We start from the raw sequence: 112,679 nt of genomic DNA, 5'->3' as shown, positions 1-112,679 counted from the left end.
CACACCGATGGGGGTGCCGACGGCCAGCGACCCAGTGCCGCACCGAGGTCGGCGTAGCCGATGATGATCGCGGCCAGTCGGTCGGTGGCCGCGCACAGGTGCGCGACATCGCGGATGCCGGTGGGGGTCTCGACGAGGATCTGGAGCGCGGCGGGGGAGTCGCCGAGTAGTCGGTCTGCCTCCGTGAGGTGCTCGGGCGACTCGGCTTTCGGTACCACGGCGGCACTCAGGCCCCCGCCCATCGCCGCGCACGCCGCGAGGTCGTCGGTGAACCACTCGGTGTCGAAGGCGTTGACCCGGATGGACACCGGTCGCTGCGCTCCGAATTCGGCGACCAGGGCGGCGGCGGCCGTTCGGGCTGATTCCTTGTTCTCCGGGGTGACGGCGTCCTCGAGGTCCAGTACGACCTCATCGGCGGTTGACGCGAGCGCCTTGCGGGCCTTTCGGTCGTCGGAGGCGGGTGCGACGAGCACTGCTCGTCGTCGAACGGTCTGCATCGGCGAGCCTCGATCCGCTGGTCTCGATCGGCCGGGGTGCCATTGCGATGGCAAAATGTGCGGCCAAATATGGTCCTCTGACTCTTACCAGACGTGCCCATAACTTGGGAAGTGCGCCTCGAGTCTTGACAGGGACATGTCCCACGGTGAATATGGCCGTACAAATTGGTTTTCTAACACGTGGGATTGGCGAGGTAGGTTATGGGTGGCTTGAACGCCGAGGAGTCGTTCCTGGTCGATACGGTGCGCGCGTTCATCGACCGCGACGTCAAGCCGACCGTGCAGGACGTGGAGCACGCGAACGAGTATCCGGAGCGCTGGATCGAGCAGATGAAGCAGATCGGCATCTACGGTCTGGCGGTGCCTGAGGAGTACGGCGGTTCGCCGGTGTCGATGCCGTGTTATGCGCAGGTCACCCAGGAATTGGCGCGCGGCTGGATGAGTCTGGCCGGGGCGATGGGCGGGCACACCGTGGTGGCCAAGTTGCTGACGCTGTTCGGTACCGAGGAACAGAAGCAGAACTACCTGCCCCGTCTGGCCACCGGCGAGATGCGGGCGACGATGGCGTTGACCGAACCGGGCGGGGGCTCGGATCTGCAAAACATGTCGACCGTGGCCAAGGCCGAAGGTGACGATCTGGTGATCTCCGGGTCGAAGACGTGGATCTCCAACGCCCGCCGTTCTGGACTGATCGCGTTGCTGTGCAAGACCGATCCGGCCGCCGAGCCCCGCCACCGCGGGATCTCGATCGTGTTGTGCGAGCACGGCCCCGGGCTGACGGTCTCGCGTGACCTACCGAAGCTCGGATACAAGGGCGTGGAGACCTGCGAGCTGTCCTTCGACGGCTACCGTGTGCCCGCCTCGGCAATCCTCGGCACGACGCCGGGCAAGGGCTTCGGGCAGATGATGAAGGGCTTGGAGACCGGACGCATCCAGGTCGCGTGTCGCGCCCTGGGTGTGGCGACCGCGGCGCTCGAGGACTCGTTGACCTATGCGCAGCAGCGGGAGTCGTTCGGTCGGCCGATCTGGAAACACCAGTCCATCGGCAACTATCTGGCCGACATGGCGACCAAACTGACCGCTGCGCGGCAACTGACCTGGCATGCCGCCGAACAGTACGACAAGGGTGAACGCTGCGACATGGAGGCGGGGATGGCCAAGCTCTACGCCTCCGAGATGGCCATGGAGATCGCCCTCAACGCGGTTCGGATTCACGGTGGCTACGGCTATTCCACCGAGTTCGACGTCGAACGGTACTTCCGGGACGCACCGCTGATGATCGTCGGTGAGGGCACCAACGAGATCCAGCGCAACGTGATCGCCGCCCAACTCGTTTCCCGGGGCGGCATCTGAGGGCCGATAGGATCAGCTCGATGAGCTCACGTGGTCTCGCCGAACCGGCCTACCGGGCGCTCGCCGCGACGTTGCGCGCGCAGATCGCCGAGGGACGCTATCGCGGCGGGGTGCGTCTGCCCACCGAGTCCGAACTCTCCGACGAATTCGGGTTGAGCCGGCAGACCGTCCGGCGCGCGTTCCAGGACCTGGTGGCCGAGGGGTCGGTGTATCGGGTGCCCGGCCGGGGCACCTTCGCCACCGAGGGGGCCGGGCGTTATCTTCGCCAACTCGGTTCCATCGAGGATCTGATGAACCTGTCGGCCGACACCACGATGGAAGTGGTGTCGGCGCCGCGTCGTCAGGTGGATCTGGACGCGGCCGGGCGGCTGCGTCTCGACACCGATCTGGTCCACCGGTTGACGTTTCGGCGATTTCACGACGGTGTGCCATTCGTGTCGACCACCGTGTGGTGGCCGGAATCGGTGGGACGGTTGGTGGCCGATCGCGACGAACTCGCCCACGGTGCCACCAGTACTCACACCATGATCGGGCTGTTGGAGCCGCATTTGCCGCATCCGATCACCGAGGCGGCGCAGTCGATCACGGTGGCGTCGGCCGATGCTGCGGTGGCCGAACAGGTGCAGTGCGCCGAGGGGCATGCGATGTTGCGGGTCGATCGGCTCTACACCGACGCGGCCGGCAACGCGGTAGAACTCGCGATCAGCCATTTCCTCCCCGAGCACTACACGTATCGGGTCACCCTCCGCCGCGGGGCCCGGTGACGCGCGACTCGAACCTCCCGTGCCACGGTCGGCCGGTGCCGTGAGCGTTCCAGGCGAATCTGCCCGCAGAACCGCCATGCGACCTCATTAGGATGAGGCCTCATGAGCAGGACGCCATCGGACCGGGGCCGTGACACGCTGACGCGCGTCGCCGCCGGTGTCGTGGTGCCGGTGGTCGCGGTGGCCGCCCACGGGCTCGGTGCCGGCGCGCTCCCCTCGACCGGAGGCATGCTGCTCACCGCTGCCATCGGTGTCCTCACCACGCTGGCCATGGGCGATCTGCGACGTCGATCGACGCTGATGGCGACGCTGTCGGCGGTCATCGCGCTCACCGCGGCGCAGTTGGCTGCGCACGTGGCGATGTCGGTCGGGCATCCGGCGATGCACATCGACCAGCACGCCCTGCTCCCGATGACGGTGACGCACGCAATCGCCATCCCGGTCAGTGCGCTGCTCATCGTCGTGGCGGCCGGCCTACTCGCCGCGCTGACCTCGACAATTCGCGCGATCACCGTCATATCGGTCATCGCATCCCACACTGTTGCGGCGATCAGTCGCGAGATGTTCCGGTCGGGTGGCGCGCTGGTCATCGGTGGCTGCGGCGTACGAGCCCCGCCCGGTAGGTCCTGATTCCTCGACATCGATGCCTGGCAGCGTTTCGGCTCGCCGGGCATACCCCTTCGCCGGCATCGGCCGGCGCGAGCACCGGGGCGCTGAGGTGCCCGCACAGACAGGACTTCTCACCATGAACAACCGCATGATCCGATGCCTCGCGGCACCCGCCGCAGCCTTGTCCATCGCCGCCGCCGGCACGCTGGCCGGTGCCGGCGCGGCCGCAGCCCACGTGTCGGCCACCGCGCCCACCCTCACCCAGGGCGGCTACGGCGTGGTGACACTCGTGGTTCCCAACGAATCCGAGACCGCCGCCACCACCACACTCACCGTTACCCTGCCGAACCTGAAGTCCGCCCGACCCGAGGTGATGTCGGGCTGGCGGTCCACGGTGACCAAGGACCCGTCCACCGAGGAGGTCACCTCGATCACCTGGTCCGCGCTGCCGGGCACCCCCGGGGTCCCCGTCGGAGAGTTCGCGCAGTTCCGTATCTCGGGCGGACCGTTCCCGGAGGAGGACAGCATCGCCCTGCCCGCAACCCAGACCTACGGCGACGGCGAGGAGGTCTCGTGGTCGGAGCCGATGGGCGCCGATGGTGCGGAACCCGACCACCCCGCGCCGGTGCTGACGTTGCCGGTCGCCGATGGCGACGGTGGCCACCACGGCACGGGTTCGGCGTCCGACGAGACCACTGCCGAGGCCGCCGACTCGTCCACCGATGACACCGCACGGTGGCTCGGCGGCATCGGACTGATCGTCGGTGCGCTCGGTGCGGTCTTCGGCGTGGCCGCCTTGACCCGCGCCGGCCGCGCTGCCAAGTCGTCCGGCACCGGTGAGAGCGGCTCCGATGATGCGTAGCAGTCGGATGATCACCACTGCCGTCGCAGTCGTGGCGGGGGTGTTGTGCTCCGCCCTGTTCGGCGTCGTCACCGCGCCCGAGGCGCACGCCCATTCGCAGGTGGTCTCATCGGACCCCGACGACGGAGCCCGGGTGGAGTCGAGTCCGGCGCGGGCCACCGTAACCTTCAACGAGCCGCTCCAGGAAGCCTTTGCGGTGCTGACCGTGGTGGGCCCGGACGGCAATTACTGGCAGGACGGCGACGCCGTCGTCGACGGCCCACGGCTCAGTGTCGGCTTGCGTGAACTGGGGCCAACCGGTACCTACACGCTCAACTATCGGGTGACCTCGGCCGACGGACATCCCGTCGACGGACAGCGCAGCTTCGAGCTGACCGTCGCCGGGTCCGGGACGCCTGGACCGGTCGCCGACACCGCGGCCGACTCCGGCGACGACGGTCCACCGCTGTGGCCGTTCATCGTCGTGGCAGTGCTGGTGCTCGTCGGTGGACTCGGCGTGGTCGTCGTACTGGCGCGGCGGTCGGGCCGGTCGGTATGACGGTGCGATGAACACGACGGCGGGACGCCGCGGGCCTGTGCATCAGCGGCAGCGGGCGGCGGCCATCGCCGCGGCGTCGGCCGCGATGTTTGTCGGTCTCGGCGGATGCTGGCTGCTTGCGGCTCCCGCCGGCCCGGCCGCGACGTCATTGCCCAACACGGTCGCGCTGGCGGCCGCGGTGCTCCTCGTGGGTCTCGGTTCGCTCCCGGTTCTCGGGCTCGTGCCGTCGCCGGTGGCGGTGGGTGTGGCCGGTGCGGCCTGGTTCGTCGGGGTCGCGGTGGCGGCCTGGCTGCGAACCGCCGATCAGTCGGGTCGGGCACCGACCGCCGTGGGGCTAGGTCAGTTCGTCGACACGCTGCGGGCCGGGGCCCCCGAGATGGTCACTCTGGTCGCCTCGTGTCTGGTGGTCGGGCTGGTGTGTGTGGAGCTCACCGGCCGCGCGGCACCACCTGCAGCTTCCTATGCGCTGCTGGCCGGCGTCGGAGTGCTCGCGACGTCGATCACCGGCCACCCTGGCCAACACGCGATCGGGCCGATCCTGGTCGGTGCGCATGCGCTTGCCGCCGCCTGGTGGTGCGGCACCCTGGCCGCGATGGTGCTCGTCGTCCGCGGGCGCCGGGGCTGGGCCTCGGCGTTGCCGGAGTTCTCTTCCCGCGCACTGTGGGCGGTCGCGGGGATCGCGACGACGGGGCTGATCAGCGCTGCGCTGCAGATCGGCCTCGGCGACCTGCTCGACACCGGTTATGGTCGCGTCCTGCTGGCCAAGGCGGTAGGCCTGGTGATCCTCATCGGGCTGGGCGTGTACGCGCGGCGCCGTTGGGTTCCCGGCGTCGACCGGCATCAGCTCAGCGAGGCCACCTCGTTGCGTTTGGCGACAGTGGAACTCGCGGTGATGGGTGTGGTGCTCGGGCTGGCCGTGGGCCTCGCGGGCACCGCACCCTGAGCGGGTTGCCGTATCTGTCGATGCGCTCGGTGTTCGACGGTTCAGCGCGGCTGGTCCCACACGGTCAGCAGTTCGGTGATGATCTCCACGGAGAGGCCGAGAGCGCCGAGGTGGCTCTCGCCGTGCATGGTGAACAACTTGGCATCGGGGAGCATGGCCACCATGTGTTCGCCGTGTGCGTGGGGGATGATGTGGTCGCGGTCGCCGTGCCACCAACGCACCGGCACGGTCACCTCGGACACGCGGAAGCCCCAGTCCCGGGAGAACACCACGATGTCGGCAAACGGCGCCTCCATCCGACGGGAGCCGCCGTGCAATAGGTCGTCGAGGAACATCGCGCGGAATTCCGGCCGCGACAACAACTCTCGATCCCCTTCCGGGGACAATCGGCCATAGATCGCGATCGCCGGGTCGGCGATCGGACGGGCGACGCCGAGTACCGAGCTGACCACCTTGCCGATCGGCGCGCCGGCAACACCGAGCACCGGCGCCGCCGCGCGCCCGAGTCGCATGGCGCCGCCGGGCGCGGAATCGGGACCGACGGTGGGGGCGACCCCACCGAGGACACCTGCGGCGACGACCCGGTCGGGGAAGGTGTGCGCGACACCGAGGGCATACGGGCCACCGCCGGACAGACCGATGACCGCGAACTCCTCGATACCGAGTGCGTCGGCGACGATCTCGAGGTCCAACGCGAACTCGGCCACGTTGCGGTACCGGTACGGCGTCGACGAACCGACCCCGGGCCGGTCGAGGCCGACGATGCGCAGTCCGTGCTGCGCGGCGAACGCCCTCGCCTCGGTCGGGATCTGTCGTCGTGCGCCCGGAGTGCCGTGTAGCCAGAACAGTGCGCGTCCGGTGGCCGAACCGAACTCGGCGAACCCGATACGACGCTGTCCGTCGTCTCCGACGGTCACTGACCCCTCGATCTTGGGGCGGTCGATGTCCATCATGCCCTCGAGCATCCCACGTTCGCGTGTGTTGTGGATCACGCGGCCTGCTCTTCGCTGCCGATTCGAGAGCCGCCGAGGTTCCGCCTGAACCGATTGTTCACCCGAAACCGCGCCCGCCGCGGCCCGGATCGCGAAGACTGGAAGCGTCCGGGGGATCCGTTGAGACGACAGGTGGTGTGAGATGTCAGATCAGAAGTTCACAGCGGCGGTGGTCACCGCGTTCGGCGATCCGCTCGAAGTCACCGAACTCGACCTCCCCGAACCGGGCCCCGGCCAGGCGCTGGTGAAACTGGAGACCTCAGGGGTCTGCCACACCGACCTGCACGCCGCACACGGCGACTGGCCGGTCAAGCCGTCACCACCGTTCGTGCCCGGGCACGAGGGTTACGGGACGGTGGTTGCCCTCGGCCCCGGCGTCACCGAATTGATGGTGGGCGACAAGGTCGGCAACGCGTGGCTGTGGTCGGCATGCGGGAGCTGCGAGTATTGCCGGACAGGCTGGGAGACGCTGTGCGAGAAGCAGAGCAACGGTGGTTACTCGGTGAACGGGTCCTTCGGGACGCACATGCTCGTCGACGAGCGATTCGCCGCGCGGATCCCGGATGGGGTCGACCCGGTGGAGGTCGCCCCGATCCTGTGCGCCGGGGTCACCGTCTACAAGGGGCTCAAGGTGTCCGACACCAAACCCGGGCAGTGGGTGGTGATCTCCGGAATCGGCGGACTCGGTCACGTTGCCGTGCAGTACGCGAAGGCGATGGGCATGCGGGTGGCGGCCGTGGACATCGCCGACGACAAGCTGGACCTCGCCCGCCACCTCGGCGCCGAGGTGACCGTGAACGCCGCGAAGACCACTGATGTGGCGGTCGCGGTGCAAGAACAGACCGGTGGCGCCCACGGCGTGCTCGTCACCGCAGTCCATCCGCAGGCATTCGGTCAGGCCATCGGCATGGCCCGGCGCGGCGGAACCATCGTGTTCGTCGGCCTGCCGCCGGGCGATTTCCCCGCGCCGATCTTCGACGTGGTGCTCAAAGGACTCACCATCCGGGGCTCGATCGTGGGTACCCGGCAGGACATGACCGAGGCGCTCGACTTCTACGCACGCGGGCTGATCAAGCCGACCGTCGCGACGATGCGACTCGACGAGATCAACGAGGTCTTCGGGCGGATGGAGAAGGGTGCGATCGAGGGTCGGATGGTCATCGACTATCGGTGAGCGTCCGCTGAGGTGAGCACAGCAGATTCTCAACCGAAAGCGCGTAGCGTCGAGTCCATGAGTTCTCAGTTCGTCCGCGGCGTGGGTCGGGCATTCGGTCATGTGCTGCGGCCGTATCCGGCGCGCGACGTCCCGTCCGGGACGATGGTCGAGCTCCCGGACCGGGGCCCGGTGTTCGTCACCGACTCCGGACCGCGCGATGCACCCGCGGTGTTTCTGCTGCACTCGGTGCTGACCACCGGGCTGCTCTGCTGGTATCCGGTCATCCCGGAGCTGAACAAGCGATACCGGGTGATCACGATGGATCAGCGCTGGCACGGCCGCGGCATCCGATCCGACCGGTTCGATCTGCGCGACTGCGCCGACGACGTCGCGGCCCTCGCCGACGAACTCGGCATCGAGAGGTTCACCGCCGCCGGTTTCTCCATGGGTGGCGGTATCGCCCAACTGGTCTGGCGACGCCATCGCCGGCGGGTCTCGGGATTGGTGTTGTGCTCGACGGGCCCGTACTTCAGCACCAACGACCCGGACCTGCGCGCCCAATCGCATCGCACCGGACGACTGATGACCGGTATGTACCGGGCACTCCCGAAACCACGGCTCAACCGGCTCGACGATCCCGTCGGTCACACCTCGGTGTGGGCGCTGCGGCAGTTCTTCTCCACCCCGCTGTCGCACCTGGGCCACTTCGGGGAGGGCTTGGGTGGCTTCGACTCCCGCGGCTGGCTGGCCGAGATCGATGTCCCGACGTCGGTGGTCGTCTCGGTGCGTGACCGTGTCGTGGAGCCTGCGCGCCAGCAACTGCTGATAGACGGCATCCCGGCGGCTCGCCGTTTCGAGGTCGACGGCGGGCACGCGTGCTGTGTGTTGGGCGCGCAGTTCTTCATCCCGCCGTTCGTCGACGCGGTCGATGCGGTGCAGGACGCCGGTGCGCCGGTACCCCCGACGCCGGAGGATGCCTCGCTCAGTCCACGATGACCACGTGCAGGGTCCGCGGGCCGTGGACGCCTTCCACCCGGTCCAGCTCGATGTCGCTGGTCGCGCTGGGGCCGCTGACCCAGGTCTGCGGGCGGCTCTGCGCACCGATCCCGATGAGGTGAGCGACCGCTTCCGGGACGTCGCTGACCACCTGGTCGGCATCCACGATGCACACGTGCACATCCGGCACAAGCGACAAGGCCCGCCGGCCCTGTCCGGAGCTGTGGTCGAGCACGATGGTGCCGGTGTTGGCGATTCCGACCGCGGCGGTCGTCACCACGGCTCCGGCGCGGTCCAGTTCGCGGGGCGACAGCTGATCGTCGTCGAGCCAGTCGAGCGTGGGGAGGTCGAGGCGGCGGCGCACCGTGTCGTCGGCCAAGATCGGGCCACCCACCCCCGACAGGGCCGCGCTGACGGCGGCCGCCAACTCGTGCTCTGCGACGCGTTCGACGGCAGCGCGATAGTCGGCGACGCGCTCGGCGAAACGGTCGACCACCGGAAGGTCGCCGGTGTCGACGATCTCACCGTAGGACCAGTCCACCCGCGTCTCGGCGGGATCGGGATCGGTGACGTCGGCGAGCGCGGCTCTGACCCGGCTGAGGATTTCCTCGCGGGCGTTCACTGGGCGGCCCCGGGCTCATCGGCCTTCTCGGACCGTTCGCGCTTCCACCACTGTCGGAAGGATTCGGCCGGCGGGACCGGGATGTCGCGGGCCGAACTCCATCCCGCGAGCGGACCGGGCAGCGCGCCGATGCTCGCGCGGCGGCCCAGCAGGCGGTTGCCCACCGTCGCCGCCCGCTGTGCGGCCTCGAGTCGGCGATGACTCCCGAACATCCACGCCATCGCCTTCATCGCCCCCGTCTCGGGGGTAGGCATGCCGCCCCGATGTTCGTCGACGACGCGGGTGCGCAGATGTACCAACAGTTCTGGGATGGGGATGGCGACCGGGCACACATCCGAGCATGCGTCGCAGAGGCTCGACGCGAAGGGCAATGAGGCGTCGACGGCCGAACCGGTGCCGCGCAGTTGCGGGGTGAGGATCGCGCCGATCGGGCCGGGATACACCGAACCGTAGGCGTGCCCACCGGTTCGCTCGTACACCGGGCAGACGTTGAGGCACGCCGAGCAGCGTATGCACCGCAACGCATCGCGACCCACTTCGTCGGCGAGAACGGTGCTGCGATTGTTGTCGAGCAACACGATGTGCACGTTGCGGGGCCCGTCGCCGGGGGTGACCCCTGTCCACACCGACGTGTACGGGTTCTCCCGCTCGCCGGTGCTCGAGCGGGGCAACACCTGTAGAAAGACCTCGAGATCTGCCCAGGTCGGTAGCAGCTTTTCGATACCCACCACGGAGATCACCGTCTCGGGCAAGGTCAGGCACATCCGGCCGTTGCCCTCGGACTCCACCACGACGAGGCTACCGGTGTCGGCTATCGCGAAGTTGGCGCCGCTGATCCCGACCTTCGCCCGAAGGAACTTCTCCCGTAGGTGAAGCCGAGCGGCCTCGGCCAGCCGGCGTGGCTCATCGGTGAGGTCGTCGGGAGCGGGCCGTCCCACCTGACCCATGCGATGCCGGAATATCTCCCGGACCTCACTTCGATTACGGTGGATCGCGGGCACGAGGATGTGACTGGGCCAGTCGTCGCCGAGTTGCACGATCAGCTCCGCGAGATCGGTTTCCCAGGCGTCGATTCCGGCATCGGCGAGTGCTTCGTTGAGCTCGATCTCCTGGGTGGCCATCGATTTCACCTTCACCACCTCGTCGGCTTCGGCCGCGCGCACGAGGTCGATGATGATGCGGTTGGCCTCCTCGGCGTCACGAGCCCAGTGCACCACCGCGCCGGCGGCAGTGGCGTTTGCCTCGAACCGCATCAGATGTTGATCGAGATGTCGCAGGGTCCGGTCCTTGATGGCTGCTGCGGCGGCGCGCAATTGCTCCCAGTTGTCCAGCTCGGCGACGACCTCGGCACGTTTGGTTCGGATGATCCCCGTCGCGTGGGCGAGGTTGCGCCGCTGGGTGGCGTCTGCCAACGCCGAACGCGCCGCGTCCGGGAACGTCGGCATGCCGACGAACTGGGTGGTCACCCCGACATGGGGATGACCGCCGGTCGTCGACTGGGCGCTCACACCGGCTCCCGCTCGGTGGCGGCCAGGATCTCGGCCAGATGCATCGTGCGGATGCCCGACCGTTCTCGGTTCAGTAGTCCGCCGATGTGTGCCAGGCAGGAGTTGTCACCGGCGACGACCACCTCGGCGCCGGAGCGTTTCACATTGCTGCACTTGTCCGATCCCATCGAGACCGAGACGTCGGCGTTTTTCATCGCGAACGTGCCCCCGAAGCCGCAGCAGTGCTCGGCCTCGGGCAATTCGACGAGGTCGATGCCGCGAACCTCCCGCAGCAGTCGCAACGGCTTGTCCCCGACGCGCAGCATCCGCAGGGAGTGGCACGTCGGGTGATAGGTGACCCGATGCGGGAAATAAGCTCCGACGTCTACTGTTCCGAGCACGTCGATGAGGAACTCGCTGAGCTCATACACCTTTGGTGCGATGGTGTCGACGGCCGAGCGCAGTGTGTGATCGTCGGCCCGGTCGGCGATCAGGCGGTGCTGGTGGCGCACCGAGCCGACGCAGGAACCCGAGGGGGCCACCACGGCGTCGTACGCGGCGAACACATCGACGAAGCGGCGGACACCGGGGATCGCCTCGTCGGCATAGCCGGTGTTGGTGAACATCTGCCCACAACAGGTTTGCTCGAGAGGGAACTCCACATCGACACCGAGGCGTTCGAGCAGCAGCACCGTGGCCTTCGGGGTGCCCGGCCACATCGTGTCGTTGAAGCAGGTGGCGAACAGGGCGACCCTCATTCTGCGATCATCCCTCACCCGGTGGACGAGCGCAGCCCGATGGCCGAATGTGCGCCGGACCCCACACGTCCGGTCTACGTGCATTTGGCTGTTTGTGGCGAAAAATGTAGGGCAGTCGTTTACCATGCGAGAGCACCGAATTGGTCATCCTCAGCACGGCGTCAGTCGCGAGCAGTCCCCGACGCGCCGGAATACAAGGCGGTTTCACCTTGCGTACCAACGGCTCTCATGTTTCCGTCAGATCGCAGACCAGTCAATCAGGTGAGGGTGGTTCGAGGAAGCGATATCGCTTGGCTGCTCCGCTGATCGCCGCGTTGGCCGTGGTGCTGGCCGGCAGCATCACGGTCCCGGCCTTTGGTGTGCCCGGCGACTCGGTGGGCGGGGCGGTGAACCCGTCGACCGGCAACGGCGCCGGGTGGGCGGTCACCGCTGCGATGTCGGGGTCGCCATCGCAGGCCGCGCGGGTGGTGGGTCGCGCGACCACGTCGCCCAACGGATCCTTTGTCGTGCCGGTGTCCGCGAGTCCGGGACCGGGTGCCGTGCTGTATCTGACTGCGAAGGCGCCGGGGCAGGGCAACCGGCCGACCTTCGCCACCGTGCTGCCGGCCGGCCATTCTGGACGGGTGGTGCTCAACGAGCGCACCACGGTGGCGACCGGTGTGGCGATGGCGCAGTTCCTCGGCACGGCGGGCATCACCGGTCGCGCGCCGGGCGTGGTCAATGCCGCGTCGATGGTGCCGAACCTGGTCGATGTCGCGACCGGCCGGCTGGGCCGGGTGATCACCAGTTCACCCAACGGCGGACAGACCTCGACACTTGCCACCTTCACCTCGATGACCAACATGCTCGCCGCCTGCGTCGCGGCGACATCGGGTTGTGACGCCCTGCGTGCTGCAGCGACCACCCCGGGTTGGCCGGTGCCGCCGGACAGCTTGCGGGCGTTCGCCTCGATCACCCGCAACCCGGGCAACAAGGCACTGGAGCTGTTCGCCCTGGCCAAAACCCGGCCGGTGTTCGGGCCGGGTGTCGCCCTGCCGCCCACGTCCTGGACGTTGGCGCTGCGCTTCGACGGTGGCGGCGGCCTGATCGACGGTCCCGGCAACTTCGCCATCGATCCGGAGGGCAACCTGTGGGTCAACAACAACTACGTCTACAACTCGGACCGGCGGGTTCCCGTGTGTGCCAGCGACATGCTGTTCAAGTTCGGACCTGACGGCGCGATGGTCGACGGATCACCGTACCGGGGCGGTGGTCTTTCGGGGTCAGGTTTCGGTGTCACGCTCGGCCCGTCGGGCAACGTGTGGGCCAGCAACTACGGATTCGCCGCACCCGGGTGCCCCGATCAGCCACCGCACAACTCGGTGTCCGAGTTCACTCCACAGGGGCAGCCGATCTCGCCGTCCACCGGGTACACGCAGGGACGCCTGGACTGGCCGCAGGGCATGACCTTCGACCGGCGCGGCAGTCTCTGGATGGCCAACTGTGGGTCGGGCACGGTCACGGTGTACCCCGATGGTGACCGGTCCCGCGCACGCACCATCGACGCCGGACTGAAGCAGGCATTCGGTGTGGTCGACAACGGCAGGCATGTCTTCGTAAGCGGTATGGAGAGCAACAATGTCGCGGTGTTGGATTACACGGGTAAGCCCGTGCGGCCCCCGTTGACCGGGATGTTCCAGAAGCCTATGGGGGTGGCGGCCGACAAGGCCGGGAACGTGTGGGTGGCCAACTCGGGGGCGGTGACCCTGCCGTGCCCCGAGCGGCCCAGCACACCGTCCACGATCGGCTCGGTCAGCTTGATCAGCCCGGACGGACAGCCGGTGGCCGGACCGTTCTACGGTGGCGGCGCGACTCTGCCGTGGGGAATCGCGACCGATGGTGACGGCAATGTGTGGGTCGCCAACTTCGGTGGCAAACGGCTGTCACATTTCTGCGGCGTCAACACCCGGACCTGCCCGCCCGGCAAGAGGACCGGAGCGCCGATCTCGCCGGAGATCACCGGCTATGCCTTCGACGGACTTGTCCGCAATACCGGTGTGGCGGTGGATCAGTCGGGCAATGTGTGGGTCGCCAACAACTGGGACGAGGTGCCCATCCAGAGCAACCCGGGTGGCCACCACATCGTCGCCTTCCTGGGAATGGCTGCGCCGGTTCAGCACTAGTTTCCGCAGGGCACGGGATGATCGCTGTCACCGGTCTCATCCTTGCCTCATGGTGTGCGTCGGGCAGATGGAGTCATACAACGTCGCGATCGAAGCACTGACGATCAGACCGATGTAGCAGGGGACGGGCTTGACCGTAGCCCGGGGTCGGCGCCTGCCCGTGGCCCGGTGGCGGTGACCACTGGCCGGATCGGGAACGTAGCCGACGTCGGCCGACAACGATGGTGCCCCCACCAGGGCTCGAACCTGGGACCTGCGGATTAAAAGTCCGTAGCTCTACCAACTGAGCTATAGGGGCGTGCCCTGCGGGCAGGGCGACGACGAGTTTACAGGCATCGTCGACGGCACCGTCGTCGGGTTAGTCGTCGGCGCCGCTCATCGCCGCCGACCGTCGACAATGCCGGCTTCCGGGAGGACTGTGCGCATCGCCGCACTCAACTCGGTGGCAGTGGACACCACAACCAGCGTGTCGATCGGGCTATATGTGGCGTCGAGCCAGGTCACGTCGCAGCTGATCGCCAGTGCTTGCTCGGGGTCGATCGCGATGCCCCCGATCTCGGTCAGGGCGGCGAAGATCGTCTGCTCGGCTGCGTGGCCGGATTCGTGCACCACGATCGCCTCCGGGCCGATGTCCACCCGTATCCCCGACCTGTCGACGTAAGTGGTCCCGGCGACTCGGCGACCTCCGTCCACCGGAGGCGCATCGTCGGCGTCGAGGTCGGCCGTGGCGATCGGGAGCAGGTGTCGTGCGACGAAACTTCGGATCGATGCGTCGTCGAACGGTGCCGTCCGACCGTTCGTCGACGGGTCGACCGGGCGCACGAAGAGTTGTTCCCCCATCTCTCTTGCCTATCATGAATGCCGGATCGTTTTCAGCGAAGGGTGGCCACTCGGGGGACGCGAAGACGTGGCTTCCACACGACCGCTGTGATGGCGTGGAAACAGCGTCCGACCTCCCGATTTGTGAATTGTCGAGAGAGTGTCCTAAGCTGAGTCGGCTCCCAACGGAGACCTCCTCACGGAGAACCGGCCCCCTTCGTCTAGCGGCCTAGGACGCCGCCCTTTCAAGGCGGTAGCGCGGGTTCGAATCCCGTAGGGGGTACGCTTGCTCGGATCCTTCGCGGGGGTCGGAGAGAGTGCAACACAACAGAACATGGCCCTGTGGCGCAGTTGGTTAGCGCGCCGCCCTGTCACGGCGGAGGTCGCGGGTTCGAGTCCCGTCAGGGTCGCAAGTCTCTTGCGATAGGCATTCGGTTCGGGTGCCGTCCGGCCAGGTAGCTCAGTTGGTACGAGCGTCCGCCTGAAAAGCGGAAGGTCGCCGGTTCGATCCCGGCCCTGGCCACGTCACAACCCCCGGAAATCACTCCGGGGTTTTGTGTTGTCAGGGGTCGCGTTCGCGGCAACCGCTCCGGAGGGCTCACCCAACAACTCGGCTCGCCGCGCGTCCGCGATCGCGCGGATGGCGTCGACCACCACGGCGACTTCCGGGCGCCGGGCCGATTCGGTCCGCGTCACCAGCCAGTAGGTCAGTTCGGCTCCGACAGTGGGTAGCACGCGGACCAGATCGTCGTGCCGGTCGGCCATGAAGCACGGCAGCAGTCCGATGCCGGCGTGCGCGCGGGTGGCTTCGACGTGCACGAACACGTTCGTCGACGTCACAGATTCGGGCATCTGGGGGACCAGGGTCCGGGCCAGATCCAGATCGTCCACCTGCAGCATTGCGTCGACGAAGTAGATCAGCGGGTGAGCAGTGAGATCCTCGGGGCCGGTGGGTGTCTGGTGTTCGGTGAGATAGCCGCGCGAGGCGTAGAGACCGAGGCGGTAGTCGGCGAGACGTATCGCCTCGGCGCGGTGCACATGCGGCTCGCCGACGACGACTTCGATGTCGAGGCCGGTGCGGTGCTGCGACGCGAGTCGGGTGGCGGTGACGATCTCCACGCTCACTGCCGGATGATGCCGCCGCACCGACACTGCGGCGGGTGTGGCGAGGTAGGCGGAGAACCCGTCGGTGGCCGACATCCGGACCACGCCACTCAGGCTCGGCGATCCATCGATGTCGGCCTCGAGTGCCCGCAGGGCAGTTTCGATGCGCTCGGCGACGGCGAACGCCTGCCGACCGAGATCGGTCAATTCCCAGCCTCCCGCGCCGCGGGCGAGTGCTCGGCCGCCCATCGTGCGTTCGAGGGATTCGATCCGACGCGCGACGGTGGTGTGGTTCAGGCCGAGCGTGTCCGCGGCAGAGGTGTAGCGCCCGCTGCGACCCACGGCGAGAAGAACCAGCAGGTCGTCCGGGCTCGGCAAGTCAGCAGGCATATCTGCATTTTTGCAGATACCCATCGCCGATCTGGTCATTGCATGCGCATCCATGTTCATTCAATACTCGAGCGACACGTGACCCGAATCACATGAAATCCCCGCGAAGGAGTGAGCATGTCCAGTGCAGAACCTGCGATGTCGTCGCGCGACGAACGGTCGGGCCTGCGTCGTATCGTCGCCGCGTCCATGGCCGGCACGGTCGTCGAGTGGTACGAGTTCTTTCTCTACGGCACCGCAGCCACCCTCGTCTTCAGTAAGGTCTTCTTTCCCGACACCGGCAACGAGCTTGACGGCGTCATCGCCGCATTCGTCACCTACGCCGTCGGTTTCGTGGCCCGGCCGCTCGGCGGCGTCGTGTTCGGTCACTTCGGCGACAAGTACGGGCGCAAGCAGTTGCTGCAGTTGAGTCTCGTGCTGGTGGGAGCGGCCACCTTCCTGATGGGATGTCTGCCGACATTCGGCCAGGTCGGCTACTGGGCGCCCGCGCTGCTCGTCGCCCTGCGGTTCATCCAGGGTTTCGCCGTCGGGGGTGAGTGGGGTGGGGCCGTGTTGTTGGTGGCCGAGCACAGCCCCAACCGATCCCGCGCGTTCTGGGCATCGTGGCCTCAGGCAGGCGTGCCCGTCGGCAACCTTGTCGCGACAGTGGTGCTGCTGGTGCTCACCACCACCTTGCCCGACAGCGCATTCCTGAGCTGGGGATGGCGTATCGCCTTCTGGCTCTCGGCGGTCATCGTGCTGGTCGGCTACTACGTGCGCACCAAGGTGACCGACGCGCCGATCTTCGTCGCCGCACAACGCGAGGCCGAGGAGATCAAGACATCCTCGTTCAGCGCGATCGAGGTGCTCAAGCGTTACCCCCGTGGCGTGTTCACCGCGATGGGCCTGCGCTTCGCGGAGAACATCATGTACTACCTCGTCGTGACCTTCTCGATCACCTACCTGAAGGTCGTCGTGGACGCCGACACCGCCGACATCCTGTGGTGGATGCTCGCGGCCCACGCCGTTCACCTCGCCGTGATCCCGATGGTCGGACGACTGGCCGATCGTCTCGGCCGCCGGCCGGTCTACCTGTTCGGGGCGGTGACGACCGCCGCCTGGGGATTCTTCGCTTTCCCGCTCATGCACACGGGCCATTACGGCGTCATCATGCTGGCGATCATCAGCGGCCTGGTCTTCCATGCCTTCATGTACGCGCCGCAGCCCGCGATGATGGCCGAGATGTTCCCCACCCGAATGCGGTACTCCGGCGTTTCCCTTGGCTACCAGGTCACCTCGATCGTCGCCGGATCGCTCGCGCCGATCATCGCCGCGTCGCTGCTGAGTCGGTTCGACTCGTCGGTGCCGATCGCGATCTACCTGGCCGCGGCCTGTGTCGTCACCATCATCGCGGTGATCGCGGCGCGCGAGACCAGAGGACTGTCCCTGCAGTCGATCGACGACGCCGATGCGGCGCAGTTCCTCCACGTCGCGCCACGCCGGGAAGGGGTGTCGGTATGAGCACGGCGGAGCTTGCCGGGCGACGCGCGTTGATCACCGGTGCGGCGAGCGGCATCGGGCAGGCCTGTGCCCGCGCCCTCGCCGAGCGTGGCGCACACGTCGTCGTCGCCGACATCGACGAGGTCGGTGCCAAACAGGTCGCGGCCGATCTCGACGGTGAGGCGTGGCACGTCGACCTCTGCGACACCGAACAGTTCGATGGCCTCCGGTTGGATGTCGACATCCTCATCAACAACGCGGGTATTCAATCGGTCGCGCCGATCGAGGAGATGGCGCCGGACACCTTTCGCCGGATGCAGCGGGTGATGGTCGAGGCCCCGTTCCTGCTGATCCGTGCCGCGCTGCCGCGGATGTATGGGCGCGGATTCGGCCGGATCGTCAACGTCTCGTCAATCCACGGACTGCGGGCGTCGGCCTACAAGTCGTCCTATGTCACCGCCAAGCACGCGCTGGAAGGGTTGTCGAAAACCGTTGCACTGGAGGGCGCTTCACGTGGGGTCACCAGCAACTGCGTGAATCCCGGCTATGTGGAGACCGCGCTGGTGGCCCGGCAGATCAGCGACCAGGCGCGTGTGCACGGCATGGACGCAGGTGAGGTTGTCGAGAAGGTGATGCTCACCGAGAGCGCCATCAAGCGTCTCGTGCGGCCCAGTGAGGTCGCCGAGTTGGTTGCGTGGCTGGCATCCGACACTGCCGCCATGGTGACTGGCTCGTCGTATCCGATGGACGGCGGGTGGAGTGCCCGCTGAACGGGCGGGGGCCTGGAATGTCGAGGGACGTTCCGTTACCGTTTCGAGACTTGTCATCTCGGTGCGGTATCACTGATGTCCCGCGCGTGCGTGCGTGTCCGATCCCGCCGGTAGTTTTTGGTTACCGGCGGATCTGGCGTAGAGCACGTCCGTGACGGCGGATCAGTGCCCCTGCGACGATCGGTGACGCCATGACCATTGCTCCTTTTCCGACCGATGACCAGAGCGACACGATCCCCGCGATCGACGTCTTCGATGTCATCGGCTCGGCGGAAACGCCCCGGCAGCACACGGTTCCGCTCTACGAGTTCACCGTCGAACGACGCTCTGCGGGCACCGTCTGGCTGCGGGTGACCGGTGAGATCGACCTCGCGGCATGCGGAGATCTGCAGCGCGCGATGACCCGCGCCGGCGCCGGGTACGCCCGGGTGATGGTCGACCTCGCCGACGTCTCCTTCATGAGCCCGCGCGCGGTCGGCACGATTGCCGAGCATCCACTGGTCGCCGCCGGTCGTGTCGACGTCGTCGCCCCGGCTCGCGCCACGCGCCTGCTCTTCGACCTCTTCGGCGCCGGAGGCCTGGTGGTCGACACGCGGTAGTCGCGTTAGCGTGTACCGGCAGGGCCGTGCGCACGGCCTGATCGCGTGAACGCCCGCCCGGCCCGACCGGTGCACGCGATACTGCGTCCATGACCTCGCGACCTACGACATCGCGACCGACGCGCAATAGGGCCAATGCGGTGATGATCCGCAGCATCTACGGCACCACGTCGGTGGAATGGTTCTTGATCTTCGCCATCGGCACGATTTTGGTGACTCGGCTCTACCTGCAGCTCACCGGCTATCCGCAGGTCGGTGGCGGCACGCTGCACATCGCGCACGCCCTGTGGGGTGGTGCGCTGATGATGCTGGCGCTGATCATCGGCTGGCTCTTCTTGGGTCCGGCCACCCGGGTCACCGCGATCGTGATGGGCGGCATCGGCTTCGGGCTGTTCCTGGATGAAATCGGGAAGTTCATCACCAAGAACAACGACTACTTCTATGGACCGTCGGCCGAGATCATGTACATCCTGGTCGTCGCGGTGCTGGTGATCAGTCGTGTTGTCCGCGACGTCAAGAAGCCGACAGTCGCCGAAGCGATGGCCAACGCCGCCACGATCGCCGCCGACGGTATCTCACATGGTCTGCCCGCCCGCAGGCGCCGGCAGGCGGTCGGCTTCCTCGAGGTAGCCAAAGACCGGGGCGCCGACCCGACGGCGATCGGTCACATACGTGGACTGCTGGATGCGAGCGCGGACACGCCGGATCGCCTGATGCGGCTGCGTGATCGGGCGACCGGGCTGATTCCCGACTTCTTCCGCAGCCCGCGCTGGGTGCCGGTGGTGGGGTGGTTGCTGGTGGCCAGTTCGGCATTCACATTTGTCCTCGGAGTCCTCGCCTGGACGTTCAACACGAGGGAGATGGGGGACATCGACCTCTATTTCGAGATCAGCCGCAACCCAACGGCGAACTGGATTCTGTTCGTCAGCGGTATCGCCACCCTCGGGTTGTCGTTGCCGGCGATGATCGCACGTCGTCGCACCGACAGCGTGTGGCCGCTGCGGTCGCTCCGCATGGCCGCCTTGGTGTTCACCGTGACCAACGCCCTGGTCGATTTCGCCCTTGAGGGGTTTGGTGCGTTGATCAATCTCGGTGTCGGGCTGTTCGGCCTGGCGGTCATCAGCTACCACCTCGGACGGCGGACCTCCGCCCACGACAACGCGCGGATCTGACTCTCACACCCGGAAGCAACCACCGTGGATGTCAGTTCCCATGTGGACGCACTCATCCTGGTCGAGCGCCGGGCGTGGTCAACTGGGAAGGTGAGCACTCTCGATCGCGCCGCCGTTGCCGCGCGGATCTCCGGATTTCGACGACACACGGCCGACCTGCCGGACGCACGCTCGGCGGCGGTGGCCATCACCATCGCCGAACAGGACGGACAGCAGGGGATCTGGCTGACCAAGCGGCCCGCAACGATGCGCCGTCACGCGGCGCAGTACGCACTACCGGGCGGGCGACTGGACCCGGGGGAGGACCAGCCGACGGCCGCCTTGCGGGAGTTACACGAGGAGATCGGCGTCGAGCTGCCGGCCGACAGTGTGCTCGGCATGCTCGACGATTACCCGACCCGATCGGGGTTCGTGATCACGCCGGTCGTCTGCTGGTCCGATCAGACGCACGTTCCCGACCCCAACCCGGACGAGGTCGCCCAACTCTTCTTCGTCACGTTCGACGAATTGATGGTCGAGCCGCGATTCCTCACCATTCCGCAATCGGACCGTCCCGTCATCCAGCTGCCCATCGTCGGTGCGTTGGTCCACGCACCGACTGCGGCGGTGATCTATCAGTTTGCCGAAGTCGTCCTGCGCGAACGGCATACCCGCGTCGACGGGTTCGAGCAGCCCGTCTTCGCCTGGCGCTAGGACACCGGATTCGCCACCTCGGTCCTAGGTGTGGCGCCGGGGGTGGTACCAACGACAGCATGACCACGTATGTGATCCACGACATGACCGGAGCCGGCCGATGACGACGGTGGCTGTCGAGCATCGCGGGGAGATCGCCATCGTCACGATGGACCGCCGTGACGCGATGAACGCGCTGAACGCCGCGTTGGTGCGCGATCTCACGGCTGTACTCGACGAGCTGGACCGGGACCAGCACTGTCGCGTGGTGATCCTCACCGGCGCCGGTCGGGCGTTCTGCGCCGGATTGGATCTGCGGGGGTATGGCGACGACGACTCGGTCGACGACGGCGTCATGATCGCGAGTTTTGAACGCCAGCAGGACATCGCCGGTCTGGCGCGCCGTCTGCACGGTCTACGCCAACCGGTCATCGCGGCCGTCAACGGTGCGGCGGCCGGCGGCGGATTGGCATTGGTGTGCGCCAGCGACATCCGGATCGGGTCCACCGACAGCGTCTTCGCGGTCGGCTTCATCCGCGCGGGCTTCTCCGCCTGCGACATCGGGGTGTCTTGGTTGCTGCCGCGACTGGTCGGCACCGGCCGCGCACACGAATTGATGCTGACCGGCCGCAAGTTCGACGCCGACGACGCGTTGCGGTACGGCCTGCTCGTCGACGTCGTCGAGCAGGCCGACCTGCTGGCCGCGGCGATCGCCACGGCCGAATCGATCCTCGCCAACCCGCCGCTGTCGGTCGAGATGACCAAGGTGGGAATGTGGGCGGCGGTCGAGTCGAACTCGTTCTCCGCGACGGTGGAGTTCGAGAACCGACAACAGATGATCACCGCGATGACCGACGACCGGTACGAGGCAACCGCCGCGTTCCTCGAGAAACGACGACCGGAGTACCGACGACGATGACCACTGACCTCTTCGACATCAGCGGCAAGACCGCGCTCGTGACCGGCGGCACCAGCGGGATCGGCGCGATGATCGCGCACGGTCTGGCCGATCGCGGGGCGCGCGTCATCATCGCCGGGCGCAAGGAACCCGCGCTGGCCGAGGCCCGCGCCGCCGGCCTCGGTGCGATCCAGGCCAACCTGTCCACCCCCGAGGGGTGCCGGGAGTTGGCCGCGCAGGTCGGCGCTGAGGTGGATCGGCTCGACATCCTGGTGAACAACGCCGGCGCCACCTGGGGTGCGCCGATCGAGGACTTCCCGGACTCGGCGTGGGACCGGGTCCTTGATCTCAACGTGCAGTCGCCCTTCACCCTCACCCAGGCGTTGCTCCCGCAGTTGCTGGCGTCTGCAACCGTCGACGACCCAGCGCGCGTGATCATGATCGGCAGCATCGACGGCATCCGGGTCCCGCAGACCGAGTCGTACTCCTATTCCGCCAGCAAGGCCGCCGTCCACCAACTGACCCGACACCTCGCCGGACATCTCGGGTCGCGCAACATCACCGTCAACGCCATCGCGCCCGGCCCGTTCGAATCACGCATGATGGCTCACTTCCTCGCCGAACGTGGCGATGAGATCGCGGCCTCCTCTCCGCTGGGTCGTATCGGCCGGGCCGATGACGTGATCGGTACCACGGTGTACCTGACGAGCAGGGCCGGTAGCTACCTCACCGGCGCAGTGATCCCGGTCGATGGAGGGATCTCCACCACGCGCTGACATTGCCCCGGAAGTTTTTTGCCGGCCCGGGAATGTAATCGGACTGCGGTCCGTTTAAGGTGGTGTTGGGTCGAAAGGGCCCACCAGACCCAAGACCACACCCATTGGAGGTATCACCATGACCGCAGCCGTAGCCGCCCCCATCGCAACCGGCACCTGGACCATCGACCCGGCTCACTCGGCCGTCGCGTTCTCCGTCAAGCACCTGATGGTCAGTAAGGTGCGCGGCAACTTCGAGACCTTCTCGGGCACCATCACCATCGCCGAGGACGGCACCCCCTCGGTGCAGGCCGAGATCGACGTCACCTCGATCACCACCGGCAACGATCAGCGCGACGGACACATCAAGTCCGCCGACTTCTTCGACGCCGAGAAATTCCCGAAGGCCACCTTCGTCTCGACCGGCGTGGCTCCCAAGGGCGACGACTACGTGCTCACCGGTGACTTCACCCTGAAGGGCGTCACCAAGTCGGTCGAACTGGACCTCGAGTTCAACGGCACGAACCCCGGCATGGGCCACGGCGCGGTCGCCGGCTTCGAGGCGAGCACCGTCCTCAACCGTAAGGACTTCGGCATCGACATCGACATGCCGCTCGAAGGTGGCGGCGTCGTGGTGGGCGACAAGGTCACCATCACGCTCGAGATCGAGGCCAACCAGCCTGCCTGATCCGATCACGAACGTCCGGCCCGATCGGCCGGAGCGTCGGCCGGCTCCACACCTGAACCCCTCATCCCCCGAGGCCGTGGAGCCGGCCGTTCTGCATGCCGGGGGCATCCGGGACCTCGGTCCCCTGCCCGCCGCCGTCGGTCATGGGTACCCTGCAGGTACCTACCGGCGCAGGAGGTGGCCGTCATGGCGCGACCACTCGGCCACGCCGCCCTGCAACGGGCGTGGCCGTACATCCACGGCGAGGCACTGCCGCGATACCTGTGGGGCCGCCACGGCGGCACCAACGTTCGGGACCTCGCAGAACTGCCCCGCACACAACGCGCCCGCATGTCGCGGCGGGCGACCGCAGCCGCCGCGATCGCGCTGATCGGTACGAACTGTGCGATCGGCATCGAGACCTTTTTGCTGGTGCAGCTGGCGTACAACGGCAGTCAGCTCACCTTGGAGGGCACGGTCGGCGCCCCCAACTTCCCGGCAGTGCTCACCGGCATCATCGTCGGCACGCTGACCAACATGCTGTTCGGCGTCCTACTGATCAAACCGCAGGTCGATTGGTTCGTGAGCGGAATACCCGCCGATCGTGCTCGCCGCGCAGCCATCCGTCACATACCGCGCAATCAGGTGATCGCCACGCTGGCCGCCTGGACCACCGCCGTCGGCTCCTACGCCGTCGTCGCCGACGACCCGTCGTCGTCGCGCACGGCCGGGGTCGCCGCGGCCTTTCTACTCGCGGCGATGTCGAGTTCGTGTATCACCTATCTGTTCGCCGAACGGGCGGCCCGACCGCTGGCGGTAGTCGCCTTCCGTGACTTCCCGGCGCGACACGTCTTTCACGGTGTCCGCAGCCGGATGATCGCGGTGTGGCTGGTGAGCTCCGCCGTACCGATGTTCGGGTTGTTGCTGCTCAATCTCGGGCGATGGTTGGACATGCTCCCGCCGGTCAGCGGTCCGGTCGACTGGACGATCATCATCCTCGGGGTGGTGGCGCTGGTCGCCGGTATCCGGGTGATCACCCTCGTGGGTCGTTCCATCGCCGACCCGCTCAGCGATCTGCACCATGCGGTCACGCGCGTGGACGCGGCCGACTACACCGTCCGGGTGCCTGTCTACGACTCCTCCGAACTCGGCGTGCTGCAGCACGGCTTCAACACGATGGTGATCGGACTCGAGGAGCGCGAGCGGATGCGGCAGCTCTTCGCCCGCCATGTCGGCGACACCGTCGCGGCGCAGGCACTCGAACACGGCGAGGGTATGCGGGGAGTCAACGCGACGGTCGGTGTGCTGTTCGTGGACATCATCGACTCCACCGGTATGGCCGCGCGGCAGGATCCGAGGGTCACCGCTGAGCTGCTCAACGACTTCTTCACCATCGTTGCCGACGTGGTCGACGGCCATCACGGCTTCGTCAACAAGTTCGAAGGCGACTCGGCGCTGGCGATCTTCGGCGCGCCGGTGGAACTCGACGACCCTGCCACGTCGGTACTGTCCGCGGCGCGTGACCTCGCCGATCGGTTGGAGGACGAACTCGACATCGGGTGGGGAATGGGTATCTCCTACGGAACGGTGTTCGCCGGCAACATCGGCGCCGAGACCCGTTACGAGTACACGGTGATCGGCGACGCGGTGAACGAAAGCGCGCGGTTGTCGGATCTGGCCAAACAGTCCGGCAGCTCGGTGATGGCGTCGGGTGCGGCGCTGGCCTGCGCCACCGACGACGAGGCAGGTGAGTGGATTCCGGTGGGGACACGGTCACTGCGCGGTCGCAGTGAGCCGACTCAGGTGTTCGCGCCGCGCTCGATTGCCACGCGCCCGCCGGGAATCTCGATCGGCACGGTGGTGGCCGGTCTGCTCCGGCCGGCGCGCCGGGTCACCGGGCAGTTGTGATCGCTCGTTGACGACGTTGGTCGGAGGCCATAGCGTCGCTGGCAGTCAGCGCACAGCATCGATGGGGAGGCATGATGAGCAAGTGGACGACCGCGGACATCCCGGATCAGACCGGGCGCCGGTTCGTGGTGACCGGAGCCAACAGCGGTCTGGGGGCCGAGACGGCGAAAGCGTTGGCAAAGGCCGGTGCCACCGTGACCTTGGCGTGCCGCAATGTCAACAAGGCACAGCCGGTGGCAGCCGAAATCGGTCCGAATGCGACTGTGGCACAGTTGGATCTGGCTGATCTGGCATCGGTACGGACGTTCGCCGACAGCTGCGATGGTGCCGACGTGCTGATCAACAATGCCGGGGTCATGGCGATTCCGATGCGCCGCACCGCCGATGGATTCGAGATGCAGATGGGCACCAATCATCTCGGACACTTTGCGTTGACCGCGCTGCTACTGCCCAAGATCGCCGACCGAGTGGTCACGCTCTCGTCATCCATGCATCAGATCGGACGCATAGACCTCGATGATCTGAACTGGGAGGCGCGCAGATACCGCCGGTGGCGTGCGTACGGGGACTCAAAGATGGCGAATCTGATGTTCGGCAAGGAGTTGTCCGAGCGGCTCGCCGCGGCGGGGTCGTCGACGAGCTCGATGATCGCGCATCCCGGTTACGCGGCCACAGAGCTACAGGGGCGATCGGAGACGGTCGAGGACGTGTTCATGAAGTTCGGCAACAAGATCTTCGCGCAGAGTGCCGCCGAGGGTGCGCTGCCCACGCTGTACGCCGCGACATCGCCGGACGCCACAAACGGCACCTTTTACGGTCCGACCGAGATGTTCGGCAGCCGCGGGGCCCCGGGTGTCTCCGGATACCACAAGCGTGCTGACGACGCCGGTGTTCGAGACAAGCTGTGGACGATGTCCGAACAGCTCACGAAGACCGACTTCGTGGCCTGAGGAACGAGGCGCCAGCCGAGTGTCACGAAGGGCAGCCGCGCCTACTGGACGTCGAAGGTGATCGCGTTCGAGGCGCCGGAGATGGTGTCGGTGACGCTGATCGAGTACGACCCCGGAGCGCGCAGCGTGTAGGGCTTGACCGACGTGCAATCCTGCGTGCTGAAGAGCTGCGCCTTCTTCGGCACCTTCGGCCCGCTCAACCGGATCTGCATCGCGCATTCGTCGCCGTCGACGACGGGCCCGGCATCGATCGTCGAGTTGTAGCGGACGCCGAGTCGTGAGTTCCGGGGATACACACCCGGGCTGATCGGTTGCGTGTTCGGCGCGTACACCCAGACGTTGATCGACCTCACCCCGTTGGGGGCGTTGTCGCGTCCCAGCTTGCCGTAGTGCTCGATCTTGTCGCCCGAGGAGCCGAGCGCTGAACTACCGGCATCGAGCAGATCCGAACTGCCCGCACTCCCGGAACCGGAACTGCCTGCGCTGCCGAAGACGGAGTCCTGTGGAGCGGCGAGGGCGGGTGCGGCGGAGATTGCGATGGCCACCGCCGCCGATCCGACGGCGAGCGCGGACAAGCGCGACTTGAGACTCACTGACAACCCCCCGATGCGTGGACCTTCTCGTCGATTCAACCACCACCGACCGTGACCATGTTGGCGGGGCGACAAGAACGGGTGAATTTCGGTTGCGCCGATCACCACACGCCGCGGGGGCGGAACTGGACGCTGATGCGTGGGCCGACCCCGGAGGCCTTCGGTACCGCGTGCTCCCAGGTGCGCTGGCAGCTGCCGCCCATCACCAGCAGGTCACCGGGGCCCACCACGAAGCGCACCGACGGGCCGCCGGCGCGTGGACGCAGCAGCAACGGCCGGGGTGAGCCCAACGACACGATCGCCACCATGGTGTCCTCGTGTGAGCCCCGCCCGATCCGGTCGCCGTGCCAGGCAACGCTGTCGGAACCATCCCGGTAGAGGCACAGGCCCGCGGTGGCGAACCCTTCGGGTAACTCGCGGCGGTAATGGCCGCTGAGTGCGTCACGTGCGGCGACGAGCATCGGGTCGGGAAACGATTCGGCGGAATGGTAGGTCGCGACCAGCCGCGGGACGTCGACCACCCGGTCGTACATGCGTCGTCGCTCGGCGCGCCATGCAGTGGCCGTGTGTAGGCGGTCAAAGAGTGCGGCCGAACCGGCGACCCATCCGGGACGTAGATCCACCCACGCGCCGTCCGACAGCACGTGTCGGGACGTGCGGTCGAGCGAGCGCAACTCCGTGTCGGTCGACTGGTCGAACAGCGACCACTGCATACCTGCGGTCATGAACGCGAGCATACCGACTCATGCGAACGCGTGTTCGATATTGTGCGCGTCACGGCGGTGCGCGGAGGGAGGCATTCGACACTCTGGCGACGGACTCGGTGGCGAAATCCGACATTTGTTGTTATCCAGTAACAAGTGGTAGTCACTAACACCTTTGACTGCCGGCGATCCGCCGATCCGAGAGGGAGACGATGGCCTCAATGCTGTTCCGAGTCGGAAGATTCTGCTTCCGACACAAATGGTGGGTGATCGCGACGTGGCTGCTCGCCGCCGTCACGGTGGCCGGTTTGGTGGGCGCGCTGAGCCCGAAGTTCGCGAAGGACTTCAGCCTGCCGGGTACCGACTCCGGTACCGCCACCTCGCAGATCGAGGAATACTTCCCGCAGGTCATGGAGCAGCAGTCGCAAGCGTCGACCAGCGTGCTCGTGGCCGCCGACGACGGGCTGGCCGCGCACACCGATCAGATCAACGCGCTGGTCGAGGACCTCAAGTCACTGCCCGATCTGACCGATGCGAGCACCGTGGTCAACCCGGTGGTGGCCGCGCAGGCCAACCCGACCATCGGCGCGTCGGTCCTCGGCGACGAAGGTCGGGTGGGCCTGATCCAGATCCGCCAGAACATCGAGATCATGGATCTCACCGTCGAGGAGAAGGAGCAGCTGCAGGAGATCCTCGCCCAGCACAGTGGTGATGGCCTGCAGGTGGAGGCCACCGGCTCGCTCATGCAGGTCATGGAGGCCGGTGGGACTGCCGAGCTGATCGGTTTCGCGGTCGCCTTTGTGGTCATGATCGTCGCGTTCGGTGCGCTCGTGGCGGCATTCATCCCGCTGGTCACCGGCCTGGTGGGCGTGATGATCACCATCATGCTGCTCACGCTGTCGGCGGAGTTCCTCAGCATCAACGAGACCGCTACCGCGATCGTCACCATGCTCGGCATCGCCGTCTCGATCGACTACGCGCTGTTCATCGTGTCCCGCTACCGGACCGAGCGCATGCGGGGTGGTGAGCCCGCCGATGCGGCCGGCCGAGCGGTCGGCACTGCCGGATCGGCCGTCGTCTTCGCCGGCCTCACCGTGATCATCGCCGTCGCAGCCCTGATGGTCATCGGCATCCCGCTGATCACCCAGATGGGTATGGGCGCCGCGGTCGCCGTGTTCATGGCGGTGGTCGCAGCTCTCACGTTGATCCCGGCGCTGCTCGGCGCGGTCGGCCGATTCGCCTTCACCCCGCGCATACCGTGGATCAAGCACGCTGAGGAGAGTGCGACCTTCGATACCGTGGGCGTCAAAGTCGGTCGCAGAGTGGTCAATCGGCCGATCCCGTTCATCGTCGCGGGGCTCGCCGTGCTGGCTCTGGCCGCGATCCCGATGTCCAAGATGGAACTCGGCATGTCGCTGACCAGCGACGACGAGGCGCAGGCGCAGACCTTGCTGCAGCGCGGTTTCGGTGAGGGCATCAACGGGCCGCTGCTGGTGGTGCTGCACACCGAAGACGGTGACGTCAGCGCTGCGGCCGACAGTGCCGTGGAACATATCGCGACGCTCGACGACGTGGCCAACGCCGCCACGCTCACCTGGATGGGTAACGGAACACCGCAGCCACAGGTGGGAGCGGACACCGCACTCATCTCGGTGACGCCGATCAGCGCGCCATCGGATGCCGCAACGCACGATCTGATGGAGACGATCCGCGACTACGCGCCCACCGCCGAAGCCGCCGGGGTGGAACTGCATGTCGGTGGGCAGACGGCGATCCTGTCGGATCTGTCGGCCAAGCTCGACAGTGCGCTGATCCCGTATCTGGTGGTCGTGGTCGGGCTGGCATTCCTGATCATGATCGGCGTCTTCCGCTCGATCTGGGTGCCCCTGATCGGCACCCTCGGCTTCATCTTCTCCGTGCTCGCCACCTTCGGCATGACGGTGCTCTTCTTCCAGGAAGGCGCACTGGGCCTGATCGACAACACCAAGCCCATCCTGTCGTTCCTGCCTATCTTCCTGATCGGCGTGGTGTTCGGCCTGGCGATGGATTATCAGGTGTTCCTGGTGACCCGAATGCGCGAGGAGTACATCCATGGGATGTCAGCCAAGGACGCCATCATCGCCGGATACCGGCACGGTGCGCGTGTGGTCACCTCCGCCGCGATCATCATGATCAGCGTGTTCGCCGCGTTCATGCTGGCGCCTGACACCACGGCCAAGATGCTCGGCTTCTCGCTTGCGGTGGCAGTGGCGTTCGACGCCTTCATCATCCGGATGATGGTGGTGCCGGCGATCATCGCTCTGCTGGGTGATCGCGCCTGGGGGCTGCCGAAGTGGTTGGATCGTCTTGTGGTGAACTTCGACATCGAGGGTGGTGCGGTCCGCGACCGCGGGCTCGAACACCTCGATGCCGACAACGAGCGGCAGGCGGTCGCCCCGGCGACCTGATCAGGGAGGTCACCGACAAATGGCCACACCGACGACGTCCCCGGGCTGCGGCCCGGGGCGTCGGATCGGTTTGCGGGAGAAGAACAAGATTCGCACCCGCAAAGCGATCCGCGACGCGGCGATGAAGCTGTTCGCCGAGTACGGCTACACCCACACGACAGTTGAGCAGATCGCGCGCGAGGCAGAGGTCTCTCACACCACGTTCTTCCGGTACTTCGCCTCCAAGGAGCAGGTCGTCATCTCCGACGATCTGGAGGAAGCTCGGCACGACGCAATCGCCGCCATCCCGCCCGGGCTGGGGCATTTCGATCTGCTGCGCCGGTTGATCGGACAGATGTTCCGCATCGGGACCGCCGACGAGTGGGTGAGCAACTCCGCACGCATGCGGCTGATCCAGTCCGAGCCGACGCTGCGAACCGCCTACCAGATCGAAAGCGACAGAGCGATTTCGGAGGCGACAGACTTCTTCGCCGACTACCTGGGCGTGCAGTCCGATGACCTTCGCCTACGGGTGTTCATTGCCGCCGCGGGCGGAGTGATGTTTCACTTCGCACAATCCAGGGATGACCCCACCGACGACGACCTGCTCGCCACCCTGCTCAACGCGGTCGATCTGCTGGAACAGGGTCTGCCGCTCTGAGTGGGAGACCAGTTCGGGCATCGGCTCACGAAAGGACTTCACACCATGGGAAGACTCGACCACAAAATCGCCTTCATCACCGGTGTGGCCCGCGGCCAGGGCCGTGCCCACGCCGTCCGACTCGCAGCTGAAGGGGCGACCATCGTCGGCGTCGACATCGCCGGCCCGTTGCCCGGCGTACCGTATGACCCGGCCACCCCGGAAGACCTCGACGAGACCCGTCGTCTTGTCGAGGAGCAGGGCGCCGCGGCGCACCTGCGGCAATGCGATGTGCGAGATCTCGAGGCGCTCCGGGAGTCCGTCGCCGAGGGCGTCGCCATGTTCGGCGGCTTGGATGTGGTGGTGGCGAATGCCGGCATCTGCATTCCGGAGACCTGGGACGAGGTGACTCCGACCAGCTTCCGCGACGTGATGGACATCAACGTCATCGGCGTGTGGAACACCGTCACGGCGACGGCGCCGCATCTCATCGAGCGAGGTGGCGGATCGGTCATCCTGACCAGCTCGCTGGCCGGTAAGAAGTTGCAGCCCTTCATGGTTCACTACACCACCAGCAAGCATGCGTTGGTGGGGATGACACGGGCTTTCGCTGCGGAGTTGGGCAATCACGACATCCGGGTCAACAGCATCCACCCCGGTGCCGTCGCCACGCCGATGGGCTCCGGACAGATGGTCGCGCGGATCGAGGAGACCAACGCGGCCAATCCGCGCCTGGCCGGCATGGGGATGACCTTCCTCAACCAGTTCGTCGCCGAGCCGTCGGAGATCGCGAACGTCGTCGCGTTCCTCGCCTCCGACGAATCGAAGTTCATCACCGCCGAGCACATCTCCATTGATGGTGGGGCCCAGTACTTCTGACGGTCTCACCGGATCAGTCGGCGCAAGCCTGCGAGCCCGCTGTCCGTTCCTCGTTGGGTAGCGGCGTGCCACGCCATGCACCGCTGCCCCTGTCGCTCGTTGGGTAGCGGCGTGCCACCCCATGCACGGCCGCCCCCCTCGCTGGTTGAGTAGCGGCGCCCGTCCTACGTGCCGCCGCCCCCTTTTCGTTGGTTGAGTAGCGGCGCCCGCCCTACGTGCCGCCGCCCCCTTTTCGTTGGTTGAGTAGCGGCGTGCGAGCTTGCGAGCCCGTCGCGTATCGAAACCACCCCACCCGCTCAAAAATCTTCTGCACTATTTTCAAGAATCTCCTTGACATCGAACTGGTGTTCGACCATAGTGGAGTCATGGGAGCTTCGGGGGATCTCACCACCATCACTGATTCTGTTCGTGACCTGCACTTGGGCGACGATATGTCGGGGCGGGCCGCGTTCGATGCGATGACCGCTCTGGTCACGTTACGTAATCTGATCGACCATCACGCCGCGACGGTGGTCGGCCATCTGGACCGCCTCGGTGTGGCCCGCGACCACGGCCGCAAACTCAGCGAACTGTTGATCGTGATGGGGCTCGCGCCGGCGGTCGCGTCCCGTCTGATCCGTATCACTGCCGCACGCGAGCAGCTACCCACTCTGGCCGCGCATGCCGCCGATGGGGCGATCTCCGCCGAACATGTGGACGCGGTGGGTAAAGGAGTCGATCATGTCGGGAAAAGATCGGCGGAACCGATCGACGATGTAGCGCGTCTAAACATCGTGACCGAACTTCTCGCCCACTTCTTTTCCGGCGCCACGCCCGCCGACATCGGTAAACGTGCGCGTCGTCTGGGTAACCAGGCCGCCGCCGACGCCGGTGGGCTACCGGCATCCGAGGACCGCAACCTCAACACGCTCGTCCACGATGTCGACGGTGACGGACGGCTGCAGGTACGTGCCGACCTCAACACCGAGGTCGGCGAAAAATTCTCGGCCGCAATGGAAGAGTTGGCGGCACCCCGCCCCGAACCCGACGGCTCACCGGATGCCCGCAGCCCCGAACGCCGGCATGCCGACGCCCTCGAAGCGCTCCTGGATATCGCTGCCCGCAGTGGTGATGCGGCGTCGGCACCACGTCACCAGTTATTGGTGTCGGTGCCCGCCGATACTCCCGATTTGGCCGAACTGCCGTTCCTGGGGTCGATCTCCGAAGCCATGTTGCGCACGTTGACCTGTGACACCACTGCGACGGTCGCGATTGTCGATGGTGAGGCGGTGCCGATGGAGATGAGTAAAGACAAACGCCTGTTCCCAGCCCATCTCCGTAAGGCGTTGCACAAGCGCGATGAGTGTTGCATCAAATGCGGCGTGGCGGCCTCCCGCTGCCAGGGCCACCATATCGTGCATTGGGCGGACGGTGGAATCACGGTGTTGGACAACGGATGTCTGCTGTGCCCGTCGTGTCATGCCGACATCCACCACAACGGTTGGGAAGTGATCATGGGTCACGACCGACATCCCTGGCTCATCCCACCCGTCGCTGTCGACCCGACACGTCGGCCGATACCGGCCTACAACCGGCGCACCCTCAACCTCGACAACCTACCCGCCGCCGCCTGAGCCACGCTGACCGGCGAGTAGGTCACGCAGCCACGTCTTCCCACGCACCCGACCCCGGTCGGGACCGCAACCGTCCCTTGAGAACTCCATAGCGTGAAACAACGGCGCCGCAACGGTGTCGCGTACCCGACGGCCACATCGGTTGCACAGCAACCCTTGTGGTGCGCGATACGCGACACCGTACGCCCCGATCCGTCAGGTCGGGCGGCGTATCCAGGCCGGCCGGCCGATCACGCCCACCGCTGCACCGGAGTGATCGGCAGACGGAGTGCACCCGGCGCCGATGGTGGCACGGCCGGGCGATATGGTTCGACCGCTTCCACGGGCACATAGTCCGATCCGAGTTGTGGGCGAGGGTCGGATTCTCCGGCATTGGGCCACAGCGCCATTGCGCGCTCGGCCTGTGCGGTGATGGTCAATGACGGATTGACTCCGAGATTCGCCGACACGGTCGAACCGTCTACCACGTGCAGTCCCGGATATCCGAAGACGCGATGGTAGGCGTCGACCACACCGTCCTCAGGGGAGGCGCCGATGGCGCAACCGCCGAGGAAGTGTGCCGTCATCGGGATGTTGAGCAGGTCGACGAGCGAACCGCCCGCATCTCCGTCGATCTGTCGGGCGGCGGACCGGACGGCGGTGTGCCCCTCGGGAATCCATCTCGGTGGCGGGTCACCGTCGCCGGGCCGACTTCGAAGCGCCGGCCCGGTGCCCGCCGCGAACAGTTCGATCGAGTTGTCGATGGTCTGCATGACGAGTGCGATGATGGTCCGTTCCGACCAATGGCGCACCGACAGCGACCGCGCCGTGGTGGCCGGGTGCGCGGCCATCGCGAGTATCGCCTTGAGCAAGCGCGGTGTGCGGCCGTCGCCGTCCACCAGGATCGCCTGGAGCAGTCCGATCAGGTTGCTGCCCTTGCCATAGCGGACCGGTTCGATATGGGTGTGGTCGTTGGGGTGAAAGGATGAGGTGATCGCGACGCCGCGGGTGTAGTCGGTGGTGGTGTCGCGTGCGGTGGCGGCCAGGACTGCTTCGGAGTTGGTGCGCACCACCTTTCCAAGGCGGCCCGACAGCCTCGGCAGGTTGCCGGAGCGCTGCATGGACAGCAACAATTTGTTGGTGCCGTAGGTGCCAGCGGCGAAGACGACCTGATCGGCGGTGAAGGTGCGTCGCCGGCGACGGACTTTCGCGCCCGTCCGACGAGTGTCGACCTCGTAACCGCCCACAGTCTGGTGTCGCACGCCGACGACCGTTGTCATCGGGATGATCTGCGCGCCGAGGCCTTCCGCCAGATGTAGGTAGTTCTTGACCAAAGTGTTCTTCGCGCCCACCCGACACCCTGTCATGCATGAACCGCATTGGGTGCACCCCGTGCGGTCAGGTCCTGCACCGCCGAAGTAGGGATCGGCGACGGTGCTGCCCGGTTCTCCGAAGAACACACCGACCGGCGTGCGGACGAAGGTGTCACCGACGCCCATTTCCTCGGCGACTTGGGCCATCACCTCGTCGGCGGCGGTGGTGTCGGGAAAAGTGGTCACGCCCAGCATGCGCGCCGCCTGGTCGTAGTACGGGTCGAGTTCGCTCGCCCAGTCGGTGATGGCGCCCCAGTGCGGGTCGTCGAAGAACGCGGGCAACGGTCGATACAGGGTGTTCGCATAGTTCAGCGACCCGCCACCGACTCCCGCGCCGGCCATCACGAGCACGTCGCGAAGTGGGTGCATACGTTGTACGCCATAGCATCCGAGTGCCGGTGCCCACAAATAGTCCCGGATGCGCCAGCTCGTCTTGGGGAGTTCATGGTCGGCGAATCGTCGTCCCGCCTCCAGCACCGCCACGCGGTAGCCTTTCTCCGCCAGGCGCAGCGCCGCAACCGAGCCGCCGAATCCCGAACCGACGATGAGGACGTCGTAGTGGTCGTCGCGAGTCGTCATCGGCCGACCTCAGCTTCGCGCGCCGATTGGCCGGCAGTCGCACCGTGGCGACGACCCAGACGGTGATCGAGCGGCTCGAAGTGTGACATCAGCCGTCGATAGGTGTTCGTGAACGTCGGCCACATCACCGAGTTGCGGCCGGACGAGTCGATGTACCAACTGGCGCAGCCGCCGGTGTTCCAGACCGTTCCGGCGAGTTCGTCGTCGAGATGGGAGTTGTACTGATGCTGGGCGTCGGCCCGCACCTCCACGGTGTCGATGCCGGCGGTGCGCAGGTGGGCGATCGTGGTACTGACGTAGCGCGCCTGTGGTTCGAGCATCAACACGATCGAGCTGTGCCCGAGGTTGGTGTTGGGCCCGTACAGGAAGAAGAGATTGGGGAACCCGTGGATCGACACGCCACGGTAGGCCGACGGCGATCCGGCCCAGGTTTCGGCGAGCGTGGCGCCGGTGCGCCCGCGAATGTGCTGGGCGATGGGTGGTTCGGTGGGGGTGAAACCGGTGGCATAGATGAGTGTGTCGACCTCGTGCGTTGTTCCGGAGTCGTCGATCGCGCCACCGTCGGACAACGCCGTCAGCGCGCCGGTGACCGTCACGTTGGGTCGCTGCAGCGCGGGAAACCATTTGTTGGTGAGCAGCATGCGCTTGCACCCGATGGTGTATCGCGGGGTCAGTCGCTGCCGCAGCGTGCGGTCGCGCACCTGGAGCCGCAGCTGTGCCTTACCCATCGCCGTGGCGATCGGCAGCAACTCCGGACGCCGCGCCATCATGATCACATAGGACTCGCGGTAGAGATGGACCATCCTGCGCATCAGGCGGTGCGCCGCGGGAATGCGTCGGTACAGTTCCTGCTCGGCTCGTCCGATGCGGCGGTCGAGGCGCGGCACGACCCACGCGGGTGTGCGTTGGAAGACCACCAGGTGCTCCACCTCGTCGACGATCTCCGGGACGATCTGCACCGCCGAGGCGCCGCTGCCGACGATCCCGACCCGACGGCCCCACAAGGTGTGCTCGTGATCCCAGCGCGCGCTGTGGAATACGTGACCGTCGAACGTCTCTGACCCCGGCAGATCGGGGACTCCCGGCGCCGACAGCGCGCCGGGGGCAGCCACCAGGAACCGGCACCGAAGACCACCGAGTTCGGTGGTGACCGACCACTCACCTGCGGCGTCATCCCACTGCGCATCCAGCAGCGCGCAGCGGTAACGGATGCGGTCATCGAACTGGGCCGCAACGCCCACCAGGTAGTCGCGAATCTCGTGCTGGCGCCCGTACGTGTGTGACCAGTCGGGATTCGGTGCGAACGACAGCGAGTACAGCGAAGTGGGGACGTCGCACGCGGCTCCGGGATAGTCGTTGGCGCGCCACACCCCGCCCGCGCCCTCGGCGCGCTCGACAGCGAGAACGTTCAGATCGGGGTGGTCGACGGACAGGCGATGCAGGGCTGCCAGGCCGCCGAATCCGGCGCCGACGACGAGGACGTCGACGCGGTCGGGTAGCCGGTCGCAGCGAGGTATCGGAGTGGGATCACTGGGCATCGAGGATGTCCTTCCAAGTGGTGAGCACGCGGTCGGTGAAGGCGCGGTCGGAGTCTGGGGTGCGCAGGATGCGTGAGACCGCAAGGCCACGCGCGAGCTCCACCGACAATGCGATCTGATCGGGCGTGTAGCGCGCGCCGAAAAGCTCTTCGCTGCCCGTGGTGAGCGCGTCGGAGACCTTTTGCTCGAGGGGCGCCATGGCGGTGCGCAATGCGTCGTCGGTTCGGGCGGCCACCCACAGCTCGAGCGCCGCGTCGAACAGAGGTCCGCTGAAGGCTTCGATGATCACCGAGATGTCTTCGCCGCCGGTGCGCGGGCGCTGCAGGATCTCGGTCATGCGGGCCTCGACCAGATGGCCGACGGCGGCGACGACCAGAGATTCACGGGTGGGGAAATGGTGGAGTAGAGCGCCGCGCGAAACCCCGGCACGCCGATTGACCTCCTGCGTCGTCGTGCGCGCATAGCCGAGCTCGACGAGCGAGTCGATGGCGGCGTCGAGCACCCTGGCGCGGGTGGCCGCGGTGCGCTGTGCCTGGGTTCGCGTAGGAGCGGGTTCGTGCTCGGTCATGTCGGTGACGGTAGTGCGAAAATCACAAACAGTCCAGACTGCTTGTTTAGTTCCGTGATTCGGCGGCGCTGCTGTGCTCGTCGATCTCCGCGTTGAACTGCCGAGCCAGGCCGCCGCCGGGCCTGGCGCCGTCGGAAAGTGTCCGCCGACATCACCGCAGCGGGCGACGATCTGGATTATCCCTCCGACCCCCGTGGGTCGTGATGTTCCCGGACATGCGCGTGCCCGCATGGCGTGCCTCCAGCGGCATCGCGCGAGCGAGCGGCGTCAGCGCGTGCGATCTCGCGTAGCCTTGAGTCGGATGACTGAAACATGTTTCAATGTCTCCCGGCCCGCCGCGCGTAGGTGGGCCCACGAGGACGAGACGCTCGAGGGGGGCTGACGTGATCGCACGTCGATCATTTCTCGGTGGGGTGGCGGCCGTGGGGGCGGCCGCGGCAACCTCATCGAATGTGGGGCAAGTGTTCTCGGCGCCTGTGCGCCGAGTGAAAGTGACGCGGGAAGATCACCGGGTGGTGGTGATCGGGTCGGGTTTCGGAGGCGGTGTCACCGCACTTCGCCTGTCGCAAGCAGGCGTGCCGCTAGTGGTGCTGGAGCGAGGTCGACGATGGCGCACCGGCCCCAACGCCACCACCTTCCCGAATCCGACCCAGCCGGACAAACGCCTGCTGTGGTATCGCTCGGAACCGGAACTTTTTGGTAGGCCAATGCCTTTCGACCCGTATGTTGGGCTGGTCGAAACGGTCATCGGGCAGAACATGACCGCCCTGTGTGCGGCTGGCGTCGGCGGAGGCTCACTGGTCTATCAGGGGATGACGTTGCAGCCGGCGCAGGACGTGTTCAACACCCAGCTGCCAGAGCAGCTGGATTGGGCGACGATGAATCGGATCCATTACCCGCGCGTGGCGCGGATGCTGCAGATCGAGACCGCGCCGGACCGACTCATCAACACGCCGAACTACCGCGCGGTGCGAACCTTCGCCCGCCATGCCCGTTCCGCCGGTCTTCCGGTGTCCAAGATCCCCATGCCGATCGACTGGGACTATGCGCTCGCCGAGATCGAGGGCAAGATGAAGCCGTCCTACACCGACGGTTCCGGCGCGATGGGTGTCAACAACGGAGGCAAACATTCCGTCGACGTCACCTACCTCGCCGCGGCCGAGCGCACCGGACTGGTCGATGTGCGCCCGCAGCACGAGGTGACCGATGTCGCTCGCGCACGCGACGGCCGGTGGACGGTGCATGTGGATCGCATCGCGTCGGACGGGACCGTGCGGGAGAAGAAGATCCTCACCGCCGGTGCACTGGTGATGGCCGCGGGCAGCCTCAACACCACCAAACTGCTGGTGCGCGCGTCGGCGCGTGGATTGATCGGCGACCTGCCCGACGGACTCGGGCACGGGTGGGGAACCAACGCCGATCGAATCTACCTGTGGTCGGACCCATCGGGTGGTTTCGGCGCAGTGCAGGGTGGCCCGGTCGTGTACGGCAGCCTCAACTGGTCTGATCCCGACCGCGCCCATACGGTCATCCAAGCCGCCATACCCGGTTTCGGTCTCGACTCACACAGCACGATGATGGTTGGTTTCGGAGTGAGCGATGCGCGTGGGCACTTCGCCTACGACTCTGCTGCCGGGGAGGCCAAACTCTGGTGGCCACACGAGGGCGACGCGCGGATTCAGAACGGTGCCATCCACCCGACGGCCGCCGCGATCGCCGGGCCCACCGGGATCCTCACCGACACCAACGCGGTGGTGCCCTCGACGTGGCATGCGCTCGGAGGGGCGAACATGGGGCCGGTGTGCGACCTCGAGGGTCGCGTGCACGGTCAACGCGGTCTGTACGTTCTCGACGGTGCGTTGATCCCCGGCAACACCGCGGCATGCAATCCGTCGATGACGATCGCCGCCGTGGCCGAGCGGGCGCTGGACGAGATCGTGGCGTGCGATGTGGGGTCGATCATCTGAGCTTTCGTGCGGGGCACAAGGCGAGAACTAGGCGGGCGACGAGTCGTCGGATGGTCCGACGACCGGCGCCAGCCACATGCCGACCAGAGCGTCGACGACCTGATCGGAGACCTCAGACCACGAGCGGGTCGCGGCGCCATCGGCGCACGCCCGCTCATGGTCGGCGAGGGTCAACACGATCATGTTCCGGGCCATGGTGTCGCGGATCTCGAGGACCGACGGCGGCAGGGCGGGCAGCGCCGAATAGAGCCCGGTGAGCAACGTGATCAGCTCGTCGGAGATATCGGCCTGCTCATACAGCGTTCGACCGTATTGGGGGTCGGTGGTGATTTGCGCGCAAAATCGCGCGAAATAGGTTGGTGCACCCAGTGAATCCAGGTAGTCGGTCTGCGGGCGGACCAGACAGCTGATCCAGTCGCGCAATTGGACCGTCGATCCGAGGTCGGCCAACATCGTCCGCCGGATGGGCTCGATCGCCGCGTTGTGGTGAGCGAGGATCGACCGCACCAGTTCGAGTTTGCCGCCGAAGTGGTAGCCGACGGCGAAGTTGTTCCCCTGCCCGGCGGCCTCACTGATCTGGCGGTTGGAGACCGACGAGATGCCCTGTTCGGCGAACAGTCGTTCAGCGGTGCGGAGCAGGAGACCCCGGGTGTTCGCCACCTGCTCGCTGCGGCCCTTTGCCATCGGACTCGTTCTCCTGCCTGCCCCCGACCGAACCCGCTGTCGGACTCTCGTCCCAGTTTAGGGTGTGCGACCGTGGCCGGCCGCGCCCTCACGACGGTAGCGTGTGGTCATGCGCTTCGGTCTCTTCATTCCCCAAGGCTGGCGACTCGATCTGACCGGGATACCGCCGGCCGACCAGTGGTCGGTGATGTCGGGCCTGGCCGGCCGTGCCGACACCGGCGCATGGGATTCCATCTGGGTCTATGACCACTTCCACACCGTCCCGTTGCCGACCGACGAGGCGACCCACGAGGCGTGGACGCTGGTGTCGGCGTTCGCCGCGACCACCTCTCGAGTGGACATCGGGCAGATGTGCACGGCGATGAGCTATCGCAATCCGATGTACCTGGCGAAGGTTGCGGCGACCGCCGACCTGATCTCGGGTGGTCGGGTGCAGATGGGTATCGGGGGAGGATGGTACGAGCATGAATGGCGCGCCTACGGTTACGGTTTCCCGTCGGCCGGGGAGCGTCTTGCACGCCTGGACGAAGGAGTGCAGATCATGAAACAGGCCTGGGAACTGGGCCGAGCCACGTTGGACGGCAGGCATTATCAGGTCGACGACGCCATCTGCGCTCCGCAGCCGGAGGCCGGGCGACTCCCGCTGTGGATCGCTGGTGGCGGGGAACGCAAGACCTTGCGGATCGCGGCGAAGTACGCCGACTACACCAATTTCGACGGGACGCCGGACGGCTTCGCCCACAAGTCCTCGGTGCTGCAACAGCATTGTGCCGACCTGGGACGTGATTACGACTCGATCGTCAGGTCGGCCAACTACAACGTGATCATCGCCGAGAGTGACGCCGAGGTGGCGCAGCGGCTGGACGCGCTCCAGGCGCGGTTGGCAGGATTCGTGCCAGCCGACGTGGCGAACGCGACCATGAGTGCCTTCCGCGGGATGCCCGCAGTGGGTACGCCGGAGCAGGTCATCGAGAACCTGTCCGGACTGTCCGAGGCCGGGATGTCGTACGGAATCTTCTATTTCCCCGACATCGCACACGACACCAGCAGTCTGGAACTGTTCGAGCACCAGGTGATGCCGGCCTTGCGTTGATGCCCCGGGCCCCGCGTTGATGCCGGGCTCAGAGTCGTCGAAGGCGTTGGGCCGCCTCGGCGATCACGTCCTCCCGCTTGCTGAACGCGAATCGGACCAGATGACGCCATGTGGACTTGTCGTCGACGAACGCGCTGACCGGCACCGCCGCGACGCCGATCCGTTCGGGCAGCATGCGACAGAACTCGATTCCGTCGGCATAACCCACCGGACGCGGGTCGGCGCAGACGAAATAGCTCGCCTCGCTGCGATGCACATCGAACCCGGCATCGCGCAACGCGGCCGACAGCAGGTCGCGTTTGCCGGCCAGCTCGGCCGAAGATGCTCGTACCCAATCCATTTCGTGGTCGAGGGCATGGGCGACCGCGGGCTGGAACGGGCCCGAACCGACATAGGACATGAACTGCTTGGCTGCGCGTGCGGCCGCCACCAGGTCGGCGGGTCCGCTGACCCAGCCGACCTTCCACCCGGTGCAGTTGAACGTCTTTGCCGCACTTGAGATGCGCAACGTACGTTCCCGCATGCCGGGGAAGGTGGCCAGCGGCCGGTGCACGCGTCCGTCGAACAGCAGGTGCTCGTAGACCTCATCGGTCACGGCGACGACATCGTGCGCAACGCACAACCGGGCTATCTCGGCGAGGTCATCATCGGCGAGCACCGTACCGGTCGGGTTGTGCGGCGAGTTGACCAGGATCATCGATGTCTGCGGCGTGAACGCTTCGGCCAACCGACTACGATCGAGCCGGAATCCGTCCGCGTCGCCGACGAGCGGGACGGTGCGTCGGTTGCCGCCGGCCATCGCGACGGTGGCGGCATAGGAGTCGTAGTAGGGCTCGATCATCACCACGTCGCTGCCGGGCTCCACGAGTCCCACCACCGAACCGGCGATCGCCTCGGTGGCGCCCACAGTGATCAGCACCTCAGTGTCCGGGTCGTACCGGAGCCCGTAATGGTGATCCTGGTGGCGGGCGACCGCGTGGCGAAGCTCGGCCACGCCGATGCCCGGCGGATATTGATTGTGGCCTTCGGCGATCGCCCGCGCAGCCGCAGCCAGCATCGACGCCGGACCGTCCGTGTCGGGGAAGCCCTGGCCGAGATTCACTGCTGAATGCTCGACGGCCAGCGCCGACATCTCGGCGAAGACGGTGGTGCCGAAGGGACGAAGGCGGGAAACGGTGCGCACGCAGTCCAGGCTGACATACTCGGTGGCGCGGGCACACCCGTCGGTCATCGGGTTGACAGCATCGCCCCGAGTCCGCGTCGGCAGCGGTAGCATCTGCCACTATGACAACGCCGCCGGGACCACCCCATCCGGATTCGACAGACGGCCCGGAGAATCAGGGCACCGAATCGGCCGCGCAGCCGGGGCCGGGCGCGCAACAATATCCGGGCGCCCAACAGTATCCGGGCGCGGAATCTGCTGCCGGACAATATCCATCGCCGCAACAGCCGTCCTATCCGCCCGGTACCCAGTACCCCGGCGGCCAGTATCCGAGTGGGCAGAACCCTGCAGTTCAGGACCCGGGCGGCCAGCAGTACCCGGGCGCACAACAGTACCCGGGCGCACAACAGTACCCGGGCGGCCAGCAGTATCCGGGCGCGCAGCAGTATCCGGGCGGCCAGCAGTATCCGGGCACGCAGCAGTACCCCGCGGGTGAGCAGGCGGGTGGACAACCGCCCTATCCGGGATCGCAGCAGCCCGACGCCGGCCCACAGGCATATCCGGGACAACAGGCATATCAGGGACAACAGGCGTATCCGGGACAACAAGTCTTTCCGGGGCAGCAGCAACCGCCCTACTCTGGCGGCCAGCAGCCCTATCCGGGCCAGCCGTATCCGGCAGGTGCCTACCCGTCACCCGCATCGGGTAAGCGGTCCAGCAAGCGGTTGTGGTGGGTGATCGGCATCGTCCTGCTGTTGCTGGTGGTGATCATCGGTCTCGTCGTGTTCGTGACCCGCGATGCGGTGACCGACAGCGACGACGTCGCCGTCGGCGACTGCGTCACCATCAGCGGCAGCCAAGCCGAGGACAACATCAGCGCTGCCAAGGCGGACTGCGGATCCGAGGGCGCCTTCACCTTCTACGTGGCGCAGAAGATCAGCGGCGGCTCCTGCCCCAACGACGACTACTCGCGGCTGTACTGGTTGCGCGACGGTGAGGAGACCGGGGAGCAGTTGTGCCTGGTCCCGAATCTGACCCAGGGCGAGTGCTATCAGATCCCGGTCGGGGGGCTGCCGACCGCAAGCCTCTCGGACTACCAGCAGGTGGAATGCGGGGCGATCAAGGCGGCCGGCACTGAGATCTTGCGGGTCGAGAGTCGAACCCAGGGCCAGCCGACATGTGCCAGCACCCAGTTGGGTGTGTACTTCGCGCTGCCGAACCCGCTCGGATACTGCCTCGGCGAACCCTGAGGCCGGTCGAGCCCTGTGTCATCGGGGACCTCGACCGGACCTCATCCGGTACCGATCAGCTCGCGGATTCCTCGCCGATGGTCGGTCCGAGCAGATCGTCGGCGTCGGTGATCCGGTAGGCATAGCCCTGTTCGGCCAGGAAACGCTGGCGGTGCGCCGCATAGTCGGCGTCGAGGGTGTCGCGGGATACCACCGAGTAGAAGTGGGCCTGACCGCCGCCCTTCTTCGGTCGTAGCAGCCGGCCGAGCCGTTGCGCCTCTTCCTGCCGCGAACCGAAGGTGCCCGACACCTGGACCGCCACCGACGCCTCCGGGAGGTCGATCGAGAAGTTCGCGACCTTGGACACCACCAGGGTCTGCAATTCGCCCGACCGGAATCGGTCGAACAGGGCCTCGCGTTCCTTGTTCTTGGTCGATCCCTGGATCACCGGTGCGTCGAGTTCGCGGCCCAGTTCTTCCAGCTGGTCGATATAGGCGCCGATGACCAGGGTCTGAGACTCCTTGTGCCGAGCCAGAATCGACTTCACCACGTTGACCTTGGTGTGGGCGGTGGAACACAGCTTGTACTTCTCGTCGGAGTCGGCGACCGCGTACTGCAGGCGCTCTTCGTCGGTCAACGTGACGCGCACCTCGACGCAATCCGCCGGCGCGATCCACCCCTGGGCCTCGATGTCCTTCCACGGGGCGTCGTAGCGTTTGGGGCCGATGAGGCTGAAGACGTCGCCCTCGCGTCCGTCCTCACGCACCAGGGTCGCGGTGAGTCCGAGCCGACGACGTGACTGCAGGTCGGCGGTCATACGAAATACCGGTGCGGGCAGCAGATGGACCTCGTCGTAGATGATCAGACCCCAGTCGCGCGAATCGAACAGATCGAGATTCTTGTACTCGCCCTTCGACTTGCGCGTCATGACCTGATAGGTCGCGATGGTGACCGGACGGATCTCTTTGCGCTCGCCCGAATACTCGCCGATTTCCTCCTCGGTCAACGAGGTCCGTGCGACCAGCTCGCGCTTCCACTGTCGACCCGCGACCGTGTTGGTCACCAGGATCAGCGTTGTAGCACCGGCCTTGGCCATGGCAGCCGCGCCCACCATGGTCTTTCCCGCACCACATGGCAACACCACCACACCGGAACCGCCGGCCCAAAACGAGTCGGCGGCCAATTGCTGATAGTCGCGCAGGTGCCAATCGTCCTGCTGTAGGTCGATGGGATGGGCTTCACCGTCGACGTAGCCGGCCAGGTCCTCCGCCGGCCAGCCCACTTTCAGCAGGATCTGCTTGAGCCGACCCCGCTCGGAGGGGTGCACGATCACCGTGTCGTCGTCGATCCGGGCGCCCAACATGGGCGCGACCTTCTTGTGGCGCATCACCTCCTCGAGCACCGCCCGGTCGAGGCTGACCAACGTCAGTCCATGCGCCGGGTGCTTGACGAGCTGCAGCCGACCGAACCGGCCCATCGTGTCCACGATGTCCATGAGCAGCGGCTGCGGCACTGCGTACCGCGAATGGGTGACGAGCGCGTCCACCACCTGCTCGGCGTCGTGACCCGCGGCGCGGGCGTTCCACAGCGCCAGCGGGGTCACCCGGTAGGTGTGCATGTGTTCGGGTGCACGCTCGAGTTCGGCGAACGGGGCGATCGCCGCGCGCGCTGCTGGCGCGCCGGGGTGATCCACCTCGAGCAGCAGCGTCTTGTCGGATTGCACGATCAACGGTCCATCGGTCACCCGATCCATTGTCCAGATCGGCGCAACTCCTGTCAGTGGTGCCGAGGTCGGCCCCCGACGCCCGCCGAGGGGGATATCCCTCGAGCGCAGGTCAGGGGCCGATATCGGCACTCAGCCCTTCACGCACACCACCTGACGCAGGTGGGCGACCACCTCGACCAGATCGGTCTGCGCCGCGATCACCGAGTCGATGTCCTTGTAGGCCGCCGGGATCTCGTCGAGGACTCCGGCATCTTTGCGGGACTCGACGCCGGTTGTCTGCGCGACGAGGTCCTCGGGCGTGAACGTTCGGCGTGCCCTGGACCGGCTCATCCGTCGACCGGCGCCGTGGGACGCGGAGTAGAACGACGCCGCCGACCCCACCCCGCGGACCACATAAGACCCGGTGCCCATGGACCCGGGAATCAGCCCGAGCTCGCCGTGGCCGGCCCGGATCGCGCCTTTGCGGGTCACCAACAACTCGAGGCCGTCGATGTACTCGGCGGCCACGTAGTTGTGGTGGCAGCTGATCGGGTCGTCGAACCGGACGGTGCGGGCAGCGAAGGTCTCCGCCACGGCCGCGCACACCAGCGCGAGCATCACCCGGCGGTTGCGTGCCGCGTACTCCTGCGCCCACTCCAGATCGTGCCGGTAGGCATCCATCTCGGCTGTGCCGGAGAGGAACACCGCGAGGTCACGGTCGGGTAGATCGGCGTTGTGGGGTAACTTCGCCGCGATCGACATGTGGCGTTCGGCGAGTTCCTTGCCGATGTTGCGCGATCCGGAGTGCAACATCACCCAGACCGCGTCGTCGTCGTCCAGACAGACCTCGATGAAGTGGTTACCACCGCCGAGTGTGCCCAACTGCTTGTGCGCCCGGCCATCCAGTTTCTGTACGCCGTCGTGGAGTTCGTCGAACCGCTGCCAGAAATCACCCCAGCCGCCACCGACCTGCAACGGGCGCAGATCGACCGGTCGGGCGTGCGAGGTGAATCCCACCGGCACCTTCGACTCGATCGCCGACCGTAGCCCGGACAGGTCGTCGGGCAGGTCGTCGGCGACGAGGTCGGTCCGGACCGCGGCCATTCCGCACCCGATGTCGACACCGACCGCCGCCGGGCAGACGGCGTCGCGCATCGCGATGACCGAACCGACCGTGGCGCCCTTGCCGACATGGACGTCGGGCATGACACGAACCCCGTGCACCCAGGGCAGGGCGGACACGCGACGCAGCTGGTTGCGCGCCTCGTGCTCGATCGACTCCTCGTCGGTCCACAGCAGTGTCGACGCGCAGGCGCCCGAAAGGGGAACGGGGAAGCGGGTGTTCATGATGGTCCTGGGTCGCGAAGCGGCGCCGCGTCATGCGACGGTCCCCCCGGTGGGAGGCGCACTCACCGTACGTGGCCGCGTGCGCGCGGTCGAGGGAATTTGGACGCGCGACGGCCGCGACGTCGCTCAGCCCTCCAGTAGTTCGACACTGGTGATGCGATGCAACGAGAAGCGTTGTTCCTCCTCGCTTCCCGCATCCATGGCGATGAGTTGACCGGCGCCGAGGGTGCGTGGGGTGACCACGTGGCGACTGGCCGAACCCTGCGCGTCGACGTAGTCCACCCGCAGCCGACGGTTGACCCGCAGCGCCAATTGGATGAGCGCCGTGGCAGATTCGCCGCCTCCGGAGGCGCGGACCGGCGCAGCGGACGGATCGGCCGCCGCGGGGCGCGCCGACGCCGCGCGGTCCTGCGAACGCATCCGGGAGATGACCGAACGCAGCTGTTCCGGCGATGCCACCGGGCGTCGCGGCTGCGGTTGGCGGCGCGCCCGGGTGACACTCACCCGCGAGCCGCGTTCCCGCAGATCAACCAGGGTTCCGCTGGAATCCTCACCGGCGGGAGCGAATCCGGCCTCGCGCAACCGGTCGATCACCTCCCGCACATCCGCCTGGGACACCGCGACGGTCGGGGCCAAGGCACGCAGCGCGAGGTGTTCGGCGGCGTTGCTTCGCAGCACCGCGGCCAGGGTGGTGGCGTCCTCGCACCGCACGAACGCCGACGCCACCCCGACCCGCAACTGTCCGTGTTTGCGAGCGACGTCCTCGATCAGATAGGTCAGGGACTGGGGGACGGGCGTGCTGGAGTGCGCGGTGAACATCGTGAGCAACTCGCTGCTGCTGCGTCCGGCGTCGAGTGCGCGGCGCACGCTGCTCTCCGACACGCGGTACACAGAGGCCGCACCCCCGGATTCGAGGTCGGCCACCAGGTCCACCTGTTCGGCGAGGTCTGGCGTCATCGGCCCGGGAACGGTCAGGGTCAGATCGGCCTGGGCGAGGAAGTGGTCGACCGGTTCGGGCAGTGCCACCCGCATCGCGGAGAGCAGACGTGACTCCGCGTTGTCGGGTTCTCCGGGGTCGATCGCCGCGCGTCCGACCCCGGTCAGTGCGGCGTGGGCGACCACCCCGAGCTCGCGTGCCTCGCGCAGCGTCTCCTCGACGGCCCGCCGGGGGTATCGGCGCATCTGTCGCGGGTGCCGCCAGTGCAACGCGCTGACCAGGGCATCGATGCCGACGGGAAGCGATCGGGTGGCGTCGGCAAGGGTCTCGAGGATGGCGCGCCGTTGCAGCGGGGCGTAGGAGTCGTGGAGTTCGCCCGACAGGGCGGCGAGCGCATTGCCGTCGCGGTCCGGCTCACCCACCTGCCACGCCCGGCGCGGCATGTCCAGCCATGCCCCGAGCAGCGCCGCCCACTGACGGTCCGGCGTGTGGTGCAGCCACGCGTCGACCGTCGCGGTCGGGGCGAAGGCGAGTTCACCGTTGTCGGTGGCCGGTGCCGGTTCGGGAAACCCGGCGTCGATCAGCCGAAGGTAGGCGAGGAGTTCCACGACGAAGGCGACGCGTTGTTGCTCCAGGCCGGTCACCTTGGCGAGCCTGCGCAACTCGCGCACCCCGAGGGCCCCGCTGCGCAGCACCGCCGCCGGCGTTGCCCCGAGTGCGCGGATCAGCGTGGTGGTATGCCGGATCAGTTCGATCGCCTCGCCGCCGGCCGCGGCGTCGATGGCGGCGTGCGAGAACCGTTTCTTCGCCGCCGCATCGTGCAGGGCCGGTCTGCGGAGATCGGCGGTGGAAAGTGGTGGCTCGCCGCGCAGGAGCTGCCCGACCATCGGTGGCAACTCAACGGTTTGCGAGTCGACGCGGGCGAGCAGACCGTCGGCGATGAGCCGGGCCACCGGCTGGTCGGGATCGGCGTCGGGTGCTGCGTCGCGGCTGCGTCCGAGAGCGGGCCCCCGTGACAGGGTTTCCAGGAGGGAGCGTTCACGTTCGTCGAGGCCGTCCAGTCGGGCTTGCAGCTGCTCGGTGGTTTGCCGTGCCAGGGGCCCGGTGAGGTGGTGCGCCCGCCATGGGAGGGCCGCAGGCGCGTGTGCGCCGGACACGATCGCGTCGTCGGGTCCCCACACCAGGGCACGCGTGCGCAGGTGATGCACGCGCGCGATGATCTCGTCGTCGTCGGCGCGTCCGGACAGCGCCGCGACGACAGCGTCGACCGAGGTCGGGGCGGGGATGCGGCCCGATGACCCGGTACCAAGCCCGAGGATGACCTCGAGCACCGCCACGTCGAGCAGGTCGAGGTCTTCGCCGACCAGCGCCGACGACGCGGCGGCCAGCGCGCGCGACGCCAGCACCCCGGTGCCCGCCGGTGGCGGCGACGCCAGATCCGGGCGGGCGGAGAGCAACTCGAACAGCTCGTCGTCGCTGCGCAGCGCCAGATCGTCGGCCAGGCTCAGTCCCTGGTCATCCGCACTCATTCGGCTGATTCTACTGAGCACCGACGTCGCGCCGGTTTCGCCGGCACGGCGCACCGGGGTGCATGGCACAATGAGCGCGTGGCTGAGAAGAAGAAGTATGTCGACAACGGCTGGCCGAAGGACGGGAACGGCGACGCCGCCGAACATGCGGTATCGGAGTTCGCCACCCACATCTCGGGTGCGCTCTCACCGTTCGGCGATGTCGAATTCCCGATCCCGCTCGAGGATCTTCCCTTCGTGCAGTCGAAGACCGTCGTCAACCGCTGACAAGCGGGTGTCCGACCAGGGCCGATCGCCCGACATGACCGGTCTGAGTCATATCGACTCGACCGGCGCGGCGCACATGGTCGATGTCGGGGGTAAGGCCGCCACCACGCGGCGTGCGGTCGCCGGTGGCAGGTTCCGAACGACGGCCGAGGTCATCGGTTTGCTCAGCGACGGCAAGCTGCCCAAGGGCGACGTCCTGGCGACCGCGCGAATCGCCGGCATCATGGCGGCAAAGCGGACCGACGAACTCATCCCGCTGTGTCACCAGTTGGCGTTGTCGTCGGTGGAGGTCGATTTCTCGATCGGCGACGACCACATCGACGTCACCGCAACCGTGTCCACCAGCGGTCAGACCGGTGTGGAGATGGAGGCGTTGACCGCCATCGCGGTGACCGGGTTGACCCTGCACGACATGGTCAAGGCCGTCGACCGCCGGGCCAGCATGACCGATATCCGTCTGTTGGCGAAGACCGGTGGGAAATCCGGACCGTGGCACCGTGACTGACCCCGCCACCAGCGGCCATCCGCGGGTCGCCCGGATCGTGGTCGCGTCCACCCGTGCAAGTCGCGGTGAGTATCCCGATCGAACCGGCCCGATCATCAGTGAGTGGCTCACCGCGCGACATTTTGTGGTCGAGGAACACCGGGTGGTCTCCGACGGGCCCCCGGTCGGTTCGGCCTTGCGCGCCGGCGTGGACGCTCATGCCGACGTGATCATCACGACCGGTGGTACCGGACTGTCGCCCACCGACCGCACCCCCGAGGAGACCCGGGGCGTGCTGGATCTGGAGGTTCCCGGCCTCGCCGGTGCCATCCGTTCGGCGGGGTTGCCGAAGGTGCCGACCGCGGTGCTCTCGCGTGGTCTCGCGGGTGTCGCCGGGTCCACCCTGATCATCAACCTGCCGGGGTCGCCCGGCGGAGTTCGGGATGGTTTGTCGGTGCTCGACGGGGTACTCGACCATGCACTCGACCAGATCCGAGGAGGCGATCACAAGTGAGCGACTTCGCGCCGGTACAGGTCGTGCGGGCTGCACTCGCTGCGGAGCCCATCGCACTCGGTGAGCACGAGGACCTCGTGACCCGGGCAGCCGGCGGACGTGCCGGCGCCGTCGTGGGATTCGTCGGTGCGGTGCGCAATCACGACGGCGGCCGCGAGGTGACCCGACTCGACTACTCGGCACATCCGACCGCTCCCGATGTGCTGCGGCAGGTGGTTGAGGGCGTCGTGACGCAGATGGCGGGGGTTCGGGCGGTCGCGGTGTCACATCGGGTCGGTGACCTGGCGATCGGCGACGTCGCATTCGTGGTGACCGTCGCCGCCGACCACCGTCGGGCGGCGTTCGAGACCTGCTCAGAACTGGTCGATCAGGTGAAGGCACAGCTGCCGGTGTGGAAGCATCAGCACTTCGGCGACGGCTCCGACGAGTGGGTGGGGTCGGCGTGACCGCCGACCGCGACCAGACCACACCGCCGCGCGACGCCGAACGCAACGAGACCCGGACCGAGCGGCTGGACCGCAACTGGGCGAGCCTGCTGCAGGAATTGCGGGTTGTGCAGACCGGCGGTCAGATCCTGACCGGCCTGATGCTGACCGTCCCGTTCCAGGAGGGCTTCGAGGAACTCACCTCGCGGCAGCAGTACATCTTCGTGATCAGCCTGGTGTGCGCGGTGTTGTCGACCATCACCCTGATCTCACCGGTCGCATTGCATCGACTGTTGTTCCGCCGGCATGCGATCGATCGCCTGGTGCACCGAGCGCATCGACTGACCCTGATCGGGATCACCTTCCTCGGCATGGCACTGACCGGCGTGCTCGCGGTGATCTTCGACATCGTGTTCGGCGGATGGGCCGCTTTGGCGGCAGCGGTGATCGCTGTCGTCGTCTTCGTGTGTATGTGGGTGGTGCTGCCCTTCAACGAGCGCCGACGCCTGGGCGACGACTGACCCGAGTTCGACCGTTCCATCTCGCCGACATCGGCGCATGCCCCGCCCCGTCGAGTGGGCGCCGTTTCGCGTCCATCGGGCACCGTCTCCGTGGTGGGTCGGGCACACCAGCCCGAGAAATGGACAAGGGCCCCGCACGGGCGCGTGGCCGTCGTGCGGGGCCCTTCGACTAGGGGCCCGTGTGGGCTGTGCTCAGCTGTCGATCAGGGATTCGGCAGCTGATCCTTGTGCTGGTTGAACAGGTCGATCTGATCCGGGGTGAGCTCGTAACCGCTCTGCTTGGCGGCCTTCCACAGGTCGCGTACCTCGGGGGTGACCTGGTTGTTGTCGATCGCCTGGCCGAGCGCCTGGTCGATCTGCTTGTTCACATCCGCGGTGCTCCCGGCGTCGGGGGCGGTGGCCCAATCGAACGGAGCGGGCAGCTCGGGCAGCTTGGGCAGGACCGGAGCAGGCTTCGGTGCGGCCGGAGCGGAGCGCTGGGTGGCGCCCGACAGCCCGGTACCGCAGGTCGGCCATGCGCCCTTGCCCTGGCCGGCGAGCACACGCTCGGCCACGACGATCTGCTGCTCCTTGGTGGCCTGATCGGCGGTCGGCGCGAACTCGCCGCCGCCGTAGCCGCTCCAGGTGCTCGGGCTGAACTGCAGGCCACCGTGGTAGCCGTTGCCGGTGTTGATCGACCAGTTGCCGCCCGATTCACACTGCGCGACCTGGTTCCACTCGGCGTCGGTGGCCGCGTTGGCGGTTCCGGTTCCCAGCAGAGCGGCGCCGCCGCCGAGGACGGCCCCGGTCAGCGCGACCTTCGCGAAGGTCTTGGTGGTGGTGGCTGTCGTCGGTTTGCGATGACGTCCGGACATTGCTGCGTTTCCTCTCTCCACGCGCCTACGAAGTCAGCTGTCGGGTTCGGGCGAGAGGTGCCCGGCCCCGCCGTTGACGCTTGTCATTGGCGGGACTTGACCCCAAGGACGTCGTATCGGCATCCGTTCCCTTGCGGGAGGTGGGTCCCCCGTCCTCGCTCCTAGATGTCGTTCTCGTGCGTCTCATCGGTGGAGCGAGGTTCGGCGCGGCCGATGCGACGTTATGCATTTGGTTACTTTCTCGTGACCCCCCGAGGGCGTCGTTGAGTCACACTACGACTTCTCGCATTGCTAATCACGTTGTTGGCAAGGCTGTTTTCCGCGTCCGAGTGGGGCTTTCGACTCAGAATTCGCGTCCTGCCTGCTCACGGCCTGATGGTCGAGTCGTGTCCTAGCCGTAATCAATCCGTTATGTGACTAAGCTCACACACGAGATGTGGTGTCAGCCACCGGCAAACGGCGGGAGCACGTCGAGAGTGTCGCACCGACCCAGCCGGGCCCCGCGGTCACACAGCGCCACCGAATCCCGCAGATACGAGCACCGTTCGAGCACCCGCCCGAGGTCGGGGTTGTCCTTGCCGAGCACGGCCTCCAGATCACCCAGAGTCGCCTCGTCGTCCACGTCGAGGACGGCCGACTCCACTCCGGCGGCGGCGCGCGCCGCAGCGAAATAGCGGATGGTCACGTGCACGGTCAGCCCCCGATGGCCGACATCGGCCGGCTCGGTTGCAGGAATCCCGGATCGTTCACGCCGTGGCCGGCCGACTTGGCCCAGGTGTTGCCACGCCAGCGACGGGCGAGCGCGTCGTCGAGGTCGTGGCCGGTCAGCCCTCCGCGCACGATCTCGCGGAGGTCGGTCTCACCCTGCGCGAACAGACAATTGCGTAGCGCGCCGTCGGCGGTCAACCGGGTGCGGTCACAGTCACCGCAGAACGGCCGCGTGACCGACGCGATCACCCCGATGCGCGCCGGGGAACCGTCGACGTCGAAGCCGTCGACGAGCCAGGTGGCCGCGGGGGCGCTACCCCGCGGTCGGGGATCGGGGCGAAGCGAGAAGTGGGCTCTGAGCTTCGCGAGGATCTCATCGGCGGTCACCATCGACGCGCGGTCCCACCGATGATCAGCGTCGAGTGGCATTTGCTCGATGATGCGTAGCTGATATCCGTGGTCGAGGCAGAAGTGAGCTAGCTGGGGCAGCCTCGTGAGGTCGTCGTGATCGGCAAGCACCGCGTTGACCTTCACCGAGCTGAGCCCGGACGACCGGGCCGCGGCGAGGCCGGCGAGTACATCGTGCAGCCGGTCGCGTCGTGTGATCTCGGCGAACCGCGTCGCATCCACCGTGTCCAGCGAGATATTCACCCGATCCAGCCCCGCCGCCACCAGGCCATCGATCCGGCGGGCCAGACCGAGCCCGTTGGTGGTCATCGCGATCTCGGGACGCTCTGGGCGCGCCGACATCGCGGAGATCAGATCCTCGAGGTCGCGGCGCAGCAACGGTTCGCCACCGGTGAACCGGATCGATCGGATGCCGAGATCCCGGACCCCGACCGTCATCACCCGGATCAATTCGTCGGTGCGCAGGACCTCGTCGGTGGGCAGCCAGTCGAGACCCTCGGCGGGCATGCAGTAGGTACAGCGCAGGTTGCAGCGGTCGGTCACCGACACGCGTAGGTCGGTGGCCACCCGGCCGAAGCGGTCGCGCAGCGGGCCAGTGGTGGGCGCATCGGTGGGCTCCACCCGATCCGACGGGGTGGTGGGGAGCCCGAGTCCGACGATGGTCATCGGCCGTCCCGAAGTGCTTCCAGAGAGCGGAAGGTGCTGGCGTGGAAGACCAGGGGCTCCACGCCGGGGTCGAAGCGCAGTGCCTCGATACGCAGCAACACCAGGGTGTGGTCGCCGGCGGGGATCTCGTTGAACAACGAGCAGGACAGGCTGGCCGCCGCGTCCGGGATGAAGACCGCGCCGTCGTCCGTGCGGATCGGGGTGATGCCGTCGAACCGGGAATCTGCCGGCCCGGCGAGCTGCCGGCAGAGGTCGGACTGGTCCCGGGCGAACACGCTGACCCCGATGGCCGGCGCGGTGCGCAATCGCGGCCACGTGGTGGACGTGTTCTGCACACACAGCGACACCAGCGGCGGTTCGAGGGAGACGGTGGTGAACGCGCTCGCGGCCATCCCGGCCGGAGCGGCGGTACCGTTCTCGTCGGGGAGCCGGCAGGCCACCGCGACCACTCCGGACGGGAAGCAGCCGTAGGCCTGGCGGAGCGTGTCCGAATCGGCGGCCGGACGAAGATCGTCGGCGACGGGCATCACGGAGTCGACCCTCACCGCGCCCTCCGTCCCGATCGCAGCGCGAACGCGATGCCCAGGATGAATCCGACAGGGGCACACATCGTCAGCAGATACACGAAGGTCGGCGCCGTGTCGCCGTCGGTGACCAGCGGCGTCACGAACAACGCGACGATCGCGGCGAGCCCGATCGCGAAGACGACCCCGGCCGCCCGCAGGAGGCGGGGAGTGGAGTGACTCTGCATGTCCTCCACGGTAGAACACCGCGCCGTCTGGTGGCGGCGTGCGTCGAGAAGCCAGCTCGGCTCGGCCGGTCGTGGGTATTCCATGTGACCGTGGGGCCGGCCGTTGGCTAGACTGTGCCTCATTGGCGCCTCTGCTCATCTGATGGAGGGCTGGCCCGGGTTCGGGACGGCTGCTGGGTCAGGTGAGGGGCGCTTTTGTCATGACACGTCCGAAAACGCAGATGAGGGTGAGCGCAGTGCCGACCGGCAAGGTGAAGTGGTACGACGCGGAGAAGGGCTTCGGCTTCCTGTCGCAAGAGAGCGGCGAGGACGTCTACGTCCGTTCGTCCGCGCTTCCGGAGGGCGTGGAGACGCTCAAGCCCGGGCAGCGCGTCGAATTCGGGATGGCCGCCGGTCGCCGCGGACCGCAGGCGCTCAAGGTGGCTGTGCTCGATCCCGCACCCAGCGTCGCGAAGAACACCCGCGAGGCGGCCCGCAAGGACGCCAAACGGCACACCCCCGATGAACTGCACGGCATGGTGGCGGATCTGATCACCTTGCTCGAAGGTGCGGTGCAGCCGGAACTGCGCAAGGGCAAGTACCCCGACCGCAAGACCTCCCAGCGGATCTCCGAGGTGGTTCGCGCGGTCACCCGCGAGCTGGAGCACTGAGCGCCGCGCCGCTGCCCGGCAACTGCATGCCCTCCGGAGAGGTGTCCGCGGCGAGATAGCCGCGCATGCTGACGGTGTCGTCGCCGGCGGAGACTACCGACGGCAGCTGCACCTCGATCGCGATCAGGATCCGGTCCGGGGTGGAGTGCAGCACCGTGGTGTAGGTGGAATTGGACCGCATCGGCACGATCGTGCCGTCGGGCCCGCTCGGGGTGAGATACTGCACGACCAGGTTCCAGGGCCATTCGGCGATGTCCTGAGACACCGACAACATCATCGATTCGCCGACCGGCACCGGCACCCGGGCCACGTCGATCGCGGTGGGGTCTTCTGGTTCGCAGTTGCGCAGGAACACATCACACATCCGGGTCGGCTCCACGCGCACCAGGCGATCACCCACCGCGAGCTGCAGATACGGATCTTCGTCGGGGTGACCGCCGGACCAGGTGTCCTTGGTGAGAACCGCGACGGCCCCGCCGACGATCACGACGAACGCGACGACCACCGCCGCGATGATGGCCATGACCTTCTTGTCTGCACTGCTGAGATTCACCGTCTAGTGCCGTCCTGTGTGGTGGGGTTTGGTCGGAGGAGTTGTCCGGCCGGGGTCGAGATCGGGCCGGCGAGGATCGTGGGGTGCCCGGTGCGCGCGGGTCGGTGCCGTCGAGGGCGAGCCGTGGCTGCCACGGCGCCACGGCCGGTCTGGGTCGCCGATCGCGGCGAAGGCCACCGTCGGTTCGGCGTAGTCGGGTCGACGTCCGCCGATGCCGGGGATCAGCGAGGAACCGCGATTGGTCAGCACCGTCTGCACCAGACCTATGCCCAGGAGTACGGCCACCACGGTGAACCCAATCCACAGCGTGGTCGGCAACACCACGCCGAGCGTCGCGCCGAAGACCCAGCCCAACTGCAGCACCGTCTCCGACCGACCGAACGCCGATGCGCGCGATTCGTCGGGGAGGTCGTCCTGGATCGACGAGTCCAAGCACACCTTGCCGATGGCGCTGGTGCCCGAGGCGACGAACGCCGCGACCGTCGCGATCACGATGCTGCCGAAGATGGCGGCGAGTACCGCCGCGACGAAACAGGCTGCGGTGCACCAGACCACAATGGTCGGTGGGTTCTTCAGCTCCAGTCGGGTGCCGAGACCGTTGCCCAGCATGTTGCCCACCGCGGCCGCCGCGCCCACCGCACCCAACAGCACCAACTGGGTCCAGTCGGAGTGCACATCCTGTTGGGCCTTGGCGTAGAACGCGATGTAGAGCGTCAGGAAGCCGGTGAGAATGCGGATGGTCGCGTTACCCCACAGGCCGGCGACCACCTTGCGTCCCAACGGTTGCCGCATCTTCTGGGCGAGTTCGTTGGCCGTCTCCCGCGCGCCGCGCAATCCGCCGGCTCCGCCGGAATCGTGTTCGGGGGCCCGCGACATCGCCGGCTCGCCGTGGTAGGTCAGCGTGGTGGGGATCTCACCCTCGGTGACCTCCACCCAGGACGGGATGCGCATGCACAGCCACGCGCCGACCGCCGCGATGATGGCCAACCACACCATGGCGCCGGGGATGTGGAACGGCAGCACCTTGCCCAGCAACAGTTCGAAGACCGCAGCGACGGCCCCGCCGACCAGCGTCCCGCCGATCAGACCGAATGTGGTGAGCCGGGAGTTCACCCGGGGCAGATCGATCGACGGCGGCACCACTCTGGGGGTGACGGCCGACTTCAGCACACCAAACGATTTCGACAACACCAACAAACCCAGCGCGCACGGATAGAGCACCCACGGGTCGTACTGCAACTGCTGCGCAGCGCTGTCCCACGACGAATTCGCCATGATCAGCAACGCGAGCACCGCGCGCAAACCGAACGTGGTGGCCATGGCGATGCGTCTACCGTGCTGCAGCCGGTCCAGCAACGGCCCGATGAGTGGGGCGATCAATGCGAACGGCGCGATCGTCAGCGCCAGATACAGCCCGACATTCGTCTTCGACTCCCCGGTCGCCGCGGCGAAGAACAGCGTGTTGGCCAGGGCGACCGCCATCGCCGCGTCGACGGCGAAGTTCGCGATGACGGGCAGCGTGAGTGCCGTCATCCCGGATCGATCGGCGCCGTCGGCGGTGGCCGCCTGATAGATCTTGCCGACACCGCGCCCGGTCAGCTCGCGGCTGCGCATCGCCGCAACCCGGGCCACGGTCAGTTTCTTGGGCATCCGCGGGTCGGTGGACGCCGTCGACGGCATCGCCCGTGTGCGCTCGGCGCCCGCGGCGGCGGGGTGCTCGTCGTCGAGCGGAGGTAGATGCGGGTTGTGGGTTCGGGGCGGGAGGTACGCATGATCGTTGGGCCCCCGCGCAGCACCGCGGCCGGTCGCACGTCCGGAACGGCCGTCGTCGGCGGGGTAGTTCGCCGTACCCGGATGCTGTCGTGGACTGCGCCGATCGTGGCCGTTGCCCGCAAAGCCGTCGCGACCCTGGTAGCGGGTCGGGTCACCGTCGTCCCGGCGGGGGGAGTGGGGACTGGGTCGGTTCACACCGACAATTGTTCCTCATCGTGGCCGTCGAGTCGCGGATGGTCGCCACCAGCGAGGCGGGTCCGTGCCGCGAGCGCGGGTTCGTGTTGCACACTGGAGGGGTGACTCTTGTATTCGACGGTGACCGGCTGCTCGCCGCCGCCGACGTGGCGCGCGCCGCGCTCGTCGAGGATGGCCAGCAACCGGGACGGCACCTGGAGAGCACCCCGGAGGGGGAGTGGGCGGTCGCCCACTATTTCGAGGCGGACCTGCCTGGCTACCGCGGGTGGCAGTGGTGCGTCGTGGTGGCCGGTGCGCCCGGCCACGACGAGATCACCGTGAGCGAGATCGTCCTGCTGCCCGGCGAGGGGTCGCTGCTGGCGCCGAACTGGGTGCCGTGGAACGAGCGGATCGCCGCGGGTGATCTGACGCCTGGCGACGTGCTGGCCGCAGAACCCGACGACCACCGACTGGTCCCCAATCAGGTCGACACCGCCGACGAGTTCCGGTTCGACGACGACAGCACCGATCCCGACGACATCGGGCAGATCGCGGGCGAGATCGGACTGGGTCGCCGGCGACTGCTCAGCCCGGAGGGCCGCGACGAGGCGGCGCAACGATGGCACGACGGAGATTTCGGTCCGCACAGTGACATGGCCGCCGCGGCGCAGTTCAACTGCGCGACGTGCGGGTTCTATCTGCCGATCGCGGGCGCGCTTCGACCGGCATTCGGTGTCTGCGCCAACGAGTACTCGGCCGATGGACAGGTGGTCGCCGCCGACTACGGGTGCGGCGCCCACTCCGATGTCGCGGCCCCGCGAGGCCAGGGATCACCCGCCTACGATGCGTTCGACGACGGCGTCCTGGAGATCGTGCACGTGACGGCGGCAGACGCCGGCGGGGAAGCGACCTCCTGACCGAGGGTGCCCGGGCCGACCGGTTCGGCCTGGACGAGATGCGATCCGCCGTCGTATCGGCGTGGCGGTCATCGGCCACCCGGTACGTCGAGGACGCCACCACCGAAGACGATCTCGTCACCGTCGGTTACCGCGACCGGCTGTTCACCGAACTCGTCGCCAATGCGGCCGATGCGGCGATGACCGCCGACGTTGCCGGTCAGGTCCGGATCTGGTCATCGGACGAACGCACGGTCCATGTCGCCAACACCGGGGCCCCGGTTTCGGATGATGGCGTGCGTTCGCTGCTGTCCCTGCGTGTCTCGGCGAAGGTCGCGGGTGCGCAGAGCGTGGGGCGCTACGGCGTCGGGTTCACGGCAACCGCGGCTGTCGCCGATCGCGTCGAGGTGCGTTCGACCACCGGGTCTTTCGTGTTCGACCGCGCTCGCACCGCGCAGGTCCTCGCCGACGAACGCGTCGCGACCGGTTCGCGGCGGCCGCCCCTGTTGCGGCTGGCGTGGCCCGTCGACGAGCCACCCGCCCCCGGGATGGACACCGAGATCGTCCTGTACCTCAGCGACGGCAATTCCGCTGCGGACCTGGTGGGGGCCGCGCGTGCGCAGGCCGCCGATCTGCTGTTGGAACTGCCCGGGCTAGGTCAGATCACCGTCGGCGACACCGCCTTCACGATCGAGATGGCGCCGACCCCACCCTCGACGCCTGAGGAGCGAGGCGCCAGCCGAGCGTCACGAAGGGCCGCAACGCAACACATCACCATCACCATCACGTCACCTCGCCGAACGCGCGTCCATCACTGGTTGCAGACCGGCCTGCACACCCGATGGCTGGTCGAGATCGATGACGCAGGCGCGCTCGCCGAGACGCCCTCGGCCCTCAGCGAGAACGTGCTGCGCGCACCGACTCCCACCGACATCGAACTGACCTTGCCCGCCGCGGCCATCACCGGCCTACACCTCACGCCGGACCGGCGCCACCTTCATCCCGACGCCGACATCGCCACGGCTGCACACGGTTACGCCGACCTGATGCGGGCACTGCCGGCATCGGTCCGGCCGTCACTCATCCCGGTGCCCGCGCATTCACGCAACCGCGACGATGCCGCGCTGAGCGCGGCGGTGCTCGCGGACCTCGTCGATGAGGCATGGTTACCCGGGGCGGCGGGCGACGAGCTGGTGCCCGGCAGATCGGTGGTCTTCGGTGACCTCACCGCAGACCTTGCCGAGGTGCTCGCGCCGCTGATGGGCGATCTGGCCCATCCCGACGTTTCGGAGCGTCGCCACCTGGCCCGCCTGCGCAGTGTCGGGGTGACCGAGATCGGACTCGCCGACCTCGCCGAACGACTCACCGGCACACAACGATCCTCGACGTGGTGGCGCGATCTCTATGTGGCGCTGTCGCCGCTGGTCACGACCGCCGCCGATGCGGAGGAACTCGGTGCGCTGCCGATCCCACGCTCCGACGGACGGGTGTCGGTCGGTGCCCGCGGGCTGTTCCTCGCCGACGGCATCGACACCCCGCTGCGTTGGGTTCCGACCGTCGACGCACAGGCACGTCACCCGCTGCTCGAACGGTTGGGCGCAACCACGTTGACGGTGAGCGACGCCCTGGCTGATCCTGCCTTGCGGCAACTGATCGACCACGGCGACGACGACGAGTTGGCCGTGGTGGCCGGGGAGGTGTTGGCCCTGCTCGCCGCCGATCCGCCCGCAACGGTGCCGGAGTGGCTTGCTGCGCTGCCCTTGCCAGATCAGCATGGCGAACTGCGGGCCGCCGACGAACTGCTGCTGCCCGAGAGTCCGCTGGCCGCCGTCCTCGTCGACGACGCACCGTTCGGCAGGGTCGCCGACGATCTCGTGGATCGGGTGGGTGTCGAACCGCTGCGCGCACTCGGTGTGGGGTGGGGGTTTCTGACCGTCGTCGACGAGCTGCCGGTGGGCCCCGATCACGATCTCCCCGACGAAGACCAGTGGTGGGAGACCCTCGGGGATCCGCCGGAAACCCTCGCGGCTGTACGTGATCTGGACCTGATCGACGACGACCGCTGGCCACAGGCGCTGACGCTGCTGGCCACCGACCGGCGCACCGCGCCGCTGCTCGCCGACCGGCACGGATACACCGCGTGGTGGCTACGACAGCATGCCGTCATCGACGGCCATCCGCTCGGCTGGTACCGGGCGCCATCCGACACATTGATGAGCGGGGTGCGAGACGTACTGCACCATCCGCACGCCGACGAACTCGCGGCCGCCCTCGGCGGCGACGTCATCGAATCCGACGCCGACGCCGACACCGTCCTCGCGCATCTGGGTGAGGCGGCGCGCGAGATAGAGTCCGGCGTCGCCGCCGCGGTGCACGCGAATCTGGTGATCGCCGCCCGCCGCGGGGTCATCGATCCGACCGAACTCGCGGTACCCGAACGAGTTCGGTCGGCGTCCGGCCACGCCGTGGCGTCGGCCGTGGTGCTCGACCGACCGTGGTTGACACAGGTGCTCGGTCCGGACGAGATCGTGCTGGCCGGCGTGGCGACCGACCCCGATGACGCGGCCGTGCTGGCTGAGATCCTCGATCTGCCCACGGCAGGTGATGAGGTGCGGGGCGAGGTGCTGGATGAGGGAACGCCGGCCACCTGGGCGTGCGCCGAGGCGACACTGTTCGCCGCGACCTGGGGTCACGCCCTGGCCCGCGCAGACATCCGGTTACACGACGAACTCTGGGTTCGGGTGCACCGCAACGGGGAGCGGAGTGACCAGCGGGTCAGGTGGTGGATCGACGAGGGTGGGATTACTCATCTGCCGCGGCTATCCCGACCGTGAGGATCGACGCCAGCTGACGGTACGCCGACGCGTCGTCGAGCCCGGTGGTCGCTGCGACCTCGCGGCGCTGGATACGGCTCATCATCGAGGCCGCCATGTCCGCGGCGAAGGCGGCGTCCACATCGCGGAACTCCCCGGCGGCGACACCCTCGCTGATCAGTCCCTGCACGCGCAGCGCGGCGGCGGCCGTGTTGCGTTCGTACAGTTCGCGAGTCGGTCCGAAGGCATGCAGGTCCGTCATGAACGCTTCCGATGCCGGGGCCAAGGCGTCGCCGACCGCGACCAGGTAGGTGATCACCCGGTCCCGGGCGGTCACCGCACCGGCCACCGCCGACTCCACCTGTGTGGTGGCGGTGCGGAAGAACTGCGTCACTGTGGCGACGACCAACTGCTCCTTGCTGCCGGCCAGGGTGTAGAGGGTCGACTTGGAACATCGTAGGCGTGTGGCGAGATCCGCGACGCCCAGCTGCGCGAATCCCTCGGCCAGCAGCAGGGTCAGCAACCGATTGAACAGATCGTCGCGGCGCCGGGTGCCGAAGCCGATGGTGTCGTCCACGTCAGAAATAGTACTATCTGGAGTACTGTAGTACTGGTTTCGTTCCCCCGGAGGTCGTGTCATGCCCGTTGATCGTTTGCTGCCCAGTGATGAAGCGCATGACCTCATCGCCCTGACCAGGGATTTCGCCGACAAGCGGCTTGCGACGATCGTGGACGACCACGAGAAGCAGGAAAAGTACCCCGAGGGCTTGTTCGCCGAGATGGGGGAGGCCGGATTGCTCGGTCTGCCATATCCGGTGGAGTGGGACGGTGGTGGCCAGCCCTACGAGGTCTACCTGCAGGTTCTCGAAGAGCTCGGGGCGCGATGGGCCGCGGTGGCGGTCGCGGTGAGCGTGCACGGGTTGGCCTGCCACCCGCTGTTCCACTACGGCACCGATGAGCAGAAGCAGCGGTGGCTGCCGGACCTGCTCAACGGCAGACTCGTCGGCGCGTACAGTCTCTCGGAACCGCAGGCCGGTTCCGACGCCGCCGCCCTGGCGTGTAAAGCCGAACCCGTCGACGGTGGGTATCGGGTGAACGGGGCAAAGGCGTGGATCACGCACGGCGGAATCGCCGATGTCTACAACCTCTTCGCCCGCACCGGTGAGGGATCCAAAGGGATCAGCTGCTTTCTCGTCGCACGCGATACCGAGGGACTCGGCTTCGGCAAACCCGAGGAGAAAATGGGCCTGCACGCCGTGCCCACCACCTCGGCCACCTACGACGATGCGCTGGTGACTGCGGATCGTCGGCTCGGCGCGCAAGGGGAGGGTCTGCCGATCGCGTTCTCCGCGTTGGATTCCGGACGCCTGGGCATCGCGGCGGTGGCCACCGGTCTGGCACAGTCCGCGCTCGACGCGGCGGTCGAGTACGCCGGAGAGCGAACGGCTTTCGGTCGAAAGATCATCGACCACCAGGGTCTCGGGTTCGTGCTCGCCGACATGGCGGCGGCGGTGGATTCGGCCCGTGCCACCTATCTCGACGCGGCGCGGCGACGCGACGCCGGCCGTCCGTATTCGCGTGCCGCCGCGACCGCCAAGCTCGTCGCCACCGATGCCGCGATGAAGGTCACCACCGACGCCGTGCAGGTGTTCGGCGGCTACGGCTACACCAGGGACTTCCGGGTGGAGCGATTCATGCGGGAGGCCAAGATCACGCAGATCTTCGAGGGCACCAACCAGATTCAACGTCTGGTGATCGCACGCTCGCTGGCCTCCCGCTGAACCGGTCATCTCAGCGGGTCGCATCCGGGTCGTAGCGGAAGGCGCGCCGGTCGGCGGCGGTGAAGCGCCGTAGAAACAGCCGAGCGATGAGCCATACCGGCTTCGGTACGTGCGTCCGCACCGACCGGAGATCCCCGCCGTCGAGCCCCTTGATCGCCCATGGGGCCACCCGAAACAAGTCGGTCAGCGACGAGTCTTCACCGAACTTGGCCTCGAGGTCGGTCCATTCCTGGGGCGACAGGTGACGCTGCACCAGCGCCAGCGCGTCCGTTTCCTCATGCGCGAGGTGGGCGATGAGACGATCGTGGGTGCGCCGCAGCGTGTCCGCGAGTTCGAGTCGGGCTGCGTCGTCGGCGCCGGCCGCCAGGCGGGCGAAGCCGGCGTCGCCGGCAGCCAACAGCGGATCGATCACGCCGTGTTCTGCCTCCATCTCGGCAAGGGTCTGCTGTTCGGCCGCTGAGCTGCGTGACTCCAGAAGCGGCCAGAGCCACTGATCCTCACCGGTGTGGTGATGGTGCAGGGTGTCGCGGAACAGCTCCCAGCGTTTGTGCAGCGCCTGCCAGGTGGCGTGATCGTCGACGGGTGTGCGGGGCGCGGTTCGGGCGAACTGGTAGAGGTCGCGCCGAAAGGCGTAGTGCATCAAGTACATCATGAACGGGTCGTTCGGTCCGTCCGGGGCGGCGGCCTGTCCGGGCAGTACGACCTGGGTCGGATTGTCGGAACCGGCGAGTTGAGCGGTCATCGGAATGTCCTTTCTTGGTGATGAGCTGAGGGTGCGACACATCGCTTGGGCCACAGTTGTGGTCGGCTTGGCCGACACGATCGAAGGCGCCGCAGGAGGCGTTCAGGTGCGGGTGAGTTGGGGCGTTGCCGCTGACCCGGGTGCCGGGGTCGGGTCGTCGTCGAGCTCGACGTCGATGCGGGGCAGGATGTGGTCCAGCCACGCCGGCAGCCACCAGTTGAACCTGCCGAGCAAACTCATCGTCGCGGGCACCAGCACCATCCGGATCACCGTGGCGTCCAACAGGACCGCCACCGCCATCCCGAGTCCGAGCATCTTGAGCACGATGTCGGTCTCGGTGGCGAAGCTGATGAAGACGGCGACCATGATCGCCGCGGCGGTGGTGATGACCCGACCGGTCTTCGCGAGGCCGGCGATGACCGCTGCGCGGGCGTCGCCGGTGGCCAGCCACTCCTCCCGAATGCGCGACAGCAGAAACACCTCATAGTCCATCGACAAGCCGAACAGGACGGCGAAGATCAGTATCGGTACCCAACTGGACACGGCCACCGGATGATCCACCCCCAGCAGCGACAGGCCCCAACCCCACTGGAAGACCATGGTGATCACTCCGTAGGCGGCGGCCACCGACAACAGGTTCATCAGCGCTGCCTTCACCGGGACCACGACTGACCGGAACAGCACGGTCAGCAGCACCACGGATGCGGCGACGACGAATCCGATCACCACCCACAGGCGTTGCTGCAGCAGAGTGGAGATGTCGTCGAGGTACGCCGTATAGCCGGTCAGGATCGCACCCGCGGGCAGGCTCGAACGGATGTCGTCGAGCACGTCGACGGTCGCTGCGTCGGCGGGGTCGTGGGCGATGGTGACATTGATGATGTCGAGGGCGCCATCGGGTGATGCAGTGGTGGGGGCGACCGCGGTCACACCGTCGACGCGTTCGAGCGACGCGCGCGTGGCGGCCAACTGTGCCGGGGTGACCTCATCGGTGGGCGCGACGATCACCACGTCGGCGTTCGCGCCGGCACCATATTCGGTGGCGAGAAGATCGTGCGCCTTGCGCGTGGTCAACTCGCTCGACTGCGCTCCGGAATCCTGCGGCCAGGTGCGCATCGACATCGCGGGCGCGGCCAGTGCGAGCATCAGGGTCAGCGCGATCAGCACCGCGGCCACCGGCCGCGACCCGACGCGCGCGGCCCAGCGGGCGGTCAGCGGCGGACGTGTCGCGATGGCGTCGTCTACCGGCTCCGTCGACAGCGACCGTGTCTTGCGCGGCACGATGCGTCGCCCGGCCAACCGACACAGGGCCGGTACCAGCACCAGGGTTGCGATCAGCATCGCGATCACGGCGATCGCCGTCGCGAACCCGAACGACGAGTACGTCGGCAGTCCCGCCAGCGGCAGCCCCATCAGCGAGACCAGCACCGTCGTGGCGGCGAACACCGCCGAGCGACCCGCGGTGGCCACCGACCGGGCCGCGGCCTCGATCGGATCGTGGCCACGACGCAAGAACTCCACGTGCCGGCTGACCACCAGCAGCGCGTAGTCGATGCCGACACCCAGGCCGACCATGCTGGCCACCATCGGGGCGGTGGGACTGACGTCGATGGCGGCGGCGAGCACCAGCACACCAGCCGACCCGGCTACCAGGCCGGCGATCGCGGAGAGGATCGGCAGACCGGCCGCGACCACCGAACCGAAAGCGAACACCATGATCAGCAGCGCCAGGGTGATGCCGATGATCTCGGCATGACCCTTGATGGGTGCGGCCGCGGTCTCGGGCAACGAGCCGTTCATCTCCACCTGCACGCCGGCCGCCCGGGTTGGCTCGATGGCGTCGTCGAGGGCGCTCGCGTCCCCCATCAGGTCGGGATCGGTCTCGGGAACGTCGTAGCCCACCGAGATGATCGCGGTGTCACCGTCGGCGCTGAGCCGAGGTTCAGTGACCGTCGCGACGTGCGGCATACGTCCGAGCCGTTCGCGTAATTCGGTGGTGGTGGACGAGGACAGGGCGCCGGCATCGGAATGGACGACGACATGTGCGAAGGCGTTGCCGGCACCGGGGACATGCTCGCGCAGGAGTTCGATACCGCTGTGCGATGGCGTTCCGGTGACGTCCCAGTTCTCCTGGGTCTGACCGCCGAGGCCCGATGAGGCACCCAGCAGCACGGCGAGGCCGATCACGAAACCGAGGAGAGCGCGGACCGGGTGGGCGGCGCACGCCCGGCCCAACCGGTAGAGGGGGGTGGTCTGCATGGGTCTTCCTTTGTGAGTGCTCGGTCTTGTGCACGGATTCCGCGGTGACACGAGCGAGCAGGTCGGTGGACATCATTAGGGTGGGAGGCATGACTTGTGGACCGCTTGGGCCCGACTTGAGCCGCGGCCCAACTGTCGGCAGATGGGTGCTGAGCTGGTGATTCTCGACGCCAACCCGATCGACCGCGCTATCACCGACGCCGTTGTCGACGCGCGAAACCCGTTCGCCACCGATCTCGCGTTGGTCGTCACCGCATTCGGCAGCACGGTGGTGCTCGCGCTGGTGATGATCGCCGCGTCGGTCGGGCTGGTATCGCGGGGCCATCGGCCGGAGGCGCTGCTGGTCGCCGCGGGCTCGGTCGGCGGCTACGCGCTCATGGTGGGCATCAAACACCTCGTCGCCCGGCCACGTCCGCCGGTGGCGGACCGTCTGCTGACCATCGACACCTTCTCGTTCCCCTCGGGGCACGCGATGACCAGCATGGTGGTGTTCGGGCTGCTCGCCGTCGCCGCGCATCGCTGCAGCCCCTGGGTGCGGGCGCACCCGCTGGTGCTGGTCATTGCCCCGCTCGCCTCGGTCGCCATCGGCTGTACCCGGGTGTATCTGGGGGTGCACTGGACCACCGATGTGCTCGCGGGGTGGGTGCTGGGCGCCCTGTGGGTCATGTTGTGTGCGTGGCTTTCTCGACGCTGGAGTCAGCGACGTCAATGGCATCGTCGAATTTGGCCGCGTACGGCGAGGCCGGCGCGTTAACGTCGGGGGCGTGGTCGTGGCCCGTGTCGTCACGACCGGCCGAACTCGGCGAAGGCCGAGACTCGGGTCGGGGAGCGTTCGCTACGGTTGGCCGATGGTGACGGGATGCGGCTCGAACCGAGGAACACCGATGAGGAGGCGACAGTGAGCAGTCAGGTGGCCGGCGCGCGCGACGTGCGTGCCGAGGATGCGTTCGACGTCGAGGTGGTGGCCGAGTGGCTGCGCGAGCACGCCGTCGATTCGTCCGGCCTCGATGCGGTGCCGGCGGTCAAACAGTTCTCCGGCGGGGCGTCGAACCTGACCTATCTGCTGACCTACCCCACTCGCGAGGTGATCCTGCGTCGGGCGCCGGGCGGCACCAAGGCCAAGGGCGCCCACGACATGGGTCGGGAGTTCCGGATTCAGTCGAAGCTGTCGACGGTGTTGCCCTATATCGCCCCGATGATCGCGTTCTGCGACGATCCCGGGGTCCTCGGGTCCGACTTCTACGCGATGGGCAAGATCGACGGCGTCATCGCGGGCAAGGAGTTCCCGCCCGAGGTGGCCCTCTCGCCGGAGCAGGCCCGCGCGCTGTGCTTCGCCTTCATCGACGTGCTGGTGGAACTGCACTCGGTGGACCCGGAGAAGGCCGGTCTGGCTGATCTGGGCAAGGGCTACGGGTATGTGCGCCGGCAGGTGGACGGGTGGTCGGCGCGTTTCCGCAACGCCCGAACCGACGACGTACCCGACTACGAGGCCGTGATGGCGTGGCTGGCTGACAACCAGCCCGAGGACATCGCCAACTGCGTGATCCACAACGATTTCAAGCTCGACAACGTGGTGCTGTCCAACGACGACCCCACCCGGGTGGTCGGCATCCTGGACTGGGAGATGGCCACGCTCGGCGATCCGTTGATGGACGTCGCCGGGTCGCTCGCGTACTGGGTACAAGCCGACGACGACGACGCGACGCAGGCGATGCGTCGTGTGCCCACCAATCTTCCGGGCATGATCACCCGGGCCGAGTTCGTCGAACGCTATTGCGACCGTATGGGTTTCGACATGACACCGGAGAAATGGCGGTGGTATGAGGCGTTCGGGCATTTCCGGCTCGCGGTGATCGCGCAACAGATCTACTACCGCTACTACCACGGGCAGACCACCAACGAGCGCTTCGGTGCGCTCGGACTCGCGGTGGGCATGGTGGAGGGACGGCTCAACGAGCTCATCGCCGGCTCCTGAGTCGTCGAATTCTGATTGGGGCTCGACGGGTTCGTCGACGAGCGTCGTTGCTCTCATGGCCCATGAGTCGTATGTTCAGGTTTCATATATGAAACACGACACGGAATCGGGGGCTGTATGAGTGGCACGCAGATCATGTGGACGGTGATCGGGGTGATCGTCGCGCTGGGTGTCATCGCGCTGGTCGGTTTGGCGATCCTGTATGCGCTGGCCAAACGACCCGACCGTTTCCGGGTGAAGGCGATCGCCCTCGACGACGTCGACAACTACCTCGCAAAACGCGCGTCGTTGGCCGTCACGGTCAAGGAGACGACGCCGTTGTCGCGCCGCGAGGTGTGGGACCGCGTCGCCGAGTCCGCGTACCTGAGCAATCTCCCGCTGGTACGCGGACCGCACTGGATGGAGCTCGGCCGCACGGCCGACGCGTCATTCCCCGTGCGGTCCGGGGAGCGACGGTCGATGTCAGGCACGTTCCTGGCAGTGTGCGAGCAGGTCATCGAGGTCGACGAGCGCGAACGTCTCACCCTCACGGGAACCGGCGTCTCGGTGCCGCTCGCAGTGAAGGGCTTCGTCGAGCGTTTCACCATCACTGACGGGGACCGGTCGGGCACCGTCGTCGTCACCTGGGAGATCGCCGGGTCGCCGCGATGGATCGGCTTCCTCCCGTGGCGTTGGACTGCTCCTCTGCTTCGCCCACTCCTCGGCGTTCTACTTCGGCACATACTGCGCCTCACCCCGTTCCGGCGCTCCGACGTTCGGGACGGAACGGCGGCGTGACCCAGATCGCGCTGGTCACCTACCCGGGATTTACCGCGCTCGACCTGATCGGCCCGTACGAGGTCTTGCGCATGCTCCCCGACGCCGACATCCGGTTCGTCTGGCACGAGACCGGGCCGGTCACCACCGATTCCGGGGTCCTGGTGATCGGTGCCACCCACGCGTTTCGTGAGACGCCGCGTCCGGACATCGTGGTGGTCCCCGGCGGCAGCACGTCGGTGATGATCCATGCCGATGATCCCGAGTTGCGCCGGTGGCTGCGGGCCGTCGATGAGTACACCACCTGGACCGCGTCGGTGTGTGCAGGGTCGGTCATCCTCGGTGCCGCGGGGCTGTTGCGCGACCGACGCGCGACATCGCATTGGCAGGCCGTGCAGGCTCTGCGCGCTTTCGGCGCGACGCCCAGCGCCGACGAACGCATCGTCGAAGACGGTGACATCGTCACTGCGGCCGGGGTTTCCGCGGGCATCGATCTTGCCCTGTGGATCGCCGAGCGGATCGCGGGTTCCGAACGGGCCAAGGCCATCGCGCTCGCGATCGAGTACGACCCACAGCCGCCGTTCCACTCGGGCAACGTGGCCAACGCATCGGCTGGGACAATCGCTCGCGCGAACGCGATCCTGGCGCGTGACTCGATCACTCTGCCGCACATGTCATCGGGAATAAAGGTGATGTGGCGGGCCGCGATTCGACAGGCGCGCGTGGGTCGGCGACGCCGTCGGCCCGTGTTGCCGACCCGGTGATCGGCTGGCCTCGTCTCAGGGTCTCGAGGGGGGTCATGCGTCGGCGGTGTCGCGCCGTTCGATGAGAAACGACCCGATCTGCGCGGCGACCTCGGCCGGCCGGTCCAGCATCGACAAGACGTAGGCATCATCGATTTCCGCATACCGGCAGCGAGGAATGAGTTCGGCGAGTCGGTGACCGTGCTCGGGCGGCATCACTCGATTGTCGGGCGACCACAACACCAACGCCGGTCCGTCGAAGCCCGACAAGGCCTCGGTGTCACGGACAAGCTCGCGCTTGTCGAATGTCGACGCCGCATACTTCTCCAGGTCGCGGCGCACGCCGGGGATCGTCAGCGACGGTTCGGTCCATCGGCGCACGAGGTCGTCGGACAGGTCGCGTCGAACCATCCAGCCGAAGAGTAGTGGTGTCCGTCGAAGGAATCCGATCCGCAGCTGGCGGGCGGCGAGGGTGATGCCGCCCGGCAGGTGGGAGGCGAGAGTCGCCATCCGCCCCGGCAGTCCCGGCGGAAAGTTGTCGAACGCCTCGCACGGGAGAATGACGATGGCGCCGACACGCTCGTCGCGGCCGATCGCAGTGAGAAACAGTCCGCCTCCCCAATCCGCGTGGACGAGCGTCGCGTCGCGCAGGTCGAGGGCGTCGAGGAAATCGGCGAGGAGATGCGCCATCCCCATGAGCGTGAGGTCGGCGTCGGGAGCCATGGGTCGGCGGTGTCCACCGAGCGGCAGAACCGGACAGATGTAGCGAAATCCGTTCGGCAGCAGCGGCAACGTCGCGTCCCACAGCGACTCGTCCATGAACAGGCCGTGCAGCAGGACGACGGGCGGGCCGTCGCCGACCTCGGTGTACTCGACCGGACCTGCTGTGAGATGCACCTGACCCATGATGATCCTCCCTCACTAGAACGGACGCTCTAGAATGATCACTCTAGAGCAACTATTCTAGAATGGCCAGATGCAGACGGATGAGCGGATCGCGGTGTCGATGGCGGAGCTACTGCGGCGGCAGGGGTACGCGGCGACAGGGATCAAGCAGGTCGTCGACGCGTCTGGGGCGCCGATCGGCTCGGTGTATCACCATTTCCCGGGCGGGAAGCGCGCCGTCGCGGCGACGGCTCTGCGGCAGTCGGGGGCCGCATACGGCGAGCTCGTCGCGTCGTTGCTGGCGCCGCACGAGGACATCGCCGACGGCATCGAGTTCGCTTTCGCGGCCGCGGCCGAGGACATCGAACAGACCGGCTGGGCCAACATGTGTCCGGTGGGCACGGTGGCCGGGGAAGTCGCCGACGTGGAACCGGAGTTGCGTCAGGTTGCTGCCGAAGTGTTCGATGCGTGGATCACCAACGGCGCTGCGTTGTTTCGTGCCCGCGGACTCGGCGATGACGACGCCCGCGCCTTGATCGTCGCGGTGATCGCGGCGCTCGAGGGGGCGTTCGTCATGGCACGGACCATGCGGTCGTCCGAGCCGTTGACCGCGGCGGGACGCGGTGTCGCGGCGTACGCACGCACGCTGCGATCGGTCGGGGTCAGATCCGGCTGAGGTACTCGCCGAGCTTCTCGGGAACCAGCAGCGCGGGCAGCGCGAAGCGCAGTTGTGCCGCGATGTAGGCGTCGAGTCCGTAATCGGGTGCGAAATGCCAATGCTTGAGCGCCCATCCGTGCGCCAACATCATCAGGTCGAAGACGGCGAGGTCGACGTCCACCTCCGACATCAACCCCTCATCGATGGCGGCGGTGATCGCATCGCGCATGGGGGCTGAGGTCTCTACCTCAAGTTCCTTGATGCGTTCGCGGCCGGCGGCATCGAGTGTGCGGCTCTCCCGATAGGTGAGCACCACGGCGTCACGGTTCTCGTCGACGATCGTCGTGTACTGGCGGAACCCGGCGATCAGCTGCATCACCGGGTCGTCGCCGGCGGTGTCCATGGCGGGTTGTAGCTGGTCGCGAAAGGCCTCGAGGATGTCGACGATGGCGGCCAGCAGGATGTCTTCTTTGGACCCGAAGTATTTGTAGAACAGGCCCACGCTGACCTGGGCCTCGTCCGCGAGGGCCTGCATCGACATCTGGTGGAATCCGGTCCGACCCATCACCACGACCGCGGCGTCGAGCAGCTGACGGCGCCGCGACGATGCGCGCACTGCGCGCACCGCTTCGGCGACATCGACCGATGTGGTGGTTCCTGAGCTCCTCGTCACGGCTGTCATCGTCTCAAATGCCCAGATCCTTGGCGACGATGGACTTCATGATCTCGGTGGTCCCGCCGTAGATCGTTTGGATACGGGCATCGACAAAAGCCCTCGCCACCGGGTATTCGCGCATGTAACCGTATCCGCCATGTAACTGCAGGCAACGGTCGGCGACCCGCACCTGCAGCTCGGTGGCCCACCACTTGAGTTTCGCGGCGCGTGCCGCGCTCAGCGTGCCGGCGATGTGCTCGGCGATGCAGTCGTCGAGGAAGGTGCGGGCGATGTCGAGTTCGGTGGCGAGTTCGGCCAACATGAACTGGGTGTTCTGGAACGACGAGATCGGCGACCCGAAGGCCGTGCGTTCCTTCACGTAGTCGAGCGTGCGGGCGAACGTGCCTTCGGCGGCGGCGACCGCGCCGACCGCCAGGGACAGCCGTTCTTGGGGAAGGTTGTGCACGAGTTGGTAGAAGCCCTGGCCTTCCTCACCGAGGCGGTCGGATACCGGGACTCGCATGTCGGTGAAGGTCAGTTCGCTGGTGTCCTGGGCGTGTAACCCGATCTTGTCGAGCTTGCGTCCCCGCTGGAAGCCCGGAGTGTCGGCGTCGACGACGAGCAGGGTCAGGCCCTTGTGCTTGTCGGCCGAGGTTCGGGTGGCGACGACGAACAGATCGCCGTTGCGACCGTTGGAGATGAAGGTCTTCGAGCCGTTGACGACGTAGTGGTCGCCGTCGCGGACCGCGGTGGTCCGGATGCCAGTCAGGTCGCTGCCCGCACCCGGCTCGGTCATCGCGATACCCAGGACGGTGTCGCCGGAGACCACGCCGGGCAACCATCGGGCCCTCTGCTCGTCGTCGGTCATCTCGACGAGGTAAGGGAGAACGACATCGTTCTGCAGCGAGAAGGCGATGGCCTCCGCAGCCGCACCGGTGGTCGCGGTCTCCTCGATGACGATGGCGTGATAGCGGAAATCGTCGACACCCGGTCCGCCGAATCTCTCCGGCACCGGGAAGCCGAGCAGCCCGTTCTTGCCGGCCTCGGTGAACAGGCTGCGATCCCACAGTCCGGCGTCCTCCCAGCTCTCGTGGGCGGGGGTGATCTGCTCGGCGACGAACTTGGCAACGGTCTCGCGGAAGTGTTTGTGCTCGATGTCGTGGGTCAATGCAGTCATGTGTCGTGTCCTGGTGTGTTTGTGGTGGCAGGGTTCTCGATACGCGGCGGGTTCGCTGCGCTCACTCGCCGCTACTCGACCAGCGACAAAGGTGCGCCGCTTCGGTTGCCGCAACTTGATCCACGGAGTAGTCCGAGCCTCGGCCATCCGCTGGTTGAGTAGTCCGAGCCGCTGGGCGAGGACGTATCGAAACCAGGTGACGCTCCATGATTCCGATGCCCCGACCTCTCACCCAGCGTGTGACGCCGTCGGTGTGACGAAGTCGCCGGCGGTCATCTCGGCTGCCGCAGATTCGGTTGCCTTGTAGTGCAGTTTCTTCCCGGTCGCCGAGACGGGTAGCGAATCGACGAACCGGTAGGCGCGCGGTCGCTTGAATTGCGACAGCATCGGGTGGCTGCGGCAGTAGTCGTCGAGCTGCTCCGCGGTCGGCGATGCCCCTTCCGCCGGAAGGACATAGGCGACCACCAGTCGGCCCCAACGTTCATCGGGAACACCCACGACCAGCGAGTCGGCCACGTCGGGGTGGCCGTTGAGCGCTTCCTCGACCTGCACGGGGTGCACGTTCTCGCCGCCGGAGATCAGCATGTCGTCTTTGCGGCCGACGATGGTGACGAACTCGTCGGTGTCCCAAGTGGCGAGGTCGCCGATATGCAGCCAGCTTCCGCGGTACTTGGCCTCTTCCTGTGCCGGTGAATCATAATAGGCAGCAGCACATTTCGGTGACCGGATGATCACCTCGCCGACCTCAATACCGTCACGGTCGACTACCTCGTCGGGGCTCGCGAGCTTTCCGTCGTCGCGCACCTTGACCACCCGCACCTCGTCATCGACGCAAGCGCGTCCGGCCGTTCCGGCGTGGTCGGGCAGATCTGTTGGCCGCAGGAAGGTGTTCCAGAACCCCTCGGTGCTGCCGTACCCGTTGAAGATCCGCGGCGTCAGCACGTGCTGATAGTGCAGGGCGGCATCACGTTCCAGCGGTGCGCCCATGGTGACGATGCCCTTGAGGCTGGAGAGATCTCGTGGATTCGCCTGCTGGGCGTTGGCGAGCATGGCGAGATTGGTGGGGGCACCGATCAGGAAGGTCAGCGCGTAGCGCTCCACCCAGTCGAGCGTGCGTTCCGGATCGAAGGTGCGCATCGGTAGCAGCGACGAGCCCAGGTAGAACGTCGGATTCGGGCCAGCGCAGTACAGCCCACCCCGGTGAAACCACGGTGTCATGTTCAGCGTCCGGTCCTCCGGTGACAGCGGAAAGTGCATGATCACGTCGTGCGCCGAGAAGATCTCGATGGCACTGTTCATCGGCACCGCCTTGGGCATTCCCGTGGTGCCGGACGTGTACAGGCGAGTCGTCTCGTCGTAGATCGACGGACTCGGCGCGGGCACCGCCGCGTCCGAGCGCAGGTCATCGAACCGGATCGACACCGGGCCGTCGACCAATTGGCCGTCGCCCACACCGACGAGCACGTGCGGGGTGTGCCGGGCGAGCGAGATCGCTTCGGTCACCGTCGCGGTCAGGTCGGTGTCGTAGACGTAGATCTTCGGCCGGCTGATGTCGAGGATCACAGCGGTCTCCCCGGCAGCGAGACGGAAATTGACCGGTGAGCCGACCGTTGCGGCCGCCTGCGTGGCGAGATACAGCTGCGCGAACTCGGGTCCGTTGAACAACTGATAAGCCACCACATCGCCCTCGTCTACGCCGCGGGCACGCAGTCCGGCGGCGAGAGAATCAACGCTTCGGCCGAGGTCGGCGTAGGTCCAGGTGGTGTCGGTGACCGGGTCGATCATCGCGACCGCACCGGCATACCGGGTGACGTTGCGGCGAAAGCCATTCAGGTAGGTGAACTCGTTCTCGAAGAAGCTCCGGTACTGGTGGGCGTCGTAGACGTAGCTCTGGGAGTCGTTGGTGCTCATGGCAGATCTCCGATGATCCGGGGGAGGTGGTTGGCCGCTCAGCCGGCCATGGTGAGACCGCCGCTGACGCTGATCACCTGACCGGTGATGAACGATGCTGCGGCCGACGCGAAGAACAGGACCGGTGCCGCGACCTCGTCTGGGCGGGCCAGGCGACGGAACGGGATCGCCTTGACCAGGGCCTCTTTGAGCTTGTCGGACTGTGCCTGGAACAGCGGGGTGTCGGTGGGACCCGGGCACACCGCGTTGACGGTGATCTGGTGCCGCGCCATCTCGCGTGCCAGGGATTTCGACAGTGCGATGACGCCGCCCTTGGCTCCGGCGTAGATCGATTCGCCGGAGCTGCCGACACGACCGGCGTCGGAGGCGAGGTTGATCACGCGTCCGCCCTGCCAGCCGTCGCCCTTGGCTGCCTCGACCATGCCGGGCAGGAACGCGCTGGCCATGTGGACCGGGCCGAGGTAATTGATGGCGACCACCTTCTCGGCGAACTCTGTTGTCGCGTTGAGGAACTGGTCGGTTCGGTCCCAGCCGGCGGCGTTGACCAGGATGTCGGGTACACCAACCTCCGAGTGGACCGCGTCGCGCAGTGCATCGACAGTGGTGCGGTCGGCGACGTCGACGCTCATCGGCACGATCGTCGTGTTCTGTTCGGCGGTCTGCTTGGCAGCGTCGAGGTTCAGGTCGGCGGCCACGACGGTGGTGCCCTGCTCGGCGAAAGCCAGGGCGATGGCCCGTCCGATACCTGATCCGGCGCCGGTGACGACCGCGATGTTGGTGCTGCTCATGGTGTGTCCTTGTCGGTCGGGTTGTTCAGAGTCGATCGTGTGGCTCAGGCACCGACGTACTTGTTGAAGTCCGGCACGCGCTTCTCGGCGAAGGCGGTGGCGCCCTCGAGGCCCTCGGGGGAGTGGGTGAACAGATCCAGCGCGCTCATCGCCATGTTCGACAGGCCCGCCTGGTGGTCGGTGTCGGCGTTGAAGCTCTGCTTGAGGAACTTGATGGTGGTGGGAGACTTCTCCGCGATCTCGGCGGCGACCTTCTTGGCCTCGTCGAGCAGGTCGGCGGCCGGGACCACCCAGTTCACCAGGCCCCAGCGCTCAGCGGTTTCCGCGTCGTACTGGCGGCAGAGGTACCAGATCTCGCGGGCGCGCTTCTCGCCGACAATGCGGGCGAGGAACGCCGAGCCGAACCCGGCGTCGAACGAACCGACCTTGGGGCCGGACTGGCCGAAGCGGGCGGTGTCGGCGGCGATGGTGAGGTCGCACAGCACGTGCAGCACGTGCCCGCCGCCGATGGCCAAGCCGTTGACGGCCGCGATCACCGGCTTGGGGATGTCGCGGATGGTCTTGTGCAGGTTCCCGATCTCGAACATGCCGCTCTCGGAGGGTCCGTAGTCACCGGTCTCCGCGCGTTGCTTCACGTCGCCGCCGGTGCAGAACGCCTTCTCGCCGGCACCGGTCAGGATCACCGCCTGCACGTCGCGGTCGGCCCAGGCGCGCCGGAATGCGTTGATCATCTCCTCGACCGTCGTGGCCCGAAAGGCGTTGTAGCGCTGTGGTCGATTCATCGTGATGATCGCGGTCGGTCCCTCGACGGTGTACTCGATGTCCTCGTAGTTCATGAACTCCAACTCCTTCCATCGGCGCGGATCGTGACCGCACTCTCATAGTGAGTGAACGTACATTCACGCTTTGAGACGTGTCAAGGGGTGATTGTTGCCGGCTGCGTATTGACGCAGCCGCAGCCATGGGATACACATGTTTCCCATGGCTGACAGATCGTTTGATCCGCAGGGTGTCGAGCCCTTCGTCGGCGCTGCGGGGCTTCCGGGGTCCTCCGAATCCGCTGCGCCGCAACGCAAGCACCATAGGGTATGGGCTGTAGACAGCGTCGAAGACGACGGGTATTTCGGTCGTCGGTCACTGTCATGGACGATCCTCGGCGCTACGCCCGTGCCACTGATGATTGCGCAGATCACCAATCTCCTCGAGGCGCCACATGTCGATTTTCAATCGGTGATGCTCGATCATGATCCGCTGTACCCGACGAACCGGAAGAAGCAGCGAGCCTGGCGCGGCGATCCGGCAACAAAAGGGGGTCGGATAACCGACAGGCTGCGGCGGACCGTCGTCGGTCCGTTACCGATCATTTTCGGCGACCGCGAGACGGCCCGGCGATGCGCCGACAGGCTTGTCGCGTACCACCGCCCGATGCAGGGAATCAACAGCGACGACGGCGAGATGTACTCAGCGGTCGACCCCGACACCATGTTGTTCGCGTCCGTCACCATCGCACACGGGGCTCTCCTTGCATACGAACGATTCGTGTTTCGGGACAGGCGGTTCCCGCGCCGGTTGCCCGAGTGCGATCGGGACCAGTTCTTCGCCGAAACCGCAGAACTCGCGGTCCTCATGGGTGTCCCCAGGGATCGGATACCGGTTACGGCGCGAGATGTCGCCCACTACTATCGCTCGCAGTCGTACAAATACCGCAAGCGGCAGGGTTATTTCGGTAGTCAGCTACGTACGGCCAAGAGCCAGTTCAGGCTGACAGATGCCGACACGGCCGGCACCATGGCCGCCGACCTCCTGCTGGTGGGAACAACGTTTCTGGCCTATGGCGCGATTCCGCGTCCATGCCGACGCCTGCACCGCATTCCGCGCATCGCCGATCCGCTACTGGATCTGCTCTATCTGGCCTCTCTGCCTGCGTTCGCCCTGCTCCACGTCGGTCGACTCGGTCCGCGGTTGGTTGATGCATTCATCGGAGAGGGCAACGCAGAAGCCATCCGGCGGTCGCAGCTCGCTTGCTGAGCGACTCGAGCATCGCGGAACCCGGATCGCAGTGGCAACCAGCGTCGCCTGGCTGCAACCCCATCGACCTCAGCGTGCATGATTGGCTCATGGACGAGCCGATTGTCTGGCGCGGTCAAACCATGGACGACCGTTCCGCGGAACGCCGAGCGCAGCTTCTCGACGTGGGTTTCGACATGATCGGAACCCACGGCGCACCGAGCGTGACGCTCCGGGCGGTGTGTCGGGAGGCGGGCCTGAGTCCGCGCTACTTTTACGAGAGCTTCGCCGATCGAGAGGAGCTGCTCACAGCGGTGTACGACCACGCCGAGGCGGGTCTTCTCGCGCGGTTGGTCCCGGCGAACGAGGCCGCGCCGAAGCTGTCGATCCGCGAGATCATCGACATATGCGCCGAGTATTTCGAAGAAGACCCGCGTCGAGCGCGCACTCTGTTGCGAGAGCCGTTGTCGGATGACGTTTTACGAGCACATCAAGCCGGTCGGTCGCCGGCGTTCCTGAGCGCAATCATCCCCGCGCTGGGGGGCGTGGACGATAAGCTGCTTCCACGTGACTCGACCGAATTGTCGGTGTTGGCCGCGGCGCTCGCGGGTGTATCGATCTCGCTCTACCTCGAATGGCTCGATGGGCGAATCGAATTGAAGCGCGACGAACTCGCCGAGATGGCCGACCGACTCGTCACAGCGATCGCCGAAGTGGTTACCACGCGCGGCGAAGGCGGTTGACGCTACGTGTTGCGCCGCCGCCGTGTCATCGCCGAATGCGTCGTTTCCGAGTTGAGTGCGGGCACCGGTAGCGGGGTGAATCCCCGGTCATCGCTGCGTATTCCGTCCAGAAAGAACGTCAGGTAGCGCTCGTAGGCCTCCGGCGCCACGTCACGCGTGCTGTCGATTATTGGTGCCATTGCCGACTGGATGAATGTCACGTCGGTCGGCTCGAAGTCCTCGCGGACAACGCCGGCATCCTTCGCTCGGCGTACCAACTCGACGATCAATGGGGCGATCCGGACACGGACGTCGTTGATCCTGGCGTCGCCGAGGGTGGGGTCGTCGAGGATCTGGTGCAGGCCGCGGTCGCCGAACTGCATCTTCAGGGTGCGTCGGAGGTAGCCGGCGAGCGCCGTCCACGGGTCCGGCTCGTCGAGAGCTTCGCGTGCCACTGCTTCGACGGCTTGTAGTCGCTCTTCGAAAAGGGTGTCGATGACCTCTTCCTTGTTGGCGAAACGACGGTACGCGGTACCCACCCCGACGCCTGCGTGATGGGCGATGTCGTTGAGGGTGACGCCGAGTCCCTTCTCGGCAAACAGTTCCCGAGCCGCGTCCAGTAATCGCTCGCGGTTGATCGATGCATCCTTGCGCAGCGGTCGGGAGGAGTGCGCTTTCGCCATACAGCCACTGTAGCAGTGAAACGGATTGACGGTATCCGCTTATTGGCATACGGTAGTAACCGGATGAACGATATCCGTTAAGTCGTGAGGAGAATGGCATGAAGTACACGCAGAGTGGCGGACAAACCGGCGCCGGACCCGAGGCGTGGTTCACCGGAACGGTTCAGATCGATGGCATTCGTAACCCGGACGAGCAGTCGGCGATCGGCTGCGCGCACGTCCGCTTCGCGCCGGGTGCCCGCACCGCCTGGCACCACCACCCAAAAGGGCAGACGCTGTATGTCACGGACGGGATAGGACTGGTCGCCACCCGTGAGGGCGGTGTTCAGGAGATCCGTCCCGGCGATGTCGTTTACATCGAGCCGGGCGAGGAACACTGGCACGGGGCCACCCCGGATCGCTTCATGGCGCATGTGGCGATGCAGGAAGCTGACGAGAGCGGCGAGGTTGTCACGTGGCTCGACCACGTCACCGACGCCGAGTACACGGCCTGACGCGAACAGAGAACAGGAGCGAAAAGCCATGATCTTCAACGAGACCTACACACTGGCCAACGACGTGCAGATCCCCAAGCTCGGTCTGGGCACCTGGTTCATCGACGACGACAAGGCCGCGCACGCCGTCCGGTCGGCCATCGACATCGGATACCGCAACATCGACACCGCCCAGGCCTATGGCAACGAACGCGGCGTCGGCGAAGGGGTGCGCACGAGCGGCGTCGCCCGCAGCGACCTGTTTGTCTCTACCAAGCTGGCCGCCGAGATCAAGGACCATACGGAGGCGGCGGCGGCGATCGATGACTCACTGCGCACGATGGGCCTCGACTATATCGATCTGATGCTGATCCACAGCCCGCAGCCGTGGGCCGACTGGCGTGGAGGCGACTACGCCGAGGGCAACCTCGAGGCGTGGCGTGCGCTTGAGGAGGCGCACCAGGCCGGCAAGCTGCGCGCGATCGGTGTGTCGAACTTCCAGGCAAGCGACCTCGACAACATCCTTGCCAAGGGCACCATCGCCCCGCACGTGAATCAGATCCTCGTGCACGCGGGCAACACCCCGGTAGACCTGATCGACTACTGCGAACAGAAGAACATCCTGGTCGAGGCGTACTCGCCGATCGGGCACGGTGAGGTGCTCAAGAATGACGAGGTTGCGTCAATTGCACACCGCTACGAGGTGAGTGTGCCGCAGTTGTGCATCCGCTACACCCTGCAGCTGGGAGCGGTGTCGCTACCGAAGACTGCCAACCCCGAGCACATGCGTAGCAACGCGCAGGTCGACTTCACCATCTCCGATGAGGACATGGCCACCCTGCGCACCATGCGGATCGAGGACTACGGAGATGCCGCCGCGTTCCCGGTGTTCAGCGGCGTGTGACCCTCACGTCCGCGTGCCCGTCAGGTTATGGCCGCAGTTTCAGGTTCCGGCTTGGAGCCAGAACTGCGGCCGGAACCTGTAGCTGCGGCCAGAACTTTCGGCGGGTCAGTCCAGACTCTCGGCGGGTCAGTCCAGACCCTCGGGGCGTCAGTCGAGGCCCTGCTGGGCCGTTCGGTCACCGCGGCGCACGGCCGCGCGTTGGATGAGGACGATCGTCGTCCCTAGGACCCCGACCGCGAGCCCGACCAGACACACTGCGAGCGTGCGATCGCCGCCCCATCCGCCGATCCACACCACTACCGTGGCGACGAGCCACGCGGCCATGCCGACGATGATCACCGGTTCGGGGGCGCGCAGCGCGCGGGGGAGTTCCGGTATGTCTCGTGCGTCGGCCATGGCTTCAGAGTAACTTTCGACTGTGCCCACCGATCCGTCGAGCGAGCCCAGCACTGCGTCGACAGAACAAGGGTCGCCAGAACCCGCACATTCGTCGACATCATCCGACACTTCGCCCAGCGCTTCCGAACCGGCGCCGAGGGCGACCAACCCGGCGGCTGTGGAACCCGATCGGCCGCCGAGTGAACCGACCGGTGGCGTCGACCGCTTCTTCAAGATCAGTGAACGGGGATCGTCACTGACCCGCGAGGTCCGCGGCGGACTCGTCAGCTTCTTCACGATGGCCTACATCATCGTGCTCAACCCGATCATCATCGGCGGCATCCCCGGTGAACCGAAGAACGCCGACGTTCTGGGTAACGTGCTGCCGCTGGTCCAGGTCGCGGCGGTCACCGCGCTGGTCGCCGGTGTCATGTCGATCATCTTCGGGCTGGTCGCCAACTACCCGTTCGCCATCGCCACCGGACTGGGCATCAACAGCCTCCTGGCAGTCACCATCGCGCCCCAGGTCACCTGGCCCGAAGCGATGGGCCTGGTCGTCATCGACGGCATCATCATCGTGCTGCTGGCCGTCACCGGATTTCGCACCGCGGTGTTCAACGCGGTGCCGCCGGAACTCAAGGCCGCGATCGCCGCCGGCATCGGCGCGTTCATCGCCTTCATCGGTTTCGTCGACGCGGGATTCGTGCGGCGCGTCCCAGATGCCGCGAACACCACGGTGCCGGTGCAGCTGGGCACCGACAACTCGATCAACACCGTCCCCACCCTGATCTTCTGCATCGGGGTACTCCTGATGGGAGTGCTCGTCGTCCGCCGAGTGCCCGGTGGTCTGCTGATCGGGATCGTCATCACGACCGTCCTCTCGATCATCCTGGAAGCAACCCTCGACCTCGGGTCCAGTGCGGTCAACCCGGACGGCTGGAGTCTGTCGATTCCACAGATCCCTGACGGGCTCGGCGGCCTGCCCGATCTCGCGCTGGTCGGTGATGTCGACCTGTTCGGTGCGTTCACACGTATCGGTGTGCTCGCCGCCTCGGTCCTCGTGTTCACCCTGGTGCTCTCGAACTTCTTTGACGCGATGGGCACGATGACGGGCCTCGGCAAAGAAGCCGGCCTGTCCGACGCCAAGGGCAACCTGCCCGGTGTGGGCAAGGCGCTGGTCGTCGAGGGCACTGGCGCCATCGCCGGCGGCGTCGCATCCTCGTCGTCGAACACGGTGTTCGTCGAATCGGCCTCCGGCATCGCCGAAGGCGCCCGCACCGGCCTGGCCAATGTCGTTACCGGCGGTCTGTTCCTGCTGGCCATGTTCTTGACGCCGCTGTACGAGATCGTGCCGCTCGAAGCCGTCGCACCCGCGCTGGTGGTGGTGGGTGCCATGATGATCGGCCAGCTCACCACGGTCGACTTCACCAAGTTCTACTACGCGCTGCCGGCGTTCCTGACCGTGGTGATCATGCCGTTCACCTATTCCATCGCCAACGGCATCGGCGTCGGGTTCATCAGCTGGGTGGTCCTCAATGCGGCGGCCGGACGAGCGCGGTCGGTGCATCCGCTGCTGTGGATCATCGCCGCGGTGTTTCTCGCCTACTTCGCGCGCGGACCGATCTACGACCTCGTCGGATGAGCGCGGTCAGCCCCGTTGTGTACGTCGTTGGTACGACAACGCCGGTTCGCATTCGCAAAAACTGACGTTAACCCGTTGCAAGACCGCGGAAGTGAATTACGCTTAGCGTTGGGAACCACGTGGTCTCAGATTTGACTCGCTCGGAACGGACACGGCGGCATGACGATCTCACAGCTCACTCGCGAAGACACCATCCTCTCGGACCGGACGCTGTCTGGGGAATTGTCGCTGGCGGTGGTCCGACTCGCCAGACGGCTGCGCGGCAGGCGCGCCAGCAAGGTCGTCTCGCTGACACAGCTCTCCGCGCTGCACACACTGCACCACGAGGGTCCGATGACTCCTGGCGCCCTGGCCCTGGCCGAACGGGTGCAGCCGCCCTCGATGACCCGGGTCATCGCCTCGCTGTCCGACCTGGGCATGGTCAAACGCGAGCCGCATCCCACCGACGGGCGGCAGGCGATCGTGACGCTGTCGCAGAAGGGCAGCGATGTGATCACCGCCGAGCGTGATGCGCGGGAGGAGTGGCTCAGTGCGCGCCTCGACGAACTCACACCCGAGGAGCGCTTAACCCTCGCGGCCGTCGTGCCGATTATCAACAAGGTCATCACCAGCGACGATGATCGCTGAGTGAATCCCGACCAGCGGGCCGCGCTACCAGTTGCGGACAGCTAGAAAAAGGTGCCCGAGTACGGTGCCCGATCGGTGGCGAAAGCGCGGTCGAACGCCCGCAACGTTGCCGCGTCCGCAGCCCACACTCGTTCGGCGGCGGCGAGCGTGCGCGCCGGGGTCCCGCCGAGGAACACCGACCCCAACGCCGAGATGTCCATGCGGATCGTCGGCGCCGACGTACTCGGGGTGACCGTCGCCGCACCGTCACGCACGGACAGGTCGAACACTCCGCCCCGGCCGCGGAACTCGTCGGTGACCTCGAGGACCACATCCAGATCGGCGGAGTAGGTGCGTGATTGCAACGCACGGTCGACGTCGAGAATGCGCAGCCACATCTTGTCGTGCACCCCGGTCACCGACACCGCCCGGTGATCGGTGAGCTTTTCCGGCAACGGGTCGTCGGCGGGAATCGATGCGGTCACCGAGGACATCAGGTCCAGGCCGACCAGGACCCGCCACAGATCGGTGTGTGCCGCCTCGGTCACGGCGACCACCTCCGAGATGTCACCCCGCGCGGGCTCCACCGAGGTGTTGATCCGGTAGCTGGCGTAGCCGTCGGCATGCAGCAGGTAATGCAGGCCGCTGGTCTGCGCGGGCCGCTGCGATCGGCGGTCGGCGAGAATCGGCTCCCACCAGGACGCCGGGCGGCTCAGTGCGCCGGGCCGCGTCGCCACCCATCGAGCATGGATCTCGGGAACGCGGCGAGCCACGTCCTCGCCGGACGCGTAGTTCACCGGCGAGATGTGCTTGTCGGCCCGATGGCGCATCTTCGCGGCCCCGAGATCGATCGAGACGTCGTGCGCATGACATGCAGGTCCGAACCCGAAGCGTTCGTAGATGGTCGCCTCGCTGGCGGTGAGGATGGCGAACACCTGATCCTCGGATTCCCACTGGTCGAACAGCTCGGTGATCATCGTGCGCAGAATGCCCCGCCGACGATGGGTGGCCGCGACCGACACCCACGACAAACCGGCCGCAGGCGTCTGGCCGCCGCCGGGCACCGTCATCGCCATCCGGTAGAACATCGACACGCCCACCAGCGGCGCCCCCACCAGTCCCTGCGGGTCACGGACCAGCACGACGTCGCGGTTGTCGACCTTGCCGCGCAGGTCGGCCTGCTCTGCCGCCGACAGCGGATCGGTCATCAGGAACGCCCGGGCATCCGTCGCGAAGATCTCGTCCCAATCGGCGTCGGTGGCACGCGCCAGGGTGAGATCGGACGAGGTGGCTTGCGAGATACTCACCGGTCAACCGTTTCACAGTGCGGGTTTGTGCGAGCGATCAGCCCCGCCTTTCCCGATCAGGCCGGCGGGCCACCGCCGGCGAGGACGGCCCGGGTTGGCAGACTGGTCACGTGTCCAGCATCTGTGTCGACGTGATCGACATCGACGACCCCGCCGACCAGCGCGTCGATGACTTCCGTGACCTCAATTCCGTCGACCGACGACCCGATCTCCCTGCCCTGCCGGGCGGGCGCGTCGGCAAGGGGCTGGTGATCGCCGAGGGCGTGTTGGTGGCGCAGCGGATGATCGCCTCCCGGTTCACCCCGCACGCCTTCCTCGGCGTCGACAAGCGGCTCGGCGAGCTCACCGATGCTCTCACCGTCCCGTCGGTGCAGGGGGTGCCGTTCTATCGGGCATCAGCAGAGGTGATGGCCGAGGTGGTGGGATTTCACCTCAACCGCGGCGTGCTGGGTGCAGCTCGGCGTCCCGACGCGCTGTCGGTGGGTGAGGCGATCGAATCGGCACAGACGGTCGCCGTCCTCGAGGGCGTCAACGACCACGAAAACATCGGCAGCATCTTCCGCAACGCGGCCGGACTCGGCGTGGATGCGGTTCTGTTCGGGGCCGGATGTGCCGACCCGCTCTACCGCCGCTGTGTGCGCGTCTCCATGGGACACGCCCTGCTGGTTCCGTTCGCCCGCTTCGACGACTGGCCGCGTGGGCTGTCGGTGTTGCGCGACAACGACTTCCGGACCATCTCCCTGACCCCGGGAGAGGGGTCGAAACCGCTGTCGGAGACGGTTGACACCCCCAAGGTGGCATTCCTCGTCGGCGCGGAGGGCCCGGGGTTGTCCGAAACCGTGATGCGTGCCAGTGATGTGCGCGCCCGTATCCCGATGAGCCGGGGCACCGATTCACTCAACGTGGCCACGGCCGCGGCGATCGCGTTTTACGAGCGTGAACGCTCGCTGACGACCTGAACTGTCTCGGTGTGAACACTGAGGACTCGAGCGCTCTGTGCGGCAGCTACTCAGGAATGCGTAACCGGATGGCTCTCGGTCCGCGAGGCATGTGGCTCGACGACGAGTACCGGAACCGTCGAGTGCGCCACCACGTCAGCGGAAACGCTGCCCAGCAACCGCTCCGAGAATCCGCGGCCATGCCGGCCGACGACGATCAGATCGGCGTCCTGCTTGTCCGCGAAGTCGCGCAACGCCTCACCGGGCGGACCGACGAGGATCTCGTACTCGGCCGGGACAGCAGCCACCTTCCCGGTCACTTCCGCCAATCTGCGTGTGGCGGTCTCGATCATCGGTGTGGAATCGCCCTCGACGACGTCGTCGTACGACAGCACCTCAGCCAACGTCACCGTCCCACGTCGGGCCGCAGCGATGTCGACAGCCGTCGCGAGCGCATGCTCCGATTCCGCCGAACCGTCGATCCCCACCATCACACGTGGGCCCGTTCGCTGTGCGTCAGCATCCGGCGGGCCACCGGCCACCAGCTCCGGATGACGACTCGCCCGGTCGAGTGCGATGAGCGCGAAGAACGGGCCGAGCACCAACCCGATGGGAATCCACATGGGGGAGTGGCCGTGACGGGCGAGCCACAGAGCAGACAGCAGCCCGGCAAGTAGCCAGGCGATGACGAACAGGATCGCGAATGTGGCGTTCATGACTTGATCATCGCGCGAGTTTCCACAAGGCGGTTAGCGGCCAAGGTCACCGAGTGTGGGACCTATGACCCCACTGCTCCGCCATAGCCGGAGTCATCGACCGTCTGGGACGATCACGACTGCACATTGGGCGGAGTAGACGACATTTCGGCTGGTCGAGCCCAACAGCATGCCGGAGAAGCCGCCACGACCGCGGCTGCCCACCACAACCATCTGCGCGGCCTGAGCGTGGTCGAGCAACGCCCGCACCGGTCGGTCACGCACCACCACAGAGCGTATCGGCACATCGGGATATTTGGCGCAGAGGTAGGCGATCTCGGCGTCCAGGCGCGCTTTCTGCTCGGAACGTTGGGTCGGCCAATCCCAGAGCGGCATACCCTGACTTGCGTGGATCAAGGCGAGATCACCGTCGGCCCACGCATGCAGCACGGTGAGTCCGACCTTGCGGACACCGGCCTCCTCGAAGGCGAATTCCAGGGCCGGTCGGTTCGCACGCGACCCGTCGGTGCCTACGACGATGGGTGCCGTCGCGGGTGCGCTGCGTGCATCGCGGACCACCGCGAGTGGGCACCGGCAGTGGGCGGTCATCGCGGCGCTCACCGACCCCAGCAGGGCACGACTCATTGCGCCGAGTCCGCGACTTCCCACGACAACCATTTTTGCCGTCTCCGACCGGGTCAGCAGCTCGGGAATAGGCGCGCCGGAGGCGACCTCGATGCTGATGTCGATCGCCTCCGCGTCGTCGAGAGCGGCCTGAGCGATCGTGCGGGCCTCGGCGACGTCACGCTCGGCCGACGCTCGCAGGGCCTCCTCGTAACTCGGTGGTACCCGGGCGCTGACCGGTGACGCATATGAGGACATCAGTTGCAGCCGGTAGCCGTGGAGTTCCGCTTCATGCGCAGCCCATGTCACAGCGTGCTGGGCGGACGGTGAACCATCCACGCCCACAACGATCTCGGTGACTGTCGACATGGTCGTCTCCCATCGTGCCGCAAGCCCGAAGTCCGGTCCCGTGGTCACCAGTCAACCGCCCCGCTCACGTTCACGCAGCGGCCGTTGAGCACCGTGCGGAGTGACCAAAGGCCCCTGATCGAGGGCTGAAGTCCAGCATTGCCGCCCGGGTGCGCCGCTTTACGGTCGAGGTGATGGTTATGAAAGGAGTCCACCGATGGAACACGGGGACAGCGACCGCCACGACACCGAACACGGTGCCACCGAACACGGGCGCAACATGCCGGTGCTCGTGGGTGTTGACGGCTCCCAGAGCTCGCTCGGCGCAGTGCGGTGGGCTGCCGATCTGTGCGCGCGTACACAGGCGCCGCTCCATCTGATTCACGGTGTGGTACAAAGCAAGTGGTATGCGGCGCACGAAGGTTCGTTGCTCCTCGGGGGCCAGGGTGTGCACGAGCGTTTGCGTGCGGCCGGTGACAAGGCGCTGACCGAAGCAGTCGACATCGTGCACGACAGCGCACCCGGCGTCGATGTCGTCACGTCACTCCTCGACGGTTCGATCGTTCATCACCTACACAATCTCTCCGCTCGGGCGCGGTTGATCGCTGTCGGCGTCGGTCACTCCGGACGGCTTCGCGACCTGGTGCTGGGCAGCCACGTGATGCCGATCATCCATGGGGCACAGTGTCCGGTGATGGCCTGGCGCGAGCCGCCGGCGCAGCGGACCGAGACCGGCAGCATCGTCGTGGGATTCGATGGATCCGCCGGCGCGGAGGACGCGCTGCTGGCGGCGCTCGACCACGCGCGGTCCACGGGCGCGCGGGTCACGATCGCCTCGTTCTGGCCGGTTTCCGCCCTGGTCGGCGTCGGCTATGCGACGACCCTGGTCGATTGGGACACGATCTGCACTGACGGTGAGCGGTGGCTCGCTCGACGCTGCGCGGCCGCATGTGAGAAGTACCCCGAGGTGGCAGTCGACTACGCCTACGAGGACAGCTCTCCGGGACGCGGGCTCGTCGGCCTTTCGGCGACCGCGGGACTGGTCGTCGTTGGCTCCCGCGGCCGCGGCGGGGTCACCTCCACACTGCTGGGGTCGGTGGGTGAGAACGTCATCCACCACGCGAGGTGCCCGGTACTGGTGGTCCGGTGACGTCGACGTCCCGTTGCGGAAACCACGTCTTCGATACCGGCGCTAGAATCTTCGCAACCGATGCGAGACCACGGGTGGAGAGCCGCATGATCACTGTCTTTCTCGTCGATGATCACGAAATCGTCCGCCGTGGCCTGATCGAGCTGATCGATTCCGACCCCGGTCTGACCGTGGTCGGCGAAGCCGGTTCGTACTCACATGCGATGGCGCGGATTCCCGCTCTGCGCCCCGACGTCGCGGTGCTCGATGTCCGACTGCCCGACGGCAACGGCATCGAGTTGTGTCGGGAACTCCTCGGAAAGGTCGACGGTCTGAAATGTCTGATGCTGACCTCCTTCACAGAGGACCAGGCGATGCTCGACGCGATCTTGGCGGGCGCGAGTGGATATGTGGTCAAGGACATCACCGGGATGGAATTGACCAAGGCCATCAACGATGTCGGTGCCGGCCGATCGCTGCTCGACAATCGTGCGGCGGCCGCACTGATGGACAAGTTGCGTCATGAACGCGACCCCGGCCCGCTCGACGCGCTCACGCAACAGGAGCGCATTCTGCTGTCGCTGCTGGGTGAAGGGCTGACCAATCGCCAGATCGCCGCCCGGATGAATCTGGCGGAGAAGACAGTGAAGAACTACGTCTCGCGGCTACTCGCGAAGCTGGGTATGGAGCGACGCACCCAGGCGGCGGTTTACGCGACGAAGCTCGGCAGCCGCAAATCCTGACCGCTGACCCGCAGCGATGACCAAAGTCCCTGTTGTAGGCAACCAACGCCAGGAGAGTTGACTGCCGCCCTCTGGCAACGTTCGACATGAGGAATCGCCGTCGTCGAATTCTGGAGGGGTCATGTTCGGTTCGCTGGCTCGGCAGTTGCGCTGGTGGCGCGTCATGCATTTGTCGAGGAACGGACTCGTCCGTCCGATCGATCGGCTGGAATCGATGACACTGATCGCGCTGGGAATGGCTGCGGCGTGTGGCGTGATCGCCGCCCTCATGGTCGGAAGTACTGCATTCGCAGACGTGCGCGATGGGGTGGTACTCGAACAGCAGCAACGGCATTCGGTGACTGCGACGATCCTTCCGCGGCAGCCGGGGGCGCCGGTGACGGCGCGTTGGACCGAACCCGGTGGCCGGGTGGTGACAGGCCGGATAGATGCGTCGCCGGTTCCCGCCCCCGGCGCGACGAGCAGTCCGTCCGACGCCGAAACCGGTAGCGTTCAGACAATCTGGCTCGATGACAGCGGCGTGGTGGTGCCCGCACCCAGGACGGACGCGGATGCCCTCACCGCAGGTGTCGCCGCGGCGGCCATGGCGGTTGCGGTCGTCGTCACGATCTGGTTCGTCCTGTCGCTGTGGATACGGCGGATCGCTGATCGGCACCGATTTCGGCTCTGGGAGCGTGGGTGGGCAGCCCTGGATTCGCCGAGTCGTCGCTGAGGACGGTCGCATCCCGCAGGTCAGAACACTATTATCTCCTCCATGAGCGCGGGGTCGGGAGACGCCGGGGACCGGTCACGGGAGCTGCGGGACGCACTCTCGCAGATGCGCCTTCACGAATTGCTGGACGAGGTGTCCGAGCGGATCGGTCGGATAGCCGAGATGCGCGACACCACGGACGGTTTGCTGGAGGCCATGTTCGTCGTCACTTCGGGGCTGGATCTCGAGGCGACACTGCGAGCGATCGTGTCGTCGGCGGTGGATTTGGTAGACGCCCGCTTTGGTGCGCTCGGGGTGCGCGGCACCGGCCAGGAACTCAGTGAGTTCATCTATCAGGGCATCGACGACGAGACGCGGATGCGTATCGGTCCGCTGCCGACGGGCCGTGGGGTGTTGGGTGCGCTCACCGCGCAGCCGAAGGTGATGCGGCTCGACGACCTGTCCACACATCCCGACTCGGTCGGATTTCCACCCGATCACCCCACGATGAAGACCTTCCTCGGCGCACCCATCCGGGTACGGGAGGAGATCTTCGGCAACTTGTACCTCACCGAGAAGCGCGGCGGTGCCCGGTTCACCGAGGACGACGAGGTCGTCATCGGAGCGTTGGCATCGGCGGCGGGCATCGCGATCGACAACGCCCGGCTCTACGCGCAGTCCCAGTCGCGCCTCGGTTGGATCGAGGCGGCGCACGACGTCCTCACCGAGCTGCTGTCGGGCGCGGACAACGATGAGGTTCTCGAGATGATCGCCCGGCAAGCGCTTGCGCTGACCGAAGCCGATCTGGTGTTCATCGCCACGCCGGACGACCCCGAGTTGCCGCCCGACGAGGTGGAGGATCTGCTCATCACGATCGCCGAGGGCGCGGACGGCGCCGACCTCCTGGGAAGCCGGATCCCGGTCCGTGGATCGACGTCCGGGAATGCATTTCGAACCCGGCGGCCGGTTCGCCGCGACCAGCTCGAGTTCACGCCGAGCGGTCACCCCGCCGAGCTCTTCGGGCCCGTCATGGTCGTCCCGCTGCGCACGTCGGAGACAACCAAGGGCGTCTTGGTCGTGATGCGCCGGCATGACGCCGCGCCGTTCTCCGACGAACTGTTCGCGTTGAGTTCGAATTTCGCCGGCCAGGCGGCGCTCGCGCTGGAACTGGCGGAGGCCTCCGCGCGGGCCCACGAGGTGGACGTCATCGCCGACCGGGAGCGCATCGCCCGCGACCTGCACGACCACGTGATCCAACGGATCTTCGCCGAAGGTATGGCCCTGCAGGCGACCTTGCAGCGTGTCCGGGCCCCCGATGTTCGTGACCGGTTGACCCACTCGATCAACAGCCTGCAGGACATCGTGCAGGAGATCCGGGCCGCCATCTTCGATCTCCAGCAGGGCGGGAACGAGGTGACCCGCCTACGCCAACGCATCCACGAGGTCGTCGACACCCACGTCGACGACCAACCCCTGCGGACCCACGTACGACTGTCCGGCCCGTTGTCGGTGGTCGAGAGCTCCGCAGCCGAGCAGGTTCTGGCCGTCATCTCCGAAACGGTGAGCAATGCCGTCCGGCACGCGCACGCCGACACCGTGACGGTCTCGGTGGCCGTCGGCGACGAGATCACGGTCGAGGTCGTCGACGACGGCGTCGGGATGCCCGCCGACGTCACCGCCAGTGGACTGGCGAATCTACGGGCACGGGCGCAGGCATACGGTGGTGAGCTGACCGTGACCACGCCACCCACCGGCGCCGGCACACTGATCCGGTGGGCGATACCGCTCTGCGTCGACCCACCCAGTCGTCGCCAGCGATGACCCTAGGTCGCCGTCGATCAATTGCGGGAGAACACCTCATCGACCGGACGACGCGGCGTGAGCGCCGGTCGGTGACCCTCACCGGCACCGACCCGAACGAGTACCTGTGCCGGATCGGAGCGGCTCAGCAGATTGTCGATCATCGTCCGGCTGGACTCGACCTCGAGTACATGGGAGATGATGCAGGTGCCGAGTCCGCCGATGGTCGCCTCCAACAACAGATCGGAGAGCGTTTCACCACACGCGAGGTGGTCGGCTGTGTTCTCGCCGGGGCCGGTGATCACCAGCACCGTGGCATGATCCACCTCGACTGCCGACCGCCGGGAGTGGTCGGTGATCACGAGGGGGAAGTCCCTGGCGACCTCCACGCGTTGCGCCTCGCTCGGTGAGGTCAGCGACGACGGTGGGATACCCTCACGACGGTCCGTGTCTTCGGCGGTCCACCATGCCAACTCGTCGTGATAGGTCGCGTCGTAGCGCCGCTGGAATGCGCTGATCCGAGACGCGTGCGCGAGCGTGGGATGAGTGTCGGAAGCCAGCATGACGATGTGCGTACCAGATCTGGTCGACACGGCATCGACCAGATCACTCAGTCGATCCTCGGGAGCCGCGCCCAGGGGAAGGCGGTCGGTGAATCGTTCGGTGATTGCGCGAGCGCGCGCCAGATCGGCGGGCGTCGGTGTCTGCCGACCCACGAACTGCACTGTCGCGAGATGGTCCGGCCGTGGCGGGCTCGGTAATCGAATGACCTCGGTCCGCAGTCCTTGTGCCGCCGCGGCGACCTGCAGATGGTGCAGTGCCGCACCGACACTGATGATCAGCTGCCGATTGTTGGGGTCGGCCACCGGGACCGCTCTGTCATAGTCTGCGTAGAGCCTCAACTCGGGTCCCTGCAACCGCCAGATCCAGGGCTGGCTGTTGTGAATGGACGGCGCGCGACAGGCCAGCGTGACGATCTCGTGCAGCGTTGTGTCGCTGGGGACCTCGCCGAGTATCTCGCCGGGAATATCACCGAACATCGGTCTCTCCATTCCGCTCCCTGCCATCATCGCGCGGAACGGCGAGCACGCCAAGGGCCGCTCGCAACCGTGGGAAGGGTCTTTGTCCTCTCACCCGATATGCCGCCCGCGCGGTGCAATTCGGTGGTAACGACAAGTTGCGGAGAAAGGATCATCATGAGCACGACCACCAGCCGCCGAACCGGTCATTCCTTGCTGCCCGACATCGCCGAGTTCTTCGGTGCGGTACCGACATTCGCCACATTGCACGCAGATCGTCACCTGATCCGCGTCGAGGACGAGATGGGCGAGGACAAGTACGTTGTGCGCGCCGAACTCCCGGGCCTCGACCCGGCGAAGGATGTCGAGGTGACCGTGCACGACGGTCTGCTCACCATCAGCGCGACACGCACCCAGAAGAAGGAGACAGACGGGCGATCGGAGTTCTCCTACGGATCATTCTCCCGCACTGTCTCGCTACCGGGTGGCCATGTCCAGGACCAGATGAAGGCCGACTATCACGACGGCATCCTGACCGTGACCGTACCGATCTCCGAGCCCGAGGCCTCGGCGAAGAAGATCGACGTCACGACGTCCTGAGGAGGAGACGATGGCTCCTAACCCGGCAGGTGTCGCATTGGTGACCGGTGCGGCGCGCGGAATCGGCGCAGCAACCGCCCGCGCGCTCTCGGCCGTCGGCATGGACGTCGTTCTCGCCGACGTGCTCGACGGTCATGAGGTCGCCCGATCGATCGGATCCCGGGCGTCCTTCGAGTTCCTGGATGTGACGAGCCTTGACGGCTGGATCGATGTTGTGGCGCGTACCCGGCACCAGTACGGACCGCTCCGGGCGCTGATCAACAACGCGGGAGTGCTCGGGTTCGGCAGCGTGGAGACGCTGTCGCCGGAGCAGTTCCGGCGAGTCGTCGAGGTGAATCTGGTGGGCCCTTTTCTCGGCATGCATTGCGCGGCGGAGTCGCTTCGAGAATCCGGCGCAGGCGTGATCGTCAACGTCTCCTCGACGGCGGGGTTGATGGGCTATCAGAACCTGGCCGGCTATGTCGCGTCCAAATGGGGCCTGCGCGGCCTGACCAAGGCGGCGGCGCTGGATCTGTCCGGCGGGCACATCCGTGTGTGCTCGATCCATCCCGGACCCATCCGCACACCGATGACCGCCGGTATGGACGAGGCAATCGCGGCGGGGCAACCGATCGCCCGATTCGGGTCCCCCGATGAGGTTGCTGCGATGATCCGGTTCATCGTCACCGAGGCGTCGTATTCGACCGGTGCCGAGTTCGTCGTCGACGGGGGTGCCGTCACGGGTTCCGGGATCGCGGTGCCCATGCCCGTTGTCGCCGGCCACGGACACTGATCCGTACTCCTGTCGCGCCCTGTCACCGACCTGTGGCGGGTGTCTGCCCGAGGTCGCGGCCGACATCGGGAACAATGAGGCCATGGCACCGTCCGAGCGCGATGAGACCAGGTGGGGGCAGTCGTGGCCGGCCCGCCGCCCGGGCACCGACGACCGGGTGGCTGACGAGCCGACACCCTGGGTGCTGGGTCTGCTGGTGACCCTAATCAGCGCGGTGTTCGCGACGTTGCTCCTCGTCGGTGTCTACGAACTGATCGGGTCGCTGGTGACCTGGCTCGGGTTGGCTGCGGTGCTCGTCGTGGCGCTCGGGATGGGGTGGACGTTGTGGGACCTGCGCGCACGCCCGGTGTGGCGCTGGATCGTCTGGGGTGCGCTGATCGGCCTGCTGGCCGGACTCGGGTCGTCGATCGTGCTGCTGGCGTTGGGCCGTTGACGGCCGATGTCCCAGCGGCGGGTCAGCCGAATCCGAAGTAGCGCGCGAGGCGTCCGCGGCGTTTGGGCGGCGGCGCGGGCGATCCTGACGCCGCGTCTGCGCCGTCGTCGGCCACGGCACTGCCCGAGACGGTCAGATTTCCCTGGTATCGAGCCCAGTCCTCCTCGGCAGGAACATAATCGGCGGGATGGATCGCGAACGCGGTGACCGGGATTCGCGTCGGATCGAGATCGGTGTCGGCCAGCGGGGTGGTGAACCGGAAGCCCAGCCACTCCCGGTTGGCCTGTTCGGCGAGTTCTTGCGGATGGAACGGCAGCGCGAGCGGTTCGGCGGGCACCCCGGGCGCATAGCGAAGGGGGTGTTCGCCTGCCCAGAACGGCCGCTCGAACGGGTAGGGCAGGCCGGAGTCCTCGAAGATCGTCACCGGGTCGGCCGCGAAGGACCGGCGCAGCTCGCCGTGTTCCCACCGGGCGAAGGCTCCGGCCGACCGGTCGGGGTCGGTGACCAGCAGCGTCGCGGCCGAACTGGGCCGGATCGACGCCAGTGTCCGGGTCAGCGTGGACGGTTCGGTGGTGTCGAAGAGAGAACAGCACAACACCGACAAACGTCCATACCAGCCGGCATAGACATGCGCGTCGGCCGCAGCGGCCGCAGTGGCGAGATCGGTGTCGGCGACGGGGACCAGCACCCGGTCGCCGTAGATCGTCGCGGCGAGTTTCTGCGCGGCGACCACATCGTTGAGGGGATCGGCGGACAGTTGTGCGATGGGGTCGTCACTGTCGATGAACCACAGAGTGACTGCGCGGGCCGACACGTCAGCGATCAGCCGTTGCCGTTGCTGCGGACGCCGAGCAGAACGTCCTCCCACGCAGGCACCGCGGGCTTGCGGGACCGACGGCGGGGCTTGCCGTTGGTCGCCGCATCGTCGGTGGCCTGCTCACCGGATGCGGTGGTGACCGCCGAGTCCGGCTCGCGGTCGTCGCCGGATTGATCGGTCGAACCGGAGGGGGTCGAGTCGGAGTCTGGCGTGCCGAAGTCGATGGCAACGGTCCCGTGCTCGTCGTGGCTCGGCGGGATCTGGCCCGTCCGCGTGCGCTGTGCATCGATGAGTCGGTCGGCGTCGAAGGTGACCTCGTCGTGGCCTTCGGGCTCGTGCTCGACCGCGGGTGTCGGCGCGAGGTCGGGGGTGGCAACCGGGGTCAACCGCCGACGCGGCGTGATCATCTCGGGATGGGTGAGCTCGTCGGCGAGGTCGTCGAGCGGGTCGGCGGTGCCGCCATGGCTACCCGGTTGAAACCGCCAGTGCGCATGGTTGTCGGTGCGGCCGACATGCCACGACACCTGGACGACCCAGTAGCCGTCGTCGCCCTTCCAGGCATCCCAGTCCACGTCCTGGTTGTTGTGACCCAGCGCGGTCATGGCCTCACCGACCACCTCGCCGAGGGTGGAGACAGCAGGGCCGTCTTCGCGGATCGGGTGGGCCATCGAGGCGAGTTCGGTGGCGCGGGCGCGCTCGAGCAGAACCGGGTGGGCGAAGCGTTCGACTTTGTCGACGGGTACGCCGGCCAGCGCCGCGACCTCGGCGACGGTGGCGCCCGCGCGGATGCGTGCCTGGATCTCTCGGGGCCGTAGTGTGCTTTCCATTTCGATCTCGATCTGCCCCAATCGTGAGATGTCGCCGCGTGCGGCGGCCCGGAGCCGTTCATCGGCGGCCATCCGGTACTTCTCACCCGACTCGGGATCCTGACAGATCACATGGGTGCCGTCGGCCTCTACGCCGACGACGCGAAGCTCACGCATCTGCTCCTCCTCCGGTGACCACGAGTGCGGGCATTGGGGTCAGGTTAATCCAGACCTCGCCTGCCGAACTGTCTGACACGCGGTAAAACCGCAGATCAGCAAGGTTGTGGCAGATGTTACCCATGGGGCACAGGCTACAGGTGATAACAGGGATACTCACGGTCTGTGAGCTCCGGCCGGCCGGCGGCCGCCCCAGCCCCGCCGGTGGGCGCGCCTCCCGTCGGTGGGCCGCGCCTCCCCGCCGGTGGGCCGCCGCTCTCCCCGCTGGTCGAGTAGTTGCCGAGCCGCTAGGCGAGGCAACGTATCGAGACCCGGCGCGATGCAAGGGATCTCGATACGCCCGCTCGCCTAGCGGCTCGCGGGCTACTCGATCAGCGGGACGGTGGCTCGCGGGCTACTCGATCAGCGGGACGGTCAGCAGGAGGCCCTCAGAGCTTGTCGACGACGAAGTCGATGCACGACGTCAGCTTGCTGACATCGTCCGGCTCGATCGCCGGGAACATGCCGACGCGCAGCTGGTTGCGACCGAGCTTGCGGTACGGCTCGGTGTCGACCACGCCATTGGCGCGCAGCGTCTTCGCGACGGTCGCCGCGTCGATCTCGTCGTCGAAGTCGATGGTGCCGACCACCTGGCTGCGCTGCGACGGATCGGCGACGAACGGTGTCGCGAATTCGCTCGCTTCGGCCCATTGGTAGAGGCGTGCGCTGGAATCGGCGGTGCGCGAGACGCACCAATCGAGACCGCCCTGGCCGAGCATCCACTGCACCTGGTTGTCGAGGAGTAGCAACGATGCCACGGCTGGGGTGTTGTACGTCTGGTTCTTGCTGCTGTTGTCCACAGCGGTGGGCAGCGAGAGGAACTCGGGGCACCACCGGTCGGTCTCGGCGATATGCGAGATCCGTTCCAGGGCGCGCGGGCTCATCAACGCGATCCACAGGCCGCCGTCGGAGGCGAAGCACTTCTGCGGTGCGAAGTAGTACACGTCGGCGTCGGCGATGTTCACCGGGAGGCCGCCGGCGCCGGAGGTCGCGTCGATGGCCACGAGTGCATCGTCAGAGCCCGCCGGACGGGTCACGGGCACGGCCACGCCCGTGGAGGTCTCGTTGTGCGCCCAGCCGATCAGGTCGATGCCGCCGAAGTCGTCGGCGGTCAGCGCGGCGGGATCAGGCGCGGTCCCCGGGTCGGTGGAGATCACCGCGGGTGAGTCGAGGAACGGGGCCTTCTTGGCGACTGTGGCGAACTTCGACGAGAACTCGCCGTAGGTCAGGTGCAGGGAACGCTGCTTGATCAGTCCGAACGCAGCGGCATCCCAGAAGGCGGTGGTGCCGCCGTTGGAGAGCACCACCTCGTACCCGTCGGGCAGGGCGAACAACTCCGACAGGCCGGCGCGGATGGAGCCGACGACATTCTTCACCGGCGCCTGACGGTGGCTGGTGCCGAACACCGACGCACCGGTGTCGACGAGGGATTGCAGTTGTTCCGGGCGCACCTTGGACGGGCCGCATCCGAAGCGGCCGTCCGACGGCAGGAGGTCGGCGGGAATCGTGATCGGTGCGGTGGCGGTGTCACTCATGTCCGCAAGTCTAAGGTTGTGGCCCCGACCACCCCGGTCAGGCCCCACCGAGTATCTGTTGACCCCGGCTGAACGTGTGTTTAGCATCTTGTACATGCGTTTAGCTGACGCCGACGACCGCACCACCCGCGCTCGGGTCCGCGACACCGCCATCGAGGTGTTCGCCCGCGACGGCTTCACCGCGACCGTGCGCACGATCGCCGAGGCCGCCGGGGTGAGTCCGGGGTTGGTGATCCATCACTTCGGCAGCAAGGAGAAGTTGCGGGCCGAGTGCGACGAACATGTCCTGCGGCAAACCCGCGAGGCCAACGAACAGGGGCTCGACGAGCAGGCCGGTCCGCACGCGTTCGCCGGATTCGTGCGGCGGATGGAGGACATCGACTCCGATGGCCCGCGCATCGTCTATCTCATCCGCAGTCTGCAGGCGGGCGGCGAGATGGCCCGTCAGTTGCTGGCGCACCTGGCCGAGGACGCCGAACAGACCTTCCGCAAAGGCGTGGCCGCCGGAACCATCCGGCCCTCCCGCGACGAGGCCGCCCGCGCCCGGTACATGGTCGCGCAGTCGATGGGTGCATTGCTGGTCGACGTGGTGATGAATCCGCCCGCGGACTGGTCGGATGCCGGGGTGATCCTGCAGTCCTACGTCGACCGGGTGGTGTTGCCCGCAGCCGAACTCGCCGTTCACGGGGTGATGACCGACGAGTCATTGCTCGACGCGGTACTGGCCTATCGAGAGGAACGCAATGACCACGACTCTGACTGATCCGGTGATCGACATCGAGGGGCTACGGAAAACGTTCGGCTCGTTCGCCGCCCTCGACGGCCTCGATCTCACCGTGTGCGCCGGCGAGATCGCAGGATTTCTCGGTCCCAATGGCGCCGGGAAGTCCACCACGATCCGCACCATGCTCGGGATGTACCGGCCCGATGCCGGGCGAGTCGCGGTATTCGGGCGCAACCCGATGGCCGACGCGGTGGCGATCCATCGTCGTCTCGCCTATGTGCCCGGCGACGTCAATCTATGGCCACAACTGTCCGGCGGCGAATGTATTGACCTGCTCCTGTCGTTGCGGGGTCTGCGAGTCGAGTCCGGCAGTCGCAAGAACGAACTGATCGACCGGTTCGACCTCGACCCCACCAAGAAGGCCTCGGCATACTCGAAAGGGAACCGCCAGAAGGTGGCGTTGATCGCCGCGCTGTCGGCGCCATGCGAACTGCTGGTGCTCGATGAGCCCACATCCGGACTGGATCCGCTGATGACACGCGAGTTCACCGATTGCGTGCGCGAAGTCGCCGACGGCGGGGCGGCGGTACTGATGTCGAGCCATCTCCTCGACGAGGTCGAGCAACTGTGCCAGACGGTCACCATCATCCGGGCCGGCAAGACGATCCGGTCCGGCCCGCTCACCGAACTGCGCCACCTGCGACGCTCACGGGTGACCGCCACTATCGGAGTCGGCGCACACGACCTGGCCTCGATTGTCGGCGTGCACGACTTCACCGTCGACCACGATCAGGTCAGCTTCACCGTCGCCGACGCCGGACTGGCCGAAGTCACCCGCGTCCTCGCCCGACTCGACGTGACGGGGTTGGCGGTCGAGCCGCCGAGTCTCGAGGAACTTTTCCTGCACGTCTACTCCGAACCCCGCGAGGTCGGGGCATGACGGCGGGGACGGCGGGAGCCGCCGGCGTGCGCGCGAGCGTGGTGTCGCATCAACTGGCCCACGTCGGAGTGCTCGTGCGACTCGGCCTACGACGCGAACGGATTCTCGCGCCGATCACGGTTGTGTTGTTCGTGTTGATCAACGTATCGACCGCACAGGCGATCTCAGGGATGTACGAGACACCCCAGCAGCGGCTGCGCCTGCAGGCCGGGCCCGGTGCCAACCCGGCCTTCCGATTTCTGCTCGGTGAGTTGACCCACGTGGAACCTACTGCGGCGCTGGTTTCCTGGCGCGCGGGGCTGTTCCTGATCGCCGCGCTCGGGGTTTGCGCGGCGATGATGACCGTGCGGCAGACCCGCAAAGAGGAGGAACTCGGCCGTACCGAACTCGTCCGGGCGGCCGCCGTGGGCCCGCTGGCACCGGCCGTCGCGGCCGCGGCCGTCGCTACCCTCTTCGTCGGCATCGTCTCGGTGGCAATGGCAGTGATCCTGCTCCCGCTGGGGGCCGATGCAGGCGATGCGGTCGCCGTGTTCGCGCAGTACGCCTCGACCGGGCTGGCTGCGATCGGGGTGGCGTTGATCGCCGCGCAGATCGCGACCACCTCCCATATCGCCAACCTGACCGCCAGTTCGGTTGTCCTACTGGGCTATCTGCTTCGCGGTGCAGCCGACGCAACCGACGACTGGGCATGGCTGAGGTGGACCAACCCGATCGGATGGGCTGAGCAGATCGACCCGTTCGGGAACAACGATCTGCTGCCCGCCGTGTTGTCGGTGGCGGTGTTCGTCGGCGGGACGGCCATCGCCGGGCGGGTCGCGGTGCACCGCGATCTGGGAGCCGGGCTGATCGCCCAGCGCCGCGGTCCGGCGGCGAGTTCCCGCCTGCCACGCGTCGAGTCGTTGGCGGTGCGGCTGTCTCGGTCGTTGCTGTTGGCTTGGGCTGCAGGCATATTCGTCTACGCGTTGATCATCGGTTTCATGCAGCCCTCAGTGGCCGACCTCGCGCAGGGCAACGAACAGTTTGATCAGGTCATGCGCGCCGCACTCGGTGACGCGACGTTGAGCACGTTGTTCGGGATGACCATGCTGGGCTTCCTCGCTGTCGCCGCCTCGGCATGGGGAGTCAACCTGGCCGAACGTCTGCGGGCCGAGGAGTCGGCCGGTCGCGCCGAGGTGGTACTCACGACGCCGACTGCTCGGGGCCGCTATTTCCTCACCTACACGGTGATCGGTGCGGTGGGCGGCGTCACCCTGGTGATCGTGGCGGCGGCCGGCATGGTGCTCGGCTCCGGCATCGCGGGCGGGGGATGGTCGAGAGCCGCGACCAACGCCGCGCAAACGGGCGCAGTGCAGGTTCCGGCGATGCTGGTCGTGGTGGCGATAGCGCTTGCGCTCTACGCGATCCGACCGTCGCTGGCCCATGTCGGATGGGTGGTCGTGGTGGGGGCGTTGCTGCTCGGGCCGCTGTCGGGCATGTTCGACCTGCCGCAGTGGGCCGCCGATCTGTCGCCGTTCACCCACACCCCGCTGGTGCCGGTGGACCCGATGCGCGCGACCCCGATCGTCGTGCTGATCGGGGTCGCGGCGATGTTCGTCACGACTGGCTGGGCGATCTTTCGTCGTCGACAGATCGGCTGACCTCGCCGTTGGTGGACCCGTCGCCATCTGCGAGGGGATCCTCGGGTTCCTCGTACGCACCCATCGCGAACGATCCGGTCTCCGGGTCGACCGTCACCGCGTGATGCGGTACCTCGTGCACCGCGACGATCAGCTCGCCGGTGTCGGGCTTGTCGGCGTTGTCGGGCAGTCCCGCGAAGGTCGCCGACATCGGACGCCGGCGTTTCTCGTGACGATGCGCCGGTTCGGCGGCTGCGGCGACGGCGGCCGCCTCGCTCCCATTGCCCAGACTCAGGTGCAGGAATCTCGGCTGCACGGCGATGTCGTAGTGGAACGCCCGTAGCAACGAGATACACGCGAGCACCATGACGATCGAGAACGGCACCGCCGTGGCGATCGACATCGTCTGCAAGGCGGTCAACGAGTCGGTGCCGCCGACCAGCAGCAGCACAGCTGCCGTCACCCCTTCGAGGCTGGCCCAGTAGACCCTGGTCAGGACTGGGGTCTCGATCTTGCCGCCGGTGGCGAGCATGTCAACGACCAGCGACCCGGAGTCCGACGACGTCACGAAGAACATGACCACCACGATGATCGCAATGACGCTGGTGACCGCGGCCAGCGGGAACCCGTCGAGCAACTGGAACAGCGACGTGTTTGCGTTGACGCTGCCGTCATCGAGCATGTTGCCCTCCTGCTGCTGACGCAGGATGCCGGAGTCGCCGAAGATGGTGAACCAGATGGCGCTGATGAACGTCGGGAGCAGCAGCACACCGGCGATGAACTCACGGATGGTGCGGCCGCGGGAGATCCGGGCGACGAACATGCCCACGAACGGGGCCCAACTGATCCACCAGCCCCAGTAGAAGATGGTCCAATCGGCCATCCAGGTGTCGTCGGCGAACGGCGCGGTGCGCAACATCATGTCCGGCAGCGTGGCGATGTAGTTGCCCATGTTCTGCACCCAGGACTGCAGCAGGAACAGCGTGGACCCCAGGACCAGGACGAACGCGGCCAACAGCGCCGCGACCGCCATGTTGATGTTCGACAGCCATCGCAGGCCCTTGGTGACACCGGTGACCACGGAGAAGATCGCCAGGCTCGTGATCAGGAAGATCATGATGACGACCACCCAGTTGTTGACCGTCAGCCAACCGAGATACTCCAGGCCGGCCGAGATCTGCTGGATGCCGAAGCCCAGCGAGGTGGCGACACCGAACAAAGTGCCGACGATGGCGACGACGTCGACCAGATGCCCGATCCAGCCTTCGACACGTTCGCGGCCGATCAACGGCTCGAGCAGCCAGCGCACCGCGAGCGGGCGTCCTTTGCGGAACGTCATGTACGCCAGGCCGAGACCCACGACGACGTAGATGCCCCAGGCGTGCAGGCCCCAGTTGAACAGCGTGAGTTCCATCGCCTGATTGGCGGCGGCGTCGGTGGAACCTTCGATGCCACCGGCTTCGGGTGGCGTGATGTAGTGCGACAGCGGTTCGGCGACGCTGTAGAACACCAGGCCGATGCCCATGCCGGCGGCGAACAGCATCGCGAACCAGGACAGGACACCGAACTCGGGCTCTTCGTCGTCTTTGCCGAGTCGGATCGTTCCGATCCGACTGATCGCACAGTAGATCGCGAATATCACGAACCCGGTGACGATGAGGATGTACCACCAACCCACGCCGGAGGTGATCCACCCGTTCAGCTTTTGAAATGCGTCGGCTGCCGTGCTCGCGTAGATCACGCAGAAGATGATCAAGGCGAAGATGATCAGCGACGCGGTGACGAACACCGGTTTGTGCTGCTCCCGCCAGGCGGACCGGAACATATCTCGCTCCCTTGCAACTCGTGCACATCGACGATCGTCGTCGACGCGGAGCGGCACAGCGTGCTGCTCGGCATCGACGGCAGTCGACCTGCTCACATCGGCGGCGAACCGACAGGTTCCGCGACGTGTTCGCGACCTAATCGGACGCTACTGCAGGATCAGGGTGTGCAATCAGTGGTATTCGGGCAATCGTTATGTGTCTGATTTATGACCCTACGACACCGGCTTGCCCTATGCGCGGGGGCGGGGCGGGGCGCACCTACCCGCGATCGGGTGCGGATCAGAGTCCCGGCGCCGGTTTGACGTCGCCCCAGCCCGCGACGTCCTCGGGTCGTCGTGGGCTTGGTCCGGTGTAGATGGCGGCGGGTCGGACGAGTTTGGCGAGGCGTTTTTGTTCGAGGATGTGGGCGCACCATCCGGCGGTGCGGCCGCAGGTGAACATCGCCGGCATCATGTGGGGTGGGACCTCGGCGAAGTCGAGGATGACTGCGGCCCAGAATTCCACGTTGGTCTCGATGGCGCGGTCGGGGCGGCGTTCGCGTAGTTCGGTGAGTGCGGCTTGTTCGAGGGCTGCGGCCACTTCGTAGCGGGGGACGTCGAGTTCTTGGGCGGTGCGGCGTAGTACGCGGGCCCGTGGGTCCTCGGCGCGGTAGACGCGGTGGCCGAAGCCCATCAGTTTTTCTTTGCGGTCGAGGATGCCGCGCACGAGGCCGCGGGCGTCGCCGGTGGTTTCGACTTCTTCGATCATCGGGAGCACTCGGGCCGGTGCGCCGCCGTGCAGTGGCCCGGACATCGCGCCGATCGCGCCCGACAGCGCGGCGGCGACGTCGGCGCCGGTGGAGGCGATCACGCGTGCGGTGAATGTCGATGCGTTGAGGCCGTGTTCGGCTGCGCTGACCCAGTAGGCGTCGATGGCTCGGATGTGTCGGGGGTCGGGGTCGCCTTTCCAGCGGGTCATGAAACGTGCGGTGACGGTGTCGCATTGGTCGATGATGTGTTGGGGGACGGCGGGTTGATGGATGCCGCGGGCCGATTGGGCGACGTAGGACAGTGCCATCACCGAGGCGCGGGCGAGGTTGGCGCGGGCGGTGTCGTCGTCGATGTCGAGGAGGGGCCGGTAGCCCCAGATGGGGGCGAGCATGGCCAGGGCGGCCTGTACGTCGACGCGTACGTCGCCGGTATGGATGGGCAGGGGGAAGGGTTCGGCCGGGGGTAGTCCGTCGCCGAATCGGCCGTCGACGAGCAACGCCCACACATCGGCGAAGGTGACGTGGTTTTCCACGAGGTCCTCGATGTCGACGCCGCGGTAGCGCAGGTTACCGCCGTCTTTGTCGGGTTCGGCGATCTCGGTGGTGAACGCCACCACTCCTTCGAGACCGGCGACGAAATCGTCGGGCACCGTGTTGGACATCGAAGACCACCTCACCTCGACACGCACATCGTGTGGACCACTGTCGTGGGGATACCACACCGCGATCCACCACGACCCGCAATCTCACCAGGAACTCTAGGACAGGAGCACACCGGCGGCATACCGGGGAGTAACCGTGCGTCGCGGAGTAGCCTCACCTCGTGGCCGATGATGCGATTGACCTACCCAACATGCGGGTAGGCTACGGCGGCGGCATCCCACCGAACATCGGCGAAGGTGACCGCGCGGCGGGTGCCGACGGCATCCGCGAGAACCTCGATCCGAGCTGGCTACGCGGGGACCCGCCCTGGTTGGACCTGTTTCATGTGTGGCTGCGTGAGGCCATCGACTCGCGCATCCCCGAACCCAACGCGATGGTGCTCGGGACCGCCGACGCCGAGGGCATCCCGTCCACACGCACCGTGCTGTGCAAAGGGGCCGACGCGTCGGGCATCGTCTTCTTCACCGGCTACGACTCCGACAAAGGGCACCACCTGGCTGCCAATCCGTATGCGTCGGTGACCTTCCCGTGGATCGCGCTGGAGCGCCAGGTTCACTTCCGCGGAGCGGTGGAGCACGTGACGATGGAGGAGACCGCGGAGTACTGGTACATGCGACCACGCGGCTCCCAACTCTCCGCGTACGCATCTGCGCAGTCGCAACCCATCGAGACCCGTACCGACCTCGAGGATCTCGCGGCCCGGGTCGCCGCGCAGTTCGGCGGATTCGATGCCGGCGCAGAGATTCCGGTGCCGCCGGCGTGGGGCGGCTATCGACTGGTGCCCACGACCGTCGAGTTCTGGCAGGGGCGTGCCAACCGCCTGCACAATCGGGTTCGCCTGACCCGATCGGACGGCGGGTGGGAGGCCGTGCGACTGCAGCCGTGAGCCACTACTAGGCTTCGCTGGTGCCCACCGCTCCCCGGCCGAGGCGGCTGTCGAGTCGACGACTGCTCGCGGACACCACGCCACTGCGGAATCCTTACTTCCGGCGACTGTGGACCGCGAACATCGTCACCGTCGTCGGCGCGCAGCTGACCGTCGTCGCGGTGCCGGCGCAGATCTACCAGATCACCGGCAGCTCGGCCTATGTAGGCCTGACCGGCGTGTTCGGCCTGGTTCCGCTGATCGTGTTCGGTTTGTGGGGTGGTGCGCTGGCCGACGTGTTCGACCGCAGGCGCATCCTGATCGTGACGACACTGGGTTTGATCGGCTGTAGCGCGCTGTTCTGGGCGCAAGCGGCGCTCGGTGTCGGGAATGTCTGGCTTCTGTTGAGCGTCTTCGCCGTTCAGCAGGCGTTCTTCGCCGTCAACCAGCCCACCCGCACCGCCGTGCTCCCGCGATTGTTGCCGCTCACCGAACTGCCCGCCGCCAATTCGCTGAACATGACGGTGATGCAGGCCGGTGCCATCGCCGGTCCACTTGTCGGTGGCGCGCTGATCCCGGTGCTCGGCTACGCCACGCTGTACCTGGTCGACACGTTGAGTCTGCTGGCCACGCTCTGGGCGGTGCTCCGATTGCCCGTATTGCGTCCGGAACTCGCGGACGGGCAGCGCCGTCCTGCCGCCGGGTTGCGGTCGGTGCTCGACGGATTCCGATACCTGCGCGATCACCTGGTGTTGTTGGCCAGCTTCCTGGTGGATCTGATCGCGATGATCTTCGGGATGCCGCGGGCACTGTTCCCGCAGATGGCGCACGAGAGCTTCGGCGGTCCCGAAGGTGGTGGTCTCGCGTTCGCCTTGCTGTTCGCGGCGATTCCGCTTGGATCGGTGATCGGTGGGGTGTTCTCCGGGTGGGTCGTGCGGGTGCGCCGTCAAGGTCTGGCCGTGATCGTGTGCATCCTGATCTGGGGTGCGGCCATCTCGGTGGCCGGTGGGGCGCTGTTCTTCGCGCACGGTACGGCGTTGCCGATGCTGCCGGTCGTGGTGGTCGCGCTGATGGTCGGCGGGGCGGCGGATATGGCCTCGGCGGCATTTCGGCAGACGATGCTGCAGGCCGCGGCCACCGACAACGTCCGTGGCCGATTGCAGGGCGTGTTCATCGTCGTGGTGGCCGGTGGGCCCCGCATCGCCGACGTCACGCACGGGGCCACGGCGGCCGTGGTCGGCACCGCGGTGGCGACCGCAGGCGGCGGGGTGGCCGTGATCGTGCTGACGATCGTTGCCGCGCTGGCTATTCCGGCGTTCGTCCGATACCGGGCCGGTCAGCTGGCCTGAGTGATGGGGCAGTCCGTCGCGACTCGGACAAAGTGCCTGCTCAGCGAAGCCGCGGATTCGGTGCCAGTATGGTGCCATGAGTGCGGTAGTCGACAACCCCACGGGCACCTTCGCGGTGCCGATCATCGACATCACGCCGTACACGGCCAACGGAGACGCGGCGCAACGCGCAGTCGTCGCCGCCCAGATCGACGACGCCGCCAGCACGGTCGGTTTCATCCAGATCATCGGGCATCAGATCCCGGCCGCGGTGATCGAGGAGTTCACCGCGGTGATGGATGATTTCTTCGCGTTGCCGCTCGAGGAGAAGAAGGCCTACCGTACGCCGCCGGAGATCAATCGCGGGTATTCGCCGCCGAAGTCGGAGTCGTTGTCGTTGAGCCTCGGCGTGGAGCCGGCCGAGGGCATGAACGACTTCTTCGAGGCCTACAACGTGGGCGTCGAGGCCGCCGCCTACCCGGACCTCGAACTGCCCGACGATCAGTACGCCGGCAACACCTGGCCGAGTGTCGACCACTTCGAGGCGGCCGTGTCCGCGTATTTCGCCGAGGCCTCGCGGGTGGCGCACACCCTCACCCGGATCTTCGCCGAGGCGCTCGATCTCCCGCCGGATTTCTTCGACGGATACACCGACCATTCCCTCGACGTGCTGCGGATGAACAACTATGCGCTGCCGCCCGGCGAGGTGGAGCTCGACGGTGAGCTGACCGGCATGGGTGAGCACACCGACTACGGGATCGTCACGGTGCTGTGGGCCGACCAGGTGCGTGGACTGCAGGTCCTCGATCGGGACGGCGAATGGCACGATGTGGAGCCCGCGGACGGCGCGTTGCTGATCAACCTGGGTGACCTGATGGCGCGCTGGACCAACGAACGCTGGATGTCGACGCTGCACCGCGTGAAGCCGCCGGTGATCGACGGAACCATCGAACGTCGTCGGTCCGCCGCGTTCTTCCACGACGGCAACATCGATGCCACCATCTCCACCCTCCCGTCGTGTGTGGGTGCGGGCAGTCGCTATTCGCCGATCACGGTCGGCGAGCACATCGGCGCCAAGCTGGCCGGCTCGCGCGCCGGGCTGTCGAATCCCTACGCGCGCCGCGAAGCGCAACGCGTCCGCCAGGCGATGCGTCGCGGCATGGGCCAGCAGTAGCCCCGACCCGCTCAGTCGGAGCTGATGCGGCCCGGGTAGGTGGCGCGCCGTGCGGCGTGCACCGGACAGTAGTGCATCGGGTTGTCGCGCTCGGCTTCCGGCGGCAGGTTGCGGGCGGGGGTGTGCACCAGCGGGGCGTCGTCAGCCACCCGACCGTGCACGCGATCCCAGGCGTCGCGGGGACGCGGATGGCGCAGGAACCGTTTCGGCAGCAGGCGGTGCATCACCAGGTTCACGCCCCGGCCGAGTAGGCGGAATCGTCGCTCGTCGGTCTCGCTCCACGGCAGCCCGAGGATCTCACGCACCGGTTCGTCGTAGAAGCCGGTGGTCATCCAGGTGAAGAATCGCTGGTTCTGTTCGGCCATGTAGCGGAACCAGAACCACTCCGGGATGAACGAGAGAAACGGTGGCGGTGGGAGCTTGCTGATGTCGAGCACCGTACGTACGGCCGGATGATCGCGAAGCTCGTTGCGGCACATGTAGTCCCAATACTCGAGGAAGTCCTCGTAGGTATCCGGGACCGGGCGCATGGAGACGCCGTACATCGCGTACCAGGCTTTCGACTCCTCGAATAGTTGCCGCTTCTGGTCCTCGCTCAGCCACGGGCCGAACCGCTCGCAGAGTCGGACGTTGCCGTACCAGAATGTGGCGTGCGCCCAGTAGAAGACGTCGGGATCGAGGGCGTGATACCGAGAACCATCCTCCATCTCGCCCTTGACGTCCCGGTGGTAGTCGCGTACCTCCTCGCCGGTGGTCGGACCCGAGTCGGGCACGGGGTCGAACACCACGCCACTGATGGGGTAGAGCGAGCGCATCAACCGTTGCCAGCGTTCGCCGAAGAAGTCCGAGTGCTCCCAGACGGCCGCGCCGAGTTTGGGGTGCATGTTCTGCATGGAGCCGGCCCACAGGCCCTGGAACATCCCGGTCCAGGTGCCCCAGATCTGCCACGTCAACGAGTCCGGGCCGAGCGGCGTGTAGTCCTCGGCGCGGATGGGCGCCGGGCGCCGGCGCTCGATCGATGAGTCCTCTGGCGTGTTCGTCAGCACCTCGGTCATGAGACGAAAGTTTAGAATCGTCTCACCCGGGGTGTCAATGTTCACCGAATGCGGAAGCGCACCCTATCGCCCGCGACGAGCTGCGCCGCGCGGTCCGACGACGCTGCGGTGAGAACGGCGACGACGGGGTATCCGCCGGTGACCGGGTGATCGGCGAGGAACACGACCGGACGTCCACTGGGTGGGATCTGCACAGCGCCATGCGGGATGCCCTCGGAGGCGAGTTCTGCGGTGCCGGCGCGATGGACGACCAGCGGGTCATCGCTGTCTTCGGGACGGGACAGTCGCACACCCACCCGGTTGCTGTCGGCGCCGACCACCCACACGCCACGGGTCAGATGCGCGGGGGTCTGCACATGATCGCGGCGTGGTCCCTCGGTGGCCTCGAGTTCGGTCACCGCCGAGTGCGCGGCCGCCCGGGGCGCCGACGATGTGGCCGGCCAGTCCTCGGTGGGTTGGCCCACCGGCAGTTCGGTACCGGCACGCAGCGCGGGCGGACCGAGGTCGGACAGGGTGTCGGTGGAGCGGGACCCCAGCACGAGCGGGACGTCGATGCCGCCGCGAATCGCAACATAGTTGCGGCACCCGCGGGTCGGACTCTCGATGGTCACCTCGGCGCCGTCGGAGACGGGGAGCGCAGCGTCGACGCCGACCGGTATTCCGTCCACGCGCACTTCGGCGCGGGCCCCCGTCACCGCCATCAGCACATCGCCGTGGAGTCGAATGTGCAAGCCACCCAACGTGGTCTCGATCACGGCTGCCGATTCCGGGTTGCCGACGAGTCGGTTGGCCAAGGTCAACGCCCCGCGGTCCGCCCCACCGGACACCGGGACCCCGAGGTGGGCGTATCCGGCGCGGCCGAGATCCTGCACCGTGGCCAGCGGGCCGGGCGCGACGACGGTGACCTGCCGGTGTCGATCACTCATCCGCGACGAACCTCACCAGGCTGCCCGGCCGCAGTCGGGCCGGGGGGACCGCCGCCTCGTCCCACATCGTCATCGACGTCGCGCCGAGCAGCTGCCAGCCACCGGGACTGACCCGCGGATACACCGCGCTGTAGCCCGCGGCGATCGCGACCGCGCCGCGCGGGACACGGGTGCGCGACTCGGACCGCCGGCCCACCGTGCGCAACGGATGGTCGGGTTCGTCGTGGGGGATGAGGTAGCCGAAGCCGGGGGCGAATCCCATGAACTGCACCTGCCACAGGGTGTTCGTGTGCAATTCCACGACCCGCGGGATGTCGACATCGAGCAGTCGGGCGACGTCGGCGAGGTCGGGCCCGTCGTAAACGACGGGAATCCGCAGTTCGTCGTCGGCCCCGCCGGCGGTCGCCACGCTCGCATCGCCGGTGCGCAGTGCCCGGTGGACGCCGAGGGTGTCGATGCCGTTCCCTCGATCGGCCTGCACCAGCACGGTCTGCGCGCTGGGTACCACGTCGGCGATGAGGAGGGTTCCCGCCGTCCGGGCGGCATGCAGGGCGGCGGTGGCGCGCGAAACCGCCTCGGTCGGCGCCGGGTGGCCGGAGAAGTCGAGCATCACCGCGTCGTGACCTGCGGGCAACTCGCGCATACGTCCAACCTACCGGCCACTCAGCGGCCATGATGACACCACGAACAGCGGCGTGGCCGGATCTGTCGGCGTGGCGGATTGCCGGTCCGGCCGAGATGCTCGACAACGAAAAGGTGCGAATGCGCGAGATCGTGGTGTGTGGTGAAGCGCTGGTCGACGTGGTGGGAACGTCGGCGAGTCCGGCTGGTGCCGGCGGTGGCTTGTCGCCGCTGCAGCCGGCGCTCGGTGGTGGCCCGTTCAATGTTGCGGTCACCCTCGGCAGGCTGGGGAGCGCGGTCTCGTTGTGCTCGGCGGTGTCCACCGACACCTACGGCGAGGCCATCGTGTCTGCGCTGCGCTCCGCGGGCGTCGGCACGTCGCTGTTGCAGCGGCGGGCCGAACCCACGTCGCTGGCCCTGGCGACGATCGGACCCGACGGCGGCGCGCAGTATTCGTTCTACGTGGAGGGCACCGCGGACCGTCAGGTGAGCGACCCCGGCCCGTTGGCCAGCACGGTGGCCGCGGTGTGTTTCGGCACCCTGTCGATGGTGCTGGAACCTGGTGCGTCGGTGTATGAATCGCTGTTGCGGCGAGCTCACGGCGAGGGGCGGTTGGTGATTGTCGACCCGAACATCCGGCCGGCGGTGATCGCAGATCCCGACGCGTACCGTCGTCGGTTCGCGTCCTGGACGTCGTCGGTCGACATCGTGAAACTCTCCGACGAGGACGCCGGGTGGTTGGCGAGCGGACCCGACGGCACGACCGGCGACGAATGGCTCGCGGCAGGTGTGAGCGCGATCATAACGACGGCGGGGGCGGCCGGAATCACCGTCCGGACCCGCCACACCGAACTGACCGTACCCGCACCGCCCACTCAGGTTGTCGACACCATCGGTGCAGGTGACAGCGTTGTCGGCGGTGTGCTGCGACACCTGGATCGGATTGGTGCGCTGTCATCGGTGGCGGTGGCCGAGCTCGACGCCGATCAATGGCGCGCGACCGCCGAATTCGCAGGTGAGGTCGCTGCGGTGACCGTTTCCAGGCCCGGCGCGGACCCTCCGTGGGCGAGCGAGCTGGCAAGCGACTAGGTTGTAGCCAACAGCATCCTTACCCGGATCTGCGTTGAACATAGGCTCAAACCTGAGTAAAGGGGTTCGTGTGTCCGCTGAAACAGTCCCAGCTGACCAGGCATCCGATACGGCATCAGCGACCGTGACCTACCCCGGTGGGCAGCTGGAGCTTCCGATCCTGAAGGCCACCGAGGGGTCCGATTCCGTCGCGCTGGGCAAGTTCCTCGCCGAGACCGGGCTGACCACCTTCGACGGTGGCTTCGTCAACACCGCGTCGACCAAGTCGGCGATCACCTACATCGACGGCGACGCGGGCATCCTGCGCTACCGGGGCATCCCCATCGATCAGCTCGCGGAGAAGTCCACCTTCATCGAGGTCAGTTACCTGCTGATCTACGGTGAGCTGCCGACGCCGTCCCAGCTCGACGACTTCACCGACAAGATCCGTCGACACACCCTGCTGCACGAGGACCTCAAACGGTTCTTCGACGGCTTCCCGCGCAACGCGCACCCGATGCCGGTGCTCTCCAGTGCGGTCAACGCGCTCTCGGCCTACTACCAGGATTCGCTGGATCCCAAGGACCCGGAGCAGGTTGAGCTGTCCACGATCCGGCTGCTCGCAAAGTTGCCCACCATCGCTGCGTACGCCTACAAGAAGTCGGCCGGACAGCCGTTCCTCTACCCGGACAACTCGCTGAGTCTGGTGGAGAACTTCCTTCGGATGACCTTCGGCTTCCCGGCCGAGCCCTATGAAGTGAACCCCGAGGTCGCCAAGGCGCTGGACATGCTGTTCATCCTGCACGCCGACCACGAGCAGAACTGTTCGACCTCGACCGTGCGCCTGGTCGGTTCGTCGCAGGCCAACCTGTTCACGTCCATCTCCGGCGGCATCAACGCCCTGTGGGGTCCGCTGCACGGCGGCGCCAACCAGGCGGTGCTGGAGATGCTCGAGGAGATCCGGCTCTCCGGTGGCGACACTCAGGCCTTCATGAACAAGGTCAAGAACAAAGAGGCCGGCGTGAAGCTGATGGGCTTCGGGCACCGCGTCTACAAGAACTACGATCCGCGTGCCGCCATCGTCAAGAAGACTGCGGACTCGATCCTGGAATCCCTTGGCGTGCAGGATGATCTGCTCGATATCGCCAAGGGTCTGGAAGAGGTCGCACTCAACGACGACTACTTCATCGAGCGCAAGCTCTACCCGAATGTGGACTTCTACACCGGTGTCATCTACCGTGCGATGGGCTTCCCGACCCGGATGTTCACCGTGCTGTTCGCACTCGGCCGGCTGCCCGGCTGGATCGCGCACTGGCGTGAGATGCACGAGGACCCGGCAGGCAAGATCGGTCGTCCGCGCCAGCTCTACACGGGCTACACCGAGCGCGACTATGTCGCCATGGATGCGCGCTGACCGACCCGCGGGGAGCCGGCGGACGACATCGACAAGCCGTCCGCCCACAGATACCGACTGACGACTCAAAGGAGAGTCCCGTTGACCAGCGCTGAGAAACCCGAAGTCGATTTCCCCGAGGGGCCTGCCCCGTCCGAACTGCAGATCACCGATCTTGTGGTCGGCGAGGGCGCCGAAGCCCAGCGGGGTGGCGTCGTGGACGTGCACTACGTGGGCGTCGAGTTCGAGACCGGTGAAGAGTTCGACTCCTCCTGGGATCGCGGCCAGTCCGCAAACTTCCCGCTCGAGCGCCTCATCCCCGGTTGGCAGGAGGGCATCCCCGGTATGAAGGTCGGCGGTCGGCGTCGGCTCACCGTGCCGCCGCAGTTGGCCTACGGCCCGGCCGGTGCCGGCCACCGTCTGTCCGGCAAGACGCTGGTGTTCGTCATCGACCTGCTGGGTGTGGGGTAGTCCATTTCCGCACGACCCTCGCTGCTGTGGCTCCGGCGCGATCTGCGCCTGGGCGATCTTCCGCCGCTGATCGCGGCGCAGGAAGCCGCTGACGAGGTACTGATCTGTTTCGTCGTGGA

General features: G+C 66.9%; 111 protein-coding genes, 4 tRNA genes, 1 pseudogene and 1 riboswitch (2 of these 117 running past the window's edge). Of the genes and pseudogenes, 68 read left to right on the top strand and 48 right to left on the bottom strand.

The window, feature by feature from the left end; all coding sequences use genetic code 11:
* Positions 1-497, bottom strand: the 5' portion of a protein-coding gene (locus tag VX037_RS03585) for an HpcH/HpaI aldolase/citrate lyase family protein (protein ID WP_328713222.1). 349 nt of this gene lie to the left of the window's left edge; 497 of the gene's 846 nt are visible here — the first part of the coding sequence; its start codon is at positions 495-497; its stop codon lies off the left edge, out of view.
* A 201-nt stretch (positions 498-698) separates the two neighbouring features.
* Between VX037_RS03585 and VX037_RS03580 the strand changes: the two genes are divergently transcribed.
* The 6 genes from VX037_RS03580 to VX037_RS03555 all read left to right on the top strand — a co-directional run bounded on the left by VX037_RS03580 (position 699) and on the right by VX037_RS03555 (position 5,566).
* Complete coding sequence (locus VX037_RS03580; protein ID WP_235725757.1) at positions 699-1,850, top strand: acyl-CoA dehydrogenase family protein; 1,152 nt, start codon at positions 699-701, stop codon at positions 1,848-1,850.
* 20 nt (positions 1,851-1,870) lie between these two features.
* A complete protein-coding gene (locus VX037_RS03575) occupies positions 1,871-2,614 on the top strand; it encodes a GntR family transcriptional regulator (protein WP_235725758.1) in 744 nt (247 codons plus the stop codon).
* Between the two features lie 102 nt (positions 2,615-2,716).
* Positions 2,717-3,244: a YtxH domain-containing protein gene (locus VX037_RS03570; RefSeq protein WP_235725759.1), complete on the top strand. Its 528-nt coding sequence runs from the start codon at positions 2,717-2,719 to the stop codon at positions 3,242-3,244.
* Between the two features lie 115 nt (positions 3,245-3,359).
* The gene (locus VX037_RS03565) at positions 3,360-4,085 is read left to right on the top strand and encodes a DUF1775 domain-containing protein (RefSeq protein WP_235725760.1); all 726 of its coding nucleotides are present in this window, start codon (positions 3,360-3,362) and stop codon (positions 4,083-4,085) included.
* A 7-nt stretch (positions 4,086-4,092) separates the two neighbouring features.
* Positions 4,093-4,623, top strand: a complete 531-nt coding sequence (locus tag VX037_RS03560; RefSeq protein WP_328713220.1) for a copper resistance CopC family protein — start codon at positions 4,093-4,095, stop codon at positions 4,621-4,623.
* 7 nt (positions 4,624-4,630) lie between these two features.
* The gene (locus VX037_RS03555) at positions 4,631-5,566 is read left to right on the top strand and encodes a copper resistance D family protein (protein ID WP_235725763.1); all 936 of its coding nucleotides are present in this window, start codon (positions 4,631-4,633) and stop codon (positions 5,564-5,566) included.
* 41 nt (positions 5,567-5,607) lie between these two features.
* Here VX037_RS03555 and VX037_RS03550 read toward each other — a convergent pair whose 3' ends face one another.
* Positions 5,608-6,519 carry an alpha/beta fold hydrolase gene (locus tag VX037_RS03550; protein WP_235725802.1) on the bottom strand — a complete coding sequence of 304 codons (912 nt, stop codon included), beginning with the start codon at positions 6,517-6,519 and terminating at the stop codon, positions 5,608-5,610.
* A gap of 181 nt (positions 6,520-6,700) precedes the next feature.
* Here VX037_RS03550 and adhP point away from each other — a divergent pair, with 181 nt between their 5' ends.
* Both adhP and VX037_RS03540 read left to right on the top strand, forming a co-directional pair.
* Positions 6,701-7,732 (top strand): alcohol dehydrogenase AdhP, encoded by a 1,032-nt coding sequence (gene adhP, locus VX037_RS03545; protein WP_235725766.1) that lies wholly within the window; start codon positions 6,701-6,703, stop codon positions 7,730-7,732.
* Between the two features lie 57 nt (positions 7,733-7,789).
* Entirely contained in the window at positions 7,790-8,710 is a 921-nt protein-coding gene (locus VX037_RS03540) for an alpha/beta fold hydrolase (protein ID WP_287016283.1), read from the top strand.
* Here the strand turns inward: VX037_RS03540 and VX037_RS03535 are convergent.
* The 3 genes from VX037_RS03535 to VX037_RS03525 are packed head-to-tail and all read right to left on the bottom strand — an operon-like array spanning position 8,697 to position 11,577.
* A complete protein-coding gene (locus VX037_RS03535) occupies positions 8,697-9,332 on the bottom strand; it encodes a LutC/YkgG family protein (protein WP_287016284.1) in 636 nt (211 codons plus the stop codon). The two genes, VX037_RS03540 and VX037_RS03535, sit on opposite strands and share 14 nt — an antisense overlap.
* On the bottom strand, positions 9,329-10,777 hold the full coding sequence (locus tag VX037_RS03530) for a LutB/LldF family L-lactate oxidation iron-sulfur protein (RefSeq protein ID WP_287016341.1): 1,449 nt from the start codon (positions 10,775-10,777) through the stop codon (positions 9,329-9,331). The genes VX037_RS03535 and VX037_RS03530 overlap by 4 nt, the downstream gene beginning before the upstream one ends.
* A 59-nt stretch (positions 10,778-10,836) precedes the next feature.
* Positions 10,837-11,577: a (Fe-S)-binding protein gene (locus VX037_RS03525; protein ID WP_235725770.1), complete on the bottom strand. Its 741-nt coding sequence runs from the start codon at positions 11,575-11,577 to the stop codon at positions 10,837-10,839.
* Between the two features lie 290 nt (positions 11,578-11,867).
* Between VX037_RS03525 and VX037_RS03520 the strand changes: the two genes are divergently transcribed.
* On the top strand, positions 11,868-13,739 hold the full coding sequence (locus tag VX037_RS03520) for an NHL repeat-containing protein (RefSeq protein WP_328713218.1): 1,872 nt from the start codon (positions 11,868-11,870) through the stop codon (positions 13,737-13,739).
* A 222-nt stretch (positions 13,740-13,961) separates the two neighbouring features.
* On the opposite strand, the gene VX037_RS03515 is transcribed toward VX037_RS03520, so the two are convergent.
* Positions 13,962-14,037: transfer RNA gene (locus VX037_RS03515), tRNA-Lys, on the bottom strand.
* Between the two features lie 77 nt (positions 14,038-14,114).
* Entirely contained in the window at positions 14,115-14,579 is a 465-nt protein-coding gene (locus VX037_RS03510; RefSeq protein ID WP_235725787.1) for a hypothetical protein, read from the bottom strand.
* A 189-nt stretch (positions 14,580-14,768) separates the two neighbouring features.
* Here VX037_RS03510 and VX037_RS03505 point away from each other — a divergent pair.
* From VX037_RS03505 to VX037_RS03495, 3 genes are all read left to right on the top strand, one after another.
* Positions 14,769-14,841 (top strand) — tRNA-Glu (locus VX037_RS03505).
* 53 nt (positions 14,842-14,894) lie between these two features.
* A tRNA-Asp gene (locus VX037_RS03500) sits at positions 14,895-14,968 on the top strand.
* A gap of 39 nt (positions 14,969-15,007) precedes the next feature.
* Positions 15,008-15,081 (top strand) — tRNA-Phe (locus VX037_RS03495).
* A gap of 2 nt (positions 15,082-15,083) precedes the next feature.
* On the opposite strand, the gene VX037_RS03490 is transcribed toward VX037_RS03495, so the two are convergent.
* Complete coding sequence (locus tag VX037_RS03490) at positions 15,084-16,052, bottom strand: LysR family transcriptional regulator (RefSeq protein ID WP_328713216.1); 969 nt, start codon at positions 16,050-16,052, stop codon at positions 15,084-15,086.
* A 117-nt stretch (positions 16,053-16,169) separates the two neighbouring features.
* On the opposite strand from VX037_RS03490, the gene VX037_RS03485 reads away from it, so the two are divergent.
* From VX037_RS03485 to VX037_RS03440, 10 genes are all read left to right on the top strand, one after another.
* Positions 16,170-17,552, top strand: a complete 1,383-nt coding sequence (locus tag VX037_RS03485; RefSeq protein ID WP_328713214.1) for an MFS transporter — start codon at positions 16,170-16,172, stop codon at positions 17,550-17,552.
* Positions 17,549-18,301: a 3-hydroxybutyrate dehydrogenase gene (locus tag VX037_RS03480; protein WP_328713212.1), complete on the top strand. Its 753-nt coding sequence runs from the start codon at positions 17,549-17,551 to the stop codon at positions 18,299-18,301. The genes VX037_RS03485 and VX037_RS03480 overlap by 4 nt, the downstream gene beginning before the upstream one ends.
* Positions 18,302-18,492: 191 nt before the next feature.
* Positions 18,493-18,900, top strand: a complete 408-nt coding sequence (locus VX037_RS03475; protein ID WP_235725791.1) for an STAS domain-containing protein — start codon at positions 18,493-18,495, stop codon at positions 18,898-18,900.
* A gap of 140 nt (positions 18,901-19,040) precedes the next feature.
* Entirely contained in the window at positions 19,041-20,072 is a 1,032-nt protein-coding gene (locus VX037_RS03470) for a hypothetical protein (protein ID WP_328713255.1), read from the top strand.
* A 90-nt stretch (positions 20,073-20,162) separates the two neighbouring features.
* The gene (locus tag VX037_RS03465) at positions 20,163-20,765 is read left to right on the top strand and encodes an NUDIX hydrolase (protein WP_372475368.1); all 603 of its coding nucleotides are present in this window, start codon (positions 20,163-20,165) and stop codon (positions 20,763-20,765) included.
* Positions 20,766-20,865: 100 nt separating this feature from the next.
* On the top strand, positions 20,866-21,663 hold the full coding sequence (locus VX037_RS03460; RefSeq protein ID WP_287016288.1) for an enoyl-CoA hydratase/isomerase family protein: 798 nt from the start codon (positions 20,866-20,868) through the stop codon (positions 21,661-21,663).
* Positions 21,660-22,418: an SDR family oxidoreductase gene (locus VX037_RS03455; RefSeq protein WP_287016289.1), complete on the top strand. Its 759-nt coding sequence runs from the start codon at positions 21,660-21,662 to the stop codon at positions 22,416-22,418. Before VX037_RS03460 ends, VX037_RS03455 begins: the two co-directional genes overlap by 4 nt.
* A 118-nt stretch (positions 22,419-22,536) precedes the next feature.
* A complete protein-coding gene (locus VX037_RS03450) occupies positions 22,537-23,085 on the top strand; it encodes a YceI family protein (RefSeq protein ID WP_235725793.1) in 549 nt (182 codons plus the stop codon).
* Positions 23,086-23,271: 186 nt separating this feature from the next.
* Positions 23,272-24,972, top strand: coding sequence for an adenylate/guanylate cyclase domain-containing protein (locus tag VX037_RS03445; protein ID WP_442903632.1), 1,701 nt, complete (start codon positions 23,272-23,274; stop codon positions 24,970-24,972).
* 74 nt (positions 24,973-25,046) lie between these two features.
* Entirely contained in the window at positions 25,047-25,922 is an 876-nt protein-coding gene (locus VX037_RS03440; RefSeq protein WP_328713209.1) for an oxidoreductase, read from the top strand.
* Positions 25,923-25,963: 41 nt separating this feature from the next.
* On the opposite strand, the gene VX037_RS03435 is transcribed toward VX037_RS03440, so the two are convergent.
* Together VX037_RS03435 and VX037_RS03430 are read right to left on the bottom strand one after the other, a co-directional pair.
* Positions 25,964-26,515 carry a hypothetical protein gene (locus VX037_RS03435; RefSeq protein WP_287016291.1) on the bottom strand — a complete coding sequence of 184 codons (552 nt, stop codon included), beginning with the start codon at positions 26,513-26,515 and terminating at the stop codon, positions 25,964-25,966.
* Positions 26,516-26,616: 101 nt separating this feature from the next.
* Positions 26,617-27,240 (bottom strand): alpha-ketoglutarate-dependent dioxygenase AlkB, encoded by a 624-nt coding sequence (locus tag VX037_RS03430; protein ID WP_235725796.1) that lies wholly within the window; start codon positions 27,238-27,240, stop codon positions 26,617-26,619.
* A 191-nt stretch (positions 27,241-27,431) separates the two neighbouring features.
* Here VX037_RS03430 and VX037_RS03425 point away from each other — a divergent pair, with 191 nt between their 5' ends.
* The 4 genes from VX037_RS03425 (at position 27,432) to VX037_RS03410 (ending at position 32,777) form a co-directional block, all read left to right on the top strand.
* Complete coding sequence (locus VX037_RS03425; RefSeq protein ID WP_328713207.1) at positions 27,432-29,666, top strand: MMPL family transporter; 2,235 nt, start codon at positions 27,432-27,434, stop codon at positions 29,664-29,666.
* A 19-nt stretch (positions 29,667-29,685) separates the two neighbouring features.
* A complete protein-coding gene (locus VX037_RS03420) occupies positions 29,686-30,306 on the top strand; it encodes a TetR family transcriptional regulator (RefSeq protein WP_266062670.1) in 621 nt (206 codons plus the stop codon).
* 45 nt (positions 30,307-30,351) lie between these two features.
* On the top strand, positions 30,352-31,164 hold the full coding sequence (locus VX037_RS03415) for a mycofactocin-coupled SDR family oxidoreductase (protein ID WP_235725799.1): 813 nt from the start codon (positions 30,352-30,354) through the stop codon (positions 31,162-31,164).
* A 365-nt stretch (positions 31,165-31,529) separates the two neighbouring features.
* Positions 31,530-32,777, top strand: coding sequence for an HNH endonuclease (locus tag VX037_RS03410; RefSeq protein WP_328713206.1), 1,248 nt, complete (start codon positions 31,530-31,532; stop codon positions 32,775-32,777).
* A 230-nt stretch (positions 32,778-33,007) separates the two neighbouring features.
* Here VX037_RS03410 and VX037_RS03405 read toward each other — a convergent pair whose 3' ends face one another.
* From VX037_RS03405 to VX037_RS03395, 3 genes are read right to left on the bottom strand one after another with little or no spacing between them, the layout of a single operon-like run.
* Positions 33,008-34,708 carry an FAD-dependent oxidoreductase gene (locus tag VX037_RS03405; RefSeq protein WP_235725851.1) on the bottom strand — a complete coding sequence of 567 codons (1,701 nt, stop codon included), beginning with the start codon at positions 34,706-34,708 and terminating at the stop codon, positions 33,008-33,010.
* Entirely contained in the window at positions 34,705-36,246 is a 1,542-nt protein-coding gene (locus tag VX037_RS03400) for a flavin-containing monooxygenase (RefSeq protein WP_266062666.1), read from the bottom strand. Before VX037_RS03400 ends, VX037_RS03405 begins: the two co-directional genes overlap by 4 nt.
* The gene (locus VX037_RS03395) at positions 36,236-36,814 is read right to left on the bottom strand and encodes a TetR/AcrR family transcriptional regulator (RefSeq protein ID WP_266062665.1); all 579 of its coding nucleotides are present in this window, start codon (positions 36,812-36,814) and stop codon (positions 36,236-36,238) included. The genes VX037_RS03400 and VX037_RS03395 overlap by 11 nt, the downstream gene beginning before the upstream one ends.
* 491 nt (positions 36,815-37,305) lie before the next feature.
* On the opposite strand from VX037_RS03395, the gene VX037_RS03390 reads away from it, so the two are divergent.
* On the top strand, positions 37,306-38,781 hold the full coding sequence (locus VX037_RS03390) for a GMC oxidoreductase (protein WP_442903631.1): 1,476 nt from the start codon (positions 37,306-37,308) through the stop codon (positions 38,779-38,781).
* A 27-nt stretch (positions 38,782-38,808) separates the two neighbouring features.
* Here VX037_RS03390 and VX037_RS03385 read toward each other — a convergent pair whose 3' ends face one another.
* Positions 38,809-39,465, bottom strand: coding sequence for a TetR/AcrR family transcriptional regulator (locus VX037_RS03385; RefSeq protein ID WP_235725854.1), 657 nt, complete (start codon positions 39,463-39,465; stop codon positions 38,809-38,811).
* A gap of 109 nt (positions 39,466-39,574) precedes the next feature.
* Here VX037_RS03385 and VX037_RS03380 point away from each other — a divergent pair, with 109 nt between their 5' ends.
* Positions 39,575-40,558 (top strand): LLM class F420-dependent oxidoreductase, encoded by a 984-nt coding sequence (locus VX037_RS03380; RefSeq protein ID WP_235725855.1) that lies wholly within the window; start codon positions 39,575-39,577, stop codon positions 40,556-40,558.
* Between the two features lie 28 nt (positions 40,559-40,586).
* On the opposite strand, the gene VX037_RS03375 is transcribed toward VX037_RS03380, so the two are convergent.
* The gene (locus tag VX037_RS03375) at positions 40,587-41,789 is read right to left on the bottom strand and encodes a pyridoxal phosphate-dependent aminotransferase (RefSeq protein ID WP_235725856.1); all 1,203 of its coding nucleotides are present in this window, start codon (positions 41,787-41,789) and stop codon (positions 40,587-40,589) included.
* Between the two features lie 53 nt (positions 41,790-41,842).
* On the opposite strand from VX037_RS03375, the gene VX037_RS03370 reads away from it, so the two are divergent.
* Positions 41,843-42,970, top strand: coding sequence for an LppU/SCO3897 family protein (locus VX037_RS03370; protein ID WP_235725857.1), 1,128 nt, complete (start codon positions 41,843-41,845; stop codon positions 42,968-42,970).
* A 55-nt stretch (positions 42,971-43,025) separates the two neighbouring features.
* Here VX037_RS03370 and VX037_RS03365 read toward each other — a convergent pair whose 3' ends face one another.
* The 3 genes from VX037_RS03365 to VX037_RS03355 all read right to left on the bottom strand — a co-directional run bounded on the left by VX037_RS03365 (position 43,026) and on the right by VX037_RS03355 (position 48,467).
* On the bottom strand, positions 43,026-44,693 hold the full coding sequence (locus VX037_RS03365; RefSeq protein WP_328713204.1) for a DNA repair helicase XPB: 1,668 nt from the start codon (positions 44,691-44,693) through the stop codon (positions 43,026-43,028).
* Positions 44,694-44,804: 111 nt separating this feature from the next.
* A complete protein-coding gene (locus tag VX037_RS03360; RefSeq protein ID WP_328713202.1) occupies positions 44,805-46,001 on the bottom strand; it encodes an RtcB family protein in 1,197 nt (398 codons plus the stop codon).
* Positions 46,002-46,127: 126 nt separating this feature from the next.
* Positions 46,128-48,467, bottom strand: a complete 2,340-nt coding sequence (locus VX037_RS03355; RefSeq protein ID WP_287017056.1) for a helicase-associated domain-containing protein — start codon at positions 48,465-48,467, stop codon at positions 46,128-46,130.
* Positions 48,468-48,545: 78 nt separating this feature from the next.
* Here VX037_RS03355 and VX037_RS03350 point away from each other — a divergent pair, with 78 nt between their 5' ends.
* From VX037_RS03350 to VX037_RS03330, 5 genes are read left to right on the top strand one after another with little or no spacing between them, the layout of a single operon-like run.
* Positions 48,546-48,734: a hypothetical protein gene (locus VX037_RS03350; RefSeq protein ID WP_235725861.1), complete on the top strand. Its 189-nt coding sequence runs from the start codon at positions 48,546-48,548 to the stop codon at positions 48,732-48,734.
* Between the two features lie 34 nt (positions 48,735-48,768).
* Positions 48,769-49,239, top strand: coding sequence for a cyclic pyranopterin monophosphate synthase MoaC (moaC, locus tag VX037_RS03345; RefSeq protein ID WP_328713200.1), 471 nt, complete (start codon positions 48,769-48,771; stop codon positions 49,237-49,239).
* Positions 49,232-49,732, top strand: coding sequence for a MogA/MoaB family molybdenum cofactor biosynthesis protein (locus tag VX037_RS03340; RefSeq protein WP_235725863.1), 501 nt, complete (start codon positions 49,232-49,234; stop codon positions 49,730-49,732). Before moaC ends, VX037_RS03340 begins: the two co-directional genes overlap by 8 nt.
* Complete coding sequence (locus VX037_RS03335) at positions 49,729-50,178, top strand: molybdenum cofactor biosynthesis protein MoaE (RefSeq protein ID WP_287017057.1); 450 nt, start codon at positions 49,729-49,731, stop codon at positions 50,176-50,178. The genes VX037_RS03340 and VX037_RS03335 overlap by 4 nt, the downstream gene beginning before the upstream one ends.
* Positions 50,175-50,678, top strand: coding sequence for a DUF6328 family protein (locus VX037_RS03330; RefSeq protein ID WP_235725865.1), 504 nt, complete (start codon positions 50,175-50,177; stop codon positions 50,676-50,678). Before VX037_RS03335 ends, VX037_RS03330 begins: the two co-directional genes overlap by 4 nt.
* A gap of 203 nt (positions 50,679-50,881) precedes the next feature.
* Here VX037_RS03330 and VX037_RS03325 read toward each other — a convergent pair whose 3' ends face one another.
* The 5 genes from VX037_RS03325 to VX037_RS03305 all read right to left on the bottom strand — a co-directional run bounded on the left by VX037_RS03325 (position 50,882) and on the right by VX037_RS03305 (position 54,065).
* Positions 50,882-51,532 (bottom strand): transglycosylase family protein, encoded by a 651-nt coding sequence (locus tag VX037_RS03325; protein ID WP_235725866.1) that lies wholly within the window; start codon positions 51,530-51,532, stop codon positions 50,882-50,884.
* Between the two features lie 6 nt (positions 51,533-51,538).
* Positions 51,539-51,713: riboswitch (cyclic di-AMP (ydaO/yuaA leader) on the bottom strand.
* 261 nt (positions 51,714-51,974) lie between these two features.
* Positions 51,975-52,223, bottom strand: coding sequence for a MoaD/ThiS family protein (locus VX037_RS03320; RefSeq protein ID WP_235725867.1), 249 nt, complete (start codon positions 52,221-52,223; stop codon positions 51,975-51,977).
* 2 nt (positions 52,224-52,225) lie between these two features.
* Positions 52,226-53,314 carry a GTP 3',8-cyclase MoaA gene (gene moaA, locus VX037_RS03315; protein ID WP_235725868.1) on the bottom strand — a complete coding sequence of 363 codons (1,089 nt, stop codon included), beginning with the start codon at positions 53,312-53,314 and terminating at the stop codon, positions 52,226-52,228.
* Entirely contained in the window at positions 53,311-53,841 is a 531-nt protein-coding gene (locus VX037_RS03310) for a flavin reductase family protein (RefSeq protein ID WP_287017064.1), read from the bottom strand. The genes moaA and VX037_RS03310 overlap by 4 nt, the downstream gene beginning before the upstream one ends.
* Positions 53,842-53,855: 14 nt before the next feature.
* Positions 53,856-54,065, bottom strand: a complete 210-nt coding sequence (locus tag VX037_RS03305; protein WP_287017058.1) for a hypothetical protein — start codon at positions 54,063-54,065, stop codon at positions 53,856-53,858.
* Positions 54,066-54,301: 236 nt separating this feature from the next.
* Between VX037_RS03305 and VX037_RS03300 the strand changes: the two genes are divergently transcribed.
* Positions 54,302-54,715 carry a cold-shock protein gene (locus tag VX037_RS03300; RefSeq protein ID WP_287017065.1) on the top strand — a complete coding sequence of 138 codons (414 nt, stop codon included), beginning with the start codon at positions 54,302-54,304 and terminating at the stop codon, positions 54,713-54,715.
* Here the strand turns inward: VX037_RS03300 and VX037_RS03295 are convergent.
* Complete coding sequence (locus VX037_RS03295) at positions 54,693-55,268, bottom strand: DUF2771 family protein (protein ID WP_287017059.1); 576 nt, start codon at positions 55,266-55,268, stop codon at positions 54,693-54,695. The genes VX037_RS03300 and VX037_RS03295 overlap by 23 nt on opposite strands.
* 3 nt (positions 55,269-55,271) lie before the next feature.
* Positions 55,272-57,236 carry an MFS transporter gene (locus VX037_RS03290; RefSeq protein ID WP_287017060.1) on the bottom strand — a complete coding sequence of 655 codons (1,965 nt, stop codon included), beginning with the start codon at positions 57,234-57,236 and terminating at the stop codon, positions 55,272-55,274.
* Positions 57,237-57,337: 101 nt separating this feature from the next.
* On the opposite strand from VX037_RS03290, the gene VX037_RS03285 reads away from it, so the two are divergent.
* Both VX037_RS03285 and VX037_RS03280 read left to right on the top strand, forming a co-directional pair.
* Positions 57,338-58,132, top strand: coding sequence for a DUF3027 domain-containing protein (locus VX037_RS03285; RefSeq protein ID WP_287017061.1), 795 nt, complete (start codon positions 57,338-57,340; stop codon positions 58,130-58,132).
* 38 nt (positions 58,133-58,170) lie between these two features.
* Positions 58,171-60,945, top strand: coding sequence for a sacsin N-terminal ATP-binding-like domain-containing protein (locus VX037_RS03280; RefSeq protein WP_328713198.1), 2,775 nt, complete (start codon positions 58,171-58,173; stop codon positions 60,943-60,945).
* Here VX037_RS03280 and VX037_RS03275 read toward each other — a convergent pair.
* On the bottom strand, positions 60,914-61,501 hold the full coding sequence (locus VX037_RS03275) for a TetR/AcrR family transcriptional regulator (protein WP_235725874.1): 588 nt from the start codon (positions 61,499-61,501) through the stop codon (positions 60,914-60,916). The genes VX037_RS03280 and VX037_RS03275 overlap by 32 nt on opposite strands.
* Before the next feature lie 61 nt (positions 61,502-61,562).
* Between VX037_RS03275 and VX037_RS03270 the strand changes: the two genes are divergently transcribed.
* Entirely contained in the window at positions 61,563-62,705 is a 1,143-nt protein-coding gene (locus VX037_RS03270) for an acyl-CoA dehydrogenase family protein (protein WP_287016596.1), read from the top strand.
* A gap of 10 nt (positions 62,706-62,715) precedes the next feature.
* Here VX037_RS03270 and VX037_RS03265 read toward each other — a convergent pair whose 3' ends face one another.
* Together VX037_RS03265 and VX037_RS03260 are read right to left on the bottom strand one after the other, a co-directional pair.
* Positions 62,716-63,447, bottom strand: a complete 732-nt coding sequence (locus VX037_RS03265) for a hemerythrin domain-containing protein (protein ID WP_287016597.1) — start codon at positions 63,445-63,447, stop codon at positions 62,716-62,718.
* 102 nt (positions 63,448-63,549) lie between these two features.
* On the bottom strand, positions 63,550-65,706 hold the full coding sequence (locus VX037_RS03260; RefSeq protein WP_287016598.1) for an MMPL family transporter: 2,157 nt from the start codon (positions 65,704-65,706) through the stop codon (positions 63,550-63,552).
* Between the two features lie 142 nt (positions 65,707-65,848).
* On the opposite strand from VX037_RS03260, the gene VX037_RS03255 reads away from it, so the two are divergent.
* The 4 genes from VX037_RS03255 (at position 65,849) to VX037_RS03240 (ending at position 69,201) form a co-directional block, all read left to right on the top strand.
* Positions 65,849-66,460: a phosphatase PAP2 family protein gene (locus VX037_RS03255; protein WP_328713196.1), complete on the top strand. Its 612-nt coding sequence runs from the start codon at positions 65,849-65,851 to the stop codon at positions 66,458-66,460.
* Positions 66,461-66,604: 144 nt separating this feature from the next.
* Positions 66,605-67,681, top strand: coding sequence for a phosphotransferase family protein (locus VX037_RS03250; RefSeq protein WP_235725879.1), 1,077 nt, complete (start codon positions 66,605-66,607; stop codon positions 67,679-67,681).
* A 117-nt stretch (positions 67,682-67,798) separates the two neighbouring features.
* Positions 67,799-68,458, top strand: a complete 660-nt coding sequence (locus VX037_RS03245; RefSeq protein WP_328713194.1) for a hypothetical protein — start codon at positions 67,799-67,801, stop codon at positions 68,456-68,458.
* Complete coding sequence (locus VX037_RS03240) at positions 68,455-69,201, top strand: DJ-1/PfpI family protein (protein ID WP_235725881.1); 747 nt, start codon at positions 68,455-68,457, stop codon at positions 69,199-69,201. The genes VX037_RS03245 and VX037_RS03240 overlap by 4 nt, the downstream gene beginning before the upstream one ends.
* A gap of 33 nt (positions 69,202-69,234) precedes the next feature.
* Here VX037_RS03240 and VX037_RS03235 read toward each other — a convergent pair whose 3' ends face one another.
* A complete protein-coding gene (locus VX037_RS03235; RefSeq protein WP_235725882.1) occupies positions 69,235-70,086 on the bottom strand; it encodes an alpha/beta fold hydrolase in 852 nt (283 codons plus the stop codon).
* A gap of 70 nt (positions 70,087-70,156) precedes the next feature.
* On the opposite strand from VX037_RS03235, the gene VX037_RS03230 reads away from it, so the two are divergent.
* Positions 70,157-70,741, top strand: coding sequence for a TetR/AcrR family transcriptional regulator (locus tag VX037_RS03230; protein WP_235725883.1), 585 nt, complete (start codon positions 70,157-70,159; stop codon positions 70,739-70,741).
* Here VX037_RS03230 and VX037_RS03225 read toward each other — a convergent pair.
* The 5 genes from VX037_RS03225 to VX037_RS03205 form a co-directional block, all read right to left on the bottom strand.
* Positions 70,728-71,405 (bottom strand): TetR/AcrR family transcriptional regulator, encoded by a 678-nt coding sequence (locus VX037_RS03225; protein WP_235725884.1) that lies wholly within the window; start codon positions 71,403-71,405, stop codon positions 70,728-70,730. The genes VX037_RS03230 and VX037_RS03225 overlap by 14 nt on opposite strands.
* A 4-nt stretch (positions 71,406-71,409) precedes the next feature.
* Positions 71,410-72,555: an acyl-CoA dehydrogenase family protein gene (locus VX037_RS03220; RefSeq protein ID WP_287016601.1), complete on the bottom strand. Its 1,146-nt coding sequence runs from the start codon at positions 72,553-72,555 to the stop codon at positions 71,410-71,412.
* Positions 72,556-72,783: 228 nt separating this feature from the next.
* On the bottom strand, positions 72,784-74,466 hold the full coding sequence (locus VX037_RS03215; RefSeq protein ID WP_328713193.1) for a class I adenylate-forming enzyme family protein: 1,683 nt from the start codon (positions 74,464-74,466) through the stop codon (positions 72,784-72,786).
* Between the two features lie 38 nt (positions 74,467-74,504).
* Positions 74,505-75,254, bottom strand: coding sequence for an SDR family NAD(P)-dependent oxidoreductase (locus VX037_RS03210; protein ID WP_328713192.1), 750 nt, complete (start codon positions 75,252-75,254; stop codon positions 74,505-74,507).
* Between the two features lie 44 nt (positions 75,255-75,298).
* Positions 75,299-76,090 carry an enoyl-CoA hydratase-related protein gene (locus VX037_RS03205; RefSeq protein WP_235725888.1) on the bottom strand — a complete coding sequence of 264 codons (792 nt, stop codon included), beginning with the start codon at positions 76,088-76,090 and terminating at the stop codon, positions 75,299-75,301.
* A 145-nt stretch (positions 76,091-76,235) separates the two neighbouring features.
* Here VX037_RS03205 and VX037_RS03200 point away from each other — a divergent pair, with 145 nt between their 5' ends.
* The 3 genes and pseudogenes from VX037_RS03200 to VX037_RS03190 all read left to right on the top strand — a co-directional run bounded on the left by VX037_RS03200 (position 76,236) and on the right by VX037_RS03190 (position 78,004).
* Positions 76,236-77,282 (top strand): oxygenase MpaB family protein, encoded by a 1,047-nt coding sequence (locus tag VX037_RS03200; protein WP_328713190.1) that lies wholly within the window; start codon positions 76,236-76,238, stop codon positions 77,280-77,282.
* Between the two features lie 89 nt (positions 77,283-77,371).
* Positions 77,372-77,566 (top strand): annotated as a pseudogene (locus VX037_RS03195) (TetR/AcrR family transcriptional regulator); the annotation flags it as partial.
* A gap of 9 nt (positions 77,567-77,575) precedes the next feature.
* Entirely contained in the window at positions 77,576-78,004 is a 429-nt protein-coding gene (locus VX037_RS03190) for a hypothetical protein (RefSeq protein ID WP_328713256.1), read from the top strand.
* 2 nt (positions 78,005-78,006) lie between these two features.
* Here the strand turns inward: VX037_RS03190 and VX037_RS03185 are convergent, their stop codons facing one another.
* On the bottom strand, positions 78,007-78,666 hold the full coding sequence (locus tag VX037_RS03185; protein WP_235725891.1) for a TetR/AcrR family transcriptional regulator: 660 nt from the start codon (positions 78,664-78,666) through the stop codon (positions 78,007-78,009).
* A gap of 98 nt (positions 78,667-78,764) precedes the next feature.
* Here VX037_RS03185 and VX037_RS03180 point away from each other — a divergent pair, with 98 nt between their 5' ends.
* Together VX037_RS03180 and VX037_RS03175 are read left to right on the top strand one after the other, a co-directional pair.
* Entirely contained in the window at positions 78,765-79,160 is a 396-nt protein-coding gene (locus tag VX037_RS03180) for a (R)-mandelonitrile lyase (protein WP_328713188.1), read from the top strand.
* A gap of 28 nt (positions 79,161-79,188) precedes the next feature.
* Entirely contained in the window at positions 79,189-80,043 is an 855-nt protein-coding gene (locus tag VX037_RS03175) for an aldo/keto reductase (RefSeq protein WP_328713185.1), read from the top strand.
* 147 nt (positions 80,044-80,190) lie between these two features.
* Here the strand turns inward: VX037_RS03175 and VX037_RS03170 are convergent, their stop codons facing one another.
* Positions 80,191-80,439, bottom strand: coding sequence for a DUF2530 domain-containing protein (locus tag VX037_RS03170; protein WP_235725894.1), 249 nt, complete (start codon positions 80,437-80,439; stop codon positions 80,191-80,193).
* Between the two features lie 160 nt (positions 80,440-80,599).
* Between VX037_RS03170 and VX037_RS03165 the strand changes: the two genes are divergently transcribed.
* Positions 80,600-82,063, top strand: coding sequence for an NCS2 family permease (locus VX037_RS03165; RefSeq protein WP_235725895.1), 1,464 nt, complete (start codon positions 80,600-80,602; stop codon positions 82,061-82,063).
* A gap of 159 nt (positions 82,064-82,222) precedes the next feature.
* On the top strand, positions 82,223-82,690 hold the full coding sequence (locus tag VX037_RS03160; RefSeq protein WP_235725896.1) for a MarR family transcriptional regulator: 468 nt from the start codon (positions 82,223-82,225) through the stop codon (positions 82,688-82,690).
* A 41-nt stretch (positions 82,691-82,731) separates the two neighbouring features.
* Here the strand turns inward: VX037_RS03160 and VX037_RS03155 are convergent, their stop codons facing one another.
* Positions 82,732-83,976 (bottom strand): GNAT family N-acetyltransferase, encoded by a 1,245-nt coding sequence (locus VX037_RS03155; RefSeq protein WP_235725897.1) that lies wholly within the window; start codon positions 83,974-83,976, stop codon positions 82,732-82,734.
* 110 nt (positions 83,977-84,086) lie between these two features.
* Between VX037_RS03155 and VX037_RS03150 the strand changes: the two genes are divergently transcribed.
* Positions 84,087-84,935: a TrmH family RNA methyltransferase gene (locus VX037_RS03150; RefSeq protein WP_328713183.1), complete on the top strand. Its 849-nt coding sequence runs from the start codon at positions 84,087-84,089 to the stop codon at positions 84,933-84,935.
* Between the two features lie 50 nt (positions 84,936-84,985).
* Here the strand turns inward: VX037_RS03150 and VX037_RS03145 are convergent, their stop codons facing one another.
* Positions 84,986-85,630: a universal stress protein gene (locus VX037_RS03145; protein WP_328713181.1), complete on the bottom strand. Its 645-nt coding sequence runs from the start codon at positions 85,628-85,630 to the stop codon at positions 84,986-84,988.
* 93 nt (positions 85,631-85,723) lie between these two features.
* Entirely contained in the window at positions 85,724-86,650 is a 927-nt protein-coding gene (locus VX037_RS03140; protein WP_328713179.1) for a universal stress protein, read from the bottom strand.
* Positions 86,651-86,798: 148 nt separating this feature from the next.
* Here VX037_RS03140 and VX037_RS03135 point away from each other — a divergent pair, with 148 nt between their 5' ends.
* From VX037_RS03135 to VX037_RS03120, 4 genes are all read left to right on the top strand, one after another.
* Entirely contained in the window at positions 86,799-87,731 is a 933-nt protein-coding gene (locus VX037_RS03135; RefSeq protein WP_328713178.1) for a universal stress protein, read from the top strand.
* An 86-nt stretch (positions 87,732-87,817) separates the two neighbouring features.
* Complete coding sequence (locus tag VX037_RS03130; protein ID WP_328713176.1) at positions 87,818-88,453, top strand: response regulator transcription factor; 636 nt, start codon at positions 87,818-87,820, stop codon at positions 88,451-88,453.
* A gap of 163 nt (positions 88,454-88,616) precedes the next feature.
* Positions 88,617-89,165: an Rv1733c family protein gene (locus VX037_RS03125; RefSeq protein ID WP_328713173.1), complete on the top strand. Its 549-nt coding sequence runs from the start codon at positions 88,617-88,619 to the stop codon at positions 89,163-89,165.
* 42 nt (positions 89,166-89,207) lie between these two features.
* Positions 89,208-90,965: a sensor histidine kinase gene (locus tag VX037_RS03120; protein ID WP_328713170.1), complete on the top strand. Its 1,758-nt coding sequence runs from the start codon at positions 89,208-89,210 to the stop codon at positions 90,963-90,965.
* A gap of 17 nt (positions 90,966-90,982) precedes the next feature.
* On the opposite strand, the gene VX037_RS03115 is transcribed toward VX037_RS03120, so the two are convergent.
* Positions 90,983-91,984 (bottom strand): Acg family FMN-binding oxidoreductase, encoded by a 1,002-nt coding sequence (locus tag VX037_RS03115; protein ID WP_328713169.1) that lies wholly within the window; start codon positions 91,982-91,984, stop codon positions 90,983-90,985.
* Positions 91,985-92,140: 156 nt separating this feature from the next.
* Here VX037_RS03115 and VX037_RS03110 point away from each other — a divergent pair, with 156 nt between their 5' ends.
* From VX037_RS03110 to VX037_RS03100, 3 genes are all read left to right on the top strand, one after another.
* Positions 92,141-92,563 (top strand): Hsp20/alpha crystallin family protein, encoded by a 423-nt coding sequence (locus VX037_RS03110; protein ID WP_328713167.1) that lies wholly within the window; start codon positions 92,141-92,143, stop codon positions 92,561-92,563.
* A 10-nt stretch (positions 92,564-92,573) separates the two neighbouring features.
* Positions 92,574-93,335, top strand: a complete 762-nt coding sequence (locus tag VX037_RS03105; protein ID WP_328713165.1) for an SDR family oxidoreductase — start codon at positions 92,574-92,576, stop codon at positions 93,333-93,335.
* Positions 93,336-93,417: 82 nt separating this feature from the next.
* Complete coding sequence (locus tag VX037_RS03100; RefSeq protein WP_328713164.1) at positions 93,418-93,768, top strand: DUF2537 domain-containing protein; 351 nt, start codon at positions 93,418-93,420, stop codon at positions 93,766-93,768.
* Between the two features lie 22 nt (positions 93,769-93,790).
* Here VX037_RS03100 and VX037_RS03095 read toward each other — a convergent pair whose 3' ends face one another.
* From VX037_RS03095 to serC, 3 genes are all read right to left on the bottom strand, one after another.
* Complete coding sequence (locus VX037_RS03095) at positions 93,791-94,582, bottom strand: DUF6928 family protein (RefSeq protein WP_328713249.1); 792 nt, start codon at positions 94,580-94,582, stop codon at positions 93,791-93,793.
* 8 nt (positions 94,583-94,590) lie between these two features.
* A complete protein-coding gene (sepH, locus tag VX037_RS03090; protein WP_235725899.1) occupies positions 94,591-95,568 on the bottom strand; it encodes a septation protein SepH in 978 nt (325 codons plus the stop codon).
* Between the two features lie 428 nt (positions 95,569-95,996).
* Complete coding sequence (gene serC / locus VX037_RS03085; RefSeq protein WP_328713163.1) at positions 95,997-97,142, bottom strand: phosphoserine transaminase; 1,146 nt, start codon at positions 97,140-97,142, stop codon at positions 95,997-95,999.
* A 94-nt stretch (positions 97,143-97,236) separates the two neighbouring features.
* On the opposite strand from serC, the gene VX037_RS03080 reads away from it, so the two are divergent.
* Genes VX037_RS03080 through VX037_RS03070 form a run of 3 tightly spaced genes read left to right on the top strand, consistent with a single transcriptional unit; the run spans position 97,237 to position 100,443 of the window.
* Entirely contained in the window at positions 97,237-97,905 is a 669-nt protein-coding gene (locus VX037_RS03080; RefSeq protein ID WP_235725451.1) for a TetR/AcrR family transcriptional regulator, read from the top strand.
* The gene (locus VX037_RS03075) at positions 97,886-98,806 is read left to right on the top strand and encodes an ABC transporter ATP-binding protein (RefSeq protein WP_328713161.1); all 921 of its coding nucleotides are present in this window, start codon (positions 97,886-97,888) and stop codon (positions 98,804-98,806) included. The genes VX037_RS03080 and VX037_RS03075 overlap by 20 nt, the downstream gene beginning before the upstream one ends.
* Complete coding sequence (locus VX037_RS03070) at positions 98,803-100,443, top strand: ABC transporter permease (protein WP_328713159.1); 1,641 nt, start codon at positions 98,803-98,805, stop codon at positions 100,441-100,443. Before VX037_RS03075 ends, VX037_RS03070 begins: the two co-directional genes overlap by 4 nt.
* On the opposite strand, the gene VX037_RS03065 is transcribed toward VX037_RS03070, so the two are convergent.
* Positions 100,400-102,247, bottom strand: a complete 1,848-nt coding sequence (locus VX037_RS03065) for a BCCT family transporter (RefSeq protein ID WP_235725454.1) — start codon at positions 102,245-102,247, stop codon at positions 100,400-100,402. The genes VX037_RS03070 and VX037_RS03065 overlap by 44 nt on opposite strands.
* A gap of 280 nt (positions 102,248-102,527) precedes the next feature.
* Positions 102,528-103,658, bottom strand: a complete 1,131-nt coding sequence (locus tag VX037_RS03060) for a citrate synthase 2 (RefSeq protein WP_287016617.1) — start codon at positions 103,656-103,658, stop codon at positions 102,528-102,530.
* 191 nt (positions 103,659-103,849) lie between these two features.
* On the opposite strand from VX037_RS03060, the gene pdxH reads away from it, so the two are divergent.
* The 3 genes from pdxH (at position 103,850) to VX037_RS03045 (ending at position 107,026) form a co-directional block, all read left to right on the top strand.
* Entirely contained in the window at positions 103,850-104,545 is a 696-nt protein-coding gene (gene pdxH, locus VX037_RS03055) for a pyridoxamine 5'-phosphate oxidase (RefSeq protein WP_266063769.1), read from the top strand.
* Positions 104,546-104,565: 20 nt separating this feature from the next.
* Positions 104,566-105,873 (top strand): MFS transporter, encoded by a 1,308-nt coding sequence (locus VX037_RS03050; RefSeq protein ID WP_328713158.1) that lies wholly within the window; start codon positions 104,566-104,568, stop codon positions 105,871-105,873.
* 76 nt (positions 105,874-105,949) lie between these two features.
* Complete coding sequence (locus VX037_RS03045) at positions 105,950-107,026, top strand: isopenicillin N synthase family dioxygenase (protein WP_266063760.1); 1,077 nt, start codon at positions 105,950-105,952, stop codon at positions 107,024-107,026.
* Between the two features lie 11 nt (positions 107,027-107,037).
* On the opposite strand, the gene VX037_RS03040 is transcribed toward VX037_RS03045, so the two are convergent.
* The 3 genes from VX037_RS03040 to VX037_RS03030 are packed head-to-tail and all read right to left on the bottom strand — an operon-like array spanning position 107,038 to position 109,650.
* Positions 107,038-108,081: an oxygenase MpaB family protein gene (locus tag VX037_RS03040; RefSeq protein WP_328713156.1), complete on the bottom strand. Its 1,044-nt coding sequence runs from the start codon at positions 108,079-108,081 to the stop codon at positions 107,038-107,040.
* 41 nt (positions 108,082-108,122) lie between these two features.
* Entirely contained in the window at positions 108,123-109,007 is an 885-nt protein-coding gene (locus tag VX037_RS03035; protein ID WP_328713153.1) for a biotin-dependent carboxyltransferase family protein, read from the bottom strand.
* Positions 109,000-109,650: a 5-oxoprolinase subunit B family protein gene (locus tag VX037_RS03030; RefSeq protein ID WP_328713152.1), complete on the bottom strand. Its 651-nt coding sequence runs from the start codon at positions 109,648-109,650 to the stop codon at positions 109,000-109,002. The genes VX037_RS03035 and VX037_RS03030 overlap by 8 nt, the downstream gene beginning before the upstream one ends.
* Positions 109,651-109,769: 119 nt before the next feature.
* On the opposite strand from VX037_RS03030, the gene VX037_RS03025 reads away from it, so the two are divergent.
* The 4 genes from VX037_RS03025 to VX037_RS03010 all read left to right on the top strand — a co-directional run.
* A complete protein-coding gene (locus VX037_RS03025; protein WP_328713247.1) occupies positions 109,770-110,717 on the top strand; it encodes a carbohydrate kinase family protein in 948 nt (315 codons plus the stop codon).
* Between the two features lie 70 nt (positions 110,718-110,787).
* Positions 110,788-112,110 carry a citrate synthase gene (locus tag VX037_RS03020; protein WP_266063764.1) on the top strand — a complete coding sequence of 441 codons (1,323 nt, stop codon included), beginning with the start codon at positions 110,788-110,790 and terminating at the stop codon, positions 112,108-112,110.
* 81 nt (positions 112,111-112,191) lie between these two features.
* The gene (locus VX037_RS03015) at positions 112,192-112,560 is read left to right on the top strand and encodes an FKBP-type peptidyl-prolyl cis-trans isomerase (RefSeq protein WP_266063765.1); all 369 of its coding nucleotides are present in this window, start codon (positions 112,192-112,194) and stop codon (positions 112,558-112,560) included.
* 24 nt (positions 112,561-112,584) lie between these two features.
* Positions 112,585-112,679, top strand: the 5' portion of a protein-coding gene (locus VX037_RS03010) for a cryptochrome/photolyase family protein (RefSeq protein ID WP_328713245.1). Its footprint extends 1,189 nt past the window's final position; 95 of the gene's 1,284 nt are visible here — the first part of the coding sequence; its start codon is at positions 112,585-112,587; its stop codon lies beyond the right edge, outside the window.

This window comes from Gordonia sp. Z-3 (assembly GCF_036233855.1).
In the GTDB taxonomy this organism is placed as follows: Bacteria; Actinomycetota; Actinomycetes; order Mycobacteriales; family Mycobacteriaceae; genus Gordonia; species Gordonia tangerina.
The sequence above is the reverse complement of the archived record's forward strand: the minus strand, read 5'-3'. Positions and strand labels throughout refer to the sequence as shown.

What these genes read in the sequence shown, in the direction of transcription:
- VX037_RS03175 (WP_328713185.1), top strand. Translation starts at nt 79,189, where the DNA reads ATGATCTTCAACGAGACCTACACACTGGCCAACGACGTGCAGATCCCC.
- VX037_RS03215 (WP_328713193.1), bottom strand. Translation starts at nt 74,466, where the DNA reads ATGAGCACCAACGACTCCCAGAGCTACGTCTACGACGCCCACCAGTAC.
- VX037_RS03420 (WP_266062670.1), top strand. Translation starts at nt 29,686, where the DNA reads ATGGCCACACCGACGACGTCCCCGGGCTGCGGCCCGGGGCGTCGGATC.
- VX037_RS03325 (WP_235725866.1), bottom strand. Translation starts at nt 51,532, where the DNA reads ATGTCCGGACGTCATCGCAAACCGACGACAGCCACCACCACCAAGACC.
- VX037_RS03560 (WP_328713220.1), top strand. Translation starts at nt 4,093, where the DNA reads ATGATCACCACTGCCGTCGCAGTCGTGGCGGGGGTGTTGTGCTCCGCC.
- VX037_RS03400 (WP_266062666.1), bottom strand. Translation starts at nt 36,246, where the DNA reads ATGCCCAGTGATCCCACTCCGATACCTCGCTGCGACCGGCTACCCGAC.
- VX037_RS03565 (WP_235725760.1), top strand. Translation starts at nt 3,360, where the DNA reads ATGAACAACCGCATGATCCGATGCCTCGCGGCACCCGCCGCAGCCTTG.
- VX037_RS03070 (WP_328713159.1), top strand. Translation starts at nt 98,803, where the DNA reads ATGACGGCGGGGACGGCGGGAGCCGCCGGCGTGCGCGCGAGCGTGGTG.
- serC (WP_328713163.1), bottom strand. Translation starts at nt 97,142, where the DNA reads ATGAGTGACACCGCCACCGCACCGATCACGATTCCCGCCGACCTCCTG.
- VX037_RS03260 (WP_287016598.1), bottom strand. Translation starts at nt 65,706, where the DNA reads ATGCAGACCACCCCCCTCTACCGGTTGGGCCGGGCGTGCGCCGCCCAC.
- VX037_RS03480 (WP_328713212.1), top strand. Translation starts at nt 17,549, where the DNA reads ATGAGCACGGCGGAGCTTGCCGGGCGACGCGCGTTGATCACCGGTGCG.
- VX037_RS03305 (WP_287017058.1), bottom strand. Translation starts at nt 54,065, where the DNA reads ATGCAGAGTCACTCCACTCCCCGCCTCCTGCGGGCGGCCGGGGTCGTC.
- VX037_RS03370 (WP_235725857.1), top strand. Translation starts at nt 41,843, where the DNA reads ATGACAACGCCGCCGGGACCACCCCATCCGGATTCGACAGACGGCCCG.
- VX037_RS03030 (WP_328713152.1), bottom strand. Translation starts at nt 109,650, where the DNA reads ATGCGCGAGTTGCCCGCAGGTCACGACGCGGTGATGCTCGACTTCTCC.
- sepH (WP_235725899.1), bottom strand. Translation starts at nt 95,568, where the DNA reads ATGCGTGAGCTTCGCGTCGTCGGCGTAGAGGCCGACGGCACCCATGTG.
- VX037_RS03205 (WP_235725888.1), bottom strand. Translation starts at nt 76,090, where the DNA reads ATGAACTACGAGGACATCGAGTACACCGTCGAGGGACCGACCGCGATC.
- VX037_RS03265 (WP_287016597.1), bottom strand. Translation starts at nt 63,447, where the DNA reads ATGACCGCTCAACTCGCCGGTTCCGACAATCCGACCCAGGTCGTACTG.
- VX037_RS03430 (WP_235725796.1), bottom strand. Translation starts at nt 27,240, where the DNA reads ATGACCGCAGGTATGCAGTGGTCGCTGTTCGACCAGTCGACCGACACG.
- VX037_RS03230 (WP_235725883.1), top strand. Translation starts at nt 70,157, where the DNA reads ATGCAGACGGATGAGCGGATCGCGGTGTCGATGGCGGAGCTACTGCGG.
- moaA (WP_235725868.1), bottom strand. Translation starts at nt 53,314, where the DNA reads ATGACCATCGTCGGACTCGGGCTCCCCACCACCCCGTCGGATCGGGTG.
- VX037_RS03120 (WP_328713170.1), top strand. Translation starts at nt 89,208, where the DNA reads ATGAGCGCGGGGTCGGGAGACGCCGGGGACCGGTCACGGGAGCTGCGG.
- VX037_RS03060 (WP_287016617.1), bottom strand. Translation starts at nt 103,658, where the DNA reads ATGTCCAACACGGTGCCCGACGATTTCGTCGCCGGTCTCGAAGGAGTG.
- VX037_RS03385 (WP_235725854.1), bottom strand. Translation starts at nt 39,465, where the DNA reads ATGGCAAAGGGCCGCAGCGAGCAGGTGGCGAACACCCGGGGTCTCCTG.
- VX037_RS03575 (WP_235725758.1), top strand. Translation starts at nt 1,871, where the DNA reads ATGAGCTCACGTGGTCTCGCCGAACCGGCCTACCGGGCGCTCGCCGCG.
- VX037_RS03475 (WP_235725791.1), top strand. Translation starts at nt 18,493, where the DNA reads ATGACCATTGCTCCTTTTCCGACCGATGACCAGAGCGACACGATCCCC.
- VX037_RS03550 (WP_235725802.1), bottom strand. Translation starts at nt 6,519, where the DNA reads ATGATGGACATCGACCGCCCCAAGATCGAGGGGTCAGTGACCGTCGGA.
- VX037_RS03035 (WP_328713153.1), bottom strand. Translation starts at nt 109,007, where the DNA reads ATGAGTGATCGACACCGGCAGGTCACCGTCGTCGCGCCCGGCCCGCTG.
- adhP (WP_235725766.1), top strand. Translation starts at nt 6,701, where the DNA reads ATGTCAGATCAGAAGTTCACAGCGGCGGTGGTCACCGCGTTCGGCGAT.
- VX037_RS03360 (WP_328713202.1), bottom strand. Translation starts at nt 46,001, where the DNA reads ATGAACACCCGCTTCCCCGTTCCCCTTTCGGGCGCCTGCGCGTCGACA.
- VX037_RS03075 (WP_328713161.1), top strand. Translation starts at nt 97,886, where the DNA reads ATGACCACGACTCTGACTGATCCGGTGATCGACATCGAGGGGCTACGG.
- VX037_RS03270 (WP_287016596.1), top strand. Translation starts at nt 61,563, where the DNA reads ATGCCCGTTGATCGTTTGCTGCCCAGTGATGAAGCGCATGACCTCATC.
- VX037_RS03440 (WP_328713209.1), top strand. Translation starts at nt 25,047, where the DNA reads ATGAGCAAGTGGACGACCGCGGACATCCCGGATCAGACCGGGCGCCGG.
- VX037_RS03105 (WP_328713165.1), top strand. Translation starts at nt 92,574, where the DNA reads ATGGCTCCTAACCCGGCAGGTGTCGCATTGGTGACCGGTGCGGCGCGC.
- VX037_RS03570 (WP_235725759.1), top strand. Translation starts at nt 2,717, where the DNA reads ATGAGCAGGACGCCATCGGACCGGGGCCGTGACACGCTGACGCGCGTC.
- VX037_RS03040 (WP_328713156.1), bottom strand. Translation starts at nt 108,081, where the DNA reads ATGACCGAGGTGCTGACGAACACGCCAGAGGACTCATCGATCGAGCGC.
- VX037_RS03210 (WP_328713192.1), bottom strand. Translation starts at nt 75,254, where the DNA reads ATGAGCAGCACCAACATCGCGGTCGTCACCGGCGCCGGATCAGGTATC.
- VX037_RS03415 (WP_235725799.1), top strand. Translation starts at nt 30,352, where the DNA reads ATGGGAAGACTCGACCACAAAATCGCCTTCATCACCGGTGTGGCCCGC.
- VX037_RS03245 (WP_328713194.1), top strand. Translation starts at nt 67,799, where the DNA reads ATGAGTGGCACGCAGATCATGTGGACGGTGATCGGGGTGATCGTCGCG.
- VX037_RS03355 (WP_287017056.1), bottom strand. Translation starts at nt 48,467, where the DNA reads ATGAGTGCGGATGACCAGGGACTGAGCCTGGCCGACGATCTGGCGCTG.
- VX037_RS03375 (WP_235725856.1), bottom strand. Translation starts at nt 41,789, where the DNA reads ATGACCGACGGGTGTGCCCGCGCCACCGAGTATGTCAGCCTGGACTGC.
- VX037_RS03045 (WP_266063760.1), top strand. Translation starts at nt 105,950, where the DNA reads ATGAGTGCGGTAGTCGACAACCCCACGGGCACCTTCGCGGTGCCGATC.
- VX037_RS03530 (WP_287016341.1), bottom strand. Translation starts at nt 10,777, where the DNA reads ATGCCGACGTTCCCGGACGCGGCGCGTTCGGCGTTGGCAGACGCCACC.
- VX037_RS03220 (WP_287016601.1), bottom strand. Translation starts at nt 72,555, where the DNA reads ATGACTGCATTGACCCACGACATCGAGCACAAACACTTCCGCGAGACC.
- VX037_RS03425 (WP_328713207.1), top strand. Translation starts at nt 27,432, where the DNA reads ATGGCCTCAATGCTGTTCCGAGTCGGAAGATTCTGCTTCCGACACAAA.
- VX037_RS03405 (WP_235725851.1), bottom strand. Translation starts at nt 34,708, where the DNA reads ATGACGACTCGCGACGACCACTACGACGTCCTCATCGTCGGTTCGGGA.
- VX037_RS03555 (WP_235725763.1), top strand. Translation starts at nt 4,631, where the DNA reads ATGAACACGACGGCGGGACGCCGCGGGCCTGTGCATCAGCGGCAGCGG.
- VX037_RS03065 (WP_235725454.1), bottom strand. Translation starts at nt 102,247, where the DNA reads ATGTTCCGGTCCGCCTGGCGGGAGCAGCACAAACCGGTGTTCGTCACC.
- VX037_RS03525 (WP_235725770.1), bottom strand. Translation starts at nt 11,577, where the DNA reads ATGAGGGTCGCCCTGTTCGCCACCTGCTTCAACGACACGATGTGGCCG.
- VX037_RS03200 (WP_328713190.1), top strand. Translation starts at nt 76,236, where the DNA reads ATGGCTGACAGATCGTTTGATCCGCAGGGTGTCGAGCCCTTCGTCGGC.
- VX037_RS03145 (WP_328713181.1), bottom strand. Translation starts at nt 85,630, where the DNA reads ATGAACGCCACATTCGCGATCCTGTTCGTCATCGCCTGGCTACTTGCC.
- VX037_RS03160 (WP_235725896.1), top strand. Translation starts at nt 82,223, where the DNA reads ATGACGATCTCACAGCTCACTCGCGAAGACACCATCCTCTCGGACCGG.
- VX037_RS03235 (WP_235725882.1), bottom strand. Translation starts at nt 70,086, where the DNA reads ATGGGTCAGGTGCATCTCACAGCAGGTCCGGTCGAGTACACCGAGGTC.
- VX037_RS03130 (WP_328713176.1), top strand. Translation starts at nt 87,818, where the DNA reads ATGATCACTGTCTTTCTCGTCGATGATCACGAAATCGTCCGCCGTGGC.
- VX037_RS03485 (WP_328713214.1), top strand. Translation starts at nt 16,170, where the DNA reads ATGTCCAGTGCAGAACCTGCGATGTCGTCGCGCGACGAACGGTCGGGC.
- VX037_RS03185 (WP_235725891.1), bottom strand. Translation starts at nt 78,666, where the DNA reads ATGGCGAAAGCGCACTCCTCCCGACCGCTGCGCAAGGATGCATCGATC.
- VX037_RS03025 (WP_328713247.1), top strand. Translation starts at nt 109,770, where the DNA reads ATGCGCGAGATCGTGGTGTGTGGTGAAGCGCTGGTCGACGTGGTGGGA.
- VX037_RS03135 (WP_328713178.1), top strand. Translation starts at nt 86,799, where the DNA reads ATGGAACACGGGGACAGCGACCGCCACGACACCGAACACGGTGCCACC.
- VX037_RS03445 (WP_442903632.1), top strand. Translation starts at nt 23,272, where the DNA reads ATGGCGCGACCACTCGGCCACGCCGCCCTGCAACGGGCGTGGCCGTAC.
- VX037_RS03280 (WP_328713198.1), top strand. Translation starts at nt 58,171, where the DNA reads ATGCGATCCGCCGTCGTATCGGCGTGGCGGTCATCGGCCACCCGGTAC.
- VX037_RS03225 (WP_235725884.1), bottom strand. Translation starts at nt 71,405, where the DNA reads ATGACAGCCGTGACGAGGAGCTCAGGAACCACCACATCGGTCGATGTC.
- VX037_RS03080 (WP_235725451.1), top strand. Translation starts at nt 97,237, where the DNA reads ATGCGTTTAGCTGACGCCGACGACCGCACCACCCGCGCTCGGGTCCGC.
- VX037_RS03125 (WP_328713173.1), top strand. Translation starts at nt 88,617, where the DNA reads ATGCATTTGTCGAGGAACGGACTCGTCCGTCCGATCGATCGGCTGGAA.
- VX037_RS03395 (WP_266062665.1), bottom strand. Translation starts at nt 36,814, where the DNA reads ATGACCGAGCACGAACCCGCTCCTACGCGAACCCAGGCACAGCGCACC.
- VX037_RS03310 (WP_287017064.1), bottom strand. Translation starts at nt 53,841, where the DNA reads ATGCCCGTCGCCGACGATCTTCGTCCGGCCGCCGATTCGGACACGCTC.
- VX037_RS03510 (WP_235725787.1), bottom strand. Translation starts at nt 14,579, where the DNA reads ATGGGGGAACAACTCTTCGTGCGCCCGGTCGACCCGTCGACGAACGGT.
- VX037_RS03490 (WP_328713216.1), bottom strand. Translation starts at nt 16,052, where the DNA reads ATGCCTGCTGACTTGCCGAGCCCGGACGACCTGCTGGTTCTTCTCGCC.
- VX037_RS03410 (WP_328713206.1), top strand. Translation starts at nt 31,530, where the DNA reads ATGGGAGCTTCGGGGGATCTCACCACCATCACTGATTCTGTTCGTGAC.
- VX037_RS03455 (WP_287016289.1), top strand. Translation starts at nt 21,660, where the DNA reads ATGACCACTGACCTCTTCGACATCAGCGGCAAGACCGCGCTCGTGACC.
- VX037_RS03180 (WP_328713188.1), top strand. Translation starts at nt 78,765, where the DNA reads ATGAAGTACACGCAGAGTGGCGGACAAACCGGCGCCGGACCCGAGGCG.
- VX037_RS03450 (WP_235725793.1), top strand. Translation starts at nt 22,537, where the DNA reads ATGACCGCAGCCGTAGCCGCCCCCATCGCAACCGGCACCTGGACCATC.
- VX037_RS03100 (WP_328713164.1), top strand. Translation starts at nt 93,418, where the DNA reads ATGGCACCGTCCGAGCGCGATGAGACCAGGTGGGGGCAGTCGTGGCCG.
- moaC (WP_328713200.1), top strand. Translation starts at nt 48,769, where the DNA reads ATGACCGGTCTGAGTCATATCGACTCGACCGGCGCGGCGCACATGGTC.
- VX037_RS03110 (WP_328713167.1), top strand. Translation starts at nt 92,141, where the DNA reads ATGAGCACGACCACCAGCCGCCGAACCGGTCATTCCTTGCTGCCCGAC.
- VX037_RS03580 (WP_235725757.1), top strand. Translation starts at nt 699, where the DNA reads ATGGGTGGCTTGAACGCCGAGGAGTCGTTCCTGGTCGATACGGTGCGC.
- VX037_RS03170 (WP_235725894.1), bottom strand. Translation starts at nt 80,439, where the DNA reads ATGGCCGACGCACGAGACATACCGGAACTCCCCCGCGCGCTGCGCGCC.
- VX037_RS03460 (WP_287016288.1), top strand. Translation starts at nt 20,866, where the DNA reads ATGACGACGGTGGCTGTCGAGCATCGCGGGGAGATCGCCATCGTCACG.
- VX037_RS03115 (WP_328713169.1), bottom strand. Translation starts at nt 91,984, where the DNA reads ATGTTCGGTGATATTCCCGGCGAGATACTCGGCGAGGTCCCCAGCGAC.
- VX037_RS03540 (WP_287016283.1), top strand. Translation starts at nt 7,790, where the DNA reads ATGAGTTCTCAGTTCGTCCGCGGCGTGGGTCGGGCATTCGGTCATGTG.
- VX037_RS03380 (WP_235725855.1), top strand. Translation starts at nt 39,575, where the DNA reads ATGCGCTTCGGTCTCTTCATTCCCCAAGGCTGGCGACTCGATCTGACC.
- pdxH (WP_266063769.1), top strand. Translation starts at nt 103,850, where the DNA reads ATGCGGGTAGGCTACGGCGGCGGCATCCCACCGAACATCGGCGAAGGT.
- VX037_RS03255 (WP_328713196.1), top strand. Translation starts at nt 65,849, where the DNA reads ATGGGTGCTGAGCTGGTGATTCTCGACGCCAACCCGATCGACCGCGCT.